The organism is Streptomyces sp. NBC_00989, assembly GCF_045162655.1.
Lineage (GTDB): Bacteria > Actinomycetota > Actinomycetes > Streptomycetales > Streptomycetaceae > Streptomyces.
Window position 1 is genome coordinate 6,048,220 of record NZ_CP108728.1, and the last position, 109,281, is coordinate 6,157,500.

At 70.6% G+C, this 109,281-nt stretch carries 82 protein-coding genes, 10 tRNA genes, 1 other RNA gene, 2 pseudogenes and 1 riboswitch (1 of these 96 only partly in view); of the genes and pseudogenes, 47 read left to right on the forward strand and 48 right to left on the reverse strand.

Going from position 1 to position 109,281, the window contains the following annotated elements; translation table 11 throughout:
• Positions 1-39, reverse strand: partial view of a LysR substrate-binding domain-containing protein gene (locus OG714_RS26745; RefSeq protein ID WP_406124686.1) — the 5' portion only. It extends 624 nt beyond the left edge of the window; 39 of the gene's 663 nt are visible here — the first part of the coding sequence; it begins with the start codon at positions 37-39; its stop codon lies beyond the left edge, outside the window.
• A gap of 281 nt (positions 40-320) precedes the next feature.
• Between OG714_RS26745 and OG714_RS26750 the strand changes: the two genes are divergently transcribed.
• Together OG714_RS26750 and OG714_RS26755 are read left to right on the forward strand one after the other, a co-directional pair.
• Positions 321-671, forward strand: coding sequence for a hypothetical protein (locus tag OG714_RS26750; RefSeq protein ID WP_406124687.1), 351 nt, complete (start codon positions 321-323; stop codon positions 669-671).
• Between the two features lie 619 nt (positions 672-1,290).
• Positions 1,291-1,641: a hypothetical protein gene (locus OG714_RS26755; RefSeq protein WP_406124689.1), complete on the forward strand. Its 351-nt coding sequence runs from the start codon at positions 1,291-1,293 to the stop codon at positions 1,639-1,641.
• 79 nt (positions 1,642-1,720) lie between these two features.
• Here OG714_RS26755 and OG714_RS26760 read toward each other — a convergent pair.
• Positions 1,721-1,808: transfer RNA gene (locus OG714_RS26760), tRNA-Ser, on the reverse strand.
• A gap of 71 nt (positions 1,809-1,879) precedes the next feature.
• Here OG714_RS26760 and ffs point away from each other — a divergent pair.
• The 6 genes from ffs to OG714_RS26790 all read left to right on the forward strand — a co-directional run bounded on the left by ffs (position 1,880) and on the right by OG714_RS26790 (position 11,113).
• Positions 1,880-1,978, forward strand: an RNA gene (gene ffs / locus OG714_RS26765) — signal recognition particle sRNA small type.
• A gap of 168 nt (positions 1,979-2,146) precedes the next feature.
• Positions 2,147-4,468, forward strand: coding sequence for a DNA polymerase III subunit gamma and tau (locus OG714_RS26770; protein ID WP_406124691.1), 2,322 nt, complete (start codon positions 2,147-2,149; stop codon positions 4,466-4,468).
• Positions 4,469-4,787: 319 nt separating this feature from the next.
• The gene (purD, locus tag OG714_RS26775) at positions 4,788-6,041 is read left to right on the forward strand and encodes a phosphoribosylamine--glycine ligase (RefSeq protein WP_406124693.1); all 1,254 of its coding nucleotides are present in this window, start codon (positions 4,788-4,790) and stop codon (positions 6,039-6,041) included.
• A gap of 340 nt (positions 6,042-6,381) precedes the next feature.
• The gene (locus OG714_RS26780; RefSeq protein ID WP_406131962.1) at positions 6,382-8,388 is read left to right on the forward strand and encodes a hypothetical protein; all 2,007 of its coding nucleotides are present in this window, start codon (positions 6,382-6,384) and stop codon (positions 8,386-8,388) included.
• A gap of 232 nt (positions 8,389-8,620) precedes the next feature.
• The gene (locus OG714_RS26785; protein ID WP_406124695.1) at positions 8,621-10,123 is read left to right on the forward strand and encodes a N,N-dimethylformamidase beta subunit family domain-containing protein; all 1,503 of its coding nucleotides are present in this window, start codon (positions 8,621-8,623) and stop codon (positions 10,121-10,123) included.
• Between the two features lie 90 nt (positions 10,124-10,213).
• Positions 10,214-11,113, forward strand: coding sequence for a phosphoribosylaminoimidazolesuccinocarboxamide synthase (locus OG714_RS26790; RefSeq protein ID WP_406124697.1), 900 nt, complete (start codon positions 10,214-10,216; stop codon positions 11,111-11,113).
• Between the two features lie 45 nt (positions 11,114-11,158).
• Here the strand turns inward: OG714_RS26790 and OG714_RS26795 are convergent.
• The 9 genes from OG714_RS26795 to OG714_RS26835 form a co-directional block, all read right to left on the reverse strand.
• Positions 11,159-11,231, reverse strand: a tRNA-Gly gene (locus OG714_RS26795).
• Between the two features lie 23 nt (positions 11,232-11,254).
• A complete protein-coding gene (locus tag OG714_RS26800; RefSeq protein WP_366497736.1) occupies positions 11,255-11,872 on the reverse strand; it encodes a response regulator transcription factor in 618 nt (205 codons plus the stop codon).
• A complete protein-coding gene (locus OG714_RS26805; protein ID WP_406124698.1) occupies positions 11,869-12,135 on the reverse strand; it encodes a hypothetical protein in 267 nt (88 codons plus the stop codon). Before OG714_RS26805 ends, OG714_RS26800 begins: the two co-directional genes overlap by 4 nt.
• Positions 12,132-13,709 carry a sensor histidine kinase gene (locus OG714_RS26810; RefSeq protein WP_406131963.1) on the reverse strand — a complete coding sequence of 526 codons (1,578 nt, stop codon included), beginning with the start codon at positions 13,707-13,709 and terminating at the stop codon, positions 12,132-12,134. Before OG714_RS26810 ends, OG714_RS26805 begins: the two co-directional genes overlap by 4 nt.
• Positions 13,691-14,458 (reverse strand): ABC transporter permease, encoded by a 768-nt coding sequence (locus OG714_RS26815; RefSeq protein ID WP_406124700.1) that lies wholly within the window; start codon positions 14,456-14,458, stop codon positions 13,691-13,693. Before OG714_RS26815 ends, OG714_RS26810 begins: the two co-directional genes overlap by 19 nt.
• A gap of 5 nt (positions 14,459-14,463) precedes the next feature.
• Positions 14,464-15,408: an ABC transporter ATP-binding protein gene (locus OG714_RS26820; protein ID WP_406124702.1), complete on the reverse strand. Its 945-nt coding sequence runs from the start codon at positions 15,406-15,408 to the stop codon at positions 14,464-14,466.
• 140 nt (positions 15,409-15,548) lie between these two features.
• A tRNA-Gly gene (locus tag OG714_RS26825) sits at positions 15,549-15,624 on the reverse strand.
• An 84-nt stretch (positions 15,625-15,708) separates the two neighbouring features.
• Positions 15,709-15,780 (reverse strand) — tRNA-Gly (locus OG714_RS26830).
• Positions 15,781-15,917: 137 nt separating this feature from the next.
• Entirely contained in the window at positions 15,918-16,235 is a 318-nt protein-coding gene (locus OG714_RS26835) for an Lsr2 family protein (RefSeq protein ID WP_019073805.1), read from the reverse strand.
• A gap of 382 nt (positions 16,236-16,617) precedes the next feature.
• Here OG714_RS26835 and purS point away from each other — a divergent pair, with 382 nt between their 5' ends.
• From purS to OG714_RS26855, 4 genes are all read left to right on the forward strand, one after another.
• Positions 16,618-16,881 carry a phosphoribosylformylglycinamidine synthase subunit PurS gene (gene purS, locus OG714_RS26840; protein ID WP_015659417.1) on the forward strand — a complete coding sequence of 88 codons (264 nt, stop codon included), beginning with the start codon at positions 16,618-16,620 and terminating at the stop codon, positions 16,879-16,881.
• A complete protein-coding gene (gene purQ / locus OG714_RS26845) occupies positions 16,878-17,558 on the forward strand; it encodes a phosphoribosylformylglycinamidine synthase subunit PurQ (RefSeq protein WP_406124704.1) in 681 nt (226 codons plus the stop codon). The genes purS and purQ overlap by 4 nt, the downstream gene beginning before the upstream one ends.
• On the forward strand, positions 17,555-19,813 hold the full coding sequence (gene purL, locus OG714_RS26850; RefSeq protein WP_406124706.1) for a phosphoribosylformylglycinamidine synthase subunit PurL: 2,259 nt from the start codon (positions 17,555-17,557) through the stop codon (positions 19,811-19,813). Before purQ ends, purL begins: the two co-directional genes overlap by 4 nt.
• 167 nt (positions 19,814-19,980) lie before the next feature.
• Positions 19,981-20,286 carry a hypothetical protein gene (locus OG714_RS26855; RefSeq protein WP_406124707.1) on the forward strand — a complete coding sequence of 102 codons (306 nt, stop codon included), beginning with the start codon at positions 19,981-19,983 and terminating at the stop codon, positions 20,284-20,286.
• 51 nt (positions 20,287-20,337) lie between these two features.
• Here OG714_RS26855 and OG714_RS26860 read toward each other — a convergent pair whose 3' ends face one another.
• Together OG714_RS26860 and OG714_RS26865 are read right to left on the reverse strand one after the other, a co-directional pair.
• On the reverse strand, positions 20,338-21,471 hold the full coding sequence (locus OG714_RS26860) for an FAD-dependent oxidoreductase (RefSeq protein WP_406124709.1): 1,134 nt from the start codon (positions 21,469-21,471) through the stop codon (positions 20,338-20,340).
• Positions 21,472-21,796: 325 nt separating this feature from the next.
• Positions 21,797-22,545 (reverse strand): annotated as a pseudogene (locus OG714_RS26865) (MFS transporter); the annotation flags it as partial.
• A 565-nt stretch (positions 22,546-23,110) separates the two neighbouring features.
• On the opposite strand from OG714_RS26865, the gene OG714_RS26870 reads away from it, so the two are divergent.
• The 4 genes from OG714_RS26870 to purM all read left to right on the forward strand — a co-directional run bounded on the left by OG714_RS26870 (position 23,111) and on the right by purM (position 27,160).
• Positions 23,111-23,908 carry a sterol carrier family protein gene (locus OG714_RS26870; protein ID WP_406131964.1) on the forward strand — a complete coding sequence of 266 codons (798 nt, stop codon included), beginning with the start codon at positions 23,111-23,113 and terminating at the stop codon, positions 23,906-23,908.
• 103 nt (positions 23,909-24,011) lie between these two features.
• Entirely contained in the window at positions 24,012-24,464 is a 453-nt protein-coding gene (locus OG714_RS26875) for an META domain-containing protein (protein ID WP_406124711.1), read from the forward strand.
• 61 nt (positions 24,465-24,525) lie between these two features.
• Positions 24,526-26,052 carry an amidophosphoribosyltransferase gene (purF, locus tag OG714_RS26880; protein ID WP_406124713.1) on the forward strand — a complete coding sequence of 509 codons (1,527 nt, stop codon included), beginning with the start codon at positions 24,526-24,528 and terminating at the stop codon, positions 26,050-26,052.
• A 37-nt stretch (positions 26,053-26,089) separates the two neighbouring features.
• A complete protein-coding gene (gene purM, locus OG714_RS26885; protein WP_406124715.1) occupies positions 26,090-27,160 on the forward strand; it encodes a phosphoribosylformylglycinamidine cyclo-ligase in 1,071 nt (356 codons plus the stop codon).
• Positions 27,161-27,351: 191 nt separating this feature from the next.
• Here purM and OG714_RS26890 read toward each other — a convergent pair whose 3' ends face one another.
• Together OG714_RS26890 and OG714_RS26895 are read right to left on the reverse strand one after the other, a co-directional pair.
• Positions 27,352-27,609, reverse strand: coding sequence for a DUF3073 domain-containing protein (locus tag OG714_RS26890; RefSeq protein WP_019061825.1), 258 nt, complete (start codon positions 27,607-27,609; stop codon positions 27,352-27,354).
• 303 nt (positions 27,610-27,912) lie between these two features.
• On the reverse strand, positions 27,913-29,007 hold the full coding sequence (locus OG714_RS26895; protein WP_406124717.1) for a Leu/Phe/Val dehydrogenase: 1,095 nt from the start codon (positions 29,005-29,007) through the stop codon (positions 27,913-27,915).
• Between the two features lie 222 nt (positions 29,008-29,229).
• Here OG714_RS26895 and OG714_RS26900 point away from each other — a divergent pair, with 222 nt between their 5' ends.
• Positions 29,230-30,075 (forward strand): hypothetical protein, encoded by an 846-nt coding sequence (locus tag OG714_RS26900; protein WP_406124719.1) that lies wholly within the window; start codon positions 29,230-29,232, stop codon positions 30,073-30,075.
• A 531-nt stretch (positions 30,076-30,606) separates the two neighbouring features.
• Positions 30,607-30,813 carry a developmental transcriptional regulator BldC gene (bldC, locus tag OG714_RS26905; protein WP_003949541.1) on the forward strand — a complete coding sequence of 69 codons (207 nt, stop codon included), beginning with the start codon at positions 30,607-30,609 and terminating at the stop codon, positions 30,811-30,813.
• 412 nt (positions 30,814-31,225) lie between these two features.
• On the opposite strand, the gene OG714_RS26910 is transcribed toward bldC, so the two are convergent.
• The 9 genes from OG714_RS26910 to OG714_RS26950 all read right to left on the reverse strand — a co-directional run bounded on the left by OG714_RS26910 (position 31,226) and on the right by OG714_RS26950 (position 38,629).
• Complete coding sequence (locus tag OG714_RS26910) at positions 31,226-31,402, reverse strand: DUF6274 family protein (protein WP_406124721.1); 177 nt, start codon at positions 31,400-31,402, stop codon at positions 31,226-31,228.
• A gap of 149 nt (positions 31,403-31,551) precedes the next feature.
• A tRNA-Asp gene (locus tag OG714_RS26915) sits at positions 31,552-31,626 on the reverse strand.
• Positions 31,627-31,721: 95 nt separating this feature from the next.
• Complete coding sequence (gene hrpA, locus OG714_RS26920) at positions 31,722-35,687, reverse strand: ATP-dependent RNA helicase HrpA (protein WP_406124723.1); 3,966 nt, start codon at positions 35,685-35,687, stop codon at positions 31,722-31,724.
• A gap of 71 nt (positions 35,688-35,758) precedes the next feature.
• Positions 35,759-36,178, reverse strand: coding sequence for a hypothetical protein (locus tag OG714_RS26925; protein ID WP_406124725.1), 420 nt, complete (start codon positions 36,176-36,178; stop codon positions 35,759-35,761).
• A 70-nt stretch (positions 36,179-36,248) separates the two neighbouring features.
• A tRNA-Phe gene (locus OG714_RS26930) sits at positions 36,249-36,322 on the reverse strand.
• Positions 36,323-36,346: 24 nt separating this feature from the next.
• Positions 36,347-36,421, reverse strand: a tRNA-Asp gene (locus OG714_RS26935).
• 49 nt (positions 36,422-36,470) lie between these two features.
• Positions 36,471-36,543, reverse strand: a tRNA-Glu gene (locus OG714_RS26940).
• 80 nt (positions 36,544-36,623) lie between these two features.
• Positions 36,624-38,222 (reverse strand): metallophosphoesterase, encoded by a 1,599-nt coding sequence (locus OG714_RS26945; RefSeq protein ID WP_406124727.1) that lies wholly within the window; start codon positions 38,220-38,222, stop codon positions 36,624-36,626.
• Positions 38,223-38,278: 56 nt separating this feature from the next.
• Entirely contained in the window at positions 38,279-38,629 is a 351-nt protein-coding gene (locus tag OG714_RS26950) for a metallopeptidase family protein (RefSeq protein WP_033285124.1), read from the reverse strand.
• Positions 38,630-38,941: 312 nt separating this feature from the next.
• On the opposite strand from OG714_RS26950, the gene OG714_RS26955 reads away from it, so the two are divergent.
• From OG714_RS26955 to OG714_RS26975, 5 genes are all read left to right on the forward strand, one after another.
• Positions 38,942-39,451 (forward strand): hypothetical protein, encoded by a 510-nt coding sequence (locus OG714_RS26955; protein WP_406124729.1) that lies wholly within the window; start codon positions 38,942-38,944, stop codon positions 39,449-39,451.
• 220 nt (positions 39,452-39,671) lie between these two features.
• The gene (locus tag OG714_RS26960; protein ID WP_406124730.1) at positions 39,672-41,885 is read left to right on the forward strand and encodes a DEAD/DEAH box helicase; all 2,214 of its coding nucleotides are present in this window, start codon (positions 39,672-39,674) and stop codon (positions 41,883-41,885) included.
• A 182-nt stretch (positions 41,886-42,067) separates the two neighbouring features.
• Positions 42,068-45,136: an FG-GAP repeat domain-containing protein gene (locus tag OG714_RS26965; protein WP_406124732.1), complete on the forward strand. Its 3,069-nt coding sequence runs from the start codon at positions 42,068-42,070 to the stop codon at positions 45,134-45,136.
• A gap of 93 nt (positions 45,137-45,229) precedes the next feature.
• Complete coding sequence (locus OG714_RS26970) at positions 45,230-46,789, forward strand: amino acid permease (protein ID WP_406124734.1); 1,560 nt, start codon at positions 45,230-45,232, stop codon at positions 46,787-46,789.
• Positions 46,790-46,920: 131 nt separating this feature from the next.
• A tRNA-Lys gene (locus tag OG714_RS26975) sits at positions 46,921-46,993 on the forward strand.
• A 374-nt stretch (positions 46,994-47,367) separates the two neighbouring features.
• Here the strand turns inward: OG714_RS26975 and OG714_RS26980 are convergent.
• From OG714_RS26980 to OG714_RS27005, 6 genes are all read right to left on the reverse strand, one after another.
• Positions 47,368-49,299 carry a protease pro-enzyme activation domain-containing protein gene (locus OG714_RS26980; RefSeq protein ID WP_406124736.1) on the reverse strand — a complete coding sequence of 644 codons (1,932 nt, stop codon included), beginning with the start codon at positions 49,297-49,299 and terminating at the stop codon, positions 47,368-47,370.
• Positions 49,300-49,404: 105 nt separating this feature from the next.
• Positions 49,405-50,598: a M23 family metallopeptidase gene (locus tag OG714_RS26985; RefSeq protein WP_406124738.1), complete on the reverse strand. Its 1,194-nt coding sequence runs from the start codon at positions 50,596-50,598 to the stop codon at positions 49,405-49,407.
• On the reverse strand, positions 50,586-50,954 hold the full coding sequence (locus OG714_RS26990) for a thiol-disulfide oxidoreductase DCC family protein (RefSeq protein ID WP_406124739.1): 369 nt from the start codon (positions 50,952-50,954) through the stop codon (positions 50,586-50,588). The genes OG714_RS26985 and OG714_RS26990 overlap by 13 nt, the downstream gene beginning before the upstream one ends.
• Positions 50,947-52,035: a hypothetical protein gene (locus OG714_RS26995; protein WP_406124741.1), complete on the reverse strand. Its 1,089-nt coding sequence runs from the start codon at positions 52,033-52,035 to the stop codon at positions 50,947-50,949. The genes OG714_RS26990 and OG714_RS26995 overlap by 8 nt, the downstream gene beginning before the upstream one ends.
• The gene (locus OG714_RS27000; protein WP_406124742.1) at positions 52,032-52,682 is read right to left on the reverse strand and encodes a DUF5819 family protein; all 651 of its coding nucleotides are present in this window, start codon (positions 52,680-52,682) and stop codon (positions 52,032-52,034) included. Before OG714_RS27000 ends, OG714_RS26995 begins: the two co-directional genes overlap by 4 nt.
• Positions 52,683-52,930: 248 nt before the next feature.
• The gene (locus OG714_RS27005; protein WP_406124744.1) at positions 52,931-53,323 is read right to left on the reverse strand and encodes a hypothetical protein; all 393 of its coding nucleotides are present in this window, start codon (positions 53,321-53,323) and stop codon (positions 52,931-52,933) included.
• A 287-nt stretch (positions 53,324-53,610) separates the two neighbouring features.
• Here OG714_RS27005 and OG714_RS27010 point away from each other — a divergent pair, with 287 nt between their 5' ends.
• Together OG714_RS27010 and OG714_RS27015 are read left to right on the forward strand one after the other, a co-directional pair.
• Complete coding sequence (locus tag OG714_RS27010; RefSeq protein WP_384295857.1) at positions 53,611-54,279, forward strand: response regulator; 669 nt, start codon at positions 53,611-53,613, stop codon at positions 54,277-54,279.
• Complete coding sequence (locus OG714_RS27015; protein WP_406124746.1) at positions 54,276-55,394, forward strand: sensor histidine kinase; 1,119 nt, start codon at positions 54,276-54,278, stop codon at positions 55,392-55,394. The genes OG714_RS27010 and OG714_RS27015 overlap by 4 nt, the downstream gene beginning before the upstream one ends.
• A gap of 500 nt (positions 55,395-55,894) precedes the next feature.
• Here the strand turns inward: OG714_RS27015 and OG714_RS27020 are convergent, their stop codons facing one another.
• The gene (locus OG714_RS27020; RefSeq protein ID WP_406124748.1) at positions 55,895-56,785 is read right to left on the reverse strand and encodes an alpha/beta fold hydrolase; all 891 of its coding nucleotides are present in this window, start codon (positions 56,783-56,785) and stop codon (positions 55,895-55,897) included.
• A gap of 57 nt (positions 56,786-56,842) precedes the next feature.
• Between OG714_RS27020 and OG714_RS27025 the strand changes: the two genes are divergently transcribed.
• From OG714_RS27025 to OG714_RS27040, 4 genes are all read left to right on the forward strand, one after another.
• A complete protein-coding gene (locus tag OG714_RS27025; protein WP_406124750.1) occupies positions 56,843-57,451 on the forward strand; it encodes a TetR/AcrR family transcriptional regulator in 609 nt (202 codons plus the stop codon).
• Positions 57,452-57,749: 298 nt separating this feature from the next.
• Positions 57,750-58,643, forward strand: a complete 894-nt coding sequence (locus OG714_RS27030) for a CPBP family intramembrane glutamic endopeptidase (protein WP_406124752.1) — start codon at positions 57,750-57,752, stop codon at positions 58,641-58,643.
• A 48-nt stretch (positions 58,644-58,691) separates the two neighbouring features.
• On the forward strand, positions 58,692-60,083 hold the full coding sequence (locus OG714_RS27035; protein WP_406124753.1) for a sensor histidine kinase: 1,392 nt from the start codon (positions 58,692-58,694) through the stop codon (positions 60,081-60,083).
• A gap of 4 nt (positions 60,084-60,087) precedes the next feature.
• Positions 60,088-60,780 carry a response regulator gene (locus tag OG714_RS27040; RefSeq protein WP_406124755.1) on the forward strand — a complete coding sequence of 231 codons (693 nt, stop codon included), beginning with the start codon at positions 60,088-60,090 and terminating at the stop codon, positions 60,778-60,780.
• A 146-nt stretch (positions 60,781-60,926) separates the two neighbouring features.
• Here the strand turns inward: OG714_RS27040 and OG714_RS27045 are convergent, their stop codons facing one another.
• The 4 genes from OG714_RS27045 to OG714_RS27060 form a co-directional block, all read right to left on the reverse strand.
• A complete protein-coding gene (locus tag OG714_RS27045; protein ID WP_406124757.1) occupies positions 60,927-61,637 on the reverse strand; it encodes an aspartate/glutamate racemase family protein in 711 nt (236 codons plus the stop codon).
• On the reverse strand, positions 61,634-62,659 hold the full coding sequence (locus OG714_RS27050) for an ornithine cyclodeaminase family protein (protein WP_406124758.1): 1,026 nt from the start codon (positions 62,657-62,659) through the stop codon (positions 61,634-61,636). The genes OG714_RS27045 and OG714_RS27050 overlap by 4 nt, the downstream gene beginning before the upstream one ends.
• Positions 62,656-63,558 (reverse strand): ABC transporter substrate-binding protein, encoded by a 903-nt coding sequence (locus OG714_RS27055; protein ID WP_406124759.1) that lies wholly within the window; start codon positions 63,556-63,558, stop codon positions 62,656-62,658. Before OG714_RS27055 ends, OG714_RS27050 begins: the two co-directional genes overlap by 4 nt.
• A 72-nt stretch (positions 63,559-63,630) precedes the next feature.
• The gene (locus tag OG714_RS27060; RefSeq protein ID WP_406124761.1) at positions 63,631-65,073 is read right to left on the reverse strand and encodes an MFS transporter; all 1,443 of its coding nucleotides are present in this window, start codon (positions 65,071-65,073) and stop codon (positions 63,631-63,633) included.
• A gap of 306 nt (positions 65,074-65,379) precedes the next feature.
• Between OG714_RS27060 and OG714_RS27065 the strand changes: the two genes are divergently transcribed.
• Together OG714_RS27065 and OG714_RS27070 are read left to right on the forward strand one after the other, a co-directional pair.
• Positions 65,380-66,084, forward strand: coding sequence for a GntR family transcriptional regulator (locus OG714_RS27065; protein ID WP_406124763.1), 705 nt, complete (start codon positions 65,380-65,382; stop codon positions 66,082-66,084).
• 245 nt (positions 66,085-66,329) lie between these two features.
• On the forward strand, positions 66,330-69,164 hold the full coding sequence (locus OG714_RS27070) for a PKD domain-containing protein (protein WP_406124765.1): 2,835 nt from the start codon (positions 66,330-66,332) through the stop codon (positions 69,162-69,164).
• 118 nt (positions 69,165-69,282) lie between these two features.
• Here the strand turns inward: OG714_RS27070 and OG714_RS27075 are convergent, their stop codons facing one another.
• Positions 69,283-70,527 (reverse strand): IS110 family transposase, encoded by a 1,245-nt coding sequence (locus tag OG714_RS27075; RefSeq protein ID WP_405969036.1) that lies wholly within the window; start codon positions 70,525-70,527, stop codon positions 69,283-69,285.
• A 365-nt stretch (positions 70,528-70,892) separates the two neighbouring features.
• On the opposite strand from OG714_RS27075, the gene OG714_RS27080 reads away from it, so the two are divergent.
• The 5 genes and pseudogenes from OG714_RS27080 (at position 70,893) to OG714_RS27100 (ending at position 75,147) form a co-directional block, all read left to right on the forward strand.
• Entirely contained in the window at positions 70,893-73,199 is a 2,307-nt protein-coding gene (locus tag OG714_RS27080; RefSeq protein ID WP_406124767.1) for a YncE family protein, read from the forward strand.
• Positions 73,196-73,675 carry an NUDIX domain-containing protein gene (locus OG714_RS27085; protein WP_406124769.1) on the forward strand — a complete coding sequence of 160 codons (480 nt, stop codon included), beginning with the start codon at positions 73,196-73,198 and terminating at the stop codon, positions 73,673-73,675. Before OG714_RS27080 ends, OG714_RS27085 begins: the two co-directional genes overlap by 4 nt.
• 22 nt (positions 73,676-73,697) lie before the next feature.
• Positions 73,698-74,285, forward strand: coding sequence for an NADPH-dependent FMN reductase (locus OG714_RS27090; RefSeq protein WP_406124771.1), 588 nt, complete (start codon positions 73,698-73,700; stop codon positions 74,283-74,285).
• 32 nt (positions 74,286-74,317) lie between these two features.
• Positions 74,318-74,503, forward strand: a pseudogene (locus tag OG714_RS27095) (leucine-rich repeat domain-containing protein); the annotation flags it as partial.
• A gap of 113 nt (positions 74,504-74,616) precedes the next feature.
• Positions 74,617-75,147: an FtsX-like permease family protein gene (locus OG714_RS27100; protein ID WP_406124772.1), complete on the forward strand. Its 531-nt coding sequence runs from the start codon at positions 74,617-74,619 to the stop codon at positions 75,145-75,147.
• A gap of 13 nt (positions 75,148-75,160) precedes the next feature.
• On the opposite strand, the gene OG714_RS27105 is transcribed toward OG714_RS27100, so the two are convergent.
• The 5 genes from OG714_RS27105 to OG714_RS27125 all read right to left on the reverse strand — a co-directional run bounded on the left by OG714_RS27105 (position 75,161) and on the right by OG714_RS27125 (position 81,855).
• A complete protein-coding gene (locus OG714_RS27105) occupies positions 75,161-76,840 on the reverse strand; it encodes a carboxylesterase/lipase family protein (protein WP_406124774.1) in 1,680 nt (559 codons plus the stop codon).
• Between the two features lie 158 nt (positions 76,841-76,998).
• Positions 76,999-77,943, reverse strand: coding sequence for an SGNH/GDSL hydrolase family protein (locus tag OG714_RS27110; protein ID WP_406124776.1), 945 nt, complete (start codon positions 77,941-77,943; stop codon positions 76,999-77,001).
• A 210-nt stretch (positions 77,944-78,153) separates the two neighbouring features.
• Positions 78,154-80,370, reverse strand: a complete 2,217-nt coding sequence (locus tag OG714_RS27115) for an MMPL family transporter (protein WP_406124777.1) — start codon at positions 80,368-80,370, stop codon at positions 78,154-78,156.
• Between the two features lie 180 nt (positions 80,371-80,550).
• Positions 80,551-81,192, reverse strand: a complete 642-nt coding sequence (gene ribA / locus OG714_RS27120; protein WP_406124778.1) for a GTP cyclohydrolase II — start codon at positions 81,190-81,192, stop codon at positions 80,551-80,553.
• Positions 81,193-81,339: 147 nt separating this feature from the next.
• Positions 81,340-81,855: a MarR family winged helix-turn-helix transcriptional regulator gene (locus OG714_RS27125; protein WP_406124779.1), complete on the reverse strand. Its 516-nt coding sequence runs from the start codon at positions 81,853-81,855 to the stop codon at positions 81,340-81,342.
• A 122-nt stretch (positions 81,856-81,977) separates the two neighbouring features.
• Between OG714_RS27125 and OG714_RS27130 the strand changes: the two genes are divergently transcribed.
• The 6 genes from OG714_RS27130 (at position 81,978) to OG714_RS27155 (ending at position 88,326) form a co-directional block, all read left to right on the forward strand.
• A complete protein-coding gene (locus OG714_RS27130) occupies positions 81,978-83,108 on the forward strand; it encodes a dihydrofolate reductase family protein (RefSeq protein ID WP_406124780.1) in 1,131 nt (376 codons plus the stop codon).
• A gap of 185 nt (positions 83,109-83,293) precedes the next feature.
• Positions 83,294-84,499 (forward strand): alginate lyase family protein, encoded by a 1,206-nt coding sequence (locus tag OG714_RS27135; RefSeq protein ID WP_406124782.1) that lies wholly within the window; start codon positions 83,294-83,296, stop codon positions 84,497-84,499.
• 52 nt (positions 84,500-84,551) lie between these two features.
• Positions 84,552-84,625, forward strand: a tRNA-Met gene (locus tag OG714_RS27140).
• Between the two features lie 121 nt (positions 84,626-84,746).
• Positions 84,747-85,925, forward strand: coding sequence for a PP2C family protein-serine/threonine phosphatase (locus tag OG714_RS27145; RefSeq protein ID WP_406124783.1), 1,179 nt, complete (start codon positions 84,747-84,749; stop codon positions 85,923-85,925).
• 233 nt (positions 85,926-86,158) lie between these two features.
• Positions 86,159-86,316: riboswitch (cyclic di-AMP (ydaO/yuaA leader) on the forward strand.
• A gap of 11 nt (positions 86,317-86,327) precedes the next feature.
• Complete coding sequence (locus OG714_RS27150; protein ID WP_406124785.1) at positions 86,328-87,338, forward strand: M23 family metallopeptidase; 1,011 nt, start codon at positions 86,328-86,330, stop codon at positions 87,336-87,338.
• Positions 87,339-87,381: 43 nt separating this feature from the next.
• The gene (locus OG714_RS27155; protein WP_406124787.1) at positions 87,382-88,326 is read left to right on the forward strand and encodes an aldo/keto reductase; all 945 of its coding nucleotides are present in this window, start codon (positions 87,382-87,384) and stop codon (positions 88,324-88,326) included.
• Between the two features lie 69 nt (positions 88,327-88,395).
• Here the strand turns inward: OG714_RS27155 and OG714_RS27160 are convergent, their stop codons facing one another.
• From OG714_RS27160 to OG714_RS27175, 4 genes are all read right to left on the reverse strand, one after another.
• Positions 88,396-89,703, reverse strand: a complete 1,308-nt coding sequence (locus OG714_RS27160; RefSeq protein ID WP_406124789.1) for a PrsW family intramembrane metalloprotease — start codon at positions 89,701-89,703, stop codon at positions 88,396-88,398.
• A gap of 49 nt (positions 89,704-89,752) precedes the next feature.
• On the reverse strand, positions 89,753-90,559 hold the full coding sequence (gene trmB / locus OG714_RS27165; protein ID WP_406124791.1) for a tRNA (guanosine(46)-N7)-methyltransferase TrmB: 807 nt from the start codon (positions 90,557-90,559) through the stop codon (positions 89,753-89,755).
• Between the two features lie 126 nt (positions 90,560-90,685).
• Positions 90,686-91,972: an L-2-hydroxyglutarate oxidase gene (gene lhgO / locus OG714_RS27170; protein WP_406124792.1), complete on the reverse strand. Its 1,287-nt coding sequence runs from the start codon at positions 91,970-91,972 to the stop codon at positions 90,686-90,688.
• A 142-nt stretch (positions 91,973-92,114) separates the two neighbouring features.
• Positions 92,115-93,539, reverse strand: a complete 1,425-nt coding sequence (locus OG714_RS27175) for an MFS transporter (RefSeq protein WP_266858824.1) — start codon at positions 93,537-93,539, stop codon at positions 92,115-92,117.
• A gap of 671 nt (positions 93,540-94,210) precedes the next feature.
• On the opposite strand from OG714_RS27175, the gene OG714_RS27180 reads away from it, so the two are divergent.
• Together OG714_RS27180 and OG714_RS27185 are read left to right on the forward strand one after the other, a co-directional pair.
• Positions 94,211-96,289, forward strand: coding sequence for an asparagine synthase-related protein (locus OG714_RS27180; protein WP_406124794.1), 2,079 nt, complete (start codon positions 94,211-94,213; stop codon positions 96,287-96,289).
• Between the two features lie 332 nt (positions 96,290-96,621).
• Complete coding sequence (locus OG714_RS27185; protein ID WP_406124795.1) at positions 96,622-99,888, forward strand: BTAD domain-containing putative transcriptional regulator; 3,267 nt, start codon at positions 96,622-96,624, stop codon at positions 99,886-99,888.
• Here OG714_RS27185 and OG714_RS27190 read toward each other — a convergent pair.
• On the reverse strand, positions 99,875-101,788 hold the full coding sequence (locus OG714_RS27190; RefSeq protein ID WP_406124797.1) for a sigma-70 family RNA polymerase sigma factor: 1,914 nt from the start codon (positions 101,786-101,788) through the stop codon (positions 99,875-99,877). The genes OG714_RS27185 and OG714_RS27190 overlap by 14 nt on opposite strands.
• 513 nt (positions 101,789-102,301) lie before the next feature.
• Positions 102,302-103,072, reverse strand: coding sequence for a TetR/AcrR family transcriptional regulator (locus OG714_RS27195; RefSeq protein WP_406124799.1), 771 nt, complete (start codon positions 103,070-103,072; stop codon positions 102,302-102,304).
• A 377-nt stretch (positions 103,073-103,449) separates the two neighbouring features.
• Between OG714_RS27195 and OG714_RS27200 the strand changes: the two genes are divergently transcribed.
• Positions 103,450-104,817 carry an NAD(P)/FAD-dependent oxidoreductase gene (locus OG714_RS27200; protein WP_406131965.1) on the forward strand — a complete coding sequence of 456 codons (1,368 nt, stop codon included), beginning with the start codon at positions 103,450-103,452 and terminating at the stop codon, positions 104,815-104,817.
• Positions 104,818-105,032: 215 nt separating this feature from the next.
• Positions 105,033-106,694 carry a SpoIIE family protein phosphatase gene (locus OG714_RS27205; RefSeq protein WP_406124800.1) on the forward strand — a complete coding sequence of 554 codons (1,662 nt, stop codon included), beginning with the start codon at positions 105,033-105,035 and terminating at the stop codon, positions 106,692-106,694.
• Position 106,695: 1 nt separating this feature from the next.
• Here the strand turns inward: OG714_RS27205 and OG714_RS27210 are convergent, their stop codons facing one another.
• Positions 106,696-107,982: an MFS transporter gene (locus OG714_RS27210; protein WP_406131966.1), complete on the reverse strand. Its 1,287-nt coding sequence runs from the start codon at positions 107,980-107,982 to the stop codon at positions 106,696-106,698.
• 119 nt (positions 107,983-108,101) lie between these two features.
• Here OG714_RS27210 and OG714_RS27215 point away from each other — a divergent pair, with 119 nt between their 5' ends.
• Complete coding sequence (locus OG714_RS27215; protein ID WP_406124802.1) at positions 108,102-108,632, forward strand: MarR family winged helix-turn-helix transcriptional regulator; 531 nt, start codon at positions 108,102-108,104, stop codon at positions 108,630-108,632.
• The last annotated feature ends 649 nt before the right edge of the window (positions 108,633-109,281 follow it).

Genomic DNA, 109,281 nt, shown 5'->3' on the forward strand with positions numbered 1-109,281 from the left:
TCGTGAGGAGGGGCGCCGGGTACGCGACAATGCGGACACGGCACCTATGTCAACTACCTCTAAATGAAACGGAGTTCGAGACGGTCGAAGGTGAGGTGTGCCCGGTCCTAAAGGGACTTGGGCAGGTGCTGCCTACGGAGAATCGTGCGGGAAACCCCGGTGCGGGAGCGCGCGGCGCTGCCTTACGATCGCCCTTCCTGCGTCGGCCGGCAGTTGTAGACCCGCGACACCGGCCCGTTGTGGAGGGGACCAGCCCGTTCGAGCCGGGCCAGGTGGGCTGACATCTGCTTTGAGCGGCCGAATGGTTGGAGGGACACCGGGTGTGGGACGGGGCGTTCTACCGCGTCCAGCGCAACGGCTACGAGGTCTGCTTCGTCCCCGATGCCGGGGTGCCCCTCGACGAGATAGATGACGTCGACATGTGGGTGATCTTCGACAATGGGGAACGGTGGTCGGGGACGATCTACACCCTGGATGTCGTTCATCGCGTCATGGACCGTTGGCGAGAAACCGGCGAATGCCTTGGAGGCAGGTTCTTCTACGTCTGGGATGGGCTGATCGTCCGCGACAGAGGAATTCCCGGGATGGTCGATGTCGTCGACGACCTTGTTCGGAGCGGTGACTACAGATCTGTCTTCCGCGATTCCGGTCCGGAAGACACAGATGCCTGACCGCTTCGTCCCGGAGCGACTTGGGAGGGGCTCTGCAGGGATGCGACCAGGCACCTGAAGACGCCTGGCGTTTGTAGCGCGACGTACGGCCTGACCTGCCAAGTCACTCAGTGCGCCCCACCACCTCAGACTTCGAGACGCAACTGCCTGTGGGAACCGGCGAAACGCGCTTCACTGGTTTCGTGGAACTCCTCGAACGACCGATCAAGTGGGACCAGCGGAAACATGCCCCCGGCCAGGAGTCATATCAGCAGCATTGCGCTTGGGGTGCTCCTTGCGGACGCGAAGCGATTTGGAGCGTTCACGTGAGGGACAAGGGCGGCGACAGCTGGTGGGCTGTCTGTGAGGAACACCGCGCTTCGTCAACGGTCTTGAACGCTGTGCCTCCTGCTGAATAGCCCACGGTTCCCGAGAGCACGGACGTCGTGGTCGACGCGTTCATGGGATGGGAGCCCGGGGGAGCGGCCCGTATGCGGGCCCGGTACGTGCATGTCACCGGGGCAGTGTTGAAAAGGACCGCTTGGCAGGCCGGAGAGGCCCTTTGGGGCGCCGACGGACGGCATCTGCCATGATCCATCGCCTGTCTCCCGCCCGGGAGGGGATGGCCGGGGGAGGAACCATGGACAAGCGGACGGACCCTGTCGAGATCATCGCGCGCGTGGGTGGCGTGACGCCCTACTCGGATCATGAGCGGGCGTTCGGGACCTGGGTGTATCTCGCCTCGAAGGCCGGCTGGCAGGTGGCCGAGGCCGACGGCTTCACCGCTGACGGCGATCGGGGCGAGATCGGTGCGGTGGACGTCGAGGGTGTTCGGTACGTGATCCGGCTCGGGCCACGAGTGCGGCGGCTGCTTTACGAGGTCGTCGATGGGTGCATGGTGAAGCGGGACGTCCTCGCGGTCGCGGCTTGGGCGGAGCCGGTCGTCACCAAGGAGAGCGCCCCTGGTTGGTACTCCGCAGAGGCCGACTGAGACAAAAACCGAGACAACCAACGACGAAGGGCCCCACCGCGAACGGTGGGGCCCTTCGACATCGTGCCCGGTGAGGCACTGGCGGAGGATACGAGATTCGAACTCGTGAGGGGTTGCCCCCAACACGCTTTCCAAGCGTGCGCCCTAGGCCACTAGGCGAATCCTCCGCGGCAAACAATACAAGACGTTGAGGAGTGCTCGCGAACTCGTTCCCCCCGCTCAGATCCTGTAGCCTGTGCGGAGCCCCTCACGCGGCGCTATCTGACTGAACTCCCCCAGGGCCGGAAGGCAGCAAGGGTAGGTTGGCTCTGGCGGGTGCGTGGGGGGCGCTTGCGTTCTCGCCACCGCCACCGCCCCCGCCGCCGCCGTGACGAGAGTGGACCGGGCGGGGACCAGAACCGGGACGAGCCGGAGCCGGACCCAGACCGCCCCCGGAACCGATCGCCCCCACCCCCAGACCCGCACGCGGCCCCCGTTGTCAGTGCACGCCTATAACCTCGTACGCGTGTCGTCTCTCGCGCTGTACCGCCGTTATCGCCCGGAGTCGTTCGCCGAGGTCATCGGGCAGGAACATGTCACCGACCCGTTGCAGCAGGCGCTGCGGAACAACCGGGTCAATCACGCGTACCTGTTCAGCGGGCCGCGAGGCTGCGGCAAGACCACGAGCGCGCGCATCCTGGCCCGCTGTCTGAACTGCGAGAAGGGGCCCACCCCCACACCCTGCGGCGAGTGCCTGTCCTGCACGGACCTCGCGCGCAACGGCCCCGGTTCCATCGACGTCATCGAGATCGACGCCGCGTCGCACGGTGGTGTGGACGACGCCCGTGAGCTGCGCGAGAAGGCGTTCTTCGGACCCGCGAGCAGCCGCTACAAGATCTACATCATCGACGAGGCCCACATGGTCACGTCAGCCGGCTTCAACGCGCTGCTCAAGGTCGTCGAAGAGCCGCCGGAGCACCTCAAGTTCATCTTCGCGACCACCGAGCCCGAGAAGGTCATCGGGACGATCCGGTCGCGGACCCATCACTACCCCTTCCGGCTCGTGCCGCCCAGCACCCTGCGCGAGTACCTGGGCCAGGTCTGTGGGCAGGAGGACATCCCGGTCGAGGACGGCGTCCTGCCCCTCGTCGTGCGCGCCGGCGCCGGTTCCGTGCGTGACTCCATGTCCGTCATGGACCAGTTGCTCGCCGGCGCCAGCACCGACGGTGTGACATACGCCATGGCGACCTCGCTCCTCGGCTACACCGACGCCTCGCTCCTCGACTCCGTCGTCGAGGCCTTCGCCACCGGTGACGGCGCCGCCGCCTTCGAGGTCGTCGACCGCATCATCGACGGCGGCAACGACCCGCGCCGTTTCGTCGCCGACCTGCTGGAGCGCCTCCGCGACCTGGTGATCCTCGCGGCCGTCCCCGACGCCCTCGACAAGGGCCTCATCGACGCCCCCACCGACGTACTGGAACGCATGCAGGCCCAGGCCGGCACCTTCGGCGCCGCCGAACTCAGCCGCGCCGCCGACCTCGTCAACACCGGCCTGACCGAGATGCGCGGCACCACCTCCCCCCGCCTCCAGCTCGAGCTGATCTGCGCCCGCGTCATGCTCCCCGCCGCCTACGGCGACGAGCAGTCCGTCATGGCCCGCCTCGACCGACTGGAGCGCGGCGTCAACTTCGCGGGCGGCGGGGCCGCACCCGCCATGGGCTACGTCCCCGGACCCGAAGCCCATCCTCATCCCCACATGCAGGCCCCCGCGCAGGCCCACCCGCAGGCCCCTGCCCAGGCTCATGCCCCCGTCCCGCCGGGCGGTGGCGCAGCCGCCGCGCGCGCAGCCGTACGAGGTCCAGGCGCACCCGGCACCGCCCCGGCCCCCGTCGCGGCTACGACCCCGCCCGCGATGCCGGCGGAGCAGACCCCCGCACCCGCCCCCGCACCGGCCTACGTCCAGCCGCCCCCGCCCACCCCAGAACCCCAACAGCCCCAGCCCCAGCCGCAAGCACAACCCCAGGCCCCCACGCCCGCTCCCACCCCCGGCGCCTGGCCCACCGCCACAGCCGCAGGCAGCGGTCGCCGCCCCGGTGGCTGGCCCACGGCGACACCGGCGGGCGGCGGACAACCCCCGGCCCCCGCCCACAACACCTCCGCCCCCACCCCGGTACAGGCCTCCGCACCCCAGACCGCGGCCCCCGCCCAAGCCGCCGCACCCCCGGCCGGCAGCCTCGACCCCCGCATGCTTTGGCCGAACATCCTGGAAGTGGTGAAGAACCGTCGCCGTTTCACCTGGATCCTGCTCAGCCAGAACGCGCAGGTCACCGGTTTCGACGGCACGACCCTCCAGATCGGCTTCGTCAACGCCGGTGCGCGGGACAACTTCAACAGCAGCGGCAGCGAGGACGTGCTGAAGCAGGCGCTGTCCGAGCAGTTCAACGTCCAGTGGAAGATCGACGCGGTCGTGGACCCGTCGGGCGGCAGCACCCCGCCCCCGCAACCGGGCGGTTCCTACGGAGGCGGTGGCGGCGCGGCAGGTGGCTACGGCGGTGCGCCGTCCGGTGGCTACGGCGCCCCAGCCCCCGCTACGCCCACCCCCCGCCCGGCATCCCCCCAGCCCACACCCGCCCCCGCACCCACGAACACGCCCAACTCACCCTCGGCACAGGCACCGGCGCCCACCCAACCCCCGGCGCCCCCGGCCCCCGCCCCCCGCATCGTCTCCGCCGAGGACGACACCCCCGAGGACGACGACCCCGACCTCGACGAGTCAGCCCTCTCCGGCCACGAACTGATCGTCCGAGAACTGGGAGCCACGGTGATCGAGGAATTCACCAACGAGTAACGGCCCCCACCTTCTGACCCCGCCCACCCCAACACCCTCCCCGCCCACCCCAACACCCTCGGGGACGCGGGACTGCGTCGATATACGGCCCCGCCGCGCGGGCGCGCCCAGCCCCTTAACCCCGCCCCACACCGATACCCCTAGGGGCGCGAGGAACTGCGCGACAAGCCCCCACCCACCCGCACCCCGCAACCAACCCAAGCCACCCACCCCCAACCCGCCCACAATCCCGCCCCGCCACCGCCCAACGCCCGCCCCAACCCCGCCCCCAACCCCCACCCCGACCAACCCCACCCTCACCGTGACCTAGGCTGACCCCGTGAAGGTCCTCGTCATCGGTACCGGTGCCCGCGAACACGCCCTGTGCCATTCCCTGTCCAACGACCCCAACGTCACCGCTCTGCACTGCGCCCCCGGCAACGCAGGCATCGCCGAGGTGGCCGAGCTGCACCAGGTCGACGCCCTCGACGGCGCAGCCGTAGCCGCGCTGGCCACCGAACTCGGTGCCGAGCTCGTCGTGGTCGGCCCGGAGGCACCCCTCGTCGCCGGGGTCGCCGACGCCGTGCGCGAGGCGGGCATCCCGGTCTTCGGCCCCTCCGGGGAGGCCGCGCAGCTGGAGGGCTCCAAGGCCTTCGCCAAGGAAGTGATGGCGGCGGCCGGTGTCCCCACCGCCCGCTCCTATGTCTGTACGACCCCGGAAGAGGTCGACGAGGCTCTCGACGCCTTCGGTGCGCCGTACGTCGTGAAGGACGACGGACTGGCCGCAGGCAAGGGCGTCGTCGTCACCGCCGACCTCGAAGCGGCGAAGGCGCACGCCAACGCCTGCGAGCGGGTCGTCATCGAGGAGTTCCTCGACGGCCCCGAGGTGTCGCTCTTCGCGATCACCGACGGCGTGACCGTCGTACCGCTCCAGCCCGCGCAGGACTTCAAGCGCGCGCTGGACGGCGACGAGGGCCCGAACACCGGCGGCATGGGCGCGTACTCCCCGCTGCCGTGGGCCGACCCGAAGCTGGTGGACGAGGTCATGCAGACCGTCCTCCAGCCCACCGTCGACGAGATGCGCCGCCGCGGCACCCCCTTCTCCGGCCTCCTCTACGCCGGTCTCGCGATCACGTCTCGCGGCGTCCGGGTCATCGAGTTCAACGCCCGCTTCGGCGACCCGGAGACCCAGGTGGTCCTGGCCCGCCTGAAGACCCCGCTGGCCGGCATCCTGCTCGCCGCCGCCGACGGCACCCTCGACGACCTGGCCCCCCTGCGCTGGAGCGAGGAGGCGGCGGTCACGGTCGTCATCGCCTCGCACAACTACCCCGGCACCCCGCGCACCGGCGACCCGATCACCGGCCTGGACGAGGTGGCCGCGCAGGACGCCCCGCACGCGTACGTGCTGCACGCCGGGACCAAGTACGACGGCGACGACGTCGTCAGCGCGGGCGGCCGCGTCCTCTCCGTCACGGCGACCGGCGCGGATCTCACGCAGGCCCGCGAGCGCGCGTACGCGGCCGTGGCCCGAGTCCGCCTCGACGGCTCCCAGCACCGCACGGACATCGCGGCGCAGGCGGCGGCGGACAGCTGACCCCAACCCCCTCCGCGCACCAAGCTTCCCCGCGCCCCAAGTTCCCCCGCGCACCAAGCTTCCCCGCGCACCGATAAACCCGGCAGGCCCCGAATCCGTCTCACGATTCGGGGCCTGATCCTTGCCCTCCGTCATCCAGCTTTCCCCTGAGCCATTCCATCGAGTGACCGATGCCCCATCCGGCTGACGGGGGCCGGGGCCCCAACTATGGTGCGGCGCAAGCGTTCCGGCACTTGGCCCACCGGCATTGCGATGTCAGTGGCGGGTGCCACAGTGGGGGAGTGAGCAACGCCAGCAGAGCGGGACAGCACGGAGGGGGCGAGGTCCGGTCGTGACCGGTATGGGTGTGGGTGTGGAGGCGGGCGCGCAGGCGGCGCGGTCCCGGGCCTTGGCCGTGCTGCGGATCCGCAGCCGGGCGCTGGCCGTCGCCCTGTTGCCCGCCGCCGTCGCGGTGATCCTGCTCGCCGGGGGTTCCACCGGCCATCTCATGGGCCGGGGCTGGGACCTCTCCCGCTGGATCACGAGCGTGGCCGCGGTCGTCGTACTGCTCGCGGCCGGCGCCATCGCGCTGGTCGTCGCGCGGGCCCGCCCGGCCGTGAGTCCTACGGTCGCGATCGCCGAGGAGTCGGCCCCCGACCTGTATCGCCTGGTGCGCGACCTCGCCGACCGTCTCGATGTCCCCGCACCGTCCGCGATAGCGCTCACCCCGGACTGCGACAGCTGGCTGGAGGACCGCACCCACCCGTCCCACGGCCCGCCCCCGCAGGAGAACCGCGACGAGATCACCGGCGTACGCGGCCTCACCCCGGGGCGTTCCCGTCGTACGACCGCCTCGCCCGTCCTCGTCATCGGCTCGCCGTTCCTGTGGTGGATGCGGGTGGGCGAGCTGCGCGCGGTGCTCGCGCCGGTCGTCGCCGGTACGGGACCCTCCGCGCACCCGGACATAGCCGCGGCCCGCCGTTTCGTACGGGGGCTGGACGCGGCGGTGGCCGTGACCTCGGCACCGCGCGGTCCGCTGTTCCGTTCGGTGCTGGCCGGTGTCGGCTGGGTCGCCCGGCTGCTGCTGCGCAGTTGCCGGGGACACGCGGCCGAGATGGAGCGGGGCGTGGCCGCCGCGGCCGCCGAGCGTGCACAGGCTGTGGACTACGGCCTGCGGATCGTCGCGCAGGAACAGGTGGGCCTGGCGTACGCGGGCTGGGACCGGCTGCTGACCCGGGTCGCGCTGCCCGCGTGGCGCATGGGCCGCTGGCCGTCCCGGCTGGACGCGGGCGTCGTCGCGGCGCTCACGGAGCTGTCCCGCCGCGACCGCCTGGCCGAGGGCTTCGCCTCGCGTCTCGGCGAGCGCCCGGCCTGCGACCTGCTCGAAGAGCCCGGCACGATCGACGAGGCGACCTCTCTCCTCGCCGCCCGCCTCTTCCACGGCGGCCCCGCCGAGGCCGGTCCCGACTGGGCGCCGGTGGACTGGCAGGAGTACCCGGAGGAGGTCGTCGACCGCAAATGGCGCACCGACGCGGCCCGCCTCCACCGCGTCCTGGACACACTCGGCGTCCGCCGCGCCCCCGACCCGACCCCGCCCCACCACGACGCCCCGACCCTGGCCCGCGTGGTCGACCACCTGACGGACCCGACGACGACGGCCCCGGGCGACCGGTACGGCGAGGCCGACGGCCGTGCGGACGAGGGCTACGCGGACAGCGGCGGTACGGACGAGGGCTACGCGGACGACGGCCGTAAGGACGAGGGCTACGCGGAGGCCGACGGCGCCGCCGATCCGTACGCGACGGACGCCACCCTCACCGGCCCGCCCACCTCCGCACAACCGGAAGCCCCAGCCCCAGACCCCCACCCGGAGCCGGAACCAGACCTGGCCCCTTACTCCCGTCCGGAGCCCGAGCCCTACAAGGCGATGGCCGCCGACGACGACGATGAGCTCGGGGAGAGCGGTTCGCCCCACAGCGCGGCCCTCGCCGCAGGCCTCACCGCGGAGTTGGCGCGCGAGGAAGCGGCCACCCCGCCGTTCAGCTCGGCCCCTCCCGGCCAGGGTCCCGACACCGCGCTCTGGGACGACGCCTCGCTCCCCCTCTTCCCGCTCCAACCACCGCGCACGGGACGGGAGTTGCTCGCCGATCACGTCACGGCGATGGTGTGCTGCGCCGCGATGGACACCGCCGGCGCACTGCCCGGCCTGGACTGGCTCGACGGCCCCACACTGCTCGTCAACGGCGAGAGGGCGGCCGACCTCGCCCCGAGGGTCCTCAGCCTCGTGGAGGACGGCGACCCGGCACCCCTGCGCGCGTGGCTGATCGACCTGGGCATACGCCCGGAGAAACCGGTACGCCTCGTCTGACACCCGAGCCGCACCCCCACCCGAGCGCAAGCACCCCCCACAACCCGCCACGCACGCGTATCGGAACCCCGAGCTCCACTTTTGGTCAATTGGCAACGACCAGTGACAGAGTGCGTGCTTAATGTGATGTGCTGGGGCCGATCCCGTACGCCGTCCCGTACGTGGCAAAGGCTCGCGGCATACGACAGTCGGACGAAGAACCACCACGGGGGCACTAGGGAGGGGTGAGGCCATGGGGTCGGAGCAGATCCGCCGCTGGGAGTCCGGAGCGCTGGCGCACGCCGTCACGGACCCCTTCGGACAGGGCCCCGTCCCCTGGCTCCGGGGCAGCGAGACCTACTTCGACGACACCGGCCACGTCGTCCCCTGGTACGTGGACCCGCCCCCGGCGCACACCCCCGGCAGAGACGCCCCCAAGGTCCCCGCCCCGCGCGCGTCCGGAGGCGGCGGCCCACGCTCCGCCGACGACGTCCGCCGCCAGATCAAGGGGTTCACCTCCGCCAGCGCGGTCGCACCCGGTGAGGCGCTCGACTTCCACGTCACGGTCGACCCGCCCCAGGAGTTCGCCGTCGACATCTACCGCATCGGCCACTACGGCGGTGACGGCGCCGCCAAGATCACCACCAGCCCCCGCCTCTCGGGCATCGTCCAGCCCCCGCCGCTCACCGCCGACCGCACGGTCTCCTGCCACCACTGGTGGCTGTCCTGGCGGCTACAGATCCCGAGCTACTGGAGCATCGGCGCCTATGTCGCCGTCCTCACCACGGCCGACGGCTACCGCTCGCACATCCCGTTCACGGTCCGCGACAGCCACCCCGCCGACCTGCTCCTCCTCCTGCCCGACATCACCTGGCAGGCCTACAACCTCTACCCGGAGGACGGCCACACCGGCGCGAGCCTCTACCACGCGTGGGACGACACCGGCCGCCTCCTCGGCGAGTCCGAGGCCGCGACGACGGTCTCCTTCGACCGCCCGTACGCGGGCGCGGGCCTGCCCCTGCATGTGGGCCACGCCTACGACTTCATCCGCTGGGCCGAGCGCTACGGCTACGACCTCGCCTACGCCGACGCCCGCGACCTGCACTCCGGACGCGTGGACCCCACCCGTTACCGGGGGTTGGTCTTCCCGGGCCACGACGAGTACTGGTCGACACAGATGCGCCGTACCGTCGAGCGCGCCCGCGACCACGGCACCTCCCTCGTCTTCCTCTCGGCCAACACCATGTACTGGCAAGTGGAGTTGGGGCCCTCGCCGTCCGGCGTCCCCGACCGTCTGCTCACCTGCCGCAAGCGCCGGGGCCCGGGCAAACCGGTGCTGTGGCGCGAAGTCGACCGCCCCGAGCAGCAGTTGGTGGGGATCCAGTACGCGGGCCGGGTGCCCGAGCCGCACCCCTTGATCGTCCGCAACGCCGACCACTGGCTGTGGGAGGCGACCGGCGCCGGTGAGGGCGACGCGGTCGAGGGTCTGGTCGCGGGCGAGGCCGACCGCTACTTCCCGCGCACCCAGCTGCCCTCGCACGAGGAGCGCATCCTGCTCGCCCACTCCCCGTACGCGGACGGCGAGGGCGCCCTCCGCCACCAGGAGACGTCCCTGTACCGCGCCCCCTCCGGCTCCCTCGTCTTCGCCTCCGGCACCTTCGCCTGGTCACCGGCCCTGGACCGCCCCGGCCACGTGGACGCCCGCGTCCAGCGCGCCACGGCCAACCTCCTGGACCGCATCTGCAAGCACGACTGACCTCACGTACAGGGCCGACTCACCCCCTGTCCAGAGGCAGCCGCGCATACGGGACAATCGAGCCAGTTGGAGAGACCCACTGGAGGAACCGTGTCCGGATTCGTAGAAAAGCCCGAGCCGCTCCAGGTTCCGGGCCTGACGCACCTCCACACCGGCAAGGTGCGCGAGCTGTATCAGAACGAGGCGGGCGACCTCGTGATGGTCGCCAGCGACCGCATGTCCGCGTACGACTGGGTGCTGCCCACGGAGATCCCCGACAAGGGCCGCGTCCTCACCCAGCTCTCCCTCTGGTGGTTCGACCAGCTCGCCGACCTGATCCCCAACCACGTCCTCGGCACCGACCTCCCGCCCGGCGCCCCCGCCGACTGGGCGGGCCGCACCCTCATCTGCAAGTCCCTCCAGATGGTCCCGGTGGAGTGCGTGGCCCGCGGCTACCTCACCGGCTCCGGCCTGGTCGAGTACGACGCGTCCCGCACGGTCTGCGGCCTCGCCCTCCCCGAGGGCCTGGTCGACGGCAGCGAACTCCCCGCCCCGATCTTCACCCCGGCCACGAAGGCCGCCGTAGGGGAGCACGACGAGAACGTGTCGTACGAGGAGGTCGCCCGGCAGGTCGGCGCCGACACCGCCGCGCAGCTGCGCCAGGCGACCCTCGCGGTCTACGGCCGCGCCCGGGACATCGCGCGCGACCGGGGCATCATCCTCGCGGACACGAAGTTCGAGTTCGGCTTCGACGGCGAGACGTTGATCGCCGGCGACGAGGTCCTCACCCCGGACTCGTCCCGCTTCTGGCCGGCCGAGACCTGGGAGCCGGGCCGCGCGCAGCCGTCGTACGACAAGCAGTTCGTGCGCGACTGGCTCACCGGGCCGGAGTCGGGCTGGGACCGCAAGAGCGAGCAGCCCCCGCCGCCGCTGCCGCAGCAGGTCGTGGACGCGACGCGCGGCAAGTACATCGAGGCGTACGAGCGCCTGACGGGCCTGAGCTGGAGCTAGTCGCACGAAAAGACCCCGGTCCAGTGGACCGGGGTCTTGTTCCCGAGCGGACGACCAGGTTCGAACTGGCGACCTCAACCTTGGCAAGGTTGCGCTCTACCAACTGAGCTACGTCCGCGCTGCGCCGTGGCGCGAGAGCAACTATACCCAACCTCGCTCGCGTGCGAGACGCACTGCCGCATGACGGTTCTCGGCCCCGAGTTTCGAGACGGCGGAGGAGAGATAGTTCCGCACGGTGCCCTGCGACAGCGCGGCCCGTTCGGCGATCTCCGCGACCGGCGCCCCGTCGGCGGCCAGCTCCAGCACCTCGGCCTCACGGGCGGTCAGCGGCGAATCCCCGGCGGAGATCGCGTCGGCGGCCAACTCGGGGTCGACGTAACGGTTTCCGGCATGCACGGTACGAATGATCTCGGCAAGCCGCTGCGCACTGACGGTCTTGGGCACAAACCCCCGCACCCCAGCCGCAAGCGCCCGCTTGAGATGCCCGGGCCGACCGTGCCCGGTCACGATCAACACCCGGCACCCCGGCAACTCCGCCCGCAACGATGTGGCCACCTTCACACCGTCCGCCCCCGGCATCTGAAGATCGAGCACGGCCACATCCGGCACATGAGCCCGAGCCATGGCAAGCGCCTCGGGCCCGGTAGCCGCCTCGGCCACCACCACAAGGTCATCCTCCAGCCCGAGCAACGCGGCGAGCGCACCCCGGATGAGGTGCTCGTCATCGGCGAGCAGGAGTCTTACGACGGGGGCGGTCATGGGGTGCTCCTGGTGAGGGCGGGCAGGGGACGGATGGAGCGGGCGGTCAACGGTGTGCCCTTGCGCGCGGCCGGCAGCGGGCGTTCGGGGTGGGTGATCACGAGTCGCCCTCGGGTCACGGCGTTCAGCGGACGTACGACGGGGCCGTTCACAAGGCGGCCCCCGGCTCCCGCGGCAGCCAGAGGGCGTACGACGCGCCCGACCACGAGACATCGCGCCCCACCCACCACGACCAGCGGGCGCGCGACGCGCAGCGCGGTCATAGGGCCGAGCCCCCCGTCCCCGTCCCCACAGCCCCAGCCAACGGCACCGTAGCCACCACCCGGAACCGGTCGCCGTCCACAGCCCCCGCCTCCAACTCCCCGCCGACCGCGGTCAACCGCTCCCGCAGCCCGACCAGCCCCGACCCGCCACGGCCCTCGACGACCTTGGCCCGGCCGTTCTCCCCGGTCGGCCCCGACGCCACACCGTTGCCCCCGCCCCCGCCCTTGCTCTCACCCTCGCCCTCGCCCTCGCCCTCGCCCACCTTCACCCCGTCGGTCTCCGATGTGAACCCCGACCCGCCCCCGCCGTCGATCACCGTCGCCCCGTCGTTCTCCACCGCCGGCCCCAACTCCCCACCACCGATGCCGACTTCGCCCCCGTCGCTCTCCCCAGCCAGCTCAGCCAGCCCCGCCAGTCCGGTCAGCCCCACCTCCCGCCCGCCGTCGCCCACCTTGACCCCGTCGTTCTCAACGGTGAGCACAACCCGCCCCTCCTCCACCCGCACCCCCACCACGCACCGCCCCGCATCTCCATGCCGCAGCACGTTGGTCGTCGCCTCGCGGACTACCCACCCGAGCGCCGACTGGACCTCGACCGGCAGCCCCGCCGCGTCGCCGGTCACCTCGCACTCGATGCCCGCGGCCGCCAACACCCCCTGCGCACCGGCGAGTTCGAGTCTGAGGTCGGCCTCGCGGTAGCCCCGTACGACATCGCGCACCTCCCGTTGGGACTCCCGGGCGATCCGCTGGACCTCGATCATCTGCTCCACGGCCTCGGCCCGTCCCCGCCGGGCCAGCTGCACGGCGAGTTCGCTCTTCAGCGCGATCACCGACAGGTTGCGGCCCATCACGTCGTGCAGGTCGCGCCCGAACCGCAGCCGTTCCTCGGCGACGGCGAGGCGGGCCCGGGTCTCGCGGGCCTCGTCGAGTTCGTAGACGGCGTCGAGGAGCCAGACGGAGAACGCGGCGGTGAAGGCGAGACCGCCCCCGGCGAAGAGGACGGCCAGCCCGGTGCCGAGCGTGGCCGCGGCGGCGACGCCCAGCGGGAGCTGCGCGACCATGGCTCCGCCCACCGCGGTCACGACCACCGCGAGGACCTGCCGCCGGCCGCGAACCCCCAGCGTCAACGTCCCGGCGCCGAAGCTCAGCACCCCCACGAAGAGCGTGTTCGCGGCGGCCCGCACATGCTCGTCGCCGGGCCCCCGCTCCCGCAGGACGAGCGCGGCGCCGGCGATCAGCACGGTCACCGATCCGAGGAACCACAGCAGCCGTACGGGCTGTGCCCGCCGGTCGCGCGTCCAGTCGAGCGCCCGGGAGGCGGTCGCGGAGCAGATCAGCGCGTGCACGGTCACGACCGCCGCCATCCAGCCCGCGACACCCACCCCGACCTGCGCGAACAGCGGCAGCCCGATCGCGGCGACCTCGAACGCGGCGAAGAAGTGGAAGGACCACCGGGTGTACGTCTCGACCTTCCCGGGCGTGCTCTTCCGCCCCCACCAGCCGCCGGAGCCGCGCGAGCCAACAAGTGTCCGCATGCCGTTGTGCTCCCCGTACCTCAGCGCCGCGGTTCCCAGCGGAACCACCGCCGTACAGCAAACACCGCGAGGACGGTCCAGGCCAGCGCGGTCAGGACGGCGCCGAGGGCGTCGTAGCCGGACAGGTCGCCGGCCCAGCCGCCGCCGATCAGCCGGATCGCGGGGGAGAGCGGGAGGAACTGGCAGACGGCCGCGATCCGGTCGGGGAGGAACTGGAGCGGGATGATGATCCCGGAGCCGAGCATGGACGCGAACAGCACCGGCAACGCGGTCACCTGCGCGCTCTCCGCCGTCCTCGTGACAGTCGCCGTGAGGGCGGCCAGCGCGGCGGACAGGAACAGGCCGAACAGCAGCCCCAGGACGACGAGTTGGGGCATCGCGGGCGCCCCCGCGTCGAGCAGCACCACACAGGCCACGGCCAGCAGCACGGACTGGACGAGCCCGAGGCACACGGACGGCAGCGCGGTCCCGGCGAGGATCTCGGGGTCGCCCAGCTCCCCGGTGCGCAACCGCTTGAGGACCAGTTCCTCCCGCCGCGCAACGAACGCGCTCACCAGCGACGAGTACACGGCGAAGAGTAGCGAGAACCCGATCGCGGCGGTGAGCATCACCGAACCGACCGACAATCCCTCCCCCTCGAGATTCATCTGGTCAACGGCCGGCCGCACGCTGAACGGCAAAGCCAACGGCACGAGCAGCGCCGTGACCACGGCACTCCGGTTCCGCCCGAGCAACGCCAACTCGGCCCGCCCCAGCGCCCGCAGCCGCCCCGCCGGAGTAGTGGTCATCGCACTCACACCGCCACCCCCTGCTCCTGCTCCTGGGCGATACCGAGAAACGCCTCTTCCAGCGAAGCCGACCGCACTTCGAGCCGCCGCAGTTCGATCCGCGCCCGCTCGGCCCACACCAACAGCCCGGTGGCCGCCCGCTGCAGCTCATGCGTCTGAAGTCGTACGACTCCCCCGGCCACCTCGTGCCCGACGACCCCCAGTTCGCCGAGCGGCGGCAGGTCCCCCACGAAATATCCGGCGGGCAGTTCGAACGAGATCCGCGACGGCCGCCCCGCCGTCACCTCGGCCGGCGTCCCGGTGACCGCGATCCGCCCCTCGCTGAGGATCGCGAGCCGGTCGGCGAGCCCCTCCGCCTCCTCCAGGTAGTGCGTGGTCAGCAGCACGGTCGTCCCCCCGTCCCGCAGCGCCCGCACCAACTCCCAGGTGTCCCGCCGCCCTTCGGCGTCAAGACCGGTCGTCGGCTCGTCGAGGAACAGCACCTCGGGCGACCCGAGCAGCGCGAGCGCGAGATCGAGCCGCCGCCGTTCACCCCCGGACAACTGCTTCACCCGTACGTCCGCCCGCCGCGCGAGCCCGACCAGCGCGAGCGCCTCCGCCTCGGGCCGCGCCCCGCTCGTACAGCCCGCCCACATCCGCGCGGTCTCGGCGACGGTCAGCTCGGACGGAAACCCGCCCTCCTGCAACATCACCCCGGTCCGCGGCCGTACGGCGGCCCGCTCGCGGTAGGGATCGTGGCCGAGGACGCGCACCCGCCCGCCGGACGCCGGCGCGAGCCCCTCGAGAAGTTCGACCGTGGACGTCTTGCCGGCGCCATTGGTGCCCAGGAGCGCGAAGACCTCCCCGCGCCGCACGGAGAAGGTGATCCCCCGCACAGCCTCGAACCCGCCCCCGTACACACGGCGTAGGTCAGTGACCTCAATCACGTGTTCGTGTTCGTTGGTGTCCATGACTTCAGCGTCGCCGCGGCGGGGGTCCGACAGCAGTGCGCGGTGTCATCACTCGGCATGACAAATGTCAGACGGGGACGATCTCTTGGCGCGCACCGGGCATACAAAAAACCCCGGTCCACCCGGACCGGGGTTTTTGCTGGAGCGGACGACCAGGTTCGAACTGGCGACCTCAACCTTGGCAAGGTTGCGCTCTACCAACTGAGCTACGTCCGCATTGCCTCCGACCAGCTCTCACTGATCGGCGCGAGCACCAGCCTACCCGATCCACCGGAGTGGTCCGAACGGTGATGCCTGCAGAGCGGGTGACAGGAATTGCACACTGCGCCTTCCTCCTGGAAGGAGGATGTTCTGCTACTGAACTACACCCGCATGTACTCCGTGAGCTGGGCCTTTCGGCCTCGCCCCTCGGCGTGCTCCGAACTCTAGCTGACCAGGAGGGGTGCAGCGCAAGTCGGTTGCCCCGAGGGGCCGGTGACCGGCAGTCGGCTCATGTCCTACTGCGTGTCCTACTGCGCTGCGGCGAACGCCTCGTAGACCTTCTTGGGGATGCGTCCGCGCGCCGGCACGTCCATCTTGTTCGCCTGGGCCCAGGCCCGGACGGCCGCCGGGTCGGGGGCCACCTCGGTCTGGCGGTAGGCCTTGCCGGACCTCGACCGCTTGCGACCTGCGTCCACGTAGGGCGCGAGCGCCTTACGCAGTTTCTTGGCATTGGCTTGATTCAGGTCGATCTCGTACGACTTGCCGTCGAGCCCGAAGGCGATCGTTTCCGCCGCTTCCGAGCCGTCGATGTCGTCAAAGAGAGTGACCACGACCTTCTGCGCCACGAATATCGGTCCCTTCGTGCGACACCTGAAACCGCACTATCCGCGGGGACGCACGGAGACGTCACGGAGGTGCGGAGATGTCGACTGTCCGCCTGTTATTGGGCAAAGTATCGGCTATTGCCAATTCATTTGTACAGTGCCCGGCAATGCAATGTGAAGCCCGGCTAAATCTTCCCGCGTGTCTCCGCGCAATAGGGAACCGGGATCGATCCGGGATCTTTCCCTGAACTTTTCGTGAAGACCCCCGCCCGACACCGGATCGTGATGGTCATCACGTAGATTCCTACAACTCTACTCGCGTAGAAATTTTGTGCGGGTAGTCTGAAGACACCTGTCGAAGACCCGCAGGAACACGCTCAGCACCACAACACCGGGAGTGCCAGTGGCACGCGTCGTAGTCGACGTCATGCTCAAGCCGGAGATCCTCGACCCCCAGGGCCAGGCGGTCCAGCGTGCGCTGCCGCGCCTGGGTTTCGAAGGCATCTCCGACGTACGTCAGGGAAAGCGATTCGAACTGGAAGTTGACGGACCGGTCGACGAGGCCGCGCTCGCCCGCATCCACGATCTTGCGGAATCCTTCCTCGCCAACACGGTGATCGAGGACTTCACCGTCAAGGTGGAAGAAGTGGCGGAGGCCGCCAAGTGACCGCTCGTATTGGCGTCGTCACTTTCCCCGGCAGCCTCGACGACCGTGACACCCAGCGCGCGATCCGTCTCGCCGGCGCCGAACCGGTAGCCCTCTGGCACAAGGACAAGAACCTCCACCAGGTCGACGCGGTCGTCCTCCCGGGCGGATTTTCCTACGGCGACTATCTGCGCGCGGGTGCCATCTCCCGTTTCTCGCCGGTGATGGAGACGGTCATCGAGCAGGCGAAGTCGGGACTCCCCGTCCTCGGTATCTGCAACGGCTTCCAGATCCTCACCGAGGCGCACCTCCTCCCCGGCGCGATGCTCGGCAACAACCACCTGCACTTCATCTGCCGTGACCAGAAACTGCGGGTGGAGAACGCGGACACCTCCTGGACCAGCGACTACGCGTCCGGCCAGGAGATCCACATCCCGCTGAAGAACATGGACGGCCGCTACGTCGCCGACGAGCACACGCTCGACGAGCTGGAGGCGGAAGGCCGCGTCGTCTTCCGCTACCTCGACGTGAACCCGAACGGCTCCCTGCGCGACATCGCGGGCATCACGAACGCAGCCGGGAACGTCGTAGGCCTCATGCCCCACCCGGAGCACGCCGTCGAGCCGCTCGTCGGGTCCGGCCGCACCGACGGCCTCCCCTTCTTCACCTCGATCCTCAAGAAGCTGGTCAACGCATGAGCCGGACGCCTCTGGACACGGTCGAGCACGCGGCCGAGACCCCCGACGTCGAGCTGCCCTGGGCCGAACTCGGCCTGAAGAAGGACGAGTACGAGCGGGTGGTCGAGATCCTCGGCCGCCGCCCGACCGGCGCCGAGCTGGCCATGTACTCGGTCATGTGGTCCGAGCACTGCTCGTACAAGTCCTCCAAGGTCCACCTCCGCCAGTTCGGCGAGAAGGCCCCGCAGTCCGACGCCCTGCTCGTGGGCATCGGCGAGAACGCGGGCGTCGTGGACGTGGGCCAGGGCTACGCGGTCACCTTCAAGGTCGAGTCGCACAACCACCCCTCCTACGTCGAGCCCTACCAGGGCGCGGCCACGGGCGTCGGCGGCATCGTGCGCGACATCATCGCGATGGGCGCGCGCCCGGTCGCGGTCGTGGACCCCCTGCGCTTCGGCGCGGCCGACCACCCCGACACCAAGCGCGTCCTCCCGGGCGTCGTCGCGGGCATCGGCGGCTACGGCAACTGCCTCGGCCTCCCGAACATCGGCGGCGAGGTCGTCTTCGACGCCTGCTACCAGGGCAACCCGCTGGTCAACGCCGGCGCCATCGGCGTCATGCGGCACGAGGACATCCACCTCGCGAAGGCCTCCGGCGCGGGCAACAAGGTCATCCTCTACGGCGCCCGCACGGGCGGCGACGGCATCGGCGGCGCGTCGATCCTGGCGTCCGAGACCTTCGACGACGCGAAGCCGTCGAAGCGCCCGGCGGTCCAGGTAGGCGACCCCTTCCAGGAGAAGCTCCTCATCGAGTGCACCCTGGAGGCCTTCGCCGAGAAGCTGGTAGTCGGCATCCAGGACCTGGGAGCGGCCGGACTCTCCTGCGCCACAAGCGAGTTGGCGTCGAACGGCTCCGGCGGCATGACGGTGACGCTCGACGACGTCCCCCTCCGCGACTCGACCCTCTCTCCCGAGGAAATCCTCATGAGCGAGTCGCAGGAGCGGATGTGCGCGGTCGTGGAGCCGTCGAAGGTCGCCCGCTTCCTGGAGATCTGCGAGAAGTGGGACGTCATCGCCACGGTCATCGGTGAGGTGACCGACGGCGACCGCCTCGAGATCTTCTGGCACGGCGGCAAGATCGTGGACGTTGACCCGCGCACGGTCGCGCACGACGGCCCGGTCTACGAGCGCCCGTACGCCCGCCCGTCCTGGCAGGACGCGCTCCAGGCGGACGACGCCAACAAGCTTGCCCGGCCCGGCACTTCGGAGGAACTGAAGTCCCAGGTCCTGGCGCTGGTGTCGTCCCCGAACCAGGCGTCCAAGAAGTGGATCACGTCGCAGTACGACCACTTCGTGCAGGGCAACACGGTGCTGGCGCAGCCCGAGGACTCGGGCATGATCCGCATCGACGAGGAGACCGGCCTCGGGGTCGCCATCGCGACGGACGGCAACGGCCGGTACGCGAAGCTGGACCCGTACGCGGGCGCGCAGTTGGCGCTCTCGGAGGCCTACCGCAACGTGGCGACGACGGGCGCGAAGCCCCTCGCCGTCTCCGACTGCCTGAACTTCGGTTCGCCCGAGGACCCGGCGGTGATGTGGCAGTTCGCGGAGGCGATCCGTGGACTGGCGGACGCCTGCCAGCAGTTGGGCACGCCGGTGACGGGCGGCAACGTCTCCCTCTACAACCAGACGGGCGACGTGGCGATCCACCCGACCCCGGTGGTAGCGGTGTTGGGCGTCATCGACGACGTGGCCCGCCGCACACCGGTCGCCTTCCAGGAAGAGGGCCAGCTCCTCTACCTCCTCGGTGACACCCGCGAGGAGTTCGGGGGCTCGGCCTGGTCGCAGGTCGTCCACGACCACCTCGGCGGCCTGCCCCCGAAGGTCGACCTGGAGCGGGAGCGGCTGCTGGCCGAGATCCTGATCTCCGCGTCGCGCGACGGAATGATCGACTCGGCGCACGACCTGTCCGACGGCGGTCTGATCCAAGCGGTAGTGGAATCGGCCCTGTTGGGCGAGAAGGGCGCACGCCTGATCGTTCCCGACGGTCTCGACGCGTTCACCTTTCTCTTCTCGGAGTCGGCGGGCCGCGCGGTGGTCGCGATCCCGCGCTCGGAGGAACTGCGCTTCAACGACATGTGCGGGGCACGGGGTCTGCCTGTCACCCGCATCGGTGTCGTGGACGGCCAGTCGGTGGAGATCCAGGGCGAGTTCGCGCTCTCCTTGGAGGAGCTGCGCGAGGCGCACGAGGGAACGATCCCGGCGCTGCTGGCGTAGGACGCCATAGTCCGTCGTAGGAACGCATGCGGGTGAAGGCCCTGTCCGGGATCCGGGCAGGGCCTTCGCTTGTGTTGACTTCGACGGTCGTGGGCGTGGAAACGGGGGAGCGCGAATGTGGAAGTACCAGTAGGGATACGCGAGTTCGGCGGCGGCCGGAGGCGCGCGTGAGCTTTCACGGTGAAAACGCTCCTGAATCCTCCGAGCGTGCCAGGGCGCCCTTTCCGCGCTCCCGCCGGCTGACTCCGGACCGGGGGAGCAGTCGGCGCAACGCCTTCGACCAACTCGTGGCTGTGGCAGCGGTGTTCGGGGTCGGTACGGGCGGCTGGGGGCTGTGGCTGGAGACGAGGGATCACTTCGACCGGTCCGCCAGCCGGGACCGGATCGCGAAGGCCTGTGCCGGGCTGAGGTTCCCGGCCGCGGCCACGTTCGAGCCGTCCAAGACCCAGGACCTGTCCGGGGCGGCGTCATGACGAAGGCGTTCGTGGAACGGTCACGCCGACCGTTCCACGAACGCTTCTTCGTTACGCGGTCTGCCCGTCCCGGGCGAAGAAGCCGATCAGGTCCTGTCCGATGGCGTCGTTGGTGGCCACGGCATCGGCTGCCGCCTTGGCGCTACGGGGGAACAGCGCTTCCTCGTACGAGGTGAGCGCGGCCTCGATGTCGTCGGGACGGTCGGCGATGGCCCTGCCGAGTTCGGCGGCGTCCTGCATGGCCAGGTTGGCGCCTTCGCCGTCCGGCGGGGAGAGGTGGGCGGCATCGCCGAGGAGGGTCGCTCCCGGTACCCGGTCCCAACGGTGCCCGATCGGCAGCGAGTTGAAGGGACGCACGACCGGCGCGGTGTCGCTGTCGGTGATCAGGGCGGTGATCTCGGGTGCCCAGCCGTCGAACTCGGCGGCGATCCGCGCGGTGGCCGCGGCGGCGTCGGTGAAGTCGATGCGGTCGAACCACTCCAGGGGCCTGGCCAGCGTCACATAGGCGTGCAGCGTCTCGCCGCTCTCCCGGTGCGCCCCGATCCACTTCCCGCTCGCCCTCGAGTCCGGCGGGAGCACGAACAGCGAGCCGCCGCCGACCGTCCTCGCGGCGACCGGGTGCCGGGTCTCGCTGTCGTACAGATAGGTCTCGACGAACGACCGGCCGAAGTACTCGGGAACGGCGTCCGACAGCAACGGCCGTACGCGCGACCAGGCGCCGTCGGCGCCGACGAGCAGGTCTGTGACGATGCTGCCGCCGTCGCCGAACCCGACTTCGTGCCGACCGTCGCCAAGCGCACGGACACCGCTGACCTTGTGCCCCCACCGCACGGTGCCGGCCGGCAGCGAGTCGAGCAGGATCTGCCGCAGTTCGCCGCGCTGCACCTCGGGTCGGCCACCGGTGCCGTCGTCGGGCTCCTCCATCAGGACGGTGCCGTCCCGGTCGAGGACGCGGGTCGTCTGGCGGCCCTCCAGGATGATGGCGCGGAACTCGTCTATCAAGTCGGCTTCCTTCAGGGCGAGTTGACCGTTGTAGTCGTGGATGTCGAGCATGCCGCCCTGTAGGCGGGCCATCGGTGAGGCCTCGGCCTCGTAGATCGTGGCAGGTATGCCGTGGACGTGCAGGACACGGGCGAGGGTCAGTCCGCCGAGTCCGGCGCCGATGATCGTGACATGAGTGGTCATGAGGACTCCCTGCGTGTCGTGGGCCTGCCGGACGGTCACCCGGCGGGATCCCGACCAAGGCTTCAACGCCGTGCCGACAGATCGCCGACGCGATACCGACAGCTCCGACAGACATCCGACACGGCGGCTCGCGGTCAGTTCGGCACGCGTTCGTGACCGAACTCCCCTTCACCACACCGGACTTGGGCAACCTCCAAGCCAACACCGCGGCCACCCCCATCAACCCGGCCCCACCCCAGAACACCACCCGCGTCGCATCCACAAAGGCCTGGACGCCGGCCACGCGCGCCGAACCCGTCAGATGAGCCAGCCCCGTGATGTCCGCGCCGGGCCCGTGCCCGGCGTAGAAGCGGGCCAGCACCGTGCCGAAGACAGCCGTGCCCAGCGCGTTGCCCAGGGTCTGGAAGAAACGGATCGACGTCGTGGCCACCCCCAACTGGTGGCGCGGCGCGGAGTCCTGGACCAGCAGGACCAGTTGCCCGACGAGCTGACCGAACCCCCGCCCCCGCCAGAAACAACTCCGCTCGGATCAGCCAGAGGGACGTGTCCGGGCCGGTCGTCGTGGCGAGCGGCGCGAACGCGAGTGCCGTCGTCGCCGTACCGCTCAGCGTGAACGTCCGTGCCGACCAACCCCGCGCCCAAGTAGTCCAGCGGGCGCCGGACATGATGCTCGGGGAGCTTCAGCGCGAAGGCGGCCGTGACCAGGACCACCATGCCCACCGGCAGGTTGACGTAGAAGATCCACCGCCAGTTCGCATGGTCGGCGAGCGGACCGCCGATCCACGGGCCGATCGCCATCGCCCCGCCCGCGATCAGGCCACCCCCGCCCAGGCCTTGGAGCGCACGCGCCGCGATGAGCCGGTCCATCGACCGCGCGGCGCCGCACAGCCCCGAGCCGAGCAGGAATGTCGTGATCGCCGCGGTGAAGACCCGCTTGGGTCCGTGGACGTCACAGAGCTTGCCGTACAGCGGGAGCATCGCCGCCGACGCGAGCGCATACGCGCTGACCAGCCACGGGATCTTGTCGATGCCGTGGGCGGGGTCCAGGTCCCGGACGATCGGGACGGTGGCCGCGAGGTGTCGCCGACGGTCCGGAGGCGGGTACGGCGGCGCGCCCGCACTCTGTCGGCCCCCTCCAGGGCGCGCTTGCCGTGGCTGCTCGGAGTCGACCGGGACAACCCCGGTCGAGTGACCGATACGCGATGATGCGCTACCCGCGTCTCCGGCACCGAATATCGCAGGAAGCCTGTTTCGCCCGGTCGGCCCGCGCGGCGACAACGTGTCCGTGCAGGAGATCACCGACGCGGCCCGCGCGGTGCGCGAGCGCCGACCCGGCGAGTCCGCGGTGGACGCCGTACGGAGGCAGTTCCTGGAGCTGGTCGAGGCGCGCGACCCGTCGGTCGGCCTGGCCAATGAGGTGTTCGTCCGCCAGTTGCGTGAACTCGTCCTGGGGATCCCGGTCCTGCGGGACCGTGTCTTCCCGGCCGCCCAGAAGGGCACCCGGGACCTGGCCGCACACCTCGCCGAGGAGACCCCCGAACGTGCCGCGCGCGCCTTCACGTTGGTGGACAGCGGGCTCGGCGACCACGGGCGCAGAACGCCGCGAGGCTCCCCCGCACCAAGCACTAGGCTCACCGCCATGCCCACGGCCAAGAAGCGCGCGCGTACCTACGACCCCGCCAAGACCCGCACCGCGGTCCTCGCCCAGTTCGGGAACGTACGCCAGGCCGTAGGCACACTCACCCCCGACCAACTCGCGCTCCCCACCCGCCTGGGCGACTGGACCGTACGCGAACTCGTCGCACACATCGGCATGGCGATCACCGCAGTCCACCGCTCCCTGGACTTTCCCGCCCCGCCCGCCCAGAACGCCGTGATCCTCGACTGGCCCTTCGCCACCGCGGCCAACTCCTCGGCCATCGACGACTTCACGCACACGCTCGCCGAACAGCACCCCGACCTCGACACCTACCTCGCCGACGTCGAGCAGACCCTCACCGAACACCTGGACACGAACCCCGGCACCCGCGTCCTCGAAACCAACGCCGGCGCGATGCCCCTGGCCGACTACCTAGTCACCCGCACCGTCGAACTCGTCGTCCACACCGACGACTTGAACGCCGCCGTCCCGGGCCTCGACATCCCCTACGACCGCCAGGCCCTCGCCACCTGCACGAGACTGCTGGCCGATGCCCTGGCCGTGAAAGCCCCCGGCGGCTCGACCGAGGTCCGCATCCCGCCCTACGCCGTGGTCCAGTGTGTCGAAGGCCCCCGGCACACCCGCGGCACCCCGCCCAACGTCGTGGAGACCGACCCCCTGACCTGGCTCCGGCTCGCGACCGGCCGGACGCGGTGGAAGGACGCCGTAGAAGAGGCGAAGGTCAGCGCGAGCGGCGAGCGGGCGGATCTGAGCGGACTGCTGCCGATCATGGGGTGAGGCGGAGGCGACCCGGAGAATCCGGAAGTGCCCCCGGGGAATCCGGAAGTGCCCCGGGGAGTCCCGAAGGGAACCCGTCCCCCATCCCACCCGTCCCACCCTCATGGACAAACAGCGATTCACCCTCGCCGTCCTGACCATCGTCCCGCTCGTCGTGGCGTGCGGCAGCGAGAAGACGAACAGCGGCAGCGGCAGCGGATCGGTAGACGTGCAACGGCCCGTCACCGGCGTCGACTGGCAGGTGCGGGGCATCAGCACGGCCGGCTCGGCACAGCAGGTGCACGGCACACCGCGGCTCACCTTCGACGCGAAGAACGGCAAGGTCGGTGGCCGCCTGGGCTGCAACGCCGTCAACGCGACGGCCACCGTACGCGCCGGACGCATCACGCTGGGCCGCCCGTCCACCACCCGAATGATGTGCGACGCCTCACTCATGGGCACCGAACGCACGCTGCTCGGCCTCTTCGACGGCCAGGTCGGTTACCGAGTGGATCACGACACCCTCACGCTGACCAGCGGAAACGGCACGATCGTTCGCGCCGTCGCCGCCAAGTGATCCACTACCGACGAGTAACCCCAATTCGGACCAGTGGTCGATCTCGCCTACACTCGGTGCCGTGCCACGTGGTGACGGTCGACTCAGTCATGATCTGCTCCCCGGCGAGAAAGGACCCCAGGACGCTTGCGGCGTCTTCGGAGTCTGGGCTCCCGGTGAAGAGGTCGCCAAGCTCACTTACTTCGGGCTCTACGCCCTCCAGCATCGGGGTCAGGAATCCGCGGGAATCGCGGTCAGCAACGGCTCCCAGATCCTCGTCTTCAAGGACATGGGCCTCGTGTCCCAGGTCTTCGACGAGACCTCCCTCAGTTCGCTCCAGGGTCATATCGCGGTCGGACACGCCCGCTACTCGACCACCGGCGCCTCCACCTGGGAGAACGCCCAGCCGACGTTCCGCGCCACCGCGCACGGCTCGATCGCGCTCGGCCACAACGGCAACCTGGTCAACACCGCGCAGCTCGCGGAGATGGTCGCCGACCTCCCCAAGCAGGAAGGCCGTACGCCCCGCGTAGCGGCCACCAACGACACCGACCTTCTGACCGCGCTCCTCGCGGCCCAGGTCGACACCGACGGCAAGCCGCTGACCATCGAGGAAGCCGCCCACGCGGTCCTCCCGCAGGTCAAGGGCGCCTTCTCGCTCGTCTTCATGGACGAGCACACTCTCTACGCCGCCCGTGACCCGCAGGGCGTCCGCCCGCTGGTCCTCGGCCGGCTGGAGCGCGGCTGGGTCGTCGCCTCCGAGTCCGCCGCCCTCGACATCTGCGGCGCCGCGTACGTCCGCGAGATCGAGCCGGGCGAGTTCGTCGCCATCGACGAGAACGGCCTGCGCACCTCCCGATTCGCGGAAGCGAAGCCCAAGGGCTGCGTCTTCGAGTACGTCTATCTCGCCCGCCCCGACACCGACATCGCCGGTCGGAACGTCTACCTCTCCCGTGTCGAGATGGGCCGGAAACTCGCCAAAGAAGCTCCGGTCGACGCCGATCTGGTCATAGCGACTCCGGAGTCCGGCACCCCGGCCGCCATCGGATACGCGGAGGCCTCGGGCATCCCGTTCGGTGCGGGTCTGGTGAAGAACGCCTACGTCGGCCGTACGTTCATCCAGCCTTCGCAGACCATCCGGCAGCTCGGCATCCGCCTGAAGCTGAATCCGCTGAAGGAAGTCATCAAGGGCAAGCGCCTGGTCGTCGTCGACGACTCGATCGTGCGCGGCAACACCCAGCGCGCGCTGGTGCGCATGCTCCGCGAGGCCGGCGCCGCCGAGGTCCACATCCGGATCTCCTCGCCGCCCGTGAAGTGGCCCTGCTTCTTCGGCATCGACTTCCCCACCCGCGCCGAACTCATCGCCAACGGCATGACCGTCGACGAGATCGGTGTCTCCCTGGGCGCCGACTCCCTGGCGTACATCTCCATCGACGGCATGATCGACGCGACCACCATCGCCAAGCCGAACCTGTGCCGCGCCTGCTTCGACGGCGAGTACCCGATGGAGCTCCCGGACCCCGAGCTGCTCGGCAAGCAGCTCCTGGAGACCGAGCTGGCGGCCGGTCCGGCCGCCACGGCAGCGGCCGACGCGATCCGTCGCCCGTAAGCCCCGCCGTATCAATCAACGCGAAAGATCCCAGGCAATGTCTGAGACCTCCACTCCCGGTGCTTCCTACGCGGCCGCCGGCGTCGACATCGAAGCGGGCGACCGCGCCGTAGAACTCATGAAGGAGTGGGTGAAGAAGACCCAGCGCCCCGAGGTCCTCGGCGGCCTCGGCGGCTTCGCCGGGCTCTTCGACGCCTCCGCCCTCAAGCGGTTCGAGCGCCCCCTGCTCGCCTCCGCCACGGACGGCGTCGGCACGAAGGTCGACATCGCGCGCCAGCTCGGCGTCTACGACACGATCGGCCACGACCTGGTCGCCATGGTCATGGACGACATCGTGGTGTGCGGTGCCGAGCCGCTCTTCATGACCGACTACATCTGTGTCGGCAAGGTGCACCCCGAGCGTGTCGCGGCCATCGTCAAGGGCATCGCCGAGGGCTGTGTGCTGGCCGGCTGCGCCCTGGTCGGCGGCGAGACCGCCGAACACCCCGGTCTGCTGGGCCCGGACGACTTCGACGTCGCGGGCGCCGGTACGGGCGTCGTGGAGGCCGACCGGCTGCTCGGCCCGGATCGCATCCGGACGGGTGACGCGGTCATCGCGATGGCCTCCTCCGGACTTCACTCGAACGGGTACTCGCTCGTCCGGCATGTGCTCCTGAACCAGGCCGGTCTCGACCTGGAGGCACGCGTCGAGGAGCTCGGCCGCACGCTCGGCGAGGAACTCCTCGTCCCCACCAAGATCTACTCGCTGGACTGCCTGGCGCTGACCCGTACGACCGACGTGCACGCCTTCTCGCACGTCACCGGCGGCGGACTCGCCGCGAACCTCGCCCGGGTCATCCCGGACGGCCTGCACGCGATCGTGGACCGCTCCACCTGGACCCCGGCGCCGATCTTCGACCTCGTCGGCAGGACGGGCCAGGTCGAGCGCCTGGAGCTGGAGAAGACCCTGAACATGGGCGTCGGCATGATCGCGATCGTCCCCGAGGAGTCGGCGGACGTGGCCCTGGAGACCCTGGCCGACCGCGGGGTCGAGGCGTGGGTCGCGGGCGAGATCACCGAGCGGGGAGATCACGCGACGGGCGCGGAGATGGTCGGCGACTACGCGTAGATCAGCCGCTACGGGACGCGCGAGGCAGCGGCTTCCGGACGCAAAATCAGCCTCTCCGGCGTTTGAGGAGCGGGGTCCGGGGCGGAGCCCCGTGACGGCAGCACAAAACCCGGTCCGGTGCTTAGTGCCCCGGACCGGGCGAGGTGCAGTCAGCTAACGGGAAGTTTTTACCGCTCAGCGCGCTGCAAGCGTTACGCGCCGCGACGTTGAGACTGGGGACCGGACTCGTCGTCCTCGTCCTCGTCATCGTCGTTATAGAGATCCGCGTACTGAGCGTACGGGTCGTCTTCTTCCTCGTCGTCGTCCTCGAACGGCTCGCCATTCGGCGGCTGGCTCGAAGTCGAAGCGCCCAGCTCATTGGCCAGACGCGAGAGGTCAGTCCCGCCGCTGCTGTACTTCAGCTGGCGGGCGACCTTCGTCTGCTTGGCCTTTGCCCGGCCGCGCCCCATGGCTCGACCCCCTCGGATACGGGGCTCGGTGGCCCCAGAGTCTTGACACGCGTTCATGATCTGGAACGGACTCTCCGTGGAGAGACCGGTCCGTAGGGCTTCCACGGTACCTGAGCCCGCGCCCATACGGTACGTCGCCCGCAGCACGTGCCGGGCTCCAGGACCCGCGAGGTGCCCTGTACTCGCTGGTCAACCGCGATTTTAACCACTTCTTGGCAGGCGACCCGCCGACGAACGTGAGAGTTCTCTCTAAGTCTTCGCCGGCGGGTACCGGAGACGCTTGCCGAGGAGCCAAACGGAACCTCAGCGTCCGCGCGCTCCGGCGGCTTCGTGCATTCGCTGCTCGGCGATCCGGTCGGCCGCGGCGGCCGGCGGAATACCGTCTTCCTTCGCACGTGCGAATATGGCCAGCGTGGTGTCGAAGATCTTCGCGGCCTTCGCCTTGCACCGCTCGAAGTCGAACCCGTGCAGCTCGTCGGCGACCTGGATCACGCCACCGGCGTTCACCACGTAGTCCGGCGCGTAGAGGATCCCGCGGTCGGCGAGGTCCTTCTCGACGCCCGGATGCTCCAGCTGGTTGTTGGCCGCGCCGCACACCACCTTGGCGGTCAGCACCGGCACGGTTGCGTCGTTCAGGGCGCCGCCGAGCGCGCAGGGGGCGTAGATGTCCAGCCCCTCGACCCGGATCAGCGCCTCCGTGTCCGCGACGGCCGTGACGCCCGTCGGGTGCTTGTCGAGGATCCGTCGTACGGACTCCTCGCGCACGTCCGTGATCACGACCTCGGCGCCCTCGTCCCGCAGGTGCTCCACGAGGTGGTGCCCGACCTTGCCGACCCCCGCGATGCCGACCGTACGGCCGCTCAGCGACGGGTCGCCCCACAGGTGCTGGGCGCTGGCCCGCATCCCCTGGAAGACGCCGAAGGCGGTCAGCACGGAGGAGTCGCCGGCGCCGCCGTTCTCGGGGGAACGTCCGGTCGTCCAGCGGCACTCGCGCGCCACGACGTCCATGTCGGCGACATACGTGCCGACATCGCACGCGGTGACGTAGCGCCCGCCGAGCGAGGCCACGAACCGGCCGTAGGCGAGCAGCAGTTCCTCGGTCTTGTCGCGCTCCGGGTCACCGATGATCACGGCCTTGCCGCCGCCGTGGTCCAGACCGGCCATGGCGTTCTTGTACGACATCCCGCGGGCGAGGTTGAGCGCGTCGGCGACGGCCTCTTCCTCGCTGGCGTAGGGGTAGAAGCGCGTACCGCCCAGGGCGGGGCCCAGGGCGGTGTTGTGGATGGCGATGACGGCCTTGAGGCCGCTGGCCCGGTCCTGGCAGAGCACGACTTGCTCATGACCGCCCTGGTCCGAGTGGAACAGGGTGTGCAGGACGCCGTTGTCTACGTCGGTCACGGTGGTGACTCCTGGGTAAGTGGCGGCGGTTGGAGACAGGCTCCCGTAGGGGTGGCGGGTGCCGTGGCATGAGCGTAGAGCCTGGGTCGGGCCGCCATCCGTGCAGTGTTCAGGATCACCTACCGAAGGGGGGTGGCCGTGCGACGATTTGCATAGTTTTCCCGCGCGTTTGTGAGCGGGTTCCGAAGGTTTTCCCGACGGCCGGCGGGGGAGGGAGCAGGCGTGCCCAAGAAGGTGTCCTCGGTGATCGTCCCGTACGCGACGTATCTGCGGGTCTACGAGCCGCTGGCCGCCTTCCCGGAGCCCGAGCGCGGCCACTGGACCAGCTACGCCCGCCGCCCCGACCGCCCGTCGTACCAGGACGAACTGCGCCGGGCGCTGGCCGACCTGCTGCCCACCCCGCCGGTCCCGGTGCCGGTGCACGAGAGCGCGGACGCCTTCGTGGTGGAGGTCGACGGCGTGGTGTGCGTCTGCCCCTGGCGCACCCGGCTGCGCGGCTGGCAGGCCCTGGGGGACCTCGCGGAGGAGCTTCCGCCGCCGGTCCTGGACGCCGTACTCCCGCCGCTCGTACGGCATCAGGCCACCCAGGACTACGAGCGCTGGCTGGCCCGGAATCCGGACGCCCGGCCGTGGATCCGCACGGCGACCTGGCAGGTGCCGCTGAACTGGTTCGTGCTCGTCGGTGACGAGGAGCGGCGCTACGACAAGGCCTCCGGGGACGTGCCGCCGATGCTGCGGTACCGGACGCCGATGGTGCAGGCGCGGCGGCGGGTGGCGCGGGCGCTGCGGGCCCTCAAGGACGCGATGGACGACGGGCCGCTGATCGAGGGTCTGGTGGACGTGGGGCGCTGGCTGGAGGAGTTCCATCCGCGGTCCCTGGTCGAGTTGGACTACGGCGGGCTCGTGCACGTCCTGCCGGCCGGCGAGCTGGAGGACGACCACTCGGCGGCGGACGTGGCCGCGGGCATCGAGGCGCTGCGGACCGGGGACGGGGCGGCGGCGGGCGAGGCGTACGGGCGGCTCGTGGAGCGCTGGCGGTCGGTCAGGGACCGGCGCTCGGCGAACTGACGGGAAGATCGACGGGGCCGGCGGTTTCGAACGCGGCTGACATCTTCGAACAGATGCGCATAGGATTCTTACGGTTCGTCAACACGGGACGTAGGTCCCGATACGGACGATTGATGCCAAGCGTGACGGACCGCACGTACAGATCCCTTGCGCCGCTTGCCCCTCCTCATGCCAAAATAGGACAAGGAGTCCGGGGAGGACTCCATCCGTCATGCTTTGGGCGGAACCTCGGTATTGCGCGCTTTGGGGGGTCTGGATGACTCCTGATCGCCCCTGTGACTGATCGTCACAGTGGTGTGACTGTCCGCTATGGCATGGTCCATCGGCTTCCGTCGCTGATGGACACCTGGGAGGGCAATTCCATCGGTTTGGCCTACGCGGTTGGACAGATGGTGTAGTTGTAGTGCCGAGGACAAGCCGTTCGTCCTATAACCGACTCGACCCGCACACGCCATTTCGGGCAACGCGGGTCAAGGTGCAGAATTTAGAGGAAAGAACCGAGAAGGTTCGGTTCTCCCGAGGAGGCCGCTCATGACCGCTCGCACCCCTGATGCCGAGCCGCTGCTGACCCCGGCTGAGGTCGCCACGATGTTCCGTGTGGACCCCAAGACGGTCACGCGGTGGGCGAAGGCCGGCAAGCTCACTTCGATTCGCACGCTCGGCGGACACCGCCGTTACCGCGAGGCGGAGGTCCGTGCACTGCTCGCGGGCATTCCGCAGCAGCGCAGCGAAGCCTGACCAACTGAATAAGGGCGAATCGGCAGGTCCCCCAACCTGTCACGGCGCCCGACAACACAGCTCCAAGCGACGCGGGTTCTGCCCCAACAGGGCCCACGCCCAACGCTCTTGAGCCAAATGAACAGGGTGCGTCGTAGATCGCGCTGGACTCCGCCGGGTCCAGCGCGATCTTTTTTGTGCCTGGTCGGGGGTCCGTGTGCGGTCGGCAGGCCCTGAGCGCCGGGTCCTGTGAGGGACCTTGTCGGAGTCTGGGGAGGGCTGTCGGATCTCCTGTGGACCATCCCTCGTAGGGGTGCAATTGCACATATTAAATTGACCAGTTGTAGGTGAGGTGTAAGTTCCTACGTTTCAAAAACTTATGCGGTGACACCCGTCACATGCCAGATGGCTTGTTGCCTCTGACCTATGTGCGCTAGGAAGTTCCACTCTCCGGGTCGTCCTGTGGTTCCCGCACCGGAGGGGCGTCCATGGCCAGCCGCAGCAGGCGGTGGCAGATCGAGCAGTGCCGGGTCACATGGTGGTAGGAGCTGGCGGCCGACAGGTGCGCACGGAGCAGTGCCCGCGTCTCATGCCTGACCGAAGCCGCCATGTGCCACCTCCGTGGCCCTGCGTGGAACGGGGCCTGGTTTCTGGGTACCGGGTGGGTGGGCGGGCGTCAAGGGAGCCGTAGCGGCCATGAGGGCAACAGCACGCACGAAAGCCCGGGTCCGAAGACCCGGGCTCTTGTTTGATCTACTGCGGTCCTGACGGGATTTGAACCCGCGGCCTCCACCTTGACAGGGTGGCGAGCACTCCAAGCTGCTCCACAGGACCTTGATTCGCGGCACTTGTTGGTGCGTTGTGCTGCGAGACGAGACTGTACAGGAGGGTGGCCCGCCTGGTCGAACTCACTCGGTGTGCAGGCGCTGTTACGGTGCGGCCGCGTCGATCGCCTTCACGATCCGCTTGTCGGAGACGGCGTACGCCGTGCCGAGCGCGTGGGCGAAATAGCTCACCCGGAGCTCCTCGATCATCCAGCGGATGTCCCGGACGGAGGACGGAATCGGGCGGCCCTGCGGGAGTTGCTCCAGGAGCCACGCGTACTCGTCCTGCATCTCATGGACCTTCTCCATGCGGGTCGTGTCCCGCTGGACCCCCGTCGGCATCTGCTGGAGGCGGCGGTCGGCGGCCACCATGTAGCGCATCAGGTCGGGCAGGCGTCGTATGCCGGTCGCCGTGACGAAGCCCGGCTTCACGAGGGCGTCCAGCTGGGCGCGTACGTCCGCGAGGTTCGGGAGGAGGGCGGGGCTGTGCGCTGCCTTCAGACGGCGCTCACAGGCCTGCCAGGCGGCCAGCACCTGTTGGACCTGGCCCACCGCGCGGACCGTCGTGTCGACGATCTCGGCGCGCACCTTCTCGTAGAGCTTCCGGTACGACTCCTCGTCCCACGCCGGGCCGCCGAAGTCGCCGATCAGCTTGTCCGCCGCCGCCAGCGCGCAGTCGTCGAAGAGCGCCTGGATCGAACCGTGCGGATTCGCGGACAGGGCCAGCTTCTGAGGGTTCGTGAGCTTCTCGGACGCGAACTTCGCCGGATTCACCGGGATGCTGCGCACGATGAGCCGGCGCGTGCCCTTCCACATCGCCTCCGCCTGCTCCTCCTCCGTGTCGAAGAGCCGTACGGAGACGGTGTCGCCGTCGTCGACCAGCGCCGGGTACGCCTTCACCGGCTGGCCGGCCCGGTGGGTCTCGAAGACGCGGGTCAGCGAGCCGATCGTCCAGTCGGTGAGGCCCTTGCGCTCCAGGGACTCCCCGCCCTCGCGCTCGGCCGTCGCCGCGGCCGCCTGCGAGATGGCCTGGCGCGCCTTCGGCTTGAGGCGGACCTTCAGCGCCTCCAGATCCTTGTCCTCGGCGATCTTGCGGCGCCGCTCGTCCACGATCCGGAAGGTGATGAGCAGGTGGTCCGGGACCTTCGACCAGTCGAAGTCGTCGGCGGTGAAGGGGACTCCGACCATGCGCTTCAACTCGCGGGCCATGGTGGTGGGGAGAGGTTCCTGGAGGGGAACCGCCGCCGCAAGGAAGCGTTGCGCGAAGTTCGGCGCCGGGACGTAGTTGCGGCGGATCGGCTTCGGGAGGGAACGGATGAGTTCGGTGACGACCTCTTCCCGCAACCCGGGGATCTGCCAGTCGAAGCCCTCGTCCGTGACCTGGTTGAGGACCTGGAGCGGGATGTGGACCGTGACACCGTCCGCGTCCGCGCCCGGCTCGAACTGGTACGTCACCCGGAACTTCAGCCGCCCCTGATGCCAGGAGTCCGGATAGTCGGCCTTGCTGATGTCACCCGCGCGCTCGTTGATGAGCATCGAGCGCTCGAAGTCGAGGAGTTCGGGCTCCTCATGGTGCTTGTGCTTCCACCAGGAGTCGAAGTGGGCGCCGGACACGACGTGTTCGGGTACCCGCTGGTCGTAGAAGTCGTAGAGCGTCTCGTCGTCGACCAGGATGTCCCGGCGCCGCGCGCGATGCTCCAACTCCTCGACCTCGGTGAGGAGTCTGCGGTTGTCGGCGAAGAACTTGTGGTGCGTGCGCCAGTCGCCCTCGACCAGCGCGTTGCGGATGAACAACTCGCGGGACGCCTCCGGGTCGATCCGGCCGTAGTTCACCTTGCGCTGGGCGATGATCGGGACGCCGTAGAGCGTGACCTTCTCGAAGGCCATCACGGCCGCCTGGTCCTTCTCCCAGTGCGGTTCGCTGTACGTCCGCTTGAGGAGGTGGCCGGCGAGGGGCTCGACCCACTCGGGCTCGATCTTGGCGTTGACGCGGGCCCAGAGGCGTGAAGTCTCCACCAGTTCCGCCGACATGACGAAACGCGGGGTCTTCTTGAAGAGCGCCGAACCGGGGAAGATCGCGAACTTGGCGCTGCGGGCGCCGAGATACTCGTTCTTCGCGCCGTCCTTCACGTCCTTCATGCCGATGTGGGACAGCAGGCCGGCGAGGAGCGAGAGGTGCACGCTCTGGTCCGCCGCATCGTCCTCGCTGAGCTGAAGGCCCATCTGCTTGGCCACCGTGCGGAGTTGGCTGTAGATGTCCTGCCACTCGCGGATGCGGAGGAAGTTCAGGTACTCCTGCTTGCACATGCGACGGAACGCGGAGGAGCCGCGCTCCTTCTGCTGCTCGCGGATGTACCGCCACATGTTCAGGAACGCGAGGAAGTCGCTCGTCTCGTCCCGGAAACGGGCGTGTTGCTGGTCCGCCTGGGTCTGCTTCTCGGCCGGGCGCTCGCGCGGGTCCTGGATGGAGAGCGCGGCGGCGATCACCATGACCTCGCGCACACAGCCGTTCTTGTCGGCCTCCAGCACCATGCGGGCCAGCCGCGGGTCCACCGGGAGCTGGGCGAGCTTGCGGCCCGTCTGCGTGAGCCGCTTGCGCGGGTCCTTCTCGTCCGGGTCCAACGCGCCCAGTTCCTGGAGGAGTTGGACGCCGTCGCGGATGTTGCGGTGGTCCGGCGGATCGATGAACGGGAACTTCTCGATCTCACCGAGACCGGCCGCGGTCATCTGGAGGATCACGGAGGCGAGGTTCGTCCGCAGGATCTCCGCGTCCGTGAACTCCGGGCGGGCGAGGAAGTCGTCCTCGGAGTACAGGCGGATGCAGATGCCGTCCGACGTACGGCCACAACGGCCCTTGCGCTGATTGGCACTTGCCTGGCTGACCGCCTCGATGGGCAGCCGCTGCACCTTCGTACGGTGGCTGTAGCGGCTGATCCGGGCGAAGCCGGGGTCGATGACGTATTTGATGCCCGGGACGGTGAGGGAGGTCTCGGCGACGTTCGTGGCCAGAACGATCCTTCGCCCGGTGTGCTGCTGGAACACGCGGTGCTGCTCGGCGTGCGAGAGCCGGGCGTAGAGGGGCAGGACCTCGGTGAACCGGTAGTTCTTCTTCGTCAGCGCGTCCGCCGTGTCGCGGATCTCCCGCTCCCCGGAGAGGAAGACGAGGATGTCGCCCTTGCCCTCGCCCTGAAGCTCCTCCACGGCGTCACAGATCGCGGTGATCTGGTCGCGGTCGGAGTCCTCGGACTCGTCCTCCAGAAGCGGGCGGTACCGCACCTCCACCGGATACGTCCGGCCGCTGACCTCGATGATCGGGGCCTCGCCGAAGTGCCGGGAGAAACGCTCCGGGTCGATGGTCGCCGAGGTGATGACGACCTTCAGGTCCGGGCGCTTGGGCAGCAGTTGGGCGAGGTAGCCGAGGAGGAAGTCGATGTTGAGGGACCGCTCGTGGGCCTCGTCGATGATGATCGTGTCGTAGGCGCGCAGCTCGCGGTCGGTCTGGATCTCGGCGAGCAGGATGCCGTCCGTCATCAGCTTGATGAACGTCGACTCCTGGTTCACCTGGTCCGTGAACCGGACCTTCCAGCCGACGGCCTCGCCGAGCGGGGTGTCCATCTCCTCCGCGATGCGCTCCGCGACGGTGCGCGCGGCGATACGGCGGGGCTGGGTGTGCCCGATCATGCCGCGGACGCCACGGCCGAGTTCGAGACAGATCTTGGGGATCTGGGTCGTCTTGCCGGACCCGGTCTCACCGGCCACGATCACGACCTGGTGATCGCGGATCGCGGCGGCGATGTCGGCCTTCTTCTGGCTGACCGGCAGCTGCTCCGGATACGAGATCGCGGGGATACGGCGGCGCCGCTCGGCCATCCGCTCCTCGCCGCGGGCCACCTCGGCCTCGATCTCGGCGAGCACGGCGGCGCGGGCCTCCGGCTTACGGATCTTGCGCGCGCCCTCGAGCCTGCGCCCGAGCCGGTGCGCGTCGCGCAGGGTCAGCTCGGTCAGGCGGGGGGCGAGGTCGCCGAGGGCGGGGGCGGAAGTGCCGGGCGCGGAGGCGGGGTGCGTAGACATACGCCGTCCAGGATCTCACCTCGCCGAAATTCCTGGCGAGCGAATTCCTGGCGGGGGGTTGTGCGGGTGAGTCAGGGTGCCGTGGTCGGAGTGGCGGGGGCGGGGACAGTGGGCGTTCCCGAGGGCTCCGCCCCCGGACCCCCGTCGGCCTGGACGGCCTCGCCCTCAAGCGCCGGACGGGCTGGACTGTGCCGGCCGGCGTCTTGCTGGCGGTCGGCGTCCTGCTGCCTGCCGGCCTCCTTGGACATCGACTGGGCCGTGTTCGATACGGCCTTGATGCCCAGGTACGCCGTCGTCAGGCTCGCCATCGCGGTGAACGCCGAGGTCAGGACGCCTACGATCACCGCGCGGTCGCCGTTCAGCTGCCATACGCCGAAGACCGCCACCGCCGTGATCGCGATGTTGCTGCCGGCCACCGCGAGCAGTCCGTACCGCGCCCGTACCTTCTCCAGGTCCGTGTCCCGGATGCCTCTGGCCTCGTCCTGACCCATCGCGCCCCGCCCTGTGTCGTCCGGTTACGACGAAAGCCCCGTCCCGGGTGGGACAGGGCTTTCGATCCGGTGGCTGGGGCCGGGGTCGAACCGGCGACCTATCGCTTTTCAGGCGATCGCTCGTACCAACTGAGCTACCCAGCCACGAGATTCCTTGCGGAACCTCAGCGGTCCTGACGGGATTTGAACCCGCGGCCTCCACCTTGACAGGGTGGCGAGCACTCCAAGCTGCTCCACAGGACCAAGCTGTTGCGCGCGAACTGGCGGAGCCAGTGTCGCACACGGTATTGCGTGCCCCCAACGGGATTCGAACCCGTGCTACCGCCTTGAAAGGGCGGCGTCCTAGGCCGCTAGACGATGAGGGCTATCGGCCCGCCTGGGCGCTTCTCAGCGCGTCGGGGACGTGAGAAGCATATGGGATGGCGGGAGGTATCGCCAAAACGGTTTACGGGGTCCTCGACGGGGTGCCCGATGGCCGGGTCGAGGAGGGACTTTGGGAGGGGGTCGGGGACGGACTCGGGGACTGGGGTGCGCCCGGCAGGTTCTCCTTCGGGAGGTGGCGGCTCACCTCGGCCGTCGTCAGGCCCAGGCCGCCCAGTTTGATCTCGTCCCAGGCCTGGAGGCGGTGGGTGTCGCGGTCGATGTAGAGGATCGACGCCTCGATGGGGTCGGGGTACTTGCCCTCCACCGCCCGTAGGCCGCTGCCGCCCGTCGAGCCCTCGATGCGCAGGCGTGTGCCGTGCTTCATGACCTCGGTGCCCTCGTGGTGGAGGTGGCCGGCCAGGACCAGGGGGACCTCGCCGTCGGTCTGGCGTGCCGCCGACGGTTCGTGGACCAGGGCGATGTCGACCGGGGTGCCGGCGGCCCGCTGGTCGCGGAGGGAGGAGGCGAGCTGGTCGCCGGCGAGTTCCTCCGCGTTGTCGGCGCCCGGCGCGGTCGAGCGGTCCGGGGTGAACTGGGGGTCGCCGATGCCCGCGAAGCGTATGCCCGCGACCGTTTCCGCCCGGCCCTCGTCCAGGACGTGCACGTTCTTGACGCGTTCGAGGTAGCGCTGGGTGGCGAGGGAGTCGTGGTTGCCCCTGACCCAGACGTAGGGCGCGCCCAGGTCGGCGATGGGGTCGAGGAAGCCGTTCTCGGCCGTCGTGCCGTGGTCCATGGTGTCGCCTGTGTCGACGATCACGTTCACCTTGTACTGCTCCACCAGCGACGCGATGATCTTCCAGCTCGCGGGGTTCAGGTGGATGTCCGAGACGTGCAGGACGCGGATCGTGGTCGGGTCCGGCTGGTACGCGGGGAGCGTGGACGTGACGTCGTAGAGCTTGGTCACGTTCGTCACCAGGCGGGCCAACTCCTTCTGGTAGACGTCGAATTCGGTCACGATGTTGCGCGCGTTGCCGACCAGGGACGGGGCGGAGGAGAGCAGGCCGGAGAACTTCGGTTCGAGGATCGACTTCGGGTTCCAGGTCGCGTACGCCGTCGCTCCGGACGCCGCCAGGAGGGTCAGGGCGAGGCCGCCGGCCGCGAGGGCCCGGCGGGGGCGGCGGTAGACCGCGAGCCCGAGGGTGGTGGCGCCCAGGACCACGGCCGTGCAGGACCGTACGGCGAGGTCGAGGGTGCCGTGTTCGACGTCCCGGGCGACCTCGTCCTGGAGGCCGGAGAGGCGCTCGGGGTGGTCGACGAGGGCCTGGGAGCGTTCCGGGTCGAGCTGGTCGACGTTGACGTCCAGGCGGACCGGGGCGTGGTGGCTGTCGAGGGACAGGGCGCCGAGCGGGGAGACGTTGATCTTCGTGCCGCCGGTGAGGGACGGGCGCAGGGTCATGGTGGTGTTCATGGGGCCGACCTGGGCCCGTACGTTGCCCACGATCAGCAGGCCGAGCCAGGCTCCGACGATGACGACCATGACGAGGCCGAGGGCGCGGGGCCAGGGGTGGGGCTGGGGGACGAGTTCGACGGTGGGGCGGGGACGGCGGGCGCGGTAGTGACGGGTCAGGGCGCGCTGGGCTCGGCGGAGGCGGTTCAGGGCTGCGACGGGGACGCTGGCCATTGGTCCCGTATGCCCAGGGGTGGGGGCAGGTATGCGGGGCGGGTCGCGGGAGTGGCTCAGCCCCAGCCCAGTTCGTGCAGCCGCTCGTCCTCGATGCCGAAGTGGTGGGCGACCTCGTGGACGACCGTGACGGCGACCTCGTGGACGACGTCCTCCGTGGTCGCGCAGTAGCGCAGGGTCGGGCCCATGTAGATCGAGATGCGGTCGGGGAGGACTCCGGCGTACCACTCGCCGCGTTCGGTGAGGGGTGTGCCCTCGTAGAGGCCGAGGAGCTCGGGGTCGGACGGGTCGGGTTCGTCCTCGACGAACACGGCCACGTTGTCCATGACCCGCGTCAGCTCCGGCGGGATCCGGTCCAGGGCCTCACTCACCAGCTCTTCGAACGCCTCGCGTGTCATTTCCAGCACAGGCCCATTGTCCGGGACGAACGCCGGTTCGGGGCGGCCGTAGCGCATGTGGGTTCGTGGAGGCGGTGCCCGGAGGGGGTGGTGCGGTGGGCCGGGCTTGTCCGGTATGGGCTCGAAGTCCGTTCCGGGGGAGGGGGGTTGGGGGGTGCGCCGGATGCCGTAGCGGCGATTCCCGGCCGGTGATGGGGCGTGAACGGGTCTTCTCCGGCCAGGAAGTGGGGGTCGGGTGGTGCGGCGCGTGTCTTCCGGTGGGCGGTGGGAGTTGAGAGGGCGACTCCTTTTTCCGCCCTCGGAGGTGGCCCCGTGCGCCCCATGTACGTACCCGTCCGTCTGGCCGCCGCGGTCGCCGTCGTCGCCGCTGCCGCCGGCTGCATGAGTGTGGGCGACGACGCGGGCGGCGGTGCCAGGCCGTCCCACTCCGCCGGGCGGCATGGCGGTGAGGCGCCGGACGGTGGTTCGGGGGTGCCGGGGGGCGGGCTCGGATTCGGCGGGTCGGCGGGGGACGGGAAGCACGGGCACGGGAAGCCGAAGCCGGGGGAGTCCGCCTCGGGTTCGGCCTCACCGTCCGCTTCGGGGGGTGCGGCGAGCCCGGCCGCCACCAAGGCGCCCAGACCCGGCACGAGCCCGAAGCCCGGCGCGCCGACCACGGCCGCGCCGCAGCCGACCCCGACGCGGGCCAGCCCGTCCTCCGACCCGACGCCGCCCGCGCCGCAGGAGTCCCCCAGCCCGACCGTCGCGGAGCCCTCGTCGTCGGCCCACGAGGACCCCGTACCGCAGCTGGTGAACCGGGAACCGGCGCCGGCGGCCGGCTCACCGGCCTAGCGACGGGTGTGACACACGTCAATTCGGGCCGGTTTGCATTGGGGGGTGGTGGGTGCGTAAGGTGGTAGATCGTTTGATCCCATTGCCCGGCGCCACTGTAGAGCGCGCCGTGTGGCGCGTACTCTCCCTTGCCGTGGCGGACCGCATTGAGGCGGTCGATAGCGAATCACGGAGTTGACGGGCGCGTGCCGACGGATACTCCGGAAGGTTTCGCATTCGCATGTCCATTTCCAGTACTGATCACATCGTCATGCCCGAGAACGAGAACGAGGGCGACGAGACGGCCGTAGAGGCCACCACCGAAGCGGCCCCCGAGGTCACCTTCGCGTCCCTCGGTCTCCCCGAGGGCATCGTGCGCAAGCTCGCGCAGAACGGTGTGACAGCCCCCTTCCCGATCCAGGCGGCGACCATCCCGGACGCCCTGGCCGGCAAGGACATCCTCGGCCGTGGCCGCACCGGCTCCGGCAAGACCCTCTCGTTCGGTCTGCCGCTGCTCGCGACGCTGTCCGGCGGCCGCACCGAGAAGAAGCGCCCGCGCGGCATCATCCTCACCCCGACCCGCGAGCTCGCGATGCAGGTGGCGGACGCCCTCCAGCCCTACGGCGACGTCCTCGGCCTGAAGATGAAGGTCGTCTGCGGCGGCACGTCGATGGGCAACCAGATCTACGCCCTGGAGCGCGGCGTCGACGTCCTCGTCGCCACCCCGGGCCGCCTGCGCGACATCATCAACCGCGGCGCCTGCTCCCTCGAGGACGTGCGGATCGCCGTACTCGACGAGGCCGACCAGATGTCCGACCTGGGCTTCCTGCCCGAGGTCACCGAGCTGCTCGACCAGATCCCGGCCGGCGGCCAGCGCATGCTGTTCTCGGCGACCATGGAGAACGAGATCTCCACGCTGGTCAAGCGCTACCTCAAGGACCAGGTCACGCACGAGGTCGACAGCGCGCAGGGCAACGTCACGACGATGTCCCACCACATCCTCATCGTGAAGCCCAAGGACAAGGCGCCGGTCACCGCCGCGATCGCCTCCCGCAAGGGCCGCACGATCATCTTCGTCCGCACCCAGCTGGGCGCCGACCGCATCGCCGAGCAGCTGCGCGAGTCCGGTGTGAAGGCCGACGCGCTGCACGGCGGCATGACGCAGGGCGCCCGCACGCGGACGCTGGCGGACTTCAAGGAGGGCTACGTCAACGCGCTCGTCGCGACCGACGTGGCCGCCCGCGGTATCCACGTCGACGGCATCGACATGGTCCTGAACGTGGACCCGGCCGGCGACCACAAGGACTACCTGCACCGCGCGGGCCGCACGGCGCGTGCCGGTCGTACGGGCACCGTCGTCTCGCTCTCGCTGCCGCACCAGCGCCGCCAGATCTTCCGGCTGATGGAGGACGCGGGCGTCGACGCCGGGCGTCACATCATCAACACCGGTACGGCCTTCGAGCCCGAGGTCGCCGAGATCACCGGCGCCCGTTCGATGACCGAGGTCCAGGCCCAGTCCGCGGGCGACGCCGCTCAGCAGGCCGAGCGTGAGGTGACCCAGCTCACCAAGGAGCTGGAGCGCGCCACGCGCCGTGCCGCCGAGCTCCGCGAGGAGTCCGACCGCCTGATCGCCCGTGCCGCGCGCGAGCGTGGCGAGGACCCGGAGACCGCGGTCGCCGAGGCCGCCGCCGTGGTCGAGGCCGCGGCCGCCGAGCAGTCGGCCGTCGCCGAGGCGCCGGTGCGCGAGGAGTCCTCTTCCTACGACCGTCCGCGCCAGCAGCGTGACGACCGCGGCAACTACGAGCGCCGTGACCGTCGCGACGACCGTGGTGGCCGTTCCTTCGAACGTCGTGACGAGCGTCCCTCGGGTGGTTTCCGTCGTGACGACCGTGGCGGCAACGACCGTGGCGGCGACCGTGGTGGCCGTTCTTTCGACCGGCGTGACGAGCGTCCGTCCGGTGGCTTCCGTCGTGACGACCGCGGTGGCAACGACCGTGGCGGCGACCGTGGTGGCCGTTCTTTCGAGCGTCGTGACGAGCGTCCCTCGGGTGGTTTCCGTCGTGACGACCGCGGTGGCAACGACCGCGGTGGCGACCGTGGCGGCTTCCGCCGCGACGACCGTCCCTCGGGCGGCTTCAACAGCGACCGCCGTGACGGCGACCGTGGTGGCCGTTCTTTCGACCGGCGTGACGAGCGTCCGTCCGGTGGCTTCCGCCGCGACGACCGCGGTGGCAGCGACCGTCCGGCCTCGGGCGGCTTCCGTCGCGACGACCGTCCCGCGACCGGTCACCGGGGCAGCGACCGCCCGTTCAACCGTGACCGCCAGGGCGACCGCCCCGGCTTCCGCGCCGGCGGCCACGACCGTCCGGGCCACCGCGGCACGACCGGCACGGGCACCGGCACCGGTTCCTTCGGCCGCCGCGACGACAAGCCCCGCTGGAAGCGCAACGGCTGACGTCAAGTGACGTAGCAGAGCAGTGAGATGGCCCCCGCCCGGGTTCGGGCGGGGGCCATTTTTGCGTGCCCTTGGCTGTGTGTTGACTGTATGATCAGCCGACTTCTGTGGGGGATGTGACGGCTGGGGGCCGGGGGCGGCGAGAACGCCATGCATCCCTCTCTTCTTCGGGGGAGGACTCCTTGGCTCGTCGTGTCTTCACAGGCATCGCTGTCTCTACCGTGCTCGCGGCCGGACTCGGCCCGCTGCTGCCGGCGCCCGCGTTGGCGGTGGGGGCCGCGCAGGAGACGGTCGTACCGGCCGCCCTGCGTGGTACGTACACGTCGGCCACGCTCCTCTCGCCCTCGACCCACGGCGGCCACGACGGTGCCGGGGCGCAGGGTGCCTTCCACCGGATGGAGGGCAGCTCCGCGCTGCTGTGGACGCGCTACTCGGACGGCCGGTCGGTACCCGTGCCGGTGCGGACCGGGGTGAGCGCGCGGGCCACCGGCACCGACGTCCTCGCGTACCAGTACGCCGACGGCCGGGTCGAGTTCTGGGACGCGACCGACGGCACGACCCGGAGTGTCCAGGTCCCGGCGGACCTCGGTGTCCTCACCGCCTTCGACAACCTGGCCGTCGGCTACCGCAACGTCACCGCCGAGGACGGCACCCGCGGCCGGATCATGCGGCTGCTCACCCCGGGCCCCGACGGAACCACCCGCGAGGTGACCGTCGCGGGCGGACCCGCGGGCCTGCAACTCGGCGCGGCGGCCGGCGCGGACGCCACGAGCCTGTTCTTCCGCGCCGCGGTGGACGGCCGGTCGGTGCTGGCCTCGGTGGACCGGGAGACCGGGCAGGTGCAGGGCGTGAGCGGCACGCTGCCCGTCGGCTACACCGGTGTGGCTCTCTCGCACGACCACGTGGTCGTCTTCGCCTACGACAAGGCCAAGGTGCTGGTCCTGTCGCGCGCCGACCTGTCGGCGACCCCTGCCGAGGTCGTGCTGGAGGGTGTCGGCGACGGGCTGAACGCCACGCACGACCTGACCGTCGTAGGGGACTGGCTGGTCAACGGTGTCGGCACGGTGAGGGCCCAGCCGATCGCGGGCGGCGACTCCGTGACCCTCATGTCGAACTCGTCGTCCGGGCTCGCGGTCGGCCGGGACGGCACCGCCGTGAAGATCGGCCGCACCACGAACGACGACTGGGGCATCCAGCGCATCCACCCCGGCCCCGACGGCACCCCCGTGGTCACCCAGCTCCGCGCCCTGCCGAAGCCGCCGGTGCCCATCCAGGGCCTGGCTCTGGAGCAGGGGCGGCTGCTCGTCGCCGACGGGAGCCGGGTCGGTTACCGCGACGACTACGTACGGACCGTCGCCGTGACCGGCACCCCCGAGTTCGGCGCGCGCTCGTCCTTCGACGGCACCGACCTGAACCTCGGCACCTGCCCGGTGACGGAGCTGGGCTGCTCCCAGCTGTACGGCACGGCGGACGGCCGCGCCGCCTGGGTGACGAAGGACACGGCGACCAGCGACCGTATCCGCGTCAACGGGCCCACCCCGTACACCTTCTGGGAGCGCAACGTTCCCGCGGGCGGCCGGATCACCGACGTCTCCGGCCAGTACCTGATCCACACCACGGCGACCACGCAGACCGTCTACCGGATCGGCAACGACGGCAACCCGGCCCTGACCCGCACCCCCGGCGCCGCCGCCCTCTCCGGCGACACCCTGTGGACGCCGGGCACCGCCCCCGGCACGCTCACGGCGTACGACCTCACCGCCAGGAAGACCACCGAGACCCTCACCACCGACGCGGGCTGCGCGCCCACCGAACTGCGGGCCAACGGCCGTTGGCTGTACTGGAGTTGCGCCGACGGCACGGCGGGCGTCTACGACCGTACGGCACAGAAGTCCGTCCAAGTCCCGTCCGGTGAGGCGGAGTTGGGTGACGGATTCGTCGTCACGCACGACAGACAGGCCGGGCAGCTGGTCCTCACCACGTTCGCCGACGGCACGCCCGTGAGCCGGGTCATCGGCGCGCTGCCCGACACCGGGATCTCCCAGCGCGAGGTGCGCTGGACGGTCGACGAGTCGACCGGGAACGTGGCCTACGTCGACGACCAGGAGCGCGTGCACCTCGTGCCGACCGGCGTGACCCAGCAGCCGCTGCGGCTGCTCGCCCCGGTCGCGTCGGCCGCCACGCTCGACGCGCGGGAGATCGACACGACACCGTCCACCCTCACCACCCTGCTGCTGTCGAAGCCGGCCGCGGGCTGGCGGCTGACCGTGCGCAGCCGGGCCACCGGCAAGGTCGTGGACACGCAGACCGGCGGTGAGACGCGCGGCGAGGTGAAGGTGGGCTGGTCCGGGACGAACGCCGCGCGGGCGTTCCTGACGAACGGGCCGTACGACTGGACGCTGTCCGTCCCGCCGGCCGACGGGGTCGGCGCCCCGGTGACGGCGAGCGGCACGGTCCAGCTGTCCGACGCCGCGCCCGCCCGCCACGACCACATCGGCGGCGACTCCTTCGGCGACCTGGTCACCCTCACCTCCTCGGGCACGCTGGGCTTCCGGCAGGGCTCGGGCAAGGGCACGTTCTCCGTGTCGGTCGGCAGCAGCACCGGCTGGTCGGCGGCCGACAGGGTGGTGCCGGTCGGCGACCTGAGCGGGGACCGCTGCAACGACCTCCTGGTCCGGCTGAAGACCGGGGCGCTGCGCGCGTACAAGCCGGGCTGCGGTGGGGAGTTGAAGCCGTCGACGGCGTACACGTCCCTCGGGACGAGCGGCTGGAACCAGTACGACGTACTGACCGCGCCCGGTGACATCAGCGGCGACGGCCGCCCGGACCTGATCGCCCGCAACACGTCCACCGGGGACGTCTACCTCTACAAGGGCACGAGCGCGGGCAAGCTGTCCGCCCGCGTGAAGCTGTACGCCAACTGGAAGACGTACAAGAAGGTCGTCGGCGTAGGTGACATCAACGGCGACGGCATCGGCGACCTGCTGGCCCAGGACAAGTCGAACACCGTGTACCGCTACTACGGCACCGGCCACGGCACGTTCGGGGCCCGGGCGAAGCTGTTCACCGCGTGGGGCGGGTCGTACAACGCGGTCGTCGGCGTCGGGGACATCACCGGGGACGGGAAGGCGGACCTGGTCGAGCGGGACTCGGCGGGAGTGCTGTACCGCAACAGCGGTGATGGGAAGGGGTCGTTCGGGGCGCGGGTGAAGATCTCGGGCGGGTGGAGCGGGTACAAGGGCATCTTCTGATGTGACTCCGAGGGCGTTTTTTGGCCACATCGAGTCCTTATCGATTCCTTAAGTGGCGCATGTCACGCCCCTGGCGAGGGAATCGCTGGGGGCATGACAGATGACGCCATAGCGAGTGGGCTGTCAAAGGGAGATCCCCCCGGTCTCTCCGACGAGGAACTCCTTGCCCAGCTCGGCTATACGCAGGTTCTCGCCCGCCGCATGTCGGCGTTCTCCAACTACGCGGTCTCCTTCACGATCATCTCGGTCCTCTCGGGCTGCCTGACGCTGTACCTGTTCGGCATGAACACGGGCGGCCCGGCCGTGATCACCTGGGGCTGGGTGGCCGTAGGCCTGATGACACTGTTCGTCGGCCTGTCGATGGCCGAGATCTGCTCGGCCTACCCGACATCGGCGGGCCTGTACTTCTGGGCCCACCGCCTGGCGCCCCCGCGCACGGCGGCGGCCTGGGCGTGGTTCACCGGCTGGTTCAACGTCCTCGGCCAGGTCGCGGTGACCGCGGGCATCGACTTCGGGGCGGCGTCGTTCCTCGGCGCGTACCTGAACCTCCAGTTCGACTTCGAGGTGACGCCGGGCCGCACGGTGCTCCTGTTCGCGGCGATCCTGATCCTCCACGGCCTGCTGAACACCTTCGGCGTGAAGATCGTCGCCCTCCTCAACAACGTGAGCGTGTGGTGGCACGTGGTGGGGGTCGGCGTGATCGTGGGCGCGCTGACCTTCGTCCCCGACCACCACCAGTCGACGACGTTCGTCTTCACGAAGTTCGTGAACAACACGGGCTGGGGCAGCGGCGTTTACGTAGTCCTGCTGGGCCTCCTGATGGCGCAGTACACCTTCACCGGCTACGACGCCTCCGCCCACATGACGGAGGAGACCCACGACGCGTCCACGGCCGGCCCCAAGGGCATCGTCCGCTCCATCTGGACGTCGTGGATAGCCGGCTTCGTCCTGCTCCTGGGCTTCACGTACGCGATCCAGTCCTACGACAAGGAACTGGGCTCGCCGACGGGCGCACCCCCGGCCCAGATCCTCCTGGACGCCCTGGGAGCGACGGCGGGCAAGCTCCTGCTGCTGGTGGTGATCGGCGCGCAGCTCTTCTGCGGCATGGCGTCGGTGACGGCCAACAGCCGCATGATCTACGCCTTCTCGCGCGACGGCGCGCTCCCGTTCTCCCGCGTCTGGCACACGGTGAGCCCGCGCACGCGGACACCGGTGGCGGCGGTGTGGCTGGCGGCGGGCGGGGCGCTGGTGCTGGGCCTGCCGTACCTGATCAATGTGACGGCGTACGCGGCGGTCACGTCCATCGCCGTGATCGGCCTCTACATCGCGTACGTCATCCCGACCCTGCTGCGGCTGGGCAAGGGGGACGACTTCCAGCGCGGGCCGTGGCATCTGGGCCGGTGGTCGCGGCTGATCGGGACGGTGTCGGTGGTGTGGGTGATCGTGATCACCGTGCTGTTCATGCTGCCCCAGGTCTCACCGGTCACGTGGGAGTCCTTCAACTACGCGCCGGTGGCGGTGCTGGTGGTGCTGGGCTTCGCGGCGGCCTGGTGGTTCGCCTCGGCCCGGGAGTGGTTCCTGAACCCGGAACATGCGCGGACGAAGGCGCGGGAGGCGGCGCGGTCCGGGGCGCCCGAACCGGTAGATCCGTAACACTCCGGATCAGTCGGTCCCTTGTCCCGGCCCTGTCCGCACCCTGTTTTGCCGTCCGGCGCGGCCGTGTCCCCGATACCCGATCGGAGACACGGCCACCTCCCGCTATGCTCGGGGAGGCAACATCGCGGGGACCCTTAGCTCAATTGGCAGAGCAGTGGACTTTTAATCCATTGGTTGTGGGTTCGAGTCCCACAGGGTCTACCGGTGGTGGGCGGGGGTTATGGCCTCTGACCTGCGAAGGAGCGCCTCGACCAGCTTTGTTCGGTCGGGGCGCTCCGAGGTTCAAGGGTTTGTGCGTGAGCGACTGTGCCGGGTGACCGACGGGTGGTCCGTCGTCTTCACGGCCACCGGGTCGGTCGGTTCCGCTCAGGAAGGCGCTGCCCAGCGGGGGCTGCTTGAGGCTGAGAGCCTGGTGGGCGAGAGCGTGCATCGTCCAGGTGGCGTGACCGTACAGGTTGGCTTCGCGGCCGAGCCGGTAGCCAACCTGGTAGTAGCTTTCCGCGCACGCCAGACGGCCCACACGGAGCACCGAGCCATCGGGCCCCTGGGCCGTCGGTCGGCCACGAACCCACCCGTCAGCCGCTGTGGCGGCGGAACCGTCCGAGGTACGACGGGGCGGGCGAACCCAGGCCGGAGGACAAGTCGTAGCCCTTGGTCGCTCTGAGGCCGTAGTCGTGGCCGAGGGTATAGAGGAGGTATCGGTAGGTTCCGGCGTCCGGGCCCATGTCGCGGATGACGGCGGTGGGCCGGGTCGGGTCCTGGATGTCGTGGAAGGCTCCGGTGCTGCGCATCGCGTAGAGCAGCGGGTTGGCGAAACCCAGGGTGTGGCCGGAGAGTTGCTCGGCGTCCGCCTGGAGGGCGGCGAAGGCCGGGGCGGAAGCCGAGGTGCCGCCGTAGCCGACCGTTTCGAACCGGCCGGACAGGGTGTAGCCGATCGCCACCGGGATCGCGCCGTCGCCCTCCATCGAGATGTCCGGTGTGGTGCGGTGGCCGTGCGCGAGGGACCGGGGGACCGTACCGCGTTGGTACCAGGGCTGTTCGAAGTCGCTGGGGCCGCCTCCGCCGCCGAACGTGAACAGGCCGGGCAGGGGCTCCCATCCCGTGCTGTCGGGCGTCTGGATCGACAGGTTGTCGCCCATGCTGGTTTCCCAGGAGTATCCGCCGTCCTTGGTGGTGGCCAGAGTGGTGCCGCCGACGGAGGTCACCCAGGGCGAGCCGCTCGGGAAGTCGGCCTGTGCCTGGGTGGTGTTCGGGTCGCAGTTGAGGCCGCCGGGGGTGGCGTCGGGTGACTGGTTGCCGCAGTCGCCGGCGGCGAAGTACGTTCCGATGCCCTCGGCCGCGGCCTGCCGGAACAGTGTGTTCCACGCGTCGAGGAGGGCGGGTGTCAGGTGCGGGGCGCTGGTGTGGATGACCTCCGCCCACGAGTTGGAGATGATGTCGGCCGCGTGGTGGTCGATGACGTACGACTCGGCGTCCATGAGGTCCGTGTCCAGGCAGGAGTTGGCGCCGACGTAGAGAACGCCGGCGTCGGGCGCGTACCCGTGGGCCATCTCCACGTCGAGGGCCTGCTCGCCGGCCCAACTGGTGGGTGGGGCGCAGGCTTTGGTGATGTTCCAGTCGGACGGGTCGACCCGTTCGCGGTACTGGCCCGGCCGAAAGGCGCGGTCGCCGGTGGCCGTGGCGTAGGTGTTCGCGTCCTGTTCGGCGGTGGGGCTGCCGTACGCGCCCACGATGGCGATGGTGCGGCCCCGTCCGGTGGCGCCCGAGGCGGTCACACCGTAGGCGCGGCGCAGCAGGGGCGGGGTGTAGGGGCAGGGGGCGAAGGTCTGTGTCCTCCCGAATGCCGGGGGGAGTGCGGTGGCCGGCCGCTCGCCGAAGTACGCGGAGCATTCCGCTCTGTCGGTGTCGGCGTGATGCTCGACCTGGCCCAAGGGGCGGGCGGCTGCGGGGAGGTCGAAGGAGAGGCCGTCGACGGACTTCGCGTCCTGGGCCAGCGAGGCGGGGACGCGGATGTCGTCGGCCGGAGCCTGGACGGTGCCCGTCGAGGTGTCGTAGCGGTGGATGGTGGTGCTCAGCGCCTGTGCGAAGTGGGCTTCGGAGCCGGTGAGTTGGAGATAGTGCGGAGTGTCCTCGGTGATACGCAGACGCGCGTCGGTGAGCCACTGCGTGATCCGGGTTCGGGTGCCGGGGGCGACGCCGAAGCGTCGCTCGTACTGCGTCGGCGTGAGGTAGTGGCGGTACTGGGGGCTGGTCGGTGTGGTGACGGCCGTGAGGAAGGCGTCGAGGCCGTTCGGGTCGCGGGTGCCCAGGTAGAGGTGGGCGGTGAGGGTCGTGGCCGCGGGGATCCGGCCGGCGTCCCGCGCTGCGGTGAGGTGGTCGGGGTGACTGCCGGCGACGGTCACCGGGCCGGGCGGCGCGGCGGCGCCGGCTGTGGGGGCGAAGGCGCCGAGGAGCGCGGTGAGGGCCGTCGTCACGGTGAGGGCGAGGCGTGTTCGGGCAAAGGGCATGGGTGTGCCTGCGGGCTTCCTTCGAGTGGTGGAAAAGGGCATGCCGGGCCATGGCGTGTGCCGTCCCGAGGTGTTTCGGGCGCGCGGCGTGTGGGGCGCGGTGAGTCAGGCGCGGATTGTCCGCCCGCGGTACAGGCGCTCGGGGAGGTCGGTGAACTCCAGGTCCAGGCCGAGGCCATCGCGTTCGGCATGGATGTGCAGGTGGGGTTCGGTGGTGTTGCCGGTGTTGCCGACCTCGCCGAGGAGCTGTCCCGCGTGGACCGTGTCGCCCTTCGCCACGGTCACCGAACCGGGGCGCAGGTGCGCGAGTTTGACGATCTCGCGGCCGGTGTCGATGAACACGTGGTTGCCGTACGGCGGTTGGTAGCGGATCTCACCGGGTTTCTGGTCCTGGACCGTGTCGGCGGCGGAGGTCACGCGGCCGTCGCAGGGGGAGTGGACGGGGCTGCCGTAGGCGGCGTACGCGCCCAGGTCACGGCCTCGTCGGGTGCGGGTGCCGAGGGTGCCGAGGGCGACCATGTCGAGGGCGCCGCGCTGTTCCGGTACCTGGGCGTGGTGGTTGAGCACGCGGCCGCCGCCCTGGACGATGTACCAGGTGCCCGCCAGTGGGAACCGCAGTGGCCGTGACAGAGACGTCCGCCAGCGATGGCGGCGCGCGGCGGTGACCAGCCACAGGGATCCCGCGAGGAGCGCGAGTCCGGCGGCGAGGCGCAACGCACCGTGGCCGTATGGCAGTTCGGGGAGCCGCCACGCGGAGGCCAGCGCGGCGACGGCACCGGCCTCGACCGTACGGCGCAGCAGGCGGGGCTGTTGCGCGGGTGCGCCGCAGCCTTCGACGATCACGTAGAAGGCCGCGAGGGTGGCCATGTCGCCGAGCCAGGAGGCGCGGTCGGCGGCGGTCCAGACGGTCAGGACGTTCCAGACGGTGACCAGCGTCAGATACGCCGCCCACGTCACCGGCGCGGGCAGGCGCAGGCGGCGCCGAGGCGGCGTGTAGCGGGCGCCTTCGATTCGCAGGGCGCCGAGTTCGCCGCCCGGCGCGACCTGGGCCCAGGCGCGTACCTTGCCCCGGCTGCCGGACACGATCAGTCCATCGGGGCTGTCCGTCACCGTGCCCGGTTCCCCGATGCGGGTGAGAGTGGCGCGGACGATCCGCTGAAGAGTGTCCGCGCCGACCTCTTCCGTCACCTTCGGCGCGAGGCGGGGCCAGTCGTCCGGATCCGCCGTGAGGAAACGCCACAGGGCGCGGGCCTCGGCCGGCTGCGGAGCACTCTGCGACTCCGGCGTCAGATCGTGCATGTGCGCTCCCACGGGCGGGGGATCCGGTGCCGGTTGCGGGCGATCGACCGGTAGGTGGCCTCGGCCGTATGCCGTACGCCGGGCAGGGCCGGCGTACGGCCCACCGTGCGGGCCGCCGGGCCGCCCGTCGCGAACCACGCGGCGAACGCCCTTGCTCCACCGTGGAGTTCGCCGTCCCGTACGAGCCGCATGCGGTCGCGTGCCTGTCGCTCGGTCAGCCCGTACGAGGCCAGGTCCGCGCTCCGGTACGGCAGCAGCCGTCCGGCCAGGCGCAGCCGGGGAGCCCGCGCGAGGCACGTCACGGTGACGCGGCGGAAGCCGCAGCTGCCGTCGAAGAGGACGAGCGGCTCAGACATGATCGTGGACTCCCTTCCGGAGAGGCGAACCGGAGGCCCCCGCGACGGAGCCGGTGAGCGGGGGTACTTGCCGGCTTCGCGTTCCGGGTGGCCGGCGGGTGGCCAGTCGTGCGTGTCCGGCCCGCGCACGGCGCCACATGGACCGGTAGTCATCGTCCCTGAGGCAGACGCAGTCCGCGCCGATCATCAGCAGCCCGAAGCAGACGAGGCCCATGAAGGCCGCGATGCCCAGGTGCATTCCTTCCAGGGCAAGGGTGTTGGTCTTGCGCAGCCAGGCCCGGGAGGACAACAGGGCGATCGGGAAGGCCAGTTCCATGAGGACCGTCGCGTACGAGACGGCCGTGCCCAGGTAGGCATTGCCCATGAGGTGGGCGAAGGTGGCCGACATGTGGAATTCGGTCTCGCGGCTGATGTAGTACATCGCGACTCCGTCCTGCCAGACCTTGCCGAAAATCTTCCAGTAGCCGGCCGCGAAGTACAGGACGGCGGTCTGGAAGACGATGAGGAACGCGGCGAGGTTGTGCAGCACGGTGGAGACGGTCGGAGGCCGGTCGGCGGCGAGCAGCCTCTCGCGTCGTTTCTTGGCGCCGGGGGCGAAGTACGCGTCGGAGACGGTGAAGATCAGGAAGATTACGAGGATCTGCGCGAGGTTGTCGCCGCCTTCCAGAAGGTCCTGGTTCCTGTAGTGCAGTGACCACATCATCACCGCCTGCACCAGGGTGAGCACCCGGCCGCCGAAGATCATGAATGCCGCCGAGGTCAGGATCGTCGTATGGAAGAGGAATTCGAACCACGCCGGTGAGTCGCTCAGCAGGTACAGCGAGAAGCCCGCGTGCGGGATCTGCGCCGACGCCGTCGAGGGACTGTCGTACGCGTGGGGGCCCCACAGGAACTGCCGGTTCGAGTAGTCCGCGAGGCAGTAGAGGACGGTCGCGAACCCGATGACCAGCCGCATCAGGGAGAGGCCGATGAGCCGCCGTTCGTGACAGGCGAGCCGTAGCGCGAAGCTGTCCAGCCGGGCGAGTAGGAATCCGCCGAGGGCGTTGCACGCCCGCCTTGCGGTGAGTGGGCGCCGGATCATTGAGCCACCCCGGGGACGTAGGCCATCCATGAGGTGCGGAGCAGTCCCTTGGCCTGCTCGGCGGGGCGCGGATGTTCGTACCGCTCCGAGAACGGGATCATCGGCCGCGTCTTGAAGGTCGCCTGTACGGCGAGGATCCGGGCTCCCGGGTACAGCGAGTGGGCCCGGGCCGAGAAGAAGCGCTGCATCTCGCGGAAGTCGGCCTGGTACCGCTTGTCCAACTCCGCCTGGGCGGACTTCTGTTGGGCTGCGGGAAGCTTCCTGATCCGGGTGGCGGCGCTCGCGTAGTGGCTGCTCGTCTGGTCGAAGGCCAGCATGATGCCGGGCAGTTTCGTCGGGTTGATCCGGAAGCCGCGAGGGGCCCTGTCGATCGCCTCTTCGACCTCGACCGGGGCTGTCTCGACCACCTTGCCCCGGTACTGGATTCTGGCCTGCAGATACACCAGGTTGTTGCTGGTTCCGGGCGTCGGGCCGAAGAGCTGCCAGTCCTGCCAGAAGTACGGCTCCAGCACCTTGCGGGCGGTCGCCGCCAGACGCACGGAGGCCGGGGACTGCGGGGCGTTGTAGACGAGGCAGGCCGCGGTGAAGGCGAGGACGGGCAGGATCCCGAGGACGACACAGAGCCGGACTCGTACAGGAACAGGCACCCGTGCGGCGGCAGAGCGGGTTCCTGGGTCGGGCTCGTCCGCGCCCGTGTGGTCAGGAGTCGGTACGACGGGTGACGGGCCAGGAGCCGACATGTCCGGGGCCGACGCTTCAAAGGCTTTCGTGTGCGGTGCCATCCGAGAATGCATCCCCCATGCGAGTTGGTCGGGGGCCGCCCGACGCGTCTGGCGCGGCGCGTCGGGCGGCCGTGGCCGGAGTCAGTGCCGGCCGTTCGCTTCCCGCTCGGAGTTCAGCTCGCGTCGAACTGCGCGTCGCCGGGGATCATTCCGTGCAGCGAAGCAGGGCTTGTCACCGGCCCACCGCTGGACGAGGAGGACGACTCGGACGACGAAGAGGAGTCGCTGGACACCGACTTGAGCTTGGTCGTGACCTTCACCGCCGACTCCACGGCCTTCGCACCGACGGCTCCGGTCACGCCGGCGACCACGTCGTTGGCGATGGCGTGCAGGAACTGCGGGTTGGCGCCGCCGTCGAGGACGGTCGCGCGCTGTACCGAGTCACTGGCCGCGGCCTTCTGCCGGGGCAGGGACGACGCGGACGCGGACGACGCCATCAGACCGCTCGACGCGGCGGCGACGACCCCCACGAACACGGAGCCCGCTATGAACTTCTTGCCTCTCACAAGCCTTCCCTTCTCAAATGGGCGGGTGGAGCAGGGCAGTTCACATCGACGATGCTCAACTGTTGAAGGCCGCACGTCTCTGTACGGCACGCATGCAGGCATCATGGTTCCCGTGGGGCACACCTGTTCCCATCCCCCGGTGTGGCCCGCTTTCACGGCTCCGCTCCCCCGGTCGGGGGAGAACGCACCGCGCGTATCATCTGGTCACCAACAGCCCTTGAGTCGCACGGACCGCCCGATTGACCACCGGGTGTGCGAGGAGAGTCACTGGCAGCCATGGGGGAGTCATGACCAGCGTGCTGATTGTTGACGATGAGTCATTGGTGCGGTCCGCGATACGCGCCATGATCCAAAGTCCCGAATACGCCGATCTGCGGGTGGTGGGCGACTGTTCCGGGCGGGAAGCGGTTCGGTCCGCCCGGGAGAGCGGAGCGGACGTCGTACTGCTCGACCTGCGGATGCCCGATGTGGACGGCATCACAGTGCTCCGCGGCATCAGGCGGTTGGCCGAACCGCCGGCCGTCGTCATGATGACGCGGTTCGCAACCGACTCGGACGTGCTGAGGGCATTCGGCGAAGGCGCCATCGGGTACCTCCTCAAGGACGCGACTGCCTCCGAACTGGCCACCTCCGTAAGGGAGGCGGCCGCGGGTTTCGGTGCCGTGTCCCGTCTCGTCGCGCCGACGGTCATCGACGGCTACCGCCGGTTCGCGTCCGGCTCGATGCGGGACGCCGAGGCACGGAACCGCGCCGCGCGGTTCACGCAACGCGAACGCGAAGTCCTCGAACTCCTGGGCAGCGGGCTCACCAACCGTGAAATCGCCGACTGTCTGGTCCTGAGCCCGGAGACCGTCAAGTCGCATGTCAGCGCGGTGCTCGCCAAGCTCGGCACCAAGAACCGAGTCCGGGCGGCGCTTGCCGCCGAACGGCTCGGGCTGCTCGACAAGTCGGCGTGACTGGCACCGGACACGGCAGGGGTATCGGCGAGCGGGCCATCGATGCCGGTGTGCTTGTCCTTGCGGGGGTCGACCTGCTGCAGTGGCGCGCGCACGCACCGGGGTGGCATCCCCACCAACTGGGCGTCTCCGTCGTCGCCGTACTCGCGCTGCTGCTGCGCGGCCGCTACCCGCTGGCGGTCCTGGCGCTGACCTTGCTCGGTATGGCGGACGGCGACATCGTGCTCGCTCCGATCATCGCCCTCTTCCACGTCGGGCAGCGCTACTCCCTGCGGATCGGTGTCGCCTGCGCCGCGGCCGTCACGGCCGTCGGCGTCTCGGCGTGCCTGCTGCCCGGGCGAGCGGCCCCGGACACGCTCCGGGGCTGGGTGATCCTCGTCGTCCACGCCGCCGCGATCTCGGCCGCGCCCACGGCGATCGGACTCCAGTACCGCACCCGCAAGAAACTCGCGGGCAGCTACATCGCGCTGAGGCGCAGCCGGTCCGAGGAACTGCGTCTGGTCGGCCGTCTCGCCTCCGTCGAGGAGCGGTCCGCCCTGGCCCGCGCCCTGCACGATTCGGTCGGTCATGCGGCGAGCCTCATCGCCTTGCGGGCGGAGGCTCTCGGCTCACGCACGCGTGACAGTGACGCCGCCGCCGACGCCGCCGCCATCCACGCGCTCAGCCGTAGGGCACTGGAGGAGATGCGGGCCGTCACCACGATGCTGCGTACCCAGGACGGTGATCCACAGGTGGGCGACTTGCGCGAGATACCACAACTCCTCGCTCGCGCCGGCCTGACCGACAGGGCCCGCATCGCTGTCGAGGCGCCAGATCACTGGCCGGGCGACGTCCAGAACGCCGCCTACCGCGTGGTGCAGGAGGCCCTGACGAACGCGGCACGACATGCGCCGGACGCGCGGATCGAGGTCACGGTCACCTCCTCGCCGGTGGAAGGTTCCCGGGAGCGACTGCTCGTGGAAGTACGCAACCACCCCACTCGTGTCGCGGTGCCATCGATGTCGGGTGGTGGGAATGGTCTTGCGGGCTTGGCTGAACAAGTAACCCAAGTCAACGGCGAGTTCACATATGGAAAGACTGAGGATGGTGGCTTCCACGTACGGGCAGTGTTCTGAACGGCAGTGGCGGTGGGAGAGGACGCTCAGTTGGTACTCGTCGCGAGCCCAGGTCTCAGAACGGTGGCCGCTCATGCCGACGCCGATATCAGCATCGGCGAGAGCTTCCAGGTTGTGAACCGAAAAGCTGTTGCTCAGCGGCCCGCCATGCGTGAGCCATGCGTGAGCGGATGACGTGGCACAGGCCGTCACGGCGCGGACTGAGCACGGGCCGTATCTGCCCCGACCAGGTGGTTCCGGACACCGAAGAGGTGTCCGGAACCACCCAGCAGGATCCCGCCAGGACTTTTAATCCATTGGTTGTGGGTTCGAGTCCCACAGGGTCTACGAGGTCGTTCCTCTCCGGAGGGCCTCGACCGGCAGTTCTACGGTGCCCCGGTCGTCTTCGGACGGCCGGGGCACCGCTGTGTCCGGTCCCATGCGCGAGCGGTCGTGCCGGCGGAGCTCTTGCCCGGCTCCCCTGGTGACGACGGTTTCGGTGGAGGGCTGCTGAGGCGTCGTCAGCGGAGGAAGTCCTCCAGGATCTCGACGAACCGCGTCGGCTGCTCCTCGGCCGGGTAATGGCCGCAGTCGTCGAGGACGACCCCCGTGACGTCGTCGGCCGCCAGCCGCATCGTCTGTTCGGCACTCGCGCCGCTCCACAGCGCGCCGCCGACGGCGAGCACCGGCAGCGTCAGCCGGGTCCTGCCGCGCCGCTCGTTCTGCGCGATCGTCTCGTCCAGCGCCCGGTAGTACGCGAAGCTCGCCCGCAGCGCGCGAGGATCCGCGGTGATCGCGTCGACGTAGACGTCGACGGCGTACTCGGGGATCGCGGTCGGCGTGGCGGCCTTGGTGGCGAACTGCCAGCCGAAGAAGAGCCGTTCCCGTCCCCGGACCAGTTCCTCGTTGAGGTCGGTGAGCCGGTTGAAGCCGAACTGCCAGAGCTTCAGGTTGGCCGCGGCCGGGCCGAAGAACGGCGGGGACGGCGTGAGACCGGGGATCACCGCTTCGACGATGGAGAGCCGGCCCACCCGCTCGGGGTGATCGGCGGCGAGGGCGTATCCGGTCCACGTACCGATGTCGTGGCCGACCACGTCGAACCGGTCGTGCCCGAGCGCGGCCATCAGCGCGACCAGATCGGCGGCGAGCGTGCCGGCGTCGTACCCGTCGTCGGGCTTGTCGGAGAGCCCGGCCCCGCGCGAGTCGACGGCGACGACGGTGTGACTGCGGGCGAGTGCGGGCATCACCTCCCGCCAGGCGTACCAGGTCTGGGGCCACCCGCCGATCAGCAGCAGCGCCGGGCCGTCCCCGCCGGTGACCGCGTGCAGCCGCAGTCCGTTCACCTCCACGAGCCGGCTGGTGAAGAGGTCGGGGAATCCGTCAGGCAGCCGCAGCGAACTCAGGGTTGTCATGCCGGCGACCCTACCCATCTTTGAACGATCAGTACAAGATGTGTAGGGTGACGGACCATGGCAGGCCGCAAGCAGTTCGACGTGGACGAGGCGCTACGACGTGCGATGCACGTCTTCTGGCGCTGGGGTTATTCGGAGGCCTCGATCGATCGCCTCACCGAGGGCACGGGCCTGGGGCGGGGCTCGCTCTACGGCACCTTCGGCGACAAGAGCGCCCTCTTCCGGAAAAGCCTCCAACGGTACGCGCAGACCTACCACCCGCAGTACGAGCAGGCACTGTCCGGCCCGCACCCGAGCCCGAGTGCCGTTGTGGCCGCCTACCTACAGGTCGCCCTGAATCGCATCGCCGACCCGGCGGTCCCGGACGGCTGCCTGCTCACGGTGTCGGCAACGCAGCTCCCGGCGCTCGACGCGGAGGGCCGGGAGACGGTCCGCGCCATGATCGACGGTCTGCGGGCGATGCTGGAACAGGCGTTGCGGGCGGCGGGGGCCGGTGAGCGGGAGGCGGCGGAGCTGGCGTTGTGCACGCTGGCGACGAACAAGTCCCTGGCGGTGCTGAGCCGCGCCGGTTTCTCGGGCGAGGACCTGGCGACCGTCGCGGCGGCCGCCGCCAAGAATGCCAAGGCTGCGGCGGATCGACCGGCCGAACCGTCTGGGCCGCGATAGGCGGGAACGACTCCGTCGCCAATGGATCTCGTCAATGGATCTCGTCAACGGAGCTCGCCAATGGATCTGCGGAGACCTTGGGGCAGCCGGCGGTTCGGCGGGAAGTGACTCGGCTCAGCCCCCAGGCGATGGGGGCGAAGGGTGCGAAGCCGAGCGAACCGGCCGGCAGGCGCGGCGCATCCCCCGTGAGAGCTACACGGACCGTCCCTGCGCGGGTGATTCGCGGATTCCGGCGGATTTCTAGCGTGGTCGTCAGGTCGGTCGCCGTCGGAGTGGCCGTCGCCGCAGGGAGGTCACGATGAGCACGCCGTCCGCCGCACACGACGACGCAGGGTCCCGCCCGGACGAGGACGAGGACGGTGGCGGCCGGGGTGGCCGCGGTGGCCGTTTCCGCCGGATCGTCCGCGCTCCGCTCGGCTGGATGCTGACGGGCATCGTGGGTGTCGGCCTGGTCTCGGGGCTGACCGCGACCGGCCCCGGTCCGGTGCCGGTGCTGGGCGCGATCGCGGCGGTCGCCGTGTACTGGGTGGTGATGCGCCGGGTCGCGGGACGCTCCACCCCGGAGATCGCCCGGCAGGGGGCCGGCCGGGAGGCGCTGTACGGCGGTGCGGTCGGCCTGGGCTTCGTCCTGGTCTCCGCCCTCCTGATCACGGTGTTCGGGGGCTACTCGTTCTCCTGGGCGGGCAACGGCTTCTTCTCCGTCGTCTGGTCCGCGGCGATGGTGCAGGCCGGCGCCGCGGTCACCGAGGAGCTGATGTTCCGCGGGTTCGCCCTCCAGGCTCTGGAGCAGCGGTGGGGCAGCCGGGCCGCCATCGTGATCACCGGGCTGTTCTTCGGCGTCGCCCACCTGGGTGCTCCGGGAGCCGGCGTGTGGAGCGCGCTCGCCATCGCCCTGGAGGCCGGTGTGATGCTCGGCGTCGCGTTCCTGTGGCGGCGTAACATCTGGTTCGTCGCGGGCCTGCACTTCACCTGGAACACCGCCGAGCAGCTGCTCGGCATCCCGGTCTCCGGACACACTCCCACGGGCCTGTTCACGGTCGACACCCACGGCTCAACTCTGCTCAGCGGCGGCACCTTTGGTCTGGAGGCATCGATCGTGCCCGTCCTCATCGGTGTGCTGCTCACCGTCCGGATGTTCGTCCTCGCCCGCCGGAGCGGCGGTCTGCGGCCCCGGCGTCTCGTCCAGCGCTGAGCCAGGCCGTCTCACGTGACACCGGCTGATCGGAGGAAGAGGCAAGCGATGTTCCATCAGGGCCTTTTGTGGACACCGTGGTTGCGGGTACCGCTCAATCGGTGGAAGGAGCAGGACGCCTTCCTCAAAGACGGTGTCCTCGCCCTGGTACTCACCCTGCTGGCCTTCGTGCCGACCCTGTCGGCCATCGGGGCGCAGATCGGCGATCTGCCCGAGCGGCCGGCGAACGCGCTGGGCCTCGGGCTGATCCTGGCCCAGACCCTGCCGTTGGCGGCCCGCCGCCGCTGGCCCGCGGGCTGCCTGGCTGTCGTAGCCGCCGCGTTCGCCGTGCACCAGGCGCTGGGTTACGCGACGACGTTCGGCAGCATGGGGCTGTATCTGGCGCTCTACTCGGCCGGAGCCCACCAGGTCCGCTTCCGCCGGGGTCTGGCGGCCGTGGCGAGTGCGGGGTATGTGGTGCTGGCCGTCGTCCTGCACCGGCTCGGCTCCCCGCAGGACACGACGGACTATCTCGCCTTCTATCTGGTGCTGGCCGCGGTCCGGCTGGTGGGGAGCGGTGTGCGCACACGGCGCGGCGAAGAGGCGGAACGGCGGCGGCTGGCCGCCGAGTTGGCCACCGCCGCCGAGCGGGCGCGGATCGCCCGGGAGCTGCACGACGTGGTCACCCACCATGTGACGGCCATGGTGGTGCAGGCGGACGCGGCACAGTTCCTGATCACGTCCGCGCCGGAACGGGCCACTACGGGAATGGCCTCCATCAGCGACACCGGCCGCCGCGCCCTGACGGAACTGCGGTACCTGCTCGGGGTGTTGGAGGCGACCGGCGAGTCCAGGATTGCCGGATCCACGACCGACGGGTCCAGGATTGCCGGGTCCATGACCGGTGGGTCCGCGATCGACGGGTCCGCGACCGACGACCCCGCCCATGAGGGTTCCTCGCACGGGAGCCGGGGACCCACACTCGGCCGGCTGGGAGACCTCGTCGAGCAGGCCCGCAGGTCGGGTCAGCCGGTGGAGTTCAGCGAGCGGGGCGAGCGGCAACCCCGGAGCGTGGACGTGGAGTTGGCCGCGTACCGGGTGGTACAGGAAGCGCTCACCAACGCGATGAAGTACGCGACCGGGCAGCCGACACGGGTCCTGGTCCGGCACGGCGAGGAGCGCGTCGAGATCGGGGTGACCACCGACGGCCCCGTCCCTGTCCCTGCCCCCGTCTCCGTCCCCGTCACCACCCCGGCGGCCGTGCCGGCCACCCGCGAGCCGGGCCCCGAGGGCGGCCGAGGGCTGGCCGGACTGCGTGCCCGAGTGCGGATGCTCGATGGCGAACTGGAGGCCGGACCCCGGCCCGGGGGCGGGTTCGAGGTCCGTGCCACGATTCCGTCCGAGCCCGAGCACCAGCCCGAGCACCAGCCCAAGCCCCAGCCCGAGTCCGTTCAGGAGTGACCCCGTGAGCGACGCGTCGCCACCGATCCGTGTGCTCGTCTGCGACGACCAGGAGCTGGTGCGGACCGGCTACGTCACCATCTTCTCGGCCCAGCCCGACCTGGAGGTCGTCGGCGAGGCGGAGAACGGGCACGCGGCGGTGGAAGCCGCACGGCGGCTGCGGCCCGACGTGGTCGTGATGGACATCCGGATGCCGCTGCTCGACGGCATCCAGGCGACCCGGCAACTGGCCGGCCCCGGCGCCGGGCAACCGCCGAAGGTGCTGGTCGTCACCACGTTCAACGTCGACGCCCATGTCTACGACGCGCTGCGCGCCGGAGCCAGCGGGTTCCTCCTCAAGGACGCGCCACCCGCGGAACTGGTGAACGGCATCCGGACCGTCGCCCGGGGCGAGGCCCTGCTGGCGCCCGCCGTCACCCGGCACCTCATCGGCCACTACGCCGAGCACCTGCGCCCGGCCGAGTCCTCCCGGCCGGCCAGAGAGGACGTCGTACGGGCGCTGACGCCCCGCGAACTTGAGGTGCTCCGGCAGATGGCCGAGGGGCTGTCGAACGCGGAGATAGCGGCGGAGCTGTACATCACCCCCGAGACGGTCAAGACCTATGTCTCGCGGATCCTGGTCAAACTCGCCCTGCGCGACCGGGTCCAGGCGGTCGTCCTCGCCTACCGGGTCGGACTGGCGTCCGGCACACCGTGAACCGCGGGGGCGGGCCGGCACCCCACCCGCACCCGCGAACCCCTTCCGCGTGAGCGGACGATGCGGCAGGAGCCGTTGATCCATTGGTTGTGGGTTCGAGTCCCGCAGGGTCTGCCGCACGGGCGCCGTTTCGGTCTCGGGGCCTCCTACCTGAGCGTGCGGAGTTTGGGCAGCGGAGCCGCGTACGTCCCGCTCTTGCTGGTCGTGAGGCGGCGGTGGGCCAGTGACTCGACGAGGGCGACCGCGCAGCTGACGCCGTCCACGACGGGGATGCCGAGCCGGTCGGTCATGCGGGTGTCCAGTCCCGTCATGCCGGCGCAGCCGAGGCAGATGACCTCGGCACCGGCGGCCATCGCCTGGCGGGACGCGTCGATGAACGCCTGCTCCGTGGTGGCCGGGTCGAGTTCGAGGTCGAGTACGCCCAGGCCGGTGGCGAAGACTCCGGCGCAGCGGTCGAGGAGTCCGGCGGTGCGCAGGCTGTCCTCGATCTGGCCCGCGGCCCGGGCGAGTGTGGTGACTACGGCGAAGCGACGGCCCAGGACCAGGGCGTAGAGGGCTGCGGCCTCTGTGATGTCGACGACGGGGACGTCGAGGAGTTCGCGTGCTCCCTCGCGGCCGTGTTCGCCGAAGCCCGCCATGACCACTCCGTCGACCGGCTGGTCCAGGTTCTGGAGCAGGTCCAGGACCGAAGCCGCGCTGAGGAAACTGTCGAACCATCCCTCGGCGGAGGCGACGCCCCAGCTGGGGGTGAGGGGCAGGATGCGGGTGCCGGGCAGGGCGACCGCGCGGGCGCCGGCGGCGATCGTCTCGGTCATGGTGGTGCTGGTGTTGCAGTTGACCACGGCGATCACGGTCATCGTGCCGCCCCCGCCCCCGCTGTGACGCGTAGGCCCGAAGTACCGTACGCCGTGCGGGTGTTGATGCCGATTCCGGCGGTGCGGGCACGGCCCACGGCCAAGGCCGCGTAGGCGAGGTCCTGGAGGGCTATGCCTACCGAGTTGAACAGCGTGACCTCCTGCGGATCTGTGCGGCCCGGGGCCGATCCGGTCAGGACCGCGCCGAGTTCGCGGCTGAAGGTCTCGGCCGTCGTGGCGCCTTCCGCGATCGAGAGGACGGCTTCTCCGGACTTGAGGAGTTGCGTGGGGGTGCTGTCCACGACGACGGTCGCGCGGGCCATGCCCGTCGCGTCGATCTCGCGGTGGTCGGGGCGTGGCGGGGCGCCGACCGCGTTGATGTGCTGGCCGGGACGGAACCACTCCCCGTGGACTACGGGGAGCCGGGCGGGGGTGAGCGTGCAGACGATGTCCGCCGCCTCGACCACGCGCCGCGGATCGGGTGCCTCGACGACCTCGACGAGGTCGCCCACCGCGTGGCGGAAGGCGCGCACGGTGGCGGGGGAACGGGACCAGACGTGCACGGTGCCGAGGGCGCGTACCTCCCGCAGCGCGTGCACGTGCTCGATCGCCAGCCGTCCCGCGCCGACCAGGCCCAGTACGCGGGAGTCGGGGCGGGCGAGTGCGTCGGTGGCCACCGCGCTCGCCGCCGCCGTACGCGTCCGGGTGCCGACCTCGCCGTCCAGCACGGCGAGGCACTCTCCCGTGCGCGCGTCCAGGAGCAGGACCGTGGAGCGCTGGGTGGGCAGACCGGCCGCGCGGTTGTCGGGGGCGTCCGACATGACCTTGACTGCCGACAGACCCAGTCGGTGGGAGGTCGCGGTCATCGGCAGGAACTGGGTGGTGCCGGTTCCGGGGAAGGCCACGGGGGCGGGCTGTTCGGCCCGGCCCTCGGCGAGATCGGTGAGTGCGGTGCGTACGGCCGCGATGACCTCGGCGCGGCTGACCAGCCCGGTGAGGTCGGCGGAGCCGAGCAGCAGCGTCATCGGTAGTCCGCCATGAAGCTGTCGTCGGCGAGAGAGGCGTAGGAAGGCGCGGAGCGCACCAGGCCGCCCTCCGCCAGGATGCGCATCCACCGGTCGCTGGCCGTCTCGTCGATCGCCACGGTGTCCCATACGGCGCTGGCCGCCATCTGGCGCTGTGCCTCGCGCAGGATGCCCTGGTCCTTCTCGGGCCAGCGGCGCTTGAGGATGTCGTCGACTGCGTGCGGGTCGACGGTCGGCAGCAGTCGCATCGCGGTGTCGATGCCGGCGGTGAACCGGCTTATGCGGTCGCGGAGTTCGGCCACGCGCTCGGTGCGGCAGTAGTAGACGCTGTTGGGCATGATGCCGCCGTCGTCGAGGTGCCGGAAGACGATGCGGGCGGTGCCCGACGCCTCCAGTTCGGTGGCGGTGACCAGGTCGGCGATGATGGCGTCGCCGAGTCCGGCCGTGAACAGCTCCACGAGCATCGCCGTGGAAAGGTCGCGGACGAAGCGGATGCCGGCCGGGTCCACGCCCGCCTCGCGCAGCAGCCCGGCGGTGAACTCGTAGGGGGCGCTGCCGCCGGCGCCGGGGGCCAGGACGACCTTGCCGAGCAGGTCCTCCAGGGCGAAGTCACCGCTGCTGCCCTCCCGGACCGCGATGGCCATGGGGAACTGGTGGTTGAGCTGGCACACGACGCTCAGTTCGCGGTCGCTGCCGGCGTACATGGCCGGCACCCACAGGCCGCCGAGGGCGATGTCGGCGTGGCCGGTTTCGAGGTCGTCGAGGACACCGGTCCACGGGTCGCGGGCGACGGCGGTGACCTCAAGTCCCGCGTCGTGGAAGAGGCCTTCCTGGTCGGCGAGGTATTCGGGCAGGTAGTTCAGGCCGTTGGCGGTGGCGGAGATCGTGAGCTTGTCCATGTTGTTCGTCCTTTCCAGGGGGATGGGGTACGGCGGTGCGGGTGCCGGTGGTGCTGTTGCCGCCGGCCCCGGTCAGGCGTGGGTCGGGGTGGGGGCCGTCGTCTCGTTGACCTCTTCGAGCGTGCGGCTGCGGGTCTCAGGGGCGAACCGGGAGGCGATGACGAGCGCCGCGTACATCACCGCGACCATCCCGAAGACGCCCGCGAAGGAGAACCGGTCCCACAGCGCGACGGCGGCGAAGGGCATGACGGCTCCGGCGATGTTGCCGATGCCGTTGACGATGGAGGTGCCGCTGGCCCGGATCGGGGTCGGGTACAGCTCCGGGGACCAGACGGCGAGGGTGGTGTTGGTGAGCATGGTGAAGAACTGGAAGAGCGCGCCGAGGAGGAGGATCGCCGCGGTCTGGTGGGCGAACACCGCGAAGGCGACGGCGGTGAGGCAGCCCAGGCTGCCGGCCACGCCGATGACCGACCGCCTGCCGTAGCGGCCCGCGAGGAGTGCCGAGGCGCAGGCGCCCAGCAGCGAGCCGACGTTCATGATCATCGTGTAGAGCAGGCTGTCGGACAGGGTGTAGCCGCGCTCGGTCAGCAGCGTCGGCATCAGGAAGTTGAGGGTGACCTGGGCGCCGAACGCCATCCAGGACGCCGCGCCGATGGTGACCGTACGGGACAGGACCGAGGGGCCGAAGACCGCCGCCGGTGACGCCTTCACCTGCCGGGCGGGGATGTCCGCCTCGGTCAGTACGGGCGGGACGGACGCCGGTACGTGTTTCGGGTCGAGCCGGTCGCCGGTCAGCCGGGCCAGGGAGCGGTTGGCGTCGTCGACGCGTCCCTGGGAGAGGAGGAAGCGGGGGGTCTCCGGCAGGCGCCGTCGGTATACCACCACGATCAGGGCGGGCAGGGCGAGGAGGACGAACGTCCAGCGCCACACCAGGTGGTCGCCGCCGAGCGCGGGTGCGAGCGGTCCCAGGAGCAGGAGGAACAGGCCGTAGGAGAGGAAGTTGCCGACGCCGCCGGAGCCGACGTTGAGGATGGCGACGAGCGTTCCGCGGTGGCGGGTGGCGACCATCTCGCACAGCATCGCGATGCCGATGGTGAACTCGCCGCCCAGGCCGATCCCCACGATGAGCCGACTCGCCAGCAGGGTCGGGTAGTTCATCGCGACGGCGCTGAGCAGGCCGCCCAGGGTGTAGACGAGGAGATTGACGCTGAGCGAGGTGCGGCGGCCGTGGCGGTCGGCGATCCAGCCGCCCGCGAACCGGCCGATCAGGCCGCCGATCACGGTGAAGCTGTTGATCGCGGTCAGTTCGTTGTTGCCGATGTGCAGGGACGACTTGATGAGGCTGCCCATCGCCCCCACGGAGTTCTGCTCCAGGGTGTCGAAGAACATCCCGGCCAGGATGATCATGAGCACCCAGAACTGGGCCCGGGTGAAGCCGGCTTCGTCGAGAGCCCGCGCGAGGGTGTTGGTGGCGGGGCGCGCCGGGGACGGCGCGGAGACCTGGGACGCACTCATGCGGCACCTGCCGGGGATGCCTCGGGTGCCTGGAGCGCCTGGGGTGCGGTCGTTGTCGTGATCTTCAGGGGACTTGGTGCGGTGCGATCCATGAGTGCCTCCGTCAACCAGTGAGTGCTATTGGTATACCAACGGCGGTCCGGCGGCTACAGGGCTGCGATGTTAACTCGACGTAAGGGATGGGCTGTTCAGATTCCATGCCTGTAAAAACACCAGGTGGGAGCGGCTGTTGAGTGCGCCCGTGCGACGTGGAGATCGACCACGGGGCTTGGTGGCCCGAGCGGAGCCTCGGCTATCTTGTATGCCATGTCACTCACGGACTCCTCCGGCTCCGACGGCCGCTCGCTGGTCCACAAGGTCTACGAGTACCTGCGGGACGGCATCATCGAAGGCGAACTGCCGCCGGGCACGCGGCTGTTGGAGCGCGAGCTGTCGGAACGCCTCGACGTCTCCCGGATCCCGATCCGCGAGGCCCTGCCCCAGCTCGAAGCCGAGGGGCTGATCACGACGCTGCCCCGGCGCGGATCGATGGTCACGCAGCTGACCCTGCGCGACATCGACGAGCTGTTCAGCGTGCGCACGAGCCTCGAAGTGCTCGCCGCGCGGCTCGCGAGCGGGCAGGCGGCCGAGCGCGCCTCCGCGCTGCTCTCACCCGCCTTCGCCCGCGCCGAACTCGCCACGGACGAAGGCCGGCAGCCCGAGATCGCCGCCGCCAACGCCGCCTTCCACGAGGCGATCGTGCGGCTGTCGGGAAGCCGCCTGCTCAACTCGATGATGGCGCCCATCAGCGCCCGCGTCCGCTGGCTGTTCCGCCTCACCTCCGACCGCGATCCGGGCATCCTGTGCACCGAACACCGCGAGCTCTACGAGGCGATCTGCGCCGGCGACACCGAACTCGCCGCCTCGCTCGCCTTCGTCCACGTGGAACGGGGGCGCCGGCCGTCCCTGGAGTCCCTGGCCGGGGTGCTGCCGGCCGGGATCGACCCTGCCGAGGAGGACGGGCTGGGGTGACGGGTCCGGTCCCCTCCGCACCCCGGAACGGTCAATACCCGTTGATGGACCGGTTTTCGTGGCCCCTGCTTTGATCAAACACCGCGCAAACTTTCGAGCCGTCGACGAACCGGTGCCCATCCATCGGCATCCGCTGTCCCAAAGTGACCTATTCTCCCGTCAGTTCCAGCGCACACCTGACTGGATCGCACAGGCCGTGCGCGCCGCCTTCCGACGCCTTCGCCGGCCCGGAGGGGGAAAAGTTCATGGGGCGAAGACAACCGCTGGTGTCGACCGCGGCCCTGGCTGTCCTGTTCGTCAGCTGCCTCGGATCGGGCGTGGCCCACGCGGACACCGTCGCCGGTACGGCGTTCCACGTCGACGACGCGGCCACCGGCTGCAGCGACACCGGTCCCGGTTCGGCGGCCGAGCCCTTCTGCCAGATCCAGCCGGCCGCGGACGCCGCCGCTCCCGGTGACACCGTGTACGTCGCGGGCCGCAACACGGCCTACGCACCGGTGACCATCAGGTCCGCCGGCACCGCGGACGCACCCGTCACCTTCCTCTCCGCACCCGGCGACGGATCGGCGGTCACCGTCGTGGGCAAGGGCACGACGGCGGTCACCTTCTCCGGCGCCCAGTACGTCGACCTGGCCGGGATATGGGCAAGGACCTCCGGTACGACCGCCCTCGCCGTCACCGGCTCGCAGCACATCACCTACCGCGTCGCGGTGCTGCAGAGCACCCTGGTCGACGGCACCACCCCGGTCATCGCGGTCGACGGGTCCTCCTCCGGCATCTCGCTCGCCCGCCTCCATGTCAGCCAGCCGCACGGGCCCGACTTCCGCAGTGCGGCCGGCGCGCGGGACATCACGCTCGCCGGCGACTCCTTCCAGGTCGGCGGTGTCCTCGCCGATGGCACCACGGGGATCGACCTCGCGGGCGACACCGTCGCGACGGACTGCGCCGACGGGGTCAGCCTGACCGACGGCAGTTCCGGGTCGGTGGAGAACACGGTCGTGCTGCCCTACGGCACCACGACGTGCACCGGCACCCACGCCGGGATCACGGTGGACGCCGCCTCCGCCCCGCAGGTCACCGCGGACTACAACGCCCTCAACCCGTCCTCGGCCGGAACCGACTACGACTGGGCCGGCACCGCGTACGCCACCGCGCAGGCGTTCCGGGCGGGCACCGGACAGGGCACCCACGACCTGGACCAGACGGACCTGACGCTCGCCGGGCTCGGGCTTCCCGCCGAGCACTCACCGCTCGTCGACTCGGCCGACACCGACGCTCCCGGTGAGCTGTCCACGGACATCGACGGCCATGCCCGCGTCGACGACCCGCTGGTCCCGGACACCGGTATCGGCCACGACGACCGCGGCGCCACGGAGTTCCAGGACCCGCTCACCGTGAACGGGATCAAGATGGGCCGCGGATACGTCGGTGTTCCGGTCACCGCCACCGCGCAGGTGAGCAATCCGTGGTCGGACTCGACGACCGGGTTCACGTACGCCTTCGACTTCGGCGGCACCACCGTCACCTCCACCACCGGCTCGGCCACGCACACCTACACCCAGGCCACCGGGATCGGCGGGGTCCAGGTCGCGGTGGTGGTCGACAGGGCCGACGGCACGCGGGTCGGTGCCGCCGACATCTGGGCCTTGGTCGATCCCGCACCGGACCTCACCTCGACCGTCGGCTGTGCGACGAGCCCCTCGGCGCCGGACACCGCGAGCTGCTCCTACGACGTCGGCTTCGATCCGTACGCGGTCACCGGCGACCGGATCACCTACGGCGACGGCTCGACGGCCGTCTCCGTCACCGCCCTCAGCGACACGCTGAAGCACACCTACGCGGCCCCGGGCACGTACACCGTCACGCAGACGATCACCGACTCCGGCGGGCGGACCACCACCACGACCGGCAAGGCGACGGTCGGCGCGGCCTTCGTCTCCGCCGGCCCCGAGCGACTGCTGGACACCCGCGACGGAACGGGCGCGGCCAAGCGACCGGTCGGCCCCGGCGGTGTGGTCCGGCTGAAGGTCCTCGGCGTGGGCGGCATCCCGGCGTCCAGGGTGACGGGGGTGACCCTGAACATCACCGACGCGGGAGCCACCGCCGCCGGCTATGTGACGGTCTACCCGGACGGCACCACCCGCCCGAACGCCTCGAACCTCAACTTCCAGGCGGGACAGGACAATCCGAACCTCGTCACCGTCCGGGTGGGCACCGACGGCTACATCGACCTCTACAACGCGCACGGCGATGTGAACCTCATCGCCGACCTCGCGGGGTACTACACCACCGCGACCGGCCTCGAACAGGACATGTCCGCCCTGGCCACGGTGACCCCGACCCGGGTGCTGGACACCCGCTCCGGCATCGGGGCGCCCAAGGGCGCGGTGGGGCCCGGCAGTACCACGACCATCACCCTGCCCAAGTACACCCAGGGCGGGGCGACCGACGGTGCCGTCCTCAACGTCACCGTGACCGGAGGCACCAGCAGCGGCTACATCACCGTCGCCTGCGACGGCCCCAACCCGCCGACCACGTCCACTCTCAACTACCGGGCCGGACAGACCGCCTCCAACCTGGCCGCCCCCTGCGCGTACTCCGGCACGTTCCACATCTACAACAGCGCCGGGCACGTCCACCTGATCGCCGACCTCCAAGGGGTGTACACCAACGACCTGGCGAACTCGGGCGACGACCCGGACGCCCCCCGCGGCGGCCCCTTCGTGGGAACCACGCCCACCCGCTTCCTCGACACCCGCGCCGGCCTCGGCGCACCGGACAAGTCGCTGGGCGCGGGCGGCACCCTCACCGTGAAGGTCGCCGGTGTCGACGGGGTCCCGGCAGGCGCCTCCGCCGTGCTGGTCAACCTGACCGGCGTCACTCCGACCGTCAACACCCACCTGACCGCCTACGGCGACGGCAGCCTGCCGAACGTGTCCAACGACAACCTGACGGCAGGCCAGACCCGGCCGATCCTCGCCGTGGTTCCCGTCGGAGCCGACGGCTCCATCCGCATCCACAACGCGCTCGGCTCGGTCGACGTCGTCGCCGACCTGGAGGGCTACTTCGGAGCCTCGTAGTACGATCCGCGCAGAATTCCGTGTCTCTGACGCGTAAATAGCAGCAGGTCAGGGTGGGTGTAGGCAGGGCTGGGTGCCCGGTGGCCGTGGTGGCGCCGGGTGCCGTGGCTCGGGTCGGTCAGGCTGTGCCTTCCAGCGGGTTGAGGGTGACGGTGTAGCCGAGCTGGTTGAGCGCGTTGATCGCGCGGTGGGTGGCGCGTTCGGGGTCGCGCCGGGCGAAGTAGGTGCCGCCGAGTTCGCAGTAGGGGACGTTGTCGGTGAGCATGTGCCAGATTGCGGTGATGATCGAGTGCTCGACGGCGACCAGGGCCCGGAGCGGACCGCGGCGGGCGGTCAGGCGTTTGTACCGGGCCTGCAGGTAGGTGTCCTTGGTCCTCACGGCGCCGAACGCGGCGAGGCCGAGGGCGCCTTTGAGATACGGGTTGCCGGGCCGGACCCTGGTGTTCTTGGTGCGGCCGGCGGACTCGTGGTGGCCGGGGCAGACCCCGGCCCAGGAGGCGAGGTGCTTGGCGGAGGCGAACCGGCTCATGTCGCTGCCGGTCTCCGCGATGATCACCTCGGCGACGGCCCGGTTGATCCCGGGGACGGTGTCCAGGAGGTCGAGTGCGGGACGAAAGGGGGCCATCGCCTCCTCGATCCGCTGGTCCAGCTGCCGGATCGCGTCGGTGAGCTGGTCGTAGTGGTCCAGGTGCAGCCGGGTCAGGAACGCGTGGTGGGCGCGGAAGCGCCCGGTCAGGGCCTCGGTGAGCTCGGGGATCTTGTTGCGGAGCTTGCGCCTGGCCAGCTGGGCGAGGACCTGCGGGTCGCGTTCCCCGGAGGTCAACGCCTCCAGCATGGCGCGGCCGGAGACGCCCATGATGTCGGAGGCGACCGCGGACAGTTTGATCCCGGTGTCCTCCAGCAGTTTCTCCAGGCGCTGCACGATCTGTCCGCGCTCGCGGGTCATCTGGGTGCGGGCCCGGGTCAGGTCCCGTAGTTCGCGCACCGGTTGGGGTGGCACGAAGGAGGGGCGGACCAGTCCGTGGGCGCCGAGCTGGGCCAGCCAGGCGGCGTCGGAAACGTCGGTCTTGCGGCCTGGCAGGTTCTTGACCTGCCGGGCGTTGACCAGGATCACGTTCAGGCCCTCGGTCAGCACGTAGTAGAACGGTTTCCAGTAGTCCGAGGTCGCCTCGATCACCACCAGCGTGACCCGTGCGGCGAGCAGATGGTCCCGCAGTTCCAGGACCGCGTTCGTCGTCGATCCCCACGTCGTGGTCTCGGTCGTGAAGGACCCCCGCCGCTTCGAACTCGGGGTGCGGACGCACGCTTTGGCGTCCTTCTTGCTGATGTCGAGGCCGGCACAGCGTTCGTGCAGCACGTCCACGGTCTTGCCCCCTCCCTCGCCGGACGGCCGGTTACGCCGTTCCGGGAGGGCCAGGGCGAATCAGGAATTCTGACGCACGTGCTCACAGCAACACTCCACGGTTCCCGTGGTCGGCCCCCAGCACCACGCTGACCTGCGAGCTCACCGGCATCACAGAAGCATCGGTTTCGGCCGGAACGAACTCTGCCAGCGTCCCGGACCGATACCAGCGCCGTCAGGGCAGACAGAAGCACCTCCAGCGCGCCACGGGATTTACCACGCCCCCGGCGCGCACCGAAGGTGCGCTGAGTCGCTGACCTGAGGTTTCGCGCCCCGGCCGCCTTCGAGCCGCCGGGGCCCCAATGTGTGCGTCCGGGGGGACCTGCATGAAGACGGGGCGTTTTTCGTCGCTCGCCGTTGCGGCGACGGTGTTGGGGCTGACGGGTGTGATCGTCCCGGGGGCGGGCGACTCGTTCGCGGCGTCGGGGGTGTCGTTGCCGATCGCGGGCTTCTCGCATCTCTTGGTGGACGCCGCTCACGGGCATCTCATCCTCAGCGGGGGCGCCGGCACGGACGGCATCCTCGTGACGGATCTCGACGGGGGCGACCCGACGACGCTCGAAGGGGAGCCCGGTGCCACGGGGTTGGCGCTGTCGGACGACGGTTCCACGGTCTACGCGGCGCTGCCCGACCAGGACGCGATTGTCGCGATCGACACCAACACCCTGACGGAGACGGCCCGTTACGGCACCGGCGCGGGTACGCGTCCCGACTCGCTGGCCGTGGCCGGGGGCACGCTCTGGTTCGGTTACGGGGGAGCGGGTGCCGGTGGCATCGGGTCGGTGGACGCGACCGGGGCGGTGAAGACGGCGCGGGATTCCGGCAGTTGGGACGGCTCCCCGCTGCTGGCGACCACTCCGACGTCGTCCGGCACGCTCGTCGCGGCCGCGCAGACGGGAGACAGTTCCGCGTTCGTCACGTACCGGGTCGCGGACGGTGGGCTGACCCGGCAGGCGGCCCGGGCGCTGCCCGTCCCCGATCTCACCGACTTCGCGGTGACGGCCGACGGGCAGGACGTGGCCGTCACGTCGTGGCGGACTCCGAGCGCGAACAGGTTCCGCGTCTCCGACCTGGCCGCGGACGGCCGCTTCGCCGACCCGCTGGCGGCGCGCGCGGTGGCCGTCGCGCCCGACGGGACGCTGGCGGGATGCGGTTGCGACGGCGATGAGTTCAGGGCCGTGCCGGTGACCGGGTCGGGCTTCTACGGCAGCCACGTGATCGACTCTCCGCTACGACTGGCCGCCCACGGTCTCGCCTGGGCCCCGGACGAGAGCCGCCTCTACGGCGTCGCCGTGGACGCCGACGGAGGAAGCCCGACGCTGGAGGTGGCCAAGGCCCCGGAGACGGCCGCGGTCCGGCTCAACGGAAGCGCCACCACGCCACTCGCCCCAGGCGAGCCCGTCTCCCTCAACGTCTCCTTCGACTCCTCCCTGTCCCCGACCGGGACCGACCACGGCCAACTCCCCGGCTCCGTACGGATCCTGCGCTACGACGGCACCCATCCGGACGGCGTCGCCGTGACCGACGCGACCAGGCTTCCGGCGAACGCGGTCAACCCCTTCGGCGGGTACGGCATCCACGACACCGCCCCGCTCACCGGCACCCTGAGCTACCGCGTCGACTACTCCGGCGCCGGCCACTACGCCCCGGCCACCCGGACCTTCGACATCCCCCTCGCGAAGTACGCGCCGACGACGACGCTGTCGGCGCCCACCACCGGCAACCGTGCCGCGCCGCTCACCGTCACCGGTCAACTCACCTGGCCCCACGCCCACTTGACGACCGGCGCGGTCCACGTGGTCAAGAAGGACCTGGCGCATCCGTCCGGCTACGCCCTCCCCGCCGTCCCGGTCGCCGCCGACGGCAGGTTCTCCTTCCGCGACGCACCGCAGGTCGGAAGCACGAACACCTACACCGTCACGTACGACGGCGGCACGGCCTACCTCCCGGTGACGGCGTCGGCCAACGTCCAGGTGTCCAGGGCGACTTCGGCGCTGAGCGTCACGACCGACGCGGCGTCCTACCGTTCCGGTGCGACGGCCAAGGTCACCGCGCATCTGGGGACGACGTACAACTCCCGTGCCGTGACGCTCTATGCCCAGCCCGCGGGCCAGTCCCGCACCCAGCTCAAGAGCGGGCACGTCGACTCGTCCGGCAACCTGGTCGCGTACGACAAGATCGGTCGCGACACCACGTTCACCGCGGTCTTCGCGGGCGACTACCGGTATGCCCCACGGACCGTGACGCACGCCGTGACGCTCACGCCGGCCGTGCGGACCGAGCTGCAATGGCCGCTCGCGACCACCCGGATCGGGTCGACGACGTATCAGGTCCTCTACAAGTCGGAAGTGAACATGGGCCTCAGCCTCAAGGTCACTCCCCACCAGGCCACCGGATGCATGTCGGTGTCCGTGGAGCGCTACACCTCGGGGGCGTGGCATCCCAGCACCTCGCAGCGCTGCGTGCCGCTGTACTCCGACGGCTCGTACGGCTATAGCCGCGCCCTGAAACTCTTCGCGGACAACGGCCGTTACCGCCTGCGCGGCCACTACACCCCACCGACCACGGGCGCTCAGACCGGCGCCGCGTGGAGCGGCTGGGTGTATCTCACGGTCCGGCCGGGCCGGCCATGAATCCTGCCCTCCAGCCCGCCTGCTCCTCCATGACCCTCCTGGTCGCGGCCGTCATCGTCCACGACAGGGCCGCGGGTCGCGTCCTTCTCCTCCAGCGTGGTGAGAAGGCCAAGTTCGGGTGCGGGATGTGGGACCTCCCCGTCGGCAAGAACGAACCCGGCGAGCCCATCACCGAGACCGCCGTGCGCGAGCTGTACGAGGAGACCGGGGTCGTCGTGGACGCGGCCTCGCTGAAGGTCGTGCATGTCGTCCATGCCTCCCTCGGTGTCGAGGCGCCGAGTGGATTCCTCACGGTCGTCTTCGCCGCCGACGAGTGGACCGGCGAGGCCGAGAACCGCGAGCCCCTCAAGCACGCGCAGGTCCGCTGGGTCCAAGTCGAGGCCGTACCCGAGGAGTTCGTCAGGGGCAATGGGCTGGCGCTCCGGCAGTACCTCGACGGCGTCGAACCGCAGGTGTCCGTGCACGGGTGGGCGTGAGCGCCGGGAGTAGCTTGTGCGGATGTCCACGTCACCGGTGATCCTGTTGCTGTCGGGGAGCCTGCGGGCCGGTTCCTCCAACGAGGCCGTGCTGCGCACCGCTTGTGCCGTGGCGCCGGACGCGCGGGTGGACGCCGTGCTCTACGACGGTCTCGCCGGGCTTCCGCACTTCAACCCCGATGACGACACCGACCCGTTGCCCGCGCCCGTGGCCGCGCTGCGGGCGGCGATCGACCGGGCGGCCGGGATCCTGATCTGCACCCCGGAGTACGCGGGCACCCTGCCGGGCTCGTTCAAGAACCTCCTGGACTGGACGGTCGGCGGCACCGAGATCTGCGACAAGCCGGTGGCCTGGGTCAACGCGGCGGCACCGGGGCGGGGTGGGGGCGCGGAGACCACGTTGCGGACGGTCCTGGGCTACACCGGCGCCGACGTCGTGGAGGCGGCCTGCGTGAGGATCCCGGTGGACCGGGGGATGCGCGGCGCGGACGGGCTCATCGCCGATGCGGGGGTACGTCGGCAACTCGGCGGAGTGCTGGGCCTGTTGGCGGCGTCCGGTGAGCGGTCAGGACCAACGGGGCAACGGGGCAAGGGCGACTCCGACCACTGACACGACGTACCCCAGGAGAGGCAGACCGGACCGTGCCGCACGTACTGAACCTATGGCGCCAACAGCTGGGAAAAGTACCCGAGTCGGTCTGGCGACGCACCGAACTCCAGGTCCTCATCCTCGCGGACAACGGACTCACCGACCTCCCGCCCGGGATCGGTCGACTCCACGGCCTGACCACCCTCGACCTCGGTCACAACCACCTCACCGCGGTACCCGACGAACTCGGCACCCTGACCGACCTCGACGCCTTCCTCTACCTCCACGACAACGCGCTGTCCGAACTCCCGGCCACCCTCGGGAACTTCGGGAGGGCGCACAGTCCGCCGTCGTGGTGGTCGAGCACCAGCGGCAGGTGGCCGCGGTCACCAAGTCCCTCCAGGACAAGGGGTTTTCGGCCTCGGCGGTCTCCGACCGGGTCCGCAACCTGCCCGGTCTGTTCGGCGCGGCGGATCTCGCGATGGGTGTCGGTGTGCTGGTCCTGGCGCTCGGCGCCCTCGCGCTCGGTGCCGTGCGGGCGGCGGACAGCGCGCGGGCACGGATCGGCCAGTTCGCCGTCCTGCGGATCCTCGGTTCCGAACGGCCCGAACTGCGCCGGATCCTGCTCGGCGAAGCCGTGCTGTCCGGCGGGGTGGCGGGAGTGCTCGGCGCGGTCGTCGGCACGGTGCTGTCCGCGTCGCTGGCCGGCCCGCTCAGCGAGGTGCTCGGCCTGCCCATCACCGTCATGGACGCCCTGCCCGGCCCGGCCTGGGCCGGAGCGGCGCTGCTGCTGCCCGCTGCCGGCCTGGCCGTCGGCACGCTCGTCGGCAGCCGGGAGGTCCTCCGCCGGGACCCCTATCTCACCGCGCGAGCGCACAGTTGACGCGACTCGGCGCTCAGTACTCCGTCGTCTGCGCCTCCAAGTACCCCTTCAAGAACGCGTACTTGGCCGCACTGTCCGCCGCGGCCAACGGCGCGAAGTGGTCGCCCAGTTCCATCGACACCGGCTTCGACGTGCGCAACGCCGGCCACACCGGCAGGCCGTGGCCGTTCGGATTGCCCGTCGCCGCGAAGTTCGCGACGTACGACGACGTCGTGTCGGCGATCGCGTGGTCCGCGGCCGTCCACGGACGGTCCGTGCCGTACAGGTTGCCGAAGAGGTAGTACTTCTCGGCACCGTGGTACGCGCCCGCGCCGTCCGCCGGTTCGATCGGGTTGGTGGTGTCCTGGCCCGGGGGGACATGGGTCCACCAATAGGTGTAGACCGGGCTGCGGTTGGCGGCCGTGACCCGGAACTGGGTGCCCCAGAGGAACGTGGAGACGCGTTCCTCGTCGCGGGCGTAGTTGTTGTACTGCGCTGCCGCCTCCGTGTCCGTCGTCGCGGGGTAGAGGGCGAGGAAGTCGGCCGCCCGGTCCCCGAACGTCGTCGCCGCGAACGCCTCGTACGCCGCGACCGTCATCGTCAGCGTCGGTGAAGCGCCGTTCTCGTCCTTGTTGTTGCCGGTGAGGACCGGGACGTCGTACTCGGTACGGGACTTCATCGCGGCCGTGTACGTCCTCGGCAGGACGTAGCCGTCCAGTACGTTGCCGAAGTTCGTGCCCGCCGCCGGGGCGCCCTGCGCGTACACCTTGGTCACGATCTCGTCGGCCGTCAGCGCGCGCAGGTCCGACAACGTGGACGCGCCCATGTACGTCGCGAACGCCGTGCCGTTGGCCTCCGCCGCCGCCAACCGCGCGTAGCCGCCCGCCACATGACCCAGCGCCGGGTCCTTGGTGTACTGCACGCCCGCCGACAGCACGGCCCGGTGGAACAGGCCCCGTGCCAGCTTCGAGATCATCAGGATGTTCACGAACGACGAACCGTGCGACCACCCCGCCAGCGTCACCCGCTCCGGATCGCCCCCGAACGCGGCGATGTTGCGGCGGATCCACTTCAGCGCCGCCACCGTGTCCTGCACACCCCAGTTCCCGGAACCACCGTGCCCGCCCTCCGAACTCAGCGCCGGATGCGCGAGGTTGCCGAAGGCGCCGACCCGGTGGTTGTACGTCACCACCACCGCGCCCTTGGCCACCAGGTTCGCCCCGTCGTACACCGGCTGCGAGGCCCACATGGCGCTGTTGCGGCCGCCGTAGATCCAGACGAGGACCGGGCGGAGGTCGCGCCCGGCGGGTGAACTGCCCGTCCCTGTCCAGATGTTGAGGTTGAGGCAGTCCTCGCTCAGCGGGGGCACCTTGTCGGCGGCGATGCCCGTGACCGGCTGGGGGCAGGCGGCGCCCCAGGTGTCGGCCCTGCGGACGCCCTGCCAGGAGGCGGGGGGTCGCGGGGCGCGCCAGCGGTTCTCGCCGGCCGTGGAGGCGGCGTAGGGGATGCCCTTGTAGACGGTGACGCCGGGGAGGGCGGCGGGGACGCCCGTGACCAGGCCGGACTGGGTTCTCACCCGGCGGCTCGCGTCGCTGCGCGGGGTGGCTGATGCCGGGGCGGGGGTCAGGGTGCTCAGCAGGGCCGCGCCGGCCGTGACACCTGCCGTACGGCCGAGGAAGTCGCGGCGGCCGGCACCGGTGGGGGAGGAGTTCACTGTGTCTCCCGATCACTTGAGGACGAGTCGCCTCATGCTGTGCCGGGCCGGCCGGGACGGCCTAGCGAGTTGCCGTGACTCACAGTGTCCACGGGTGCAACTTAGGTTGCGGACTCACGGGTTGACACATCAGATCGTGAACGACCGCCCTGCCGCGCCTACTTGATCGTGCTCAGCACCGCGTCCGCCATGCCCCGCTCACCCCGCGCGTTCGGGTGCACCGGCGCCGCCGGGCTCTCCGGTACGAGCGGTTCGATCCAGCGGGTGTCCTTCGCCGCGCAGGCGTTGTGGTCCGCGGAGGGCGTGTACGTGTCGACGTAGCCGGCTCCCGCCGCCGAAGCCCGCTTCCGCAGCATGGAGTTGAGCTGTTGTTCCTTCTCGCGGAGGAAGGTCACGTCACCCGGTGCGAGGGACATCTCCCGGCCGCAGTCGGCGCTGTCGGCCGGCAGGATCGCCGGGTAAGAGACGACGTAGACCCGGGCCTCGGGAGCGCGCCGCCTGACCTCGTCCAGGACCCGGGTGAGCCGGGTGCCCGCCGTGGCGATCTTCTTCTGTACGGCGTCCGAGTCGCCCGTGACGTAGTTGCGTTCGCAGGGCGCGTCCTCGTCGACGTACTTGCCGCTGCCCGTCATCTCGTACAGCGCGCCCATCGCCACGCACCGTTTGATCATCGAGCTGAAGTCGATGTCGTTGCCGCCGATCCCCACGGTGACCAGCCGGGTGGTGGACGAAAGTGCCCTGAGCTGCGGGGAGTTGGTGCCGTCGTCCGTCTTCTGTGCTGCCGTGAGGTCGGCGGTCGTGGCGCCGCTGCAACTCACGTCGCGGAAGTCCCCGTCCTTCAGGCCGAGTTCGGCGGCCACCAGCGCCGGGTAGTTGCCGGCGGAGCGGTCGCAGCCGGCGGGGGTGCCGGTGGGGTCCGTGACGCCGGGGGCGGCGGTGTAGGAGTCGCCGATGGCCACGTACGGGCCCTTCGTCGGGGACGAGTAGGCGATGCCGGTGTGGCCGTCGCCGGTGCCGTCGCCGTCGCGGGTGACCAGGACGACGGTGAGCAGCGTGCCGCAGGCGAGGAGCCCGGCCACTCCGGCCTGTACGGAGGTTTTCATCGAAGTGCCCTCTCTGGTGGGCGTGTTGATGACGTGGCGTGACGTGTTGGTGGCTGGGTGACTTGGTGAGGTGTGGACGTCCGCGGGCCCGGCGACGGGCGGGGGGAGTGCCCCGTCGCCGGGCCCGGGACTTGCGCCGGTCCCCGTCCCCACGGGATCCGGCACCGCGAGGCCGCCTCCGCTCTCGGCGGCCCCGGTCTGGGCGATCCCTTACGGGACCGGTGTGAGGGGAGCCGCTGGAGTGCCGGCGGTCGGCGCCGGGACCTTGCGGCTCAGGGCCTCGCCCTCGACGTCCATGCGGGGGAGGATCCGGTCCAGCCAACGCGGCAGGTACCAGGCCTTGTTGCCCAGGAGGGAGAGGACTGCGGGCACGATCGCCATCCGGACCACGAACGCGTCGAACAGCACCGCGATGGCCAGCCCGAAGCCGATCATCTTGATCATCGAGGCGCCCGCGCCGATGAAGCCCGAGAACACCGCCATCATGATCAGCGCGGCCGCCACGACCACCCGGGCGCTGTGCCGGAACCCGGAGACGATCGCCTGCCCGGGCCCGTCCCCGTGGACGTACGCCTCGCGCATCCGGGAGACGAGGAACACCTCGTAGTCCATGGCGAGGCCGAAGACGATGCCCACCAGGAAGATCGGCATCAGGCTCATGATCGGGCCGGTCTGATCGACGCCCAACAGCGAGGCCCCGTGGCCCTGTTGGAAGACGGCGACGACCGCGCCGAGCGCCGCGAGGACCGAGAGCAGGAAGCCGAGCGCCGCCTTCAGGGGCACGAGCAGTGAGCGGAAGACCAGGAGCAGGAGGACGATCGCCAGGCCAACCACCAGCGCCAGGTACGGGATCAGCGCGTCCTGCACCTTCTGCGCCACGTCGATGTTCAGCGCGGTGGTACCGGTGACCTCGAAGCTCGCGCCCGCGTCGGCGGCGATGGCCGGCCGTTCGTCGCGGATCGTCTGGACGAGCTGCTTCGTCTTCTCGTCGGTGGGGCTGGTGGCGGGAGTCGCGCTGAACACCGCTGTGTCGCCTGCCGAGTTGAAGCGCGCCGGTGAGACGGAGACGACTCCGTCGGTGGCCGCGATCTCCTTCGAGATCGTCGCTACGGCGCTCTTCGCGTCGTCCGCCTTCTTCGCGTCCACGACGATGGTGAGGGGGCCGTTGAAGCCGGGGCCGAAGCCCTGGGCGAGGTCGTCGTAGGCGCGGCGTTCGGTGGTGGCCGTGGACTTGGCCTCGTCGCCGGGCATGCCGAGCTGGAGGTTGAGGGCGGGCAGAGCCATCGCGCCGAGTCCTACGACGCCGAGCATCAGGACGGGGATCGGGCGGCGGACGACGAGCCGGGCCCAACGGCTGCCGCCGTTCTCGCCGTTGGCCTGGTCCTTGCCCCGATGCGCCTTGTTCTTGCGGTCGCGGCGGGAGAGGACGGCGTTCGGCCAGAAGCCGAGGAGCGCCGGGACCAGGGTGAGGGAGATCAGGACCGACAGGAGGACCGCGCCCGCCGCCGCGAGGCCCATCTTCGTCAGCATCGGGATGCCGACCACCGACAGACCGGCCAGCGCGATGACAACGGTCAGCCCGGCGAACACCACGGCCGAACCCGCCGTACCGGCAGCCAGTCCGGCTGCTTCGCGCGGTGCGTGGCCCTTCTCGCGTTCCTCCCGATAGCGGGAGACGACGAAGAGCGCGTAGTCGATACCGCAGGCGAGGCCGAGCATCGTGGCCAGGGTGCCCGTGGTCTCGGAGAGGCCGAAGGCGCTGCCCAGGGCGAGGACGGCGGACATGCTGATGCCGACGCCGAGGATCGCGGTGAGGAGGGGCAGGCCGGCCGCGGCCAGCGAACCGAAGGTGATGAGCAGGACCACGGCGGCTATCGCGATGCCGATCGCCTCCGCGCTGCCGCCCGCCGCGGGCTGGGTCGCGAGGGCGTCGCCGCCGACCTCGACGGTCAGGCCCGCCTTCTGGGCCGTGTCGATGGCCCGTTCCAGGTGGGTCTTGGCGGCGCCGGTGAGGTCGTCGGCCTTCACCTTGAAGGTGACGGTGGAGTAGGCGGTCGACGCGTCCTCGCTCACCGCCTGCGCGGCGAACGGGTCGACGGCGGAGGCGACTTGGGAACCGTCGGCCGCCTCCGTGACCAGCTTCTCGATCGCCGCCTTGTTCTCGGTCGCGGTGACCTTCTCGCCGTTCGGGGCGACGAAGACGATCCGGGCGCTCGCGCCGTCCGCCGCGGTGCCGGGGAAGCGCTGCTCCAGCAGGTCGAAGGCGCGCTGCGACTCGATGCCGGGCATCGTGAAGCCGTCGTCCGGGGCGGCGGGGGCCTTGGCGGCGGCGAATCCGACGGCGCCGAGGACCGCCACCCACAACAGGGTGACGAACCAGCGCCACCGGAAGGCCACGCGGCCCAAGCGATAAAGGAGAGTAGCCATGGCTGGGGAAGGCCTCCGTGTCGGCGGTCGGTCGAGATCCGGATCGCGTTCGGGATCGAGTGCGTGATCGTGGTCTCAAGCCTTCCGGCGGCGGCCCTGCGGCACGAGGGAGTGCCCTCCCGAATGGATGGTGTAGCCCGCTACACCATCGTCGGGCAGCTCAGCCCCTGCTCAGGCACGTCAGCCCGCGTTCAGCTCCGTCAACTGGCCCAGCGGCAGCGTGTGGTGGGTCTGGAGGACCTTCGCGCGTAGATACCGGACGTTGTGGGGGGTGGTGAAGACGCCGGTCGGTACGCGGTCGTGGACGTCGATGCCCAGGCCGCGCAACTGGTCGGCCTTGTCAGGGTTGTTGGACAGCAGGTCCAGGGACGTGATCCCGAGGGCGGTGAGCATCTGCGCGGCGGCCGTGTAGTCACGGGCGTCCTCGGGCAGGCCCAGCGCGGTGTTCGCGGCGTACGTGTCGAGACCCTGGTCCTGGAGGGCGTACGCGTCGAGCTTGTTGTAGAGGCCGATGCCCCGGCCCTCCTGGCGCAGGTATAGCAGGACACCGCCCCGGTCGGCTATGCGCTCCACGGCCTCGCGCAGCTGGGGTCCGCAGTCGCAGCGGGCGGAGCCGAAGACGTCGCCGGTCAGGCACTCGGAGTGCAGCCGGACCAGCGGGGTGGTGCCGGGGGCGGGGTCGCCGAGGACGACCGCCACGTGTTCCTGGCCGTCGGTCAGGCCGTGGAAGGTGACGAGTTCGGCGTCGACGCCGTAGCCGTCCTGGAAGCGCAGCGGTACCCGGACGCGGGCACGCGGGGTGGCGGCGGGGAAGTCGGGCATGCGGGTCTCCGTGGTCCGGCGGGCAGGTGTTCCGGGATGTGCTTCAGTTTTGAAGCACATCCACGATCACGGAGACTACCTCATGCTTGAAATTTGAAGCAACAGAATTGTGGGACGGGTCACGGCTGGCGGGTCACGGTTCGCGGGTCACGTGCACGGCGAGGAGGAACGCCGGCGCCAGGGAACGTCCTCCCGGGCGGCCTCGCCCCCGTCGCCTTCCAGCGCCCGGGCGATCCCGGCGCTGATCTCCTCCATCTGCCGCACCTGCTCCGGGGTGAGGTGGTCGAAGATCGCGGCGCGTACGGTCTCGACGTGACCCGGCGCCGTACGCTCCAGGACGTCCATCCCCGCGTCGGTCAGGACGGCGGTACTGCCCCGCTTGTCCGACGGGCACCCCTCCCGCCGCACCAGACCGTCCTTCTCCAGCCGGGTCACGGCGTACGTCAGCCGGCTCCGGGTGATCTTCGACTTCTCGGCGAGGTCGGTCATCCGCAACCGGCGGTCCGGCACCTCGGAGAGGTTGGCGAGGATGGAGTAGTACAGGTGGGGCATGCCGGCCTCCTGCTGGAGCTGCCGGTCGATCGCGTCCTCCAGGAGGTGCGTCGCGGCGATGTACGCGCGCCAGGCGCGCTGCTCCTCGGCGGTGAGCCAGCGGGTCGTCATGCCCCCAGTGTAGGTTTGTTTCAAACTTGAACCAAGCCCCACTGTTCCATCAAGCCCCACCGTTCCGCCATTCCCCGCCGTTCCACCAAGCCCCGCAATTCGATCGAGCCGGGAGCGCGTCGATGCCTTTCCCCCACGTCCTGCTGTCCGCCGCCGTCTCCCTCGACGGCTACCTCGACGACACCGGCCCCGACCGGCTGCTCCTCTCCAGCCCGGCCGACTTCGACCGCGTCGACGAGGTCCGGGCGTCCGTGGACGCGATCCTCATCGGCGCCGGCACGATCCGCGCGGACAACCCCCGCCTCCTGGTCAACTCCCCTGAACGCAGGGCCAGTCGGGTAGCCGCGGGCAAGCCCGAGTACCCCCTCAAGGTCACGGTCACCGGCTCCGGCGACCTGGACCCGACGGCCAACTTCTGGCACACGGGCGGCGAGAAACTCGTCTGTACGACGGACAGGGGCGCGGAGCGAGCACGCGGGCTGGGCCTGGCGGCGGACGTCGTGGCCCTCGGCCCCGACCTCGACTGGCGCCGCCTCCTGAATCACCTGCACGAGGTCCGTGGCGTGGACCGCCTGATGGTCGAGGGCGGCGGCACGATCCACACCCAACTCCTCCAGCAGGGCCTGGCCGACGAACTCCACTTGGTCCTGTCCCCCCTCTTCGTGGGCGACGGAAAGGCCCCCCGCCTCTTCGGCCCGGGGACATACCAACCAGGCCGCCTGCGCCTCGTCGAGACCCGCCCCATCGAGGACGTCGTCCTCATGCGCTACGAACCCACCGCCCCCGGCACCGGCGACCTCCCCTCCTCCGCCGACCACCACTGGCTCGCCGTCGCCTGCGACCTGGCCGCCAACTGCCCGCCCTCGCGGACGGCGTTCAGCGTCGGCGCGGTGGTGGTGGCGGAGGACGGCACGGAGCTGTCCCGGGGCCACTCCCGCGAGTCCGGTGACCCGGTGGTCCACGCGGAGGAGGCGGCGCTGGCGAAGATCGACCCGCAGGACCCGCGCCTCCCCACGGCCACCGTCTACACCAGCCTCGAACCCTGCACCCACCGCGCCTCCCGCCCCAAGCCCTGCGCTCGTCTGATCCTCGACGCGGGCGTACGGCGAGTGGTGACCGCCTGGCGCGAGCCGGACACGTTCGTGGAGGGGGCGGACGGGAGTGGCATGTTGGCGGCGCGGGGGGTTTCGGTGGTCGTACTCCCGGAGTACGAGGAGCGAGCGAAGGCACCGAACCGCCACCTGACTAGCTGAGCTGAAGACAGCCCGTCCGGCGTTTGAGGACGAGGCCCCTTCAGGGCCGATGGGGGTCTGGGGGCGGAGCCCCCAGGGACGCTCGCCCACCACGACCAATCGGCCCAACAGATCCTGCGCCCCACCCCCCACCACGTCACGCTCACAAAGAACCCGGTGTGGAGAACAACGCGGAGGTAGGACACATGAGGGCAGTCGCGGTGCTGGGCGCGTCGGTAGCCGTAGGACTACTCGCCTCGTGCGGAACGGCAGACACCGGCACGCGAACCATGGCCCGGGCACTCCCCGCGGACGCCGCGTTCACCCACCCCGGAGTCCTGGTCAGCAAGGGCCAGTTGGACGCCGTACGGAAGAACGTCACCGCAGGCAAGCAGCCCTGGCTGAAGGCGTACTTCGGGATGCGGGACAGCAAGTACGGGTCGTACAAGTACACGGCGAAGCCGTACGCCGACGTCGACTGCCCCTGGAACGGCAAGGCCGCGCACGGCTGTGTCGAGGAGCGCGAGGACGCGATCGCGGCGTACACCCAGGCCCTGCTGTTCAGCATCACCGGGAAGCAGCACCACGCGCTGAAGGCGCGGGAGATCATGGACGACTGGTCGGCGAAGATGAAGGAGCACACCTCCGACGACGCGGGGCTACAGACCGCGTGGGCCGGTTCGACCTGGGTGCGGGCGGCGGAGATCGTGCGGTACGCGCCCGGCGCCGGGTGGCCGGCGGACCGGGTCAAGCGGTTCGGGACGATGCTGCGTACCGCCTACGAGCCGGAAGTCACGAAGGACCTGCCGGACTACAACGGCAACTGGGACCTCGCGATGACGGACGCGGCGATCGGCATCGCCGTCTTCCTCGACGACCACAAGGCCTTCGACGCGGCCGTCAAGCGCTTCCGCGACCGTGTGCCCGCCTACTTCTACTTGGCGAAGGACGGCAAGGTGCCGCTCACGCCGGTGGGGTCGAAGGTCACCACTCCGCAGAAGCTGACGACGTACTGGTTCAAGCAGACGACCTTCAAGGACGGCGTCGCCCAGGAGACCTGCCGCAACTTCAAGCACGTCGGGTACTCGCTGGCGGCGACCGCCCACATCGCCGAGACCGCCTGGCACCAGGGCGTCGACCTGTACGACGGGGTCAAGGACCGGCTCAAGGCCGCCCTGGAATTCCACGCCCGCTACCAGCTCGGCGAGCCCGCGCCCGCCTGGCTGTGCGGCGGCAAGGTCGACCGGAACATGGGGCCCGACCTGGAGGTCGCCGTCAACCACCTGGAGGGCCGGCTCGGCGTGAAGGTGCCCGCCGCGCACAAGCTCGCCGAGTCCACCCGGCCGGCCGGCAGCGACGACCTCTTCGTCTCCTGGGAGACCCTCACGCACGCCGGGAACACCGCCGACTGAAACCTGTGTGACATCGGACCCCGCGGATGGCGTATAGTTGCAATCACAACGGCGCGGGGTGGAGCAGCTCGGTAGCTCGCTGGGCTCATAACCCAGAGGTCGCAGGTTCAAATCCTGTCCCCGCTACTAAGGCCAAGGGCCGGAATCCAGAAATGGGTTCCGGCCCTTGGTGTTTCTCCCCCTCTTCGATCCCCCCGATCGGCCCATACCGCTCGCCGCCCTCCCCCCACCAGGAAAAACTGGATCCGTGGAGGAGGAGGGTCCGTATGTGCGAGCCGGCGGGCGCCTCCCCGGCGATCCCACGCCCGACCCCGGCCTCGGCGCCGGCCCGGCTCCCCACCCCGAGGGCGAGGGCCGACGGATCTCCTACGCCCGCACCTTCGTCCACCGGCTGCCGGCGCTGCTGCTGATCGTCGGGGGGTTCTACGACTACTTCACCCCGCAGGACTTCACCGCGGCCCCGTTCTTCACCGCCGCCCCGCTGGTCGCCGCCCCGCTCTACTCGCGGCGCGGCACCGTGCTCACCGGCCTGGCCTCCGTCGTCGTCGTCCTCGCGATCCACATCAGGCTCGGCATCGTCCTCCACACCGACGCGATCACCGAGGCGGCCACCGTCGCGACGGTCGCGGTCCTCGCCGTGCTCATCAACGCCCTGGTCCGCCGCAGCAGCGAACAGCTCGCCTCCGCGCGCGAGATCGCCGAGGCCGCCCAGCGCGCCGTACTGCCCGAACCGGCCGAGCGGATCGGCGGGTTCGAGATCGCGGCCCGGTACGAGGCGGCGCAGGAGGGCGCGTTCATCGGCGGTGACCTGTACGCGGTGCAGGACACCCCGCACGGCGTACGGCTGGTCGTCGGCGACGTGCGCGGCAAGGGCATGGGCGCGGTCGCCGCCGTCGCCGTGGTCATCGGGGCGTTCCGGGAGGCCGCCGAGCAGGAGGCGACCCTGGAGGCGGTCGCCCAGCGGCTGGAGCGGGCGCTGGCGCGGGAGGGCACCCGGCGCGACGGGCTCGACGCGTTCGAGGGGTTCACCACGGCCGTCCTCGCCGAACTCCCGCACGGCGACGGCGTCGTACGGATCGTCGACCGGGGCCACCCGCCGCCGCTGCTCCTGCACGAGGACGGCACCGTACGCACGTTGCAGGTCCAGGAGCCCGCACTGCCCCTGGGAATGGGCGAGTTGGGGGTCTGGCCCGACCGCGCCGAGGAGTTCGCGTTCCCGGGCGGGGCCACCCTCCTCGTGCACACCGACGGGCTGTCCGAGGCGCGCGACGCCCGCGGTGTCTTCTACGACCCCGGGGAGCGGCTGGCCGGCCGGACCTTCCGTAGCCCCGAGGCGCTGCTCGGCATCCTCGCCAAGGAGGTGCGCCGGTACTCCGGGGGCTGGATGACGGACGACATGGCGATGATCGCCGTACGCCATCCATGACCGTTGTCACCAGGGGTGACCGGGTGAGCGCCCTCCGCATAGCAACTGACATCCCGTCAATACCTGTGGGAATTCTGAGACTTGGCCAACTCGCCCGTTTTTCGCCGGTGGTGGGCCGTTCGTCCAGCAAGGAAAGGTTAATGATCAAGCCGAACAGCTTGGAAACGGGCGCCCGTGTCTATTAACGTTCGATAACGCAGCGCGGTCGTCCCAGCCGTCACAAGAGATGGCTCCGTGCGCACGCGCCGAATCCTGAAAGGGAACCGGGGAACCACCACCTTGGGGTGAATCGCTCGTCAACTGCCGTGGAGACACGGCCGGTTTACGCGCGTAGGAGACCTTCCTGCTCCGAACCCGTCAGCTAACCCGGTAGGCGAGAAGGAAGGAAAGGAGCACGCCCACGTGGCGTCCAACCAGGCTGCCCCAGAAGCCCCTGTCGTCTACGGCGGTTACCGCCCCGACGAGGGCCCCTGGGAGGAGTGGAATCCCAGCGCGGAGACCGTTCTTCCCAACCGCGGCAAGCACCGTGTCGCCAAGCAGCGTGGTGGCGGAGGATTCGCCCGCAGCTCCACCGTCCTGGGCGTCGGTGTCATAGCCGCCGTGAGCGCGGGCGGTATGGCCAGCGCCAACACCGGCAAGCCGCCGGTCTCCATCTCCATGCCCGACCTGCCCTCCGTGGGCCACCTGCTGGACGACTCCTCCAGCAGCACCCCCAAGGGTTCCGCGACCGCGCTCAGCAGCGTCGGCGTGACCACCACCGAGACCGCCAAGGGTGCCTCGGACGCGGGCGAGCTGCTGCGCAACCGGATCATGGCGCAGGCCGAGTCGCAGCAGGTGCAGGTCGACGGCAAGTCGAAGGCCGCCGTCGAGGCCGCCGTCGCCAAGCAGGTCGACGACGCCGCCGCCAAGGCCGAGAAGGACGCCGCGAAGAAGGCCGCCGACGCGAAGAAGGCCGCGGAGGCCGCCGCCAAGAAGAAGGCCGAGGCCGCGAAGCTCGCCGAGCTGGCCAAGCAGTACACGCTGCCGGTCGGCTCGTACACGATCACCGGCACCTTCGGCCAGGCCGGCTCGATGTGGTCCTCCGGGTACCACACCGGCCTCGACTTCGCCGCTCCCACCGGCACGCTGATCAAGGCCATCCACAGCGGCACGGTCACCGAGGCGGGCTGGGCCGGGTCGTACGGCTACCGCACGATCCTCACCCTCGACGACGGCACCGAGCTGTGGTTCTGCCACCAGTCCTCGATCAACGTCAGCGTCGGGCAGAAGGTCTCCACCGGCGAGGTCATCGGCCGCGTGGGCGCGACCGGCAACGTGACCGGGCCGCACCTCCACCTGGAGGTGCACATCAACGGCGCCGCCACCGCGAGCGACCCGGCGCCCTGGCTGCGCAGCAAGGGCCTCAACCCGTAAGGGTCTGGAATATCCGGTTCCGGTCCGGCTGTTGAAGAGGGTCATGACTTCTCTTCGCAAGCTGGGCCGGTCCGATCTCGAGGTCTTCCCGCTCTCCCTCGGCGGCAATGTCTTCGGCTGGACCGCCGACGAGGCGACCTCCTTCGCCGTGCTCGACGCCTACGCGGCCGCGGGCGGCAACTTCGTCGACACCGCCGACTCGTACTCGGCGTTCGCGCCGGGCAACCAGGGCGGCGAGTCCGAGACGATCATCGGCAAGTGGGTCAAGGCCCGCGGCAACCGCTCCGACGTCGTCATCGCCACCAAGGTCAGCCAGCACCCCGACTTCCCGGGCCTGAGCGCCGCCAACATCAGGGCCGCCGCGGACGCCTCCCTGCGCCGCCTGGACACCGACCACATCGACCTCTACTACACCCACTTCGACAAGGTCGAGGTGCCGGTCGAGGAGATCATCGGCGCGCTGGACGAGCTGGTGAAGGCGGGCAAGGTGCGGCACATCGCCGCCTCCAACATCACCCCCGAACGCCTGCGGGCCTCCCTCGACTTCTCCGAGCGCGAGGGCCTGGCCCGCTATGTCGCCCTCCAGCCCCACTACAACCTGGTCTCACGCGACACCTACGAGGGCGAGCTGAGCGAGCTCGCCGCGCAGGAGGGCCTGGCCGCGATCCCGTACTTCGCGCTGGCCGCCGGCTTCCTCACCGGCAAGTACCGCCCCGGTACGACGGTCGACAGCCCGCGGGCGGGGCGCGCGGCGCAGTACCTCGAATCGGAGCGCGGCCAGAAGGTGCTGACCGCCCTCGACGAGGTCGCCCAGGCCCACGAGGCCCCCGTGGCGACGGTGGCCCTCGCCTGGCTCGCCGCCCAGCCCACGGTCGCGGCCCCGATCGCCTCCGCCCGCACGGTCGACCAACTCCCCGCACTGCTGGGCGTGGCCGAACTGAAGCTGACGGACGCGGAGATCGCCCGCCTCACGCAGGCGTCGGCCTAAGGGTCGTAGGGGTCGGCCTACGGGTCGTACGGGTCGGCCTACGGGTCGTACGGGTCGCCAGGGTGGCCGTCAGGACCGGTACGGGTTGGACAGGGGCGTCCCGTACGCCCCGTACACCGGCGGCCACGGCGGCACCACCACCGGCACCGGCGGCGCCGTCCGCCGCGCCGCGAAGTCCAGCGCGGGCCGTGCCACCTCCCGCCGCAGCCACAGCTCGTGCAGCAACTCCCTTTCCCGTACGACGAAGTCGGCGCCGGCGCGGCCCCGCGCGGCCCGGTGCCGCAGGAACGCCAGGGAGGTCGCGTACGCCTCGTACTGGGCGACCGAGCGGGCCGCCGGTCTGCCGAGGCGGTGGCGGGCGTACTCGCGGGCCAGCCGCCGCGCCTTCATCGAGCCGAGGACGAAGGGTTCGGCCGGGGTCAGCCAGCCCGCGTAGACGTAGGCGGGCAACTCCTCGCGGACACTGCGCAGTTCGCGTTGCCGGGTCCAGACCGCGAGCCAGGTCAGCAGGCCGAACATGGGGACCATGAAGACGCCGTAGACCTCGAAGAAGCCGTACTGGCCGAACGTCGAGGAGCCGTTCCAGATCGCGTGCATGCCCATCGCGAGGAGCAGGCCGGTCAGCGGGACCAGGACGCGGCGGATGTGCTGCCGGTCGGGGGAGAGGGCGGCGATGCCGAAGCCGATGCCGGTGAGGACGGTGAACAGGGGATGCGCGAAGGGGGACATGACGATGCGCACGAAGAAGGTCGCCGCGGTGACGGAGGTGAAGCCGCGGTCGCCGGTGAGCTGGTCGGTGCCGAAGGCGGTGCCGAGGTAGAGGATGTTCTCGGTGAACGCGAAGCCGGTGGCGGTGACCCCGGCTATCACCACCCCGTCGACGATCCCGGTGAAGTCCCGTCTGCGGAACAGGAACACGAGGAGCACGGCCGCGGCCTTCGCCGACTCCTCGACGATCGGGGCTATGACGGTGGCGCCGAGGGTGTCCGCGCTGGTCGGGTCGGCGGTGGTCGTCGCTATCCATCTGGTCGCGAAGCTGTTGGCGACGATCGCTATGAGGGCCGCGGCGCAGGCGCCCCAGGCGAAGGAGAACAGCAGGTTCCGCCAGGGCCCGGGGTCGACGCGGTCCAGCCAGCGGAAGGCGGCGACGAGGAGGGGTACGGGCAGTACGGCGAGCCCGAGCCCGACCAAGAACCCTTCCGTACCGGTCTGTTGGCGCACGAGCGCGAGGATGACGAGCCCGGAGAGCGTCAGCAGGGCGATCAGCGCGCCGTAGCGGACCCAGTTCCGCTGCCACCAGCGCACCCGCGGCCCGTGCCCGGGCACACCACCGGCGGGGTGGCCGGGGTGCGGGGGGTACGGATGAAACGTGGCCACGGCATCGACCCTAACGAGGTAAGGGCACGGCCCGCGATGGAGCCTGGCGTCAGCGCTGGTCCTCGTGGGGTACGCGACGGAAGAGCAGATCGTTCACGACATGTCCCTTGTCCAGTCCCTGGCCCTCGAAACGGGTCAGCGGCCGGAACTCCGGACGGGGCGCAAAACCGCCGTCAGGTTGGCTGTTCTCGAAGTCCGGGTGCGCGTCGAGCACTTCGAGCATCTGCTCCGCGTACGGCTCCCAGTCCGTCGCGCAGTGCACGGTCGCGCCGGGCTTGAGGCGGGTCGCGGCGAGGGAGAGGAACTCCGGCTGGATCAGGCGCCGTTTGTGGTGCCGCTTCTTGGGCCAGGGGTCCGGGAAGTAGACGCGCAGTCCGTCGAGCGCGTCCGGGGCGATCATCTCGCGGAGCAGGATGATCGCGTCCCCGTTGGCGACGCGGATGTTGGACAGGCCGTGGTGGTCGGCCAGGCCCAGGAGGTTGCCCTGGCCCGGGGTGTGCACGTCGGCGGCGAGGATGTTCGTCGCGGGGGCTTCGGCGGCCATCTGGGCGGTGGCCTCACCCATGCCGAAGCCGATCTCCAGCACGACCGGGTTGTCGTTCCCGAACAGCTCGGCGAGATCGAGGGTCCGTTGGCCGTCGATGTCCAGGCCCCACTTGGGCCACAGGCGTTCCAGGGCGTCGGCCTGCCCGGCGGTGACCCGGCTCCTGCGCGGCTGGAAACTCCGGATGCGGCGTTCGAAGTGGGAGCCGGCGGGGTCGGGCGTCGGCCCGTCGGGGAAACGGGGTTCGCCCTTGGCCCGGGTGCGGTGTGCGGGCTCGGTGGGCGCGTCGGGGATGTTGGGGGAGTCAGACACAATGCGGTGATTTTACGGGGCGTGCGCCCGAGCGTCTGCCTGGCTTGTGTTGTCTTGCGAGTGCGGGTCTGCTGTGGCTGGTCGCGCCCACGCGGCGGAGCCGCATATCGATACAGCCCCGCGCCCCTAGGGGGTTGCCCTGCCCGGGGTTTGGAGCGGACGTCGGTCTTGGTGCAGTACAGCCAAGGCCCGTCGGGCTACCTCCCTGCCGATCGGTAGTGAGGCTGTTGCCGCTGGGCTGGGGGCGTTCAGCACATGCACGGCCCGCGGGCCCTCCTTGATCAGGAAGTCGTCGACCAGAGTGCCGTCCCGGAGTACCGCCTGCGCCCGTACCCCGGCCGGTGAGGGGACCAGGTCGTCCGGGGTCACCGCCGGGAGGAGGCGTTGTACGGCTCGCGTGAACGCGGTCTTGGAGATGGACCGCCGTAGCTCCCCCGCCCCGTAGCGCCAGTGCTGTCGGGCCATGTGCCAGGTGCCGGGCCAGGTCGCCGTCGTCGCGAGGTCTCGGGGGCGTACGACTCCCCAGTCGTAGCCCTCGCGGGCCAGGGCCGGTACCGCGTTCGGGCCGAGGTGGACGCTTCCGTCGATGCCGCGGGTGAGGTGGACGCCGAGGAAGGGGAACGCCGGGTCGGGTACCGGGTAGACCAGGCCCCGGACCAGCTCGGGTCGGGCGAGGGTGTAGTACTCGCCGCGGAACGGCACGATCCGCATCTCCGGGTCGTCGCCGGTGAGCCGGGCCACCTCGTCGCAGTGCAGGCCGGCGCAGTTCACCAGCACGCGGGCGCGGACGACGTCACCGCCGGTCGCGGTCACCGTGCGGACGGCGACCCCGCGCTCCGGGCGCCGGTCGATGTGGGCGACCCGCGCGCCGTAGCGGATCTCCGCGCCGGAGGCGTCCGCCAGGTGCCGGGCGACCGCGGTGTAGTCGCAGATCCCCGTGGTCCCGACGTGTATGGCTGCCAGACCGCGCACCTCCGGTTCGTACTCGGCGATCTGGGCGGCGCCCAGCTCCCGGACCGGGATGCCGTTCTCCCGGCCGCGCTGCACGAGCGCGTGCAGGCGGGGCAGCTCGGCGCGCTCCGTGGCGACGATCAGCTTGCCGGTGACGGCATGCGGAACGCCGTACTCCGCGCAGAACTTGACCATCTCGGCAGCCCCGCCCACCGCATACCGTGCCTTGAGCGACCCGGGCCGGTAGTAGATCCCGCTGTGGATCACCCCGCTGTTGCGCCCCGTCTGATGCCGGGCGGGCCCGGCCTCCTTCTCCAGCACGGTGACCCGCGTGCCGGGCGCGGCACGGCTGATCGCATAGGCGGTCGACAGCCCGACGATCCCGCCCCCGACGACGAGCACGTCACAGTCGTACCCGACTCCAGCCCGCACGTGCACCACCTCCCGGCTTCGATAGTGCACTGCACCACTGACAGTGCCTTCAAACCCGGGGAAGGGCAGCTGACCTAAGGGGCGCGGGCTGTGACATCTGCGGCTCCGCCGCGTGGGCGCGACCAGCCACAGCGCACCTGCACTCGCAAGCCGGTACAAGCCAGGCAGATCCCTAGGCGGGCGCCATCAACAACGGCCGAGCCCTCTCCCGCAGCTCGACAACCCGAGGCTCATCCCCATACGGCTCCAACCGGTGCAGAAGATCCTTCACGTACTCCGTCGTACGCGCCGACGAGATACGCCCGGCGACCTCCACCGCCCGAACCCCTTGCTCACACGCCGCATCGAGATTCCCCGACTCCAACTCGGCGACCGCCGAGACGACGAGCCGAAGCCCGTGCGACCGCACGAACTCCTCCGTCGGCTTCGACAACGCCTGCTCCGTGAACCGACGGACCTGCCGCGGAGCCTTCAAGTCCCGGTAGCACTCGGCGGCGTCGGCGGCGAACCGGTCGTAGGAGTAGAACCCCAGCCACGACGGATCGTTGTCGCCCTCCCGGGACCGCTCAAGCCACCCCTCCGCCGCCTTCAGCGCCGCCCCGGCCGCCTGCGCGTCCCCCGCCTTCGCGTGGGACCGCGCCTCGACAAGCCGGAAGAAGCTCATGGTGCGGGCGGTCGCGAGCCCTCGGTTGCGCTCCAGGGCCGCCTGCGCGAGATCGACGCCCTCGTCGCCGAAGCCCCGGTAGGTCGCCTGCAACGACATGGACGCCAGCACATAGCCGCCCAACGGCACGTCCGCCGCCGCGCGGGCAAGGCGCAGCGCCTGGATGTAGTACCGCTGCGCCGCCTCCTGTTGGCCGGTGTCGAAGGCCATCCACCCGGCGAGCCGGGTGAGTTCGGCGCTCGCGCCGAACAGGGCTCTGCCGACCTCGTCGGAGTACGAGCCGAGCAGCAGCGGTGCCGCCTCGACCCGCAGACACTCGGGCACCATGGACGAACGCCAGTCGCCGCCCCCGTACTTGGAGTCCCAGCGCCTGGCGTCCTCCGCGGCCTCCCGCAGCTTCTGCACGTCGCTGTGGCCGACTTTGAGCGGTGTCCCGGAGCTCTCCGCGGAGTTGGCCTCGCGCGCCACCGAACTGTCGGCCGGGGTTATCAGCCAGCGTGAGGCGGGCGTTGCGTATGCGCTGACTGCGAACGAGCCCGCGAGGGACTGCCAGATGCCGCCGGAACCGGCCCGGCGGCCGGCGAGGTCGAGCCGGTACAACTCCGTTGCGGAACGCACGGCTTGGCCGACGTCCCGGGGGAAGGCGAGGCCCACTTCCGGTGCGGGATCCGCGTCCGCCAGGCCGATCTCGTGGAGCGGCACAGGGCGGCCGAGCTTCTGGCCGATGGCGGCCGCGATGAGGTGCGGGGCGGCGCCCTGGGGCACCATTCCCTTCGACACCCAGCGCGCCACCGACGTCTTGTCGTAGCGAAGTGTCAACCCGCGTTGAGCGCCAAGGTCGTTGACGCGACGTGCGAGTCCTGCGTTGCTGATTCCCGCGAGGGCGAGAACGGTGCCGAGTTTTTCGTTCGGCCCGCGTTGCTCCCTGGACATGCGCCACCCCTCGACACAGACGGCTGCCGCGCTGGCATAACCACCCGGCATTCGTAAACCCAGCGTAGTTCGCCGCATCCCAAGCGTTAAGGGGCATTGTTCCGGTTGGCGGGATTGTGGTCCGTACGCGAGTGCGGGGTTTGCACGCAGGGTTGCGACGTGCCCCCGTCGTGTGGCCGTGCGCCCGTGTGTGCGCTCTTCTCCGGCCATCGCGGGAGCGCTTCGATGGATCGTGCGTGGGTCGGCCCGCTGTACTGGATCCAGTGGGCTGGGGGACACCGCCGCCTACATCCCCGCGGGCGGCGGACCGGTCCGGGAGGCGTACTCCGCCTCCCGGACTGTGCGCGGTGCGATGCGGTGCGCACGGCATGTACGGAGCGTGTGCGAGCCTGCGCCCGTAACACCGATTTGGCCGAAAATCGCCCCCGCCTCTCGGTGCCGAATACCGCTCCTACCACGGGAGTTGAGGGCGCGTTAGGTGTTTTGGGGGAGCGTATCGGGGGCGCATTCGCGTCGCGGACGTAGGGTCATGGTTGTCCGGTTGTCCCTCGTCCAGGGCGTCTTCACGCGATCTCAAGCGGCTTCTCCGGCCCTCCGGAAGGCGTCCTTCATGGCAGCATGGTGCCCAGTTCGTGCGGTGCACTGGTTGTCCACAGCCTGTGGAGGCGTCGATGCGGTGGTTGGTGGGATGGAGCAGTACCGCCGCTGGAGCCGCCGCGATCGGTTCCGCGGGGGCGACCGGCTTCGACGGTGAGACGGTGCACCCGGTGGGGTCCCAACTCCTGTGGGGCGACCCGGATCCGCTGTGGGCGGTCGGCGACTGGCGGCCCGACGAGGTGCGGGTCGTGAAGGTCGACGCCGAGACGCGGATCGCGGTCCTCGGCACGTGCGGCGCCTCCGACGAGGAACTGCGCCTGAGCCTGTTCTCCGCGCGCGGAGGGGCACTTCGGCATCTGACGGCCTGGTCCGGCAGTTACACGGCGGTCGTCAAGGTCGGCCGCCGCACCATGGTCTGCGGTGATCTCGCGGGCGCCAAGCCGGTGTTCTACACCCCCTGGGCCAGCGGTACGGCGTACTCCACGGCCGCGCTCCCGCTCGCCGACCTCATCGAGGCCAACCTCGACTTCGGCCACCTCGCCGCGCTGCTCGCCGCCCCGGACGTCCCCGCCGCGCTGCACGACTCGACGCCGTACGAGGGCGTACGGCGCATTCCGCCGGGGCATGCGCTGGTCCTGCGCGCCGGGGCGCGCGAGATCGCCGGGTACGAGCCGGTTGCCTCCCTCGCGGTCGCGGCGGCCGCCGTCGACCCGGACAGCGCGGTGGACGCCGTACGGGACGCGCTGGTTGATGCCGTGCGTGCGCGCCTCTCCGCGCCCCGGCACGTTCCCGACATAGACCCGGGGCCCGTCCCCGGCATGGGGCCCGCGGAACGGCGTGCCGCGCGCGGGATGCCCGTTCCCGGGATCGGGGCCGACCTCTCCGGGGGGCCCGCCTCCGGGACGCTGGCCCTGCTCGCCGCCGGCCTGCCGGGGGCACCGGGCACGGTCCTCGGGCACGGCACCGGCGCGGGTGAGCGCCTCCTGGCCGTCACGTTCAACGATCTCGCCGTCCCCGGGCGCGAGTCCGAGGTGGAGCGCGCGGGCACCCTCGCGGCCAACCCCCGCCTGCACCACGTGGTGGTGACCGGCGCCGAGGACGTCCTGCCGTACGCCGAACTCGACGGCCCCCTCACCGACGAACCCGGCCCCTCCCTGATCATCGCCGCCCGCCACCGCGCCCGGCTCGCCGCGGGCAGCGCCGACCACTTCACCGGATACGGCGCCCGCCAGGTCCTGGACGCCCACCCGGCCCGCCTCGCCGACCTCCTCATGGACCGCAAACGGCGCCATCTGGTGCGCCCGGTGGCCGCGTTGGCGAAGGCGGACGGTTCGGTGATGGTCCCGGGGCGTGTCTACGGCGCGGCCCGCCGCCTCGCCCGCACGCCCTACGGCGCGGGACTCGAGGTCCTCGCCGACCGGCTGATGAACCAGCGCTTCGACGAGCCCGGAGGTGCCGTCGGAGCCTCCCTCGCCGCCCTCACGTGGGCCAGACCGGGGCCCGCCGCACGCTGGCTGACCGGCGAGGCCCTGGCTGAAGTATCGGTTCGCCTCCAGAGCGCGCCCAGCCGTCAGGGCAGCGGCCCGGGCCAGCGCCCAGGAGACTTCCGCGCGCGTGCCGCCCTCGCCCGCCACGCCTCCGACCTCCGCGTCCTGGAGCAGGCCGCCGAGATCCGCTCCCAGCGCCTGCACACGCCCTTCCTCGACAACCAGGTGGTCCGCGCCTGCCGCTCCCTCCCCGAGGCGCTACGGGTCCAGCCGGGCGCTCGCGCGGCGATCCTGCGCACGGTCCTGGAGGGCGCCGGCGTCGGCGACCTCCCGCCCGGCTGGGGCGCCCCCTCCCACGCCTCGGCTGCGGCCGCGGCCCGCAAGGGTCTACGGGTGGCCGCGGACCCCCTGATGGACCTGTTCGCCACGCCGTTGCTCGCGCAGGCGGGCCTGGTGGAGGCGCGCGTAGTCCGCAAGGCGCTGCGCGCGGCGGCACAGGGGGAGCCGTTGCCCTTGGACGGCCTCGCGGACCTGGTCTCGCTGGAACTGTGGCTGGGGCGGCTGCTGGCCCGCCGGGGCACCTGCTGGACGGGAACGCCCGCACGCGCGCGTGCGGTGCCCGAGGGGATTCGCCCGCAGCGGGGGGCGTTGGCCTCCGGCGGGTGAGCGGGGCACGCTGAGTCCGGGGGGCTCCGGAGGTTCCGGCGGGGAGTATCCCGAGCGGGAACGGGCGGCGGGGATGGCAGATCTACGCAGGCGTCAGCGCCCTGAAGGGGCGCGGGGAACTGCGCGACCAGCCACGACGGCGCCGCAGCCGACCCACAACACACCGCTACGGCTTCAACCCGCGCAGCGCCAACGTCAGTAACTTGTCCGCCAGTTCAAGATCCCCGCCCCCCGAACCGCCCCGACCAGCACCCCGCCCCAAACCACCCCAACCGCCCGCCCCGCCGCGAAACCCCGTGCCCTCACCCCACCCACCCGGCGACAATGACCCGGTGCGGTACAAAATCCTGGGCACCACCCGGGCGGAAGGCGAACACGGCACCGGCGTACCCCTCGGCGGTGCGCGTATCCGTGCCCTGCTCGCCGCGCTCGCCCTGCACCCGGGCCGGATCATCCCCTTCGGCACCCTGATCGACGAGGTGTGGGCGGACGAACCTCCCCAGGACTCCCCGGCCGCCCTCCAGGCCCTGGTCGGCCGGCTCCGCCGCACCCTCGGTAAGGATGCGATCGCCTCCGACCCCGGCGGCTACCGCCTCGCGGCGACCCGGGACGACGTGGACCTGTTCGTCTTCGAGCAGCTGGTGCGCGCAGGGACGGCCGCTCTGGACCGGGGCGACGCGACCGCCGCCGCCCGCGACCTCGCCGAGGCGCTCGCCCTGTGGCGCGGGCCCGCGCTCGCCGACCTCCCCGACCGGTCCGCCGCCGCCCGCCCGGACGCGCTGCGCCAGGAGGCGACCCGCGCGCGGGCCGAGGCCGACCTGCTGCTCGGCCGCGCCGCCGACGTCGTACCGGAACTGAGGGAACTGACCGCGGCGCATCCCTACGACGAACCACTGCACGCCCTCCTCGTCCGTGCCCTGCGCGCCTGTGGACGCGGGGCCGACGCCCTCGCCGCGTACGAGACGGCCCGGCGCGCGCTCGCCGAGGGGCTCGGTACCGACCCGGGGCCGGAACTGCGCGCCCTGCACGAGGAGTTGCTCACCTCGACGGCACCGGCGAGTACGGCGCCCGCTGCCCCCGGGCGTCCCGAACGCGACGGCAACCTGCGTCCGCGGCTTACCTCTTTCGTGGGCCGGGAACCCGAGATCGCCGCCATCCGTTCCGAATTGCACAGGGCCCGCCTGGTCACGCTCACCGGACCGGGCGGCTCCGGAAAGACCCGTCTCGCCGAGGAAGCCGCCGCCGGGCTCCCGCAGGCGTGGCTGGTCGAGCTGGCCCGGCTCGACCGGCCGGAGGCGGTGCCGGGCGCGGTGGTCAGCGCCCTCGGTCTGCGCGAGACCGCGTTGCTGACCACCGAGTCGATGACCACGCAGGACGACCCGGTCGCCCTGCTGGTGGAGTACTGCGCCTCGCGCGGCCGACTCCTGATCCTTGACAACTGCGAACATGTCATCGGCGCGGTGGCCGACCTCGCCGAGACCCTCCTGACCCGCTGCCCGGGGCTCACGATCCTCGCCACCAGCCGTGAACCCCTGGGCGTCCCCGGCGAGTCCGTGCGCCCGGTCGAGCCCCTCGTCCCCGACCATGCGCACCGCCTCTTCACGGAGCGCGCCACCGCCGTCCGCCCGGGCGCGGGGACCGTGCTCCAGGACACCGAGGCGGTCGCGGAGATCTGCCGCCGCCTGGACGGCCTGCCCCTGGCCATCGAACTGGCCGCCGCCCGGCTCCGGTTGCTCACCCCGCGCCAGATCGCCGACCGCCTCGACGACCGCTTCCGCCTCCTCACCTCCGGAAGCCGCACGGTGCTGCCCCGCCAGCAGACCCTGCGGGCCGTCGTCGACTGGTCCTGGGAGCTGCTCGACGAGCCGGAGCGGACGGTGCTGCGCGAGGTCTCCGTGTTCGCCGGCGGCTGGGACCTCGCGGCGGCGGAGGCCGTGTGCACCGGCCCCGCGGCCCACCTCATCGGCTCCCTGGTCGACAAGTCCCTGATCGTGGCCACCCCGGGGGACGCGGACGGCGGCATGCGCTACCGCATGCTGGAGACCATCCACGAGTACGCCGTCGAGCGCGCCGCCGAGACCCCCGGGCCGCGCGCCGCCGCCGAGCGCAGGCACCGCGCGTGGGCGCGCGCCCTCGTGGAGACGGCCGAGCCCCTGCTCCGCTCCGGCGACCAACTCCCGTGGATCGCCCGCCTGGAGACCGAGCTCGACAACATCAGGGCGGCCCTCGCGCGTTCCGTCGCCGACCGCGACGAGGCGGAGGCGGGCGCCCTGGCCCTCGGCATCGGCTGGTTCTGGTGGCTGCGCAACTACCGCTCCGAGGGCGCGGAATGGGTGATCCGCGTCCTCGCCCTCACCACGCCGGACGGGTCCGCCCTGGACCCCTACGAGGCCTACGTCGCCGACCCCGAGGCGGACGCCCGGCACCCCCTGCACACCCAGCGGATGAACCTGCGGCTGCTGAACCTCTTCCTCAGGGCCGAGTCCGAGCTCCTGGGCCGCACGGCGGACGGCCTGCTGGACGAGCGCATGTGGCGGTACATGAAGCTGATCCAGGGCTTCTACGCCGCCGGCGGCCCCGAGGCGGCCCGTATGCCGGGGCTCATCTGGCCGCTCACCGTCTACTTCCTCACCGAGTCGATGGACATCAGGCCCGCCATGGAGGCGGCGGTCGCCAACGTCCGTGTGCATGGCGGCGACTGGGAGAACGCCGTCCTGCTGATGTTCCGCACGCACCTCCTCGTCGACTCGCCGGGCGGCATGACGGGCATCGACGAGGACCTGAAGGCGCTGAAGGTGCTCTGCGGACGCGTCGGCGACCGCTGGGTGCGCGCCCAGGCGTCCAGCGCGGTCGGCGAGGCCGCCATGGTCCGCGGCCGCTTCGAGGAGGCGAGGACGGCGTACGACGAGGCGCTGGAGCTCGCCTACGAGGTCGGCGCCTACACCGAGACGCCGTTCCTCATCGCCCGCCTCGCCGAACTCGCCTTCCGCGCGGGCGACCGCGACAGTTCCCTCGCCGGCCTGGACCGGGCGACCGAGGAGGCCGACCGGCACGGCGTACCGGACGCCCGCGCGTTCGTCCTGATGCTGCGCGCGCACATCGCCCTGGAGGACGGGGAGATCGCCCGCGCGCGGGAGTTGAGCGACCGGGCCTCGGCGGAGAGCGAGAAGGGCACGCCCCCACCGCAGTTCAGGGCCGGCCTGAACGCGGTCGCCGCCCTGGTCATCGCCGCCGAGTCCGGCCCGGAGCGCGGGCTGGAGAAGATGACCGCCACCCTGCGCGAGGCCATCGACCAGCACTGCGCCGACGCGCTGATCGCGAGCCTCGTGGACCAGACGGCGCTGCTCTCCGCGGAACTCGGCGAACTACCGCGCGCGGTAAGGCTGTTGGCCGTCGGCGACCGCTGGCGCGGCGGCCACCCGCGCCCCATGCCGGAGCGCACCCGGGTCGAGCACACCGAGGCCACCGCCCGCACCACCCTGGGCGCCGAGCGCTACGCCGCCGAACGCGCCCGCGGCGAGACCCTCACCATGGACGAGGTCCTGGCCGAACTGCCCGACCCGGCACCACTCCCGACACCGCGCCCTACTGGCACGTGAACTTCGACTCCGCCCAGTCCGCCAGCGTCAGGTCGTCGAAGGAGCTGTGCGGTTCGACCACCAGCCGTACGGTCTTGCGCCCGGCGATGTTCACATGCACCGGCACCGCGGCGTCCCCGCCGGCGATCTCCCCGGACTGCCACAGCCGGACCCCGTCGGCGTACACCGCGAAGGAGACCTTGCCGATCCCCAGCATCATGTCGTCGACGCCGACCGTCGCGTCGTAGGAGACGCACTGGCGGTTGAGGTCGATCGTGACGGAGGAGCGGCCGTGGACGGTCGCGCCGTGGGCGTAGCGCGTGCCGCCGATGGAGACGCCGTAGCGCTGCCACACCCAGCTGCTCTCGCCGAGTTGGATCTCGGGTGCGGTGCCGTCGCCGTTGACGTTGTAGGAGAGTTCGCTGACCTGGAAGATCGTCGGCGCGGGTGGGGGCGTCGGGGTCGGGGTGGGCGTGGGTGTCGGCGTGGGTGTGGGGGTCGGCCTCGGAGTCGGAGCCGGGGTGGACTTCGGGGTCGGTGTCGGCTTCGCCCGGGGTGTGGGTGTCGGGGTCGGTGTGGGTGTCGGCCGGGGCTTCAACACCGCCGGTTCCGGGGCCGCTTGCTTCTTCTGGGGTGTCGGGGGCGTCGACTCGGGTTTGGCGATGGGGGAGGACGAGGGCGCCGGTTTCGCCTCGGGCTTCTTCGCCGGGCTGTGGGTGCTGCCGGCCAGCGCGAGGGCGATCGCGGCCGCTGCCGCCGTGGCGACCACACCGGCCGCGATGCCCGCCTTCACCGGCGCGCCGAGCCCCTCGGAGGCCGCGGCGCCCCCGGCACCCGCCCCGCCGGACGAACTTCCGCCCGCAGCGGCGGCGGCACCCGCGGCACCGGCCGCGCCCGCTCCCGCGCCACCGGCGATGAGCGCGATCGCCTTCGCGTATCCGGCGGCGCCGAACCAGCCGATGACCGCGATCGGGACGACCGCCGGGATACCGCTGGCGACCTCCTCGATCTGCAGCGCGGCCAGCCGGCACTTGGCGCACTCCTCCAGGTGCTTGCGCAGCCCGCGTTCGGCACGCGTGCGCAGCCGGCGGCGGGCGTAGGTGCCGAGCTGGTCGGCGTAGCGCGCGCACTCCTCGTCGTCGGTGAGGGTGGCGCTGACGTGGGCCTGGAGATAGGCCTGCTTGAGCCCCTCGCGGGCCCGACTGGCCAGCACGCGCGTGCCGTTGGCGTCGAGCCCGAAGAGCGTGGCGACCTCGCTGGGCGACTCGTCCTCGACCTCGGTGTGCCACAGCACGGCCTGCCACCGCTCGGGCAGCGACCGGAAGGCCTGCATCGCCATCGACTGCTCGGCCACGTGCATGGCCCGTACGTCGGCGCCGAGATCGATCGTGTCGTCGTCCGACACTTCCGACACGCGCGCGGACTGCGCGGCGAACACCGCGAAGTCGTCGACGAGTTGCTCCCTCTTCGCTGACTTCGTCCAGTTCGCGGCGACGCGCCGGACGGAGGTCAGCAGGTAGGCGCGTACGGCGTGCTCGGGCCCGGAACCGCCGCGCACCGCCTGGAGCATGCGGGCGAAGACCTCGGCGGTCAGGTCGTCCGCGGTGTGCCCGTCCCGGCAGCAGGTGCGGGCGTACCGGCGCACGGCGTCCGCGTGGCGCCGGTACAACTCCTCGTACGCCGTGTCGTCACCGGCGCGCATCCGCTCGATCAGCGAGGCGTCGGCGGTCGGCATCTCCAACGGCGTCAGCGGCGGCGGCAGCACACTGCCCTCGCGCTGCGGCGGGACGCTGCCCTCACCGGGATCGCCACCCTGGGGGACACCGCTCGGCCCACCCTGACTCGGCACCTGTGGTGAGGTCAGCCCACCGGCCTCCGGGTCACCGTCACCCAGTGACTCGTCACGCCCGTCAACACTCATCGCGGAAAGCCCCCGCCGCCTGCCCAGCCAGTCCAACCAGTCCCGAACACCGGGTCAGCGTAGCCATATTGGCTTTTGTTCAGGACCCCGTCGTACGGACCATCCACTCATCCGTGGGGACTTCCCGCACCGCAGTACTAGCGTTCACCCCTCCGGGGAAGGCTCAACTGTCGCGCACGGAACGGGAGTTGGCGACGATGACTGAAATGCCTGGAACGTTCCCGGACGTCACGAGGGGCGCGGGCACCACGGCACCCCCGCCCCACAGTCACCTATTCGAGTCACCCTGCCAACGCAGGCCGGCAAAACCAGCCTGTTCGGCACCTCAACGCAGGCTGGCACTACTCGGCCCGTCCGGCAGTTCTTCGGCGCCGGCCCGCACCACTCAGCCCGTCCGGCGTTTGAGGACGAGGCCCCTTCAGGGCCGATGGGGGTCTGGGGGCGCAGCCCCCGGAAGGCGCCCGCACCAGCACCGGGCGCCAAACCACCGAGGGCCGCGACACCCCGCCACCCTCACAGGGGCCGCGACCGCAACCCCTCCAGCAGAATGTCCAGCAACCGCGCCGACGCCGCCGCCTGCTGCGCAGCATCCGGCAACGAGGGCGCCGCCGTAGCGATCACCAGCAGCACGTCCGACACCGAAACGTCCGGCCGCAACTGCCCTGCCGCCCGAGCCCGGTCCACCAGCTGCCCCACGACCTCCAGCAGCGCGGTCGCCCCGGCGTCGTAGTCCCCGGCGCTCAAGGCTCCCGCCGACTCCTCCGGCACCAGCCGCAGTTCACCCGCACCCGGCTGTGTCCGCTGCTGCGGCACGCGCGCCTCATCGAGGAGAGCAGCACCCTCGCCCTCGTCGGCGACGCCCACCCGCAGCACCTGCGGCGGCAGCAGCCGTCCGGCACCCGAGGCCACCGACGTCCGCAGGAAGCGCGACAGCGCCGACCACGGCTCGTCCTCCTGGCCGAGCGCCGAACGCGCCTGGTCGGTCAGCCGGGAGGTCTCCTCCTCGGCTATCCGGCGCACCAGGACGTCCTTGCTCGGGAAGCGCCGGTACACCGTGCCGACACCGACCCGCGCGCGTCGCGCCACGTCCTCCATCGGCGCGCCGTAGCCCAGCTCGCCGAAGACCTCACGTGCCGCCCGCAGCACGTGCTCCAGATTGCGCTGTGCGTCCACCCGCAACGGCGTCGTCCGCGAGTTGTCCCCGCGTCCGTTTCCCGCCGTTCCGACCGCGCCGCCGGATGCGACGGCTGACGCGGATGTCCAATGAGAGTCCTGAATATGCATACACGTTCCCCCGGTTAATGACGTCTCCCCCCGGAGACTCCCCGCCATTGGCAGCCGGAGCATCGTGAGACAAGCCCGGTTCGCGAGCCTCGCTCTTCGCGGACCCGCTGAGCGCATCCCCCTTCACCCCGTCGACACACGAACATAGTTGAGAGGGGGTCAATTCAGAAGGGGCAGGTTCCGCACGGAGCGCCCCCCGATCGGAGTACGGGTCACATAAGTCCCTATTGCGCCCCCGAGCACCACCCCGATCACCCCCACTGACCTGCGCACCAGCCCCGTACTCCGGCAATTCCGGCGGCCCCCCGCACCCTCCGCCGCCGGTCACACAAATTGTCGAGGCTGTGGACAAACTCCAGCGCCGGGTGCGTCATGGGATGGTGAAGGAACGCGCGCGCATTCTCGTTGTCGGTGGCGGCTACGTCGGGATGTACACAGCCCTGCGCCTTCAGAAGAAGTTGAAACGTGAAATCAGGCGCGGGCAGGTCGAGATCACCGTCGTCAGTCCCGACCCTTACATGACGTATCAGCCGTTTCTCCCCGAGGCCGCCGCCGGTTCGATCTCCCCCCGCCATGTCGTCGTCCCGCTGCGCCGCGTCCTCGACCGCTGCCGGGTCGTCATCGGCGAGGCCACCGCCATCGACCACGGCAAGCGCACCGCGACCCTCAGCACCCTCGCCACCGAGGAAGAGGGCACGGGCACCGAGGAGTTGCCGTACGACGAACTGGTCCTGGCCCCCGGCTCCATCGCGCGCACCCTCCCGATCCCCGGTCTCGCCGACCACGGCGTCGGTTTCAAGACCGTCGAGGAGGCCATCGGGCTGCGCAACCACGTCATCGAGCAGATGGACATCGCCTCCTCCACGCGCGACCCCGCGATCCGCGACGCGGCGCTGACCTTCGTCTTCGTAGGAGGCGGTTACGCCGGCGTCGAGGCACTCGGCGAGCTGGAGGACATGGCCCGCTACGCCGTGCGCTACTACCACAACGTCGACGCCGACGACCTGAAGTGGATCCTCGTGGAGGCCTCGAACCGCATCCTCCCGGAGGTCGGCGAGGAGATGGGCACCTACACGATCACGCAGCTGCGCCGCCGCAACATCCAGGTCCTCCTGGAGACCCGCCTCGAATCCTGCGTCGACCGCGTCGCCGTCCTCAGCGACGGCCAGCGCTTCCCGACCCGCACGCTCGTGTGGACGGCAGGCGTGAAACCCCACCCGGTCCTCGCCGCCACCGACCTCCCGCTCACCGAACGCGGCCGCCTCAAATGCACCGCCCAGCTGACGATCGAGGGCGCCACGCACGCGTGGGCGGCGGGAGACGCGGCAGCCGTCCCCGACGTCACCGCGTCCGAACCCGGCACCGAGACCGCCCCCAACGCCCAACACGCCGTACGCCAGGCCAAGGTCCTCGGCGACAACATCGCGCACTCCCTGCGCGGCGAGCCCCTTGAGACGTACGCCCACAAGTACGTCGGCTCGGTCGCCTCCCTGGGACTGCACAAAGGCGTCGCGCAGGTCTACGGACGCAAGCTGAAGGGCTACCCTGCCTGGTTCATGCACCGCGTCTACCACCTGAGCAGGGTGCCCACCTTCAACCGCAAGGCCCGCGTGCTCGCCGAATGGACGCTGGCGGGGCTCTTCAAAAGGGAGATCGTTTCTCTCGGTTCACTCGAACACCCCCGAGCGGAGTTCGAACTCGCGGCCGGTGGAAAGCTTCCACACGACCCGAAGGGGTCGAACTGACCGGACCGAGGAACTCCACCGGCCGCCGAGGCGTCTGACGAATGTCGGCCCGGTCGGTCACACTGCCAGACTGGTCCACGACTTCGGGCGGGCCCACGCTCGCCCTTCTCACCCAAGAGGCTTTCCCCACTGTGCTGCATCCCCCGGGGGGCCAACCCCCGGACCCCCGGCAGGGTCCGGAGCGGGCCGACAACACCTACACGAGGCAAGGATTCGTGAACTTCACGCGCTGGAGCGCCCGGCTCCCCGGAACGCAGCGCCGCGCCGCAGCGCGGACCGACCACACGGTCACCCCGGACCGGCGGGGAGAAGGCTCCGTGCCCGCGGCCCGCGCCGAGCAGCTCACCGACGAGCCGCCGCCGGTCCCCACCGTCGACGACCTGCCCGTCCGCGAGGTCCTCGACCGCGTCCCGGCCCTCGTCGCCCTCGTGCACGGCCCCGACCAGCGCATCGTGTACGTCAACGACGCCTACGCGGCGGCCTTCGGCACCCGCCCCCTGGGCGAACCGGCTCGCGAGGCCCTCCCCGAGCTCGACGAACTCGGCCTGCTCCCGCTCCTCGACCAGGTCCTGCGCAGCGGCAAGCCCCGCACCCTCAAGTCCCGCAAGGCCCCCGGCGGCCGCTCGTACACGTTCACCTGCACCCCGGTCGCCGAGAGCGCCGACAGCGCCGAGGGCGGCGTCCTGATCTTCGCCACCGACGTCACCGACCACGCGGAGGCCGCCGAACGCCTGCGCGCGAGCGAACGCCGCCAGCGCGAAACAGCCGTGACGCTCCAGCGCTCCCTGCTCCCCCAGGAACTCGAAGAACCCGACGACCTGCGCATCGCCGCCACCTACCAGCCGGGCGGCACCGAGGCGGCGGTCGGCGGCGACTGGTACGACGTGATCACCCTCGGCGGCGGCCGCACGGCCCTGGTCATCGGCGACGTCATGGGCCGAGGCGTGCGAGCGGCGGCCGTCATGGGCCAACTCCGCACGGCGGTCCGGGCGTACGCCCGCCTCGACCTGCCCCCGCACGAGGTCCTCCAGCTGCTGGACGGCCTCGCCACGGAGATCGACGCCAACCAGATCGCCACGTGCGTGTACGCCATCTTCGACCCGAACGAGGGCCGCCTGGTGTACGCCTCGGCCGGCCACCTCCCGATCCTCGTCCGCGACGAGACGGGAGCGGTCCAGCGCGCCGACGAACCCACCGGCCCCCCGCTCGGCACCGGCGGCTGGATCCACGCCTCGGGCTCGATCCCCCTCAGCCCCGGCTCCACGGCGGTCCTCTACACGGACGGCCTGGTGGAACGCCGGGACGAGGACCTCGACGAGGGAATCGCCTCCCTGGAGCGCGCGCTGGCTGGCGCCACCGGCACCCCCCAGGTGGTCTGCGACCGCCTGGTCCGCTCGCTCGGCGTGACCGCGGACCACGACGACGACGTCGCCGTCCTGGTCCTCCAGCACCCGGCCCGCACCGGCCCGGCCGGCGACCTCTTCCGCAACGCGGCCCTGGAGCTGCTCGGCGGAGTGGAAGCGGCCCCACGCGCGCGTGCGTTCGCCTCCGGAGTCCTCACCAGCTGGCGCTTCCCCACCGAACTTCACGACCTGGGCGTCCTGGCCGCCAGCGAACTCGTCGCCAACAGCCTCCAGCACGGCACCCCACCCATGCGCCTACGCCTCCGCCGCACCGACCGCCGCCTCATCGTCGAGGTCACGGACGGCGACGACCACCTCCCCAGGCGCCGCCGCGCGGAACCGGCCGACGAGTCCGGCCGAGGCATCGCGATCGTCGCCACGATCGCCTCGAACTGGGGCTCCCGCCGCACACCGGGCGGCGGCAAGGCCGTCTGGTGCGAGTTCGTACTCCCCAAGACGACGGCGACGGTATGACCTACGCCTCCACACCCACAGGCTCGACATTCCCCCGAGCCACGACCCGACTCCCCTTCGCCCGCCACGGCTGATCCTGTACGGCGGTCAACTGCCGCCCCAGCTTCACGGCGAGCAGGCTGATCCCCAGCGAGAACAAGAAGAACGTCACGACGTACGGCCCCGGCAGCGAAGCCCCGAGCGGCCCGCCCACCGCGGGCCCGACGGCCAGCGCGAGCTGCTTGACGAGGGCGAAGGCCGAGTTGTACTGCCCGGCCATTCCCTCCGGCGCCAGATCGGCCACCAGGGGAGCGACGGTCGGCGACAACATCGCCTCCCCGAGCCCGAACAGTGCGTACGTCGACACGAAGGCCGCCGTAGCCATCTCCTGACTCCCGTGCCCGAGCCCCGCGAACCCGGCCGTGACCCACGCCAGCGCCCAGATCATTCCCACGGCCGCGATCACGCGCGAGCGCCGACGCCGCTCGACGAACTTCAGCACCGCGAACTGCGCGACGACGATCATCGCGGTGTTCGCGGCCAGCGCCGTACCGAGCGCGGACGTCGAGATACCGGCGGCCTCAACCCCGTACGCACTCAGCCCGGACTCGAACTGCCCGTAGCAGGCGAAGAACAGCACGAAGCCGAGCACGCTCAGCTGCACCATGGCCCGGTTGCCGAGCAGCTGCTTCCAGGCGCCCTTGGCGGACGACTGCGCGGGAGCGTCACCGATGGCCGGCGAGTGCGGCATCCGCACGGTCGACATCACACCGGCGAGCACCAGGAACATCGCCGACTCGATCCCGAAGAGCAGCGTGAACGAGGACGCGCTGGTCGTGTCGACCAGGTGACCGCCGATGAGCCCGCCGACGCCGAGCCCGAGGTTCTGCAGAAAGAACTGCATGGCGAAGGCACGCGAGCGCGTGTCGGCCGTGGAGCAGTCCACGATCATCGTGGCGAGCGCCGGCTGCATCACGGCCTGCCCGGCCCCGAGCGCCGCCGCCGACACCAGCACCGCCGTGGCGCTGCCCGCCAGCCCCAAGCTCATCGACCCTACGGCGGCCAGAACCAGGGCGACGATGAGAACCGGTCGGGGACCGCGCCGGACGATGGCCCGCCCGGCGAACGGCAGCACGATCAGCGCGGCCACGGCGAAGACGGCGAGCACGAGACCCGCCGTCATGGCTCCAAGGGCCCGCACCTGCGCCACATAGACGTACAGGTAGGGGACCGTGAAGCCGAGCCCGAACGCGCTGAGTGCGTTTCCCACGTGGATCCGGCGCATCGCTGCGCCCATCGCCCTGGTCACGGTCACCTCAATCAGTTAGTTGGTCCTCTTCGGTACTTCTTAGTCCCGAAGACTTCGAAGCTAAACAGTACATCTAGAAGGACTTCAACGCCAAGCGACCCCGTGCGATACTGCCGCCCATGGGCGAACCGACACTCGACGAGCAGATCGCCGCCTACCAGCGCGAGTTCAAGGACCTCGACCCCCAGGTCGAGAAGATCGTCTCGGCCCTGGGCCGCCTGACCCGCCGCATGAACGTCGCGTACGGCCGCCAGACCGCGAACCTCGGCATGAGCAGCGCCGAGTGGGAGGTCCTCAAGGCCCTGGTCCTCGCCGGCGCCCCCTACCGGATGGGCCCGAGCGACCTCGCCAAGCGCCTCGGCCTCACGCCGGCCGCGATGACCCACCGGATCGACCGCATGGTCACCGAGGGACTCGTCACCAGAGAACGGGACGAGTCCAACCGCGTCCGCGTGATCGTGGAGCTGACGCCCGAGGGCCGCGGCAAGTGGCTGGAGGCGATGCGCATGGCGACGGTCTTCGAGGAGGACCTCCTCCAGGACCTCTCCCCGGAGGAACGCACCGTCCTCGGCGAGGTCCTGACCCGGCTGCTGCGCAGGGTGGAGCACGCCCAGCCGGACGCCGGCGGTCGGCTCAGCGACCTCGACTGACCTCGACAGGCCTCGGCCAGTCTCGCGATAAAAGATCTTGACAGAGGGTGCTTGACATCCCCCTGGTCGATCCGTAAAGTTCTTCGGGTTGCCGCCGAGCCGTAACGGTTCTCCGGCAGCACCTCCGCCGCGACAGCGGCAACCCAAACCAACCGCACGATCTCCCAACGGGATTGATTTCGGCGTGCCCGAATTCAATTCGATTTGGGCTCGGCTGTTGTTCGATCAGGTCACTAGGACTCGATTGGAACTCCGCCGGGGGAATCGGCTAAGGTTTGAGACGTCGGAACGGCCCAACGGCCGGGATGGCAGCCCCCGCTGACTGGGAGTCAGGCCCGAAAGGATCTGATAGAGTCGGAACCGCCGGAAAGGGAAACGCGGAAGCGGAAACCTGGAAAGCACCGAGGAAATCGGAACCGGAAACGGTCTGATAGAGTCGGAAACGCAAGACCGAAGGGAAAAGCCCGGAGGAAAGCCCGAGAGGGTGAGTACAAAGGAAGCGTCCGTTCCTTGAGAACTCAACAGCGTGCCAAAAATCAACGCCAGATATGTTGATACCCCGTCTCCAGTCATCTTCTGATGTCTGGGACGAGGTTCCTTTGAAGAACACATACAGCGAGGACGCTGTGAACGGTCGGACTTATTCCGC

Bases quoted from the DNA above. Each gene is read 5' to 3' on its own strand.
- OG714_RS26755 (WP_406124689.1), top strand. From the start codon at position 1,291: ATGGACAAGCGGACGGACCCTGTCGAGATCATCGCGCGCGTGGGTGGC.
- OG714_RS26780 (WP_406131962.1), top strand. From the start codon at position 6,382: ATGGGTGTGGGTGTGGAGGCGGGCGCGCAGGCGGCGCGGTCCCGGGCC.
- OG714_RS26785 (WP_406124695.1), top strand. From the start codon at position 8,621: ATGGGGTCGGAGCAGATCCGCCGCTGGGAGTCCGGAGCGCTGGCGCAC.
- OG714_RS26800 (WP_366497736.1), bottom strand. From the start codon at position 11,872: ATGACCGCCCCCGTCGTAAGACTCCTGCTCGCCGATGACGAGCACCTC.
- OG714_RS26805 (WP_406124698.1), bottom strand. From the start codon at position 12,135: ATGACCGCGCTGCGCGTCGCGCGCCCGCTGGTCGTGGTGGGTGGGGCG.
- OG714_RS26815 (WP_406124700.1), bottom strand. From the start codon at position 14,458: ATGACCACTACTCCGGCGGGGCGGCTGCGGGCGCTGGGGCGGGCCGAG.
- OG714_RS26820 (WP_406124702.1), bottom strand. From the start codon at position 15,408: ATGGACACCAACGAACACGAACACGTGATTGAGGTCACTGACCTACGC.
- purL (WP_406124706.1), top strand. From the start codon at position 17,555: ATGAGCCGGACGCCTCTGGACACGGTCGAGCACGCGGCCGAGACCCCC.
- OG714_RS26860 (WP_406124709.1), bottom strand. From the start codon at position 21,471: ATGACCACTCATGTCACGATCATCGGCGCCGGACTCGGCGGACTGACC.
- OG714_RS26870 (WP_406131964.1), top strand. From the start codon at position 23,111: ATGCCCACGGCCAAGAAGCGCGCGCGTACCTACGACCCCGCCAAGACC.
- OG714_RS26875 (WP_406124711.1), top strand. From the start codon at position 24,012: ATGGACAAACAGCGATTCACCCTCGCCGTCCTGACCATCGTCCCGCTC.
- purM (WP_406124715.1), top strand. From the start codon at position 26,090: ATGTCTGAGACCTCCACTCCCGGTGCTTCCTACGCGGCCGCCGGCGTC.
- OG714_RS26890 (WP_019061825.1), bottom strand. From the start codon at position 27,609: ATGGGGCGCGGCCGGGCAAAGGCCAAGCAGACGAAGGTCGCCCGCCAG.
- bldC (WP_003949541.1), top strand. From the start codon at position 30,607: ATGACCGCTCGCACCCCTGATGCCGAGCCGCTGCTGACCCCGGCTGAG.
- OG714_RS26910 (WP_406124721.1), bottom strand. From the start codon at position 31,402: ATGGCGGCTTCGGTCAGGCATGAGACGCGGGCACTGCTCCGTGCGCAC.
- hrpA (WP_406124723.1), bottom strand. From the start codon at position 35,687: ATGTCTACGCACCCCGCCTCCGCGCCCGGCACTTCCGCCCCCGCCCTC.
- OG714_RS26925 (WP_406124725.1), bottom strand. From the start codon at position 36,178: ATGGGTCAGGACGAGGCCAGAGGCATCCGGGACACGGACCTGGAGAAG.
- OG714_RS26945 (WP_406124727.1), bottom strand. From the start codon at position 38,222: ATGGCCAGCGTCCCCGTCGCAGCCCTGAACCGCCTCCGCCGAGCCCAG.
- OG714_RS26955 (WP_406124729.1), top strand. From the start codon at position 38,942: ATGTACGTACCCGTCCGTCTGGCCGCCGCGGTCGCCGTCGTCGCCGCT.
- OG714_RS26960 (WP_406124730.1), top strand. From the start codon at position 39,672: ATGTCCATTTCCAGTACTGATCACATCGTCATGCCCGAGAACGAGAAC.
- OG714_RS26970 (WP_406124734.1), top strand. From the start codon at position 45,230: ATGACAGATGACGCCATAGCGAGTGGGCTGTCAAAGGGAGATCCCCCC.
- OG714_RS26980 (WP_406124736.1), bottom strand. From the start codon at position 49,299: ATGCCCTTTGCCCGAACACGCCTCGCCCTCACCGTGACGACGGCCCTC.
- OG714_RS26985 (WP_406124738.1), bottom strand. From the start codon at position 50,598: ATGCACGATCTGACGCCGGAGTCGCAGAGTGCTCCGCAGCCGGCCGAG.
- OG714_RS26990 (WP_406124739.1), bottom strand. From the start codon at position 50,954: ATGTCTGAGCCGCTCGTCCTCTTCGACGGCAGCTGCGGCTTCCGCCGC.
- OG714_RS26995 (WP_406124741.1), bottom strand. From the start codon at position 52,035: ATGATCCGGCGCCCACTCACCGCAAGGCGGGCGTGCAACGCCCTCGGC.
- OG714_RS27010 (WP_384295857.1), top strand. From the start codon at position 53,611: ATGACCAGCGTGCTGATTGTTGACGATGAGTCATTGGTGCGGTCCGCG.
- OG714_RS27020 (WP_406124748.1), bottom strand. From the start codon at position 56,785: ATGACAACCCTGAGTTCGCTGCGGCTGCCTGACGGATTCCCCGACCTC.
- OG714_RS27025 (WP_406124750.1), top strand. From the start codon at position 56,843: ATGGCAGGCCGCAAGCAGTTCGACGTGGACGAGGCGCTACGACGTGCG.
- OG714_RS27030 (WP_406124752.1), top strand. From the start codon at position 57,750: ATGAGCACGCCGTCCGCCGCACACGACGACGCAGGGTCCCGCCCGGAC.
- OG714_RS27035 (WP_406124753.1), top strand. From the start codon at position 58,692: ATGTTCCATCAGGGCCTTTTGTGGACACCGTGGTTGCGGGTACCGCTC.
- OG714_RS27045 (WP_406124757.1), bottom strand. From the start codon at position 61,637: ATGACCGTGATCGCCGTGGTCAACTGCAACACCAGCACCACCATGACC.
- OG714_RS27050 (WP_406124758.1), bottom strand. From the start codon at position 62,659: ATGACGCTGCTGCTCGGCTCCGCCGACCTCACCGGGCTGGTCAGCCGC.
- OG714_RS27055 (WP_406124759.1), bottom strand. From the start codon at position 63,558: ATGGACAAGCTCACGATCTCCGCCACCGCCAACGGCCTGAACTACCTG.
- OG714_RS27060 (WP_406124761.1), bottom strand. From the start codon at position 65,073: ATGAGTGCGTCCCAGGTCTCCGCGCCGTCCCCGGCGCGCCCCGCCACC.
- OG714_RS27065 (WP_406124763.1), top strand. From the start codon at position 65,380: ATGTCACTCACGGACTCCTCCGGCTCCGACGGCCGCTCGCTGGTCCAC.
- OG714_RS27070 (WP_406124765.1), top strand. From the start codon at position 66,330: ATGGGGCGAAGACAACCGCTGGTGTCGACCGCGGCCCTGGCTGTCCTG.
- OG714_RS27080 (WP_406124767.1), top strand. From the start codon at position 70,893: ATGAAGACGGGGCGTTTTTCGTCGCTCGCCGTTGCGGCGACGGTGTTG.
- OG714_RS27085 (WP_406124769.1), top strand. From the start codon at position 73,196: ATGAATCCTGCCCTCCAGCCCGCCTGCTCCTCCATGACCCTCCTGGTC.
- OG714_RS27090 (WP_406124771.1), top strand. From the start codon at position 73,698: ATGTCCACGTCACCGGTGATCCTGTTGCTGTCGGGGAGCCTGCGGGCC.
- OG714_RS27110 (WP_406124776.1), bottom strand. From the start codon at position 77,943: ATGAAAACCTCCGTACAGGCCGGAGTGGCCGGGCTCCTCGCCTGCGGC.
- OG714_RS27115 (WP_406124777.1), bottom strand. From the start codon at position 80,370: ATGGCTACTCTCCTTTATCGCTTGGGCCGCGTGGCCTTCCGGTGGCGC.
- ribA (WP_406124778.1), bottom strand. From the start codon at position 81,192: ATGCCCGACTTCCCCGCCGCCACCCCGCGTGCCCGCGTCCGGGTACCG.
- OG714_RS27125 (WP_406124779.1), bottom strand. From the start codon at position 81,855: ATGACGACCCGCTGGCTCACCGCCGAGGAGCAGCGCGCCTGGCGCGCG.
- OG714_RS27130 (WP_406124780.1), top strand. From the start codon at position 81,978: ATGCCTTTCCCCCACGTCCTGCTGTCCGCCGCCGTCTCCCTCGACGGC.
- OG714_RS27135 (WP_406124782.1), top strand. From the start codon at position 83,294: ATGAGGGCAGTCGCGGTGCTGGGCGCGTCGGTAGCCGTAGGACTACTC.
- OG714_RS27155 (WP_406124787.1), top strand. From the start codon at position 87,382: ATGACTTCTCTTCGCAAGCTGGGCCGGTCCGATCTCGAGGTCTTCCCG.
- OG714_RS27175 (WP_266858824.1), bottom strand. From the start codon at position 93,539: ATGTCCAGGGAGCAACGCGGGCCGAACGAAAAACTCGGCACCGTTCTC.
- OG714_RS27180 (WP_406124794.1), top strand. From the start codon at position 94,211: ATGCGGTGGTTGGTGGGATGGAGCAGTACCGCCGCTGGAGCCGCCGCG.
- OG714_RS27190 (WP_406124797.1), bottom strand. From the start codon at position 101,788: ATGAGTGTTGACGGGCGTGACGAGTCACTGGGTGACGGTGACCCGGAG.
- OG714_RS27195 (WP_406124799.1), bottom strand. From the start codon at position 103,072: ATGCATATTCAGGACTCTCATTGGACATCCGCGTCAGCCGTCGCATCC.
- OG714_RS27200 (WP_406131965.1), top strand. From the start codon at position 103,450: ATGGTGAAGGAACGCGCGCGCATTCTCGTTGTCGGTGGCGGCTACGTC.
- OG714_RS27215 (WP_406124802.1), top strand. From the start codon at position 108,102: ATGGGCGAACCGACACTCGACGAGCAGATCGCCGCCTACCAGCGCGAG.